This is a genomic window from Bradyrhizobium sp. RDI18 (assembly GCF_043203335.1).
Taxonomy (GTDB): Bacteria; Pseudomonadota; Alphaproteobacteria; order Rhizobiales; family Xanthobacteraceae; genus Bradyrhizobium; species Bradyrhizobium retamae.
Genome location: NZ_JBICRN010000008.1, coordinates 5,918,179 through 6,030,891 on the forward strand (window position 1 = coordinate 5,918,179; position 112,713 = coordinate 6,030,891).

Below are 112,713 nucleotides of genomic sequence, written 5' to 3' on the forward strand. Positions count from 1 at the left end.
CAGGTCGGTCGAGATCGTATTGAAGGCCGTGCCCAGCTTGGTGCCGATGCCGTTGACGGCGCCAATGATCGCGACCGAGATGCCGGCGGCGATCAGACCGTATTCGATGGCGGTGGCGCCGGACTCATCCTTCACGAAACGCAAAACAAGATTCTTCATAGATGATAGCTCCTGTGTAGACACGTGGCTGGTCAAACTCAAGTTTGGTCTCGCCGGCGTTCTCAGCACCGTGACCATGGCGTCACCCTAGGGTGCGACAATTTCGGCGCAGTTAATTCGACCGTGCAAAAACGCTTGGAACTTGCAGTTCTTGAGCACAGTAAACACTGCATTAAGGCGTTCGATAAAATGCAAGCTGCGACTGCAGGGTCGTTCGTCGCGATCGCGCAGTGTCGGGCGACTCCTTTGATTCACGGCCCCTTAAGCGCGAGCGGATACCCCTTGTGCTTCCCGATCGAACGAGGCCGTCATGTCCGGTTTGCCAATGGAAGTCAGCGAGGTGGTAGACGAGACGATGGCGAAGGTCGTTCCGGTCACGATCGCGCTCGCCCTCGTGCTCACGGCACTCTCGCATTTCTGGGCCTGCAATCCCGGCAAGCCCTGGTGGCGCAAGCGCGAGTTCATCACCGCCATCCGTTACTGGTTCTTCGTGCCGGTGTTTTGCGGGCTGATGGCATGAATACAATCATTGCGGCGGCTTCCAAAGAGAAGTCCGCCATCCTCGGCCAGGTACCTGCATGGCTATGGATCGGCATCGGTGTCTACGCGCTGCTATTGAGCAATGGCGGCATGCTCCTGAACGATTCCGATACCTACTGGCAGATCACCGTGGGCCAGTGGATCCTCGATCACCACGCCTTGCCGCGCGCCGACATCTATTCCTTCACCAAGGCCGGAGAGCCATGGACATCGTCGTCCTGGCTGGCACAGGTGCTGTATGCGGCAAGCTACAATCTGGCGGGCTGGACCGGGCCGGTGGTTCTCGCCGCGAGCTGCATCGCCGCAACCTTCGCACTGCTCGCTCATATTCTCGGCCGCCGCATCCCCGCGGTCCATGCCGTCACCTTCGCGATGGCGGCGTCGGTGCTTTCGATGGGGCATTTTCTAGCGCGGCCGCATGTGCTGGCCCTGCCGATCATGCTTGCGTGGGCGAGCGGGCTGATGTCGGCGAGCGAGCGCGGCCATGCGCCGTCGCCATGGCTGCTCCCGTTGATCGCGTTGTGGGCGAACCTGCACGGCGGATTCGTGTTTGGCCTGGTGCTGGTCGGCGCGTTCGCACTCGATGCACTGTGGAATGCCGATCGGGCGCAGCAAAAGCCACTGGTGCTGCGCTGGGCGGCGTTCGGCATCGGCGCGCTGGCGGCCTGTTGCGCCACGCCTTACGGGTGGGGATCGATCCTCGCCGCACGCAAGATTCTCGATCTCGGCGAACTCCTGCATGTGATCTATGAATGGACGCCGGCGGACTTCAGCAAGTTCGGCGCATTCGAGATGGCGATCCTCACGCTGATCGCCGGCGCACTTCACGGCGGCGTCAAGCTTTCCCCGCCGCGGATCGCGCTGGTGCTGGGCTTTTTGCACATGGCGTTGTCGCATGTCAGGAATCTCGAGATCTTCGCATTGCTGCTGCCGATCGTGGTGCTCGCGCCGGTGGCGTCGCAGTTCGCGCTGCGGCCGGCTTGGCACGCCCGCGCCCGCGCCCCGATGGCTGTGACGGCGGCAGTAACAGTCCTGCTCGGCGGCTGGACATGGTTGCTCGCGGCCAACAGCGCGTTTGCACCGCGCGAAAGCCAGTCGCCTTCCGCGGCCGTCGATGCGCTGAAGGCGCATAATCCGAAGCGGGTTCTCAACGACCTTCCGTTCGGCGGCTATCTGATCTGGCGGCAGATTCCCGTATTCGTCGACGGACGCGCCGAGCTCTACGGTGAAGCGTTCGAAATGGCCTATTACCGTGCGCTCAAGCTCAAGGACGTCAACCAGTTTCTCGACATTCTCAAGACCTGGGACATCGACGCCGTGCTGCTGGCGCCGTCTACGCCTGCGGTCGGCCTGCTCGACCATACTGGCGGCTGGCGGCGCGCCTACGCCGATGACAATGCGGTGCTGCACGTTCGCACGGCCAACTGATCCGGCCGATCTTTTGGGGACGCCAACTGGCGGGCGAGCCGGGATTCTGGTACGCGGGCCCGATGAACCTGCCGATCGAAATCGTCGAGATGCTGGGCCAGACGATGGCCAAGGTGGTGCCGGTCACGATCGCGCTGGCGCTATTGTTCTCGGTGCTTTCGCATTTCTGGGCCTGCAATCCCGGTAAGCCCTGGTGGCGCAAGCGCGAACTCGTCACCGACATCTGCTACTGGTTCCTGGTGCCGCTGTTCTTGCGCGTGTTCCGCATCGCCCTGTTGGTGCTCGGCGCCGCGCTGGTGTTCGGAATTCGCGACGCCGATGAGTTGATCGCCTTCTACGACAACGGCCACGGCCCGTTGTCGAGGCTGCCGTTGTGGCTGCAGGCGATCCTGTTTCTGGTCGCAACCGATTTCATGATGTACTGGCTGCACCGCATGTTTCATGGCGGCGGGTTCTGGAAATACCACGCCATTCACCATTCGTCGGAAGATGTCGACTGGATCTCGGCGGCGCGCTTTCACCCCGTCAACCTGCTGCTAGGTACCATCGGGGTCGACGTCGCGGTGCTGATGGCCGGCATTTCGCCGGGCGTGATGCTCTGGCTCGGCCCGTTCAACATCTTTCTTTCGGCGTTCGTTCACGCCAACCTCAACTGGACCCTCGGACCGTTCAAATACGTCGTGGCGACGCCGGTGTTTCACCGTTGGCACCACACCGCGCGCGAAGAAGGCGGCGACAGCAATTTCGCGGGCACCTTTCCCCTCTGGGACATCCTGTTCGGGACCTTCCGGATGCCATCGGATCGCCTGCCGGAGCAGTACGGTGTGGACGATCAGTCCTCGTTCCCGCGCGAGATCATTGGGCAACTGGCTTACCCATTCCGCAAATAGGCCGGCGGCGGATTTCTTGCCCCATTTCAGGGTCTATTTGCCCTTTGTTCATGAATTGTCGTCAGATTCATCCGTGTCGGGCGCCGGTTCCGCTGCGTATCGCCATTGCCGGCTTGTTGATGCCCCGGGGTAAAGTATGTCGTTCAAGTTCCAGCGTATTCGCGCGCGTTTTGGATTGCGTTCCCTCGCTGCAGGAATCCTGCTGTGGCCGGCCGTCGGCCTGGCCTCGCCCGATCCCGACCGAATCGCCGTCTATGTCGATCAGGCGAAGCTCGTGAAGCTTCCCGCCAAGGTCTCCACCATCGTGGTCGGAAATCCGCTGATTGCGGACGTCACGTTGCAGAGCGGCGGCATCGTCGTCGTCACCGGCAAGGGCTACGGCGCGACCAATTTCATCGCCATGGACCGCAACGGCGACGTGCTGGTCGATCGTCAGATTCAGGTCGAAGGCCCGACCGATCAGCTCGTCACCGTCTATCGCGGCGTCGAGCGCGAATCCTATAGCTGCATGCCGATCTGCCAGCGCCGCGTCACCCTCGGCGACGGCGAGAACTACTTCAAGGCGGCGATCGATCAGGCCGGTTCTCTCAGCGGTCAAGCCAGTGGCGCTGGGGCTAAATCGGCAAACTGAACCTTTTCGGTTCTGATTGAATCAGAACCGAAGCCCCAGTTGGCGCATCCGGCACATTATCCTGTCCACGAATCGATCTCGCTCAGAACATTGTTAACGCCCGGTTAGCGGGCGGGGCCGCTCTGTCTCGATTCGACGAAACACTTCCACAATCACTTTCAGGTAGCTCTTGCAGGCGGATAATCGCTGCCGTCTGGGAATCTTTCGATGTCGTCACCCACTGCTGCAACAGTCTCTTTCAGAAATGCACTGTACCGATTTCGCCGCAACCGCCGGGGTTCGGCCGCCGTCGAGTTTGCGCTGATTGCGCCGATGTTCTTCGGCATGCTGTTCGCGATCCTCGAGACGGCGATTATTTTTTTTGCAGGCCAGGTTCTGGACCATGGAATGCAGCAAAGCGCGCGGCTGATGCTCACGCATCAAGCCCAGGACAGCGGCATGGACGAAGCTGCGTTCAAAACGGACCTCTGCAATCGCATCAAGGTGATGTTTAACTGCGACACCAATCCGGCCAACCTTAATGTGGATGTGAAGGTCTTTCCCCCGGGCACCGCGATCACGATTACCCCTCCGATCGTCGCTGGAAACCTGACCGGACCTTTCTCATATTCTCTGCCGGCAGCCGGCTCTCCCAATACCGTCGTCATTCGCGCCTTTTATAAATGGCCGCTGTATGTGACGGGATTCGGCTACGACATCGCAAATCTCAACGGCAGACAGCGGCTGCTCGCTGCGACCGCCGCCTTTCATGTTGAGCCGTGATACGATGACGGTATCCCCGATGCAGAAGATGTCACTTCGCGTGCGCGGCTTGTTGGATGATCGCAGCGGCCTCGCGGCGATCGAGTTTGCCATGATCTTTCCGCTGATGGTGGTGATGTTCTTCGGAGTGGTCGAGGTTTCGTCGGCCATTTCTGTGGATCGCAAGGCTACCCTGGTGGCGCGAACGCTTTCCGATCTGACCTCTCAGATGAAGAGCGTGGTGGATGCCGATATCATCAGTTTTGGCGAAGCGGCAAAGGCGATCATGACACCCTACCCGGCGTCGCCGTTGGTATCCTCGATCACGGAGGTTTACGTCGATAGCGCGACGGGGGTCGCTCGGGTTCAGTGGAGCAAGGGGTTGACGATCGATGCAGGAGGCGGTGTCACGATCGCGGCGACGCCGCCTCATAATCCGGGTGACATTGTGGTGTTGCCTACAGCTCTCGTCGTGGCTAAGGGGACATACGTGATCTGGAGCGAGGTCAGCTACAAGTATACGCCGGCCATCGGTTATGTGCTGGCGAAGACAGGTGTGACCTATAGCGATGCCGCCTTCACGCGTCCGCGCCTGGAACTCTGCGTTAAATATCGAGCATCCGCTTCGGATCCCCTCCCTGCCAACTGTCCGACGCTGTGACGGCAGCAGTCTCCGACAACCTTCGCAACTCGTAGCGTTCACCGCGACCTTCTCCTGGAGGAGGACCGGCGCTGTATTCGTGGGTTGCATTGGTTCAGGCTTCGGTAAGGGCGCGCTTGATCCGGTGCATCGGAAGGCCGCTTCCGTACAGCAGCACTGCATTTTTAGCGCGGGGATACGTCCAACTCTCCACTGACCGACACAAGGCGCCTCTGCCCAACGCCATAGTGGGGCTTCAGCTTACCGCGTCATAGCCGCTCAACCGCTCATCCTGAGGAGCCCGCCAAAGGGCTCGTGGGAATGCGCGCCCAGCGACGAGCGCAAGGGCGCTCGCGGAGTGATGACAGGCTCCGCGGACGTCTCGAAGGATGTGGGCCACAGACGGGCCGAATGGTTGGAGAGGCGCGTTCCGCGCTCCTCATCATGAGGGGCTTATGACACAGTGAGGTTAGCGCAAAAGGGCAGGCCAGTTTTCCTCGGGACAGACGCGAAGCGTTTACCCGGAGTCATGCTCAGACAGAGACATTAGATCCCGCCCCGTTTCAGTTTTGATCGGATCAGGATCTAATGCGCGCGCCAAGCAATCCGGAATTCCTCCATCTATCGCCTGCCTGGGCTGGCTACCGAACGGGCCACCGATCTCATTGCAGTCGTTCTGGGCGCCTCGCCTCTGGGGTAGAACGCGAGAGAAAACGTCGGCCGGGTGGGCCATACGTGGTCTTTGCCGATTACGAAGACGAGGGCCCGCGGCCGAATAGCCCCATTGGGGGCTGATGGCCGGCCCCTGCTGCCAGGTCATTGCGTAATATGCGCGGTCTGCAGCGCGTGCTTGAACATGGCGTCCAGCGCTTTTTGGATCTCGTCGGGCGTGCTCGCGGTGTAGAAGAAGCTAGGCGACGCGCATTTCTTCAGGCTCGCCGGAATATACTGAATGTTGTTGTTGGCATAGGTGCCTTCGTTGCCGGCAAAGCTCGTATTCACGGGATCGATCTTTTCATAGGGAATATAAAGCACGGAAACTTTGATGCCGCGGTTCTTAAGGGCTTCGCAGGAGGGAATGGTCGTCAGGGTGTTCTGGAGATCAATCGTGGTAGCGTGGTTGCTGCCCGACCACGAACCGTTGGGAACGCCTTTCACCTGGTTGTTTTGCGCGCCGTCGGTGACGAGGAAGACGTAAGGCTGCGGGGTGGTCGGCGTGCTGCCGTCGCCGACGGCGCCGGTGCCGCCGGAGATAAGGTTATTGACCGAAGTAAGCGCGGCACTGATATGCGTGCCGCCGGAGCCAAGGTTTGCATTTACATTTGTGTCAAGCTGCGTGGCAAGGTTTGCGGCCGCGTAGTTGATGGTGCCGGGGGAGGTGGGAGAGCCGTTGATGCTGCTGGTCAGCGGAAAATAGGCGTAGAGGTACCGAATGAACGGGTAGAGGCCAATCCGGAACTGGTTGGCAACCTTCTTGGAGTCGTTCGCGGTTTCGAACAACTTGGTCAAAGCGTAGCCGACCGCGTCGAGGCGCAACTGGATGCAGTCGTCGGTGCCAGGGGACGGGCAGTTTGGAACCGCGGTCAGGCCCCCCCGGTCAGGCCCGACTTCGGCCCGGGGTTCTTGGGGGGCATACAGCGAGTTCGGCAGGCCTGAAGCGATGCCAGTCGGCAGTTGCTGCTTCTTGGGATAACTGTTGTTTGTCATGAGGAGATTTGTGTATCCGCTTTGGCTGACGCGCGAGATCGCATAGCCCATGCAGTAGTTGTTCGTTGGGTATCCCTGGGTCCCGGTATTGGTGCACGCGCTGTTCTGCGGCGCAAAATGGCAGGCGAAGGTGCAGCCGGTGGGATACTGGCGATAGTTATCCGGATTGATTTGGGAAAGCCGCGTCTGCTCGGCGCTCGTCGACGCCAGGCCCATCGAGCCCGAGACGTCCAGCGTCAGATAAAAATCGAGATACGGCGGCAGCGAGGCGGCCGAGCTTGAAACGCCTGTTACCGTCAGCTTCTGAAACCCAAGCACCTTCATGAAGGTCACCGGTACCTCGGCAGTGAACTCGACTTTTGCATCCAGCTTGATTCCGGTCTTCGTAACGGCGCTGGTGCGAACCAGGTTTTGGTAGCCCGTGATCCCGCTCATGTTGGCGTCAAAGACATTATTGGCATCGGTAACGCCGGCGGTTACCGAGCCGTTGCCAGACATCACCGACGCCGCGAGAAAGCCAGGCGACTTCTGCGCAAGCGCGGCAATGCTCGCGGCATCTGCCGCGGATTGCAGTTTTGCCTTCATTCTGGTCGCGAGCGAGTAGTCGACCGCAGAACCAACGGCCGATATCAGGGGGATCGCCGCGATCCCGAAAATTATCGCGATATTGCCGCGTTGATCGCGGCGGAAACGGGAAAGACACTGCTTAAGACGAAATGGCACGACAACGCCCCTTGGCTATCCAAAAGCGCGCGATCGTAGCCCTGGCCTCCCTAAGTGCCCCTTAATCTGATTGCCGAAAAACAGGCCGATCTCGGATATGACCGATTTCAGCAGCCGTGGGTTACGATCTCTTTACTACGTGGGCTCGGCGAAGGCGCAACGCCCCGCGCGTTCTTCGATCGCCAAATCACTCGCATCGGCCAAATAAATAAAAAAGGCCGCGCATCAGCGCGGCCTTTTTCAATTTTCGAACTGGATTTCTCGGCCGAGGCCCGAAGAAATCCCTTATCCGGCGGCGCGCAGATTGTCGGCCGAAGATTTGCCAGAGCGGCGATCTGCCACGATTTCGTAGGAGATCTTCTGGCCTTCACGCAACGTTCCGAGGCCGGCACGCTCGACAGCGCTGATGTGCACGAACACGTCATTGCCGCCGTCATCCGGCTGGATGAAGCCATAGCCCTTGGTAGCGTTAAACCACTTCACGGTTCCCATGCTCACGGGGGTAGTCCCTTCTCAGATAGACAAGTCGTAGCCCACCTTTCGATGGGCTGGTGAGATCGAATTTTTGGAAGGGTCGTCAGCGTCTAAACCGGCTGTACCGGTGGATAGCTAATGTCGTCCGGCCGAAAATCGATACCTAATATTATTCGATAGTAGGATTCAAAACAATCCTGACGTGCGATTTTTTGATTCGGGCGGCCAGCCGCCCTCGCTCGCGCGCGACGCGGCCGCGTCGGCGCGATTTCGAGGGGCGTTTACGATCTGTTTACCGGCGGCGGAACTGGCCGCCGCGCGGCGGCCCGCCACGCGGGGCGCCCGGCGTTGACGGGCGCTCGTCCTTGTGTCGGAAGATCAGGCGACCCTTCTCCAGATCGTACGGCGACATCTCGATCGTCACGCGATCGCCTGCCAGCGTCTTGATCCGGTTCTTCTTCATCTTGCCCGCGGTATAGGCAACAATCTCGTGTCCGGCATCGAGCTGCACGCGATAGCGCGCGTCGGGGAGAATTTCGGTCACCAGTCCTTCGAACTGGATCAGCTCTTCTTTAGCCATGGTGGTCTCCAGGTCGATCGAGGCTAGCGCTGCGGTCGGTGGTTACGGTTCGGTTGATTATTCGGACGGCTCTCGCGATGCAAGAAGGCGACGCCCTGAATGCCCTCGCTTTGGCCGGCCTGACTCTTGCCGGCCTGCTGGGCCGGACGCGGCGCTTCGTGCCTGTTCGGCTGCTGCGCATTATTACCACCACCGCGGCGGTGTCGGCGAGGGTCTTTTGCGCTTGGGGCCGGTTCATGAGAACGGCCAGCATGGACGCGTGTTCCGGGCCGTCCGCCCCGGTGCTGAGCGGGGGCCGGCGCCGCATCACGGTGGCCCGGCGTCCTTCGGTCTTCCCGCGGCAGCGCGATGCGAATCAGCCGCTCGATGTCGCGCAGATAGCCCATTTCCTCGGCGCCCGCGATCAGCGAGATCGCCACGCCATCGGCGCCGGCGCGCGCGGTACGGCCGATGCGGTGGACATAGGTTTCGGGAACATTGGGCAGGTCGAAATTCACGACATGGCTGATGCCGTCGACATCGATGCCGCGGGCGGCAATGTCGGTGGCTACCAACGTCCGGATCTCGCCGGAACGGAACGCCGCCAGCACGCGTTCCCGGTGGTTCTGCGACTTGTTGCCGTGAATGGCATTGGCTTCGATGCCGGCCTTGGCCAGCACCTTCACCACCTTGTCGGCGCCGTGCTTGGTGCGGGTGAAGACCAGCGCGCGGTCGACCGGTTCCTGCTTCAAAAGCTGCGCCAGCACCGCCGGCTTGGCCGCGAAATCGACCTGGATGATGCGCTGGGTGATCCGGTCGGCGGTCGAGGCCACCGGCGTCACCGCCACTCGCGCAGGGTCGCGCAACATGGATTCGGCGAGTTCCGCGATATCCTTCGGCATCGTGGCCGAGAAGAACAACGTCTGCCGCTTGATCGGCAGCTTGGCGACGACTTTGCGGATGTCGTTGATGAAGCCCATGTCGAGCATACGGTCGGCTTCGTCGAGCACCAGGAACTCGACCTGGTTCAGCTTCAGCCCGTTGCTTTGGACGAGATCGAGCAGGCGGCCGGGGGTCGCCACCATTACTTCGACGCCCTGCATGACCGAGCGGACCTGGCGGCCCATCGGCACCCCGCCGATCGCCAGCGCCGAGGTCAGGCGGATGTGGCGGCCATAGGCGTTGAAGCTGTCGAGGATCTGGCCTGACAGCTCGCGGGTCGGCGACAGCACCAGCACGCGGCAGCTCTTCGGCTGTGGCCGGACGCGGTTCTCCAGGATCCGGTGCAGGATCGGCAGCGCAAACGCCGCGGTCTTGCCGGTGCCGGTCTGGGCGATGCCGACGACGTCACGGCCGGTCAATGCGATGGGAATGGTCTGGGCCTGGATGGGCGTGGGCGTGTGGTAATTTTCTTCCTTGAGCGCACGCGAGATGGGATCGGCAAGGCCGAAATCCTGAAAGGAGGTCAAAAGGGTGGTTCTTTCCATTAAAAAGGGCAGGCGCCCGGCGATGTCAGCCAGGAGCGCGCGAGTGTGTCAGAGACACCCGCGTGTTTGGGGCGTCGGTTTTGCTAGCTGAAGGGGGCAAGCCAGAAACCGCAAAACGGGATCAGAACACGCGGCTCGCAGGGACCTGATGATTCTCTAGGTCACGACAGTCATATGGAGCACCTGCGCGCCGCTTTCAAGGTGAATTCGGCGCGCCTCGCCAGCGCGGTTAAAAGAAACCCATCGGCCAGATCGCGCCGTGCCGCCCGGCCAACCCAAACGATCAAAATTCGTGCAAGTAATTTAGCCAAATTGCGGCATTTGCACAAAAAACAGATACTTTGCCGCCAAAGCATACATTTCTGCTGTCTAATAAATGGGCAGATTTCCCGCCGGCGGTTTTCGCGTAGCAGGAATTTCCAAGCGATTATAGGAGCTTATCCGGCCATCGAGCGATGGCATGGTTCTTGCGATTCCCTTAACCGCAGGCGGCCGTGGGGCCGTTCGCAGCGTTCAACGCCTGCGTCAGGGAGATGACATTTCATGCTTACAAAATTGAATCACGATATAGCGACGCTGAGCCGCCGCCGCTGGCTGGCGGCCACCGCCGGCCTGGTTTTGGGTCTGGCTGCGTTCTCGAACGCCAAGGCGCAGGAGACCATCAAGGTCGGCGTCCTGCATTCGCTTTCCGGCACCATGGCCATCAGCGAAACCACGCTGAAGGACACCATTCTCTTCCTGATCGAGGAGCAGAACAAGAAGGGCGGCGTGCTCGGCAAGAAGCTCGAGCCTGTCGTCGTCGACCCCGCCTCGAACTGGCCGCTGTTTGCCGAAAAGGCCCGCGAGCTGATCACCAAGGACAAGGTTTCGGTCGTGTTCGGCTGCTGGACTTCGGTGTCGCGCAAGTCCGTGCTCCCGGTATTCAAGGAACTGAACTCGATCCTGTTCTACCCCGTGCAATACGAGGGCGAGGAGAGCGAGCGCAACGTGTTCTACACCGGTGCGGCGCCGAACCAGCAGGCGATCCCCGCCGTCGACTATTTGATGAAGGACGAGAAGGTGAAGCGCTGGGTGCTGGCTGGCACCGACTACGTCTATCCGCGCACCACCAACAAGATCCTCGAAGCCTACTTGAAGTCGAAGGGCGTCAAGCAGGAAGACATCATGATCAACTACACGCCGTTTGGTCATAGTGACTGGCAGACGATCGTGGCCGACATCAAGAAGTTCGGCTCGGCCGGCAAGAAGACCGCCGTGGTCTCCACCATCAATGGCGACGCCAACGTTCCCTTCTACAAGGAGCTCGGCAACCAGGGCATCAAGGCGACCGACATCCCGGTGGTCGCGTTCTCGGTCGGTGAAGAAGAGCTCGCCGGCATCGACACCAAGCCGCTGCTCGGCCATCTCGCCGCCTGGAACTACTTCCAGTCGATCAAGTCGCCCGAGAACGAGAAGTTCATCAAGGCCTGGCAGGCCTACACCAAGAATCCGAAGCGCGTGACCAACGATCCGATGGAAGCGCACGTCATCGGCTTCGACATGTGGGTCAAGGCGGTCGAGAAGGTGAAGTCGACCGATCCGGACAAGGTGATCGACGCGCTGCCCGGCATCGAAGCCAAGAACCTGACCGGCGGCACCTCCAAGATGCTGCCCAACCATCACATCACCAAGCCGGTGTTCATCGGCGAAATCAAGGCCAACGGCCAGTTCGACGTGGTGTGGAAGACCCCGGGTCTGGTCGCGGGCGACGCCTGGTCGAAGGAGCTCGAGGGCTCCAAGGACCTGATCGGCGACTGGGTCGGCAAGAAGTGCGGCAACTACAACACCAAGACCAACAAGTGCGGCGGTCAGGGCTCCTGATCCCGATCTGATCCGACAGGATCAGGGTCGCCTGAGTTGCAATAAAGAACTTCCAAGAGTTCTTCGACGAGAACGACGGGAGAAGGCGGCGCTGCCGCCGCCTTCTCCCCATACTCCTGCCGGGGTCGTATTGTGTCTGCCAATTTCCTTGATCGCCTTCGCGCGCTTTTGCTCGCGATTTCTCTCGCCGTAGCCTTTGCAGCGCCGGCGCTGGCTGGCCCGTTCGAGGACGCGGTCGCCAAGTTCGCCAACGACGATTTTTCCGACACCGATGAGGCGATCGGTGCGGTCGCGACCTCGGGCAATCCGCTGGCTTTTCCGATCATCAGTGCGCTGCAGGACGGGCGGCTGTCGGCCGATCCTGATACCAAGAAGGTTTTCGTCACGCAGGCCGACGGCAAGGTCATCGATGCCGCGACCGGCGCTGCCGTGGACAAGCTGCCGGACAACGCGGCCGCCGTGCGCCTCAACAACCGCTTGCGCCGCGCCGTCGAAGCCGCGCTCGGCGGGCTGACGCTGTTGTCACCCGATCCGGCCAAGCGGATCGCGGCGGCGCAGTCGGTGTTCAAGAGCCATGAGGAGAGTGCGCTGCCCGTGATCGACGGCGCCCTGGCGAAGGAGACCAACAAGTCCGTCAAGGCCGCGTTCGCGGAAGCCCGCGCCGCCATCCTGCTCTACAAGTCTGACGCGACCGAGGTCGAGAAGCTCGAGGCGGTTGCCGTCGTCAAGGCGCGCGGCGATCAGGAGGCGATGGCGCTGCTGACGGGCTTGGGCAACGACCTGCCGCCCAATGTCGCACGCGCCGCAGCAAGCGCGATCGCCTCGATCGAGAGCAATCTTGCGATGTGGTCGATGGTGCAGAACGCCTGGTACGGCCTGTCGCTGGGATCGGTGCTGCTGCTCGCCGCGATCGGCCTCGCCATCACCTTCGGCGTCATGGGCGTCATCAACATGGCCCATGGCGAGATGGTGATGCTGGGCGCCTACACCACCTTCGTGGTGCAGGAGGTCATTCGCAGCAATTATCCCGGCCTGTTCGATTATTCGCTGCTGATCGCGGTGCCGCTGGCGTTCCTCGTCGCGGGCGCCGTCGGCGTGCTGATCGAGCGCGGCATCATCCGCTTCCTCTATGGCCGTCCGCTGGAAACGCTGCTCGCGACCTGGGGTCTGTCGCTGGTACTGCAGCAGGCCGTGCGCACCGCGTTCGGCCCCACCAACCGCGAGGTCGGCAATCCCTCCTGGATGAGCGGCGCGTTCGAGCTCGGGCAGATCACCATCACCTATAACCGGCTCTGGATCCTCTGCTTTACGCTGGCCGTGTTCGTCATCCTGCTCGCGATGCTGCGTTACACCGCGCTCGGGCTCGAGATGCGCGCGGTGACGCAGAACCGGCGCATGGCGGCCTCGATGGGCATCGCCACCTCGCGCGTCGATGCACTGACCTTCGGCCTCGGCTCGGGGATTGCCGGGATTGCCGGCGTGGCGCTGTCGCAGATCGACAATGTCAGCCCCAATCTCGGCCAGAGCTACATCATCGACAGCTTCATGGTCGTCGTGTTCGGCGGTGTCGGCAATCTCTGGGGCACGTTGGTCGGCGCCTTCACGCTCGGCATCGCCAACAAGTTCCTGGAGCCGGTGGCCGGCGCCGTGCTCGGCAAGATCGCCATTCTGGTGCTGATCATCCTGTTCATCCAGAAACGTCCGCGCGGCCTGTTCGCGCTCAAGGGCCGGGCGGTGGAAGCATGACGCCGCACATCCTCACGCGCTCGCTCGACCGCGGCGCCACGATCTTCCTCGTCGTCGTCGCCGGCCTCGGCGTGCTGATCCCGCTCTCCAATCTCCTGCTGCCTTCAGGCTCGGCGCTGCAGGTGCCGACCTATCTTGTCGCGCTGTTCGGCAAATACGCCTGCTACGCCATTTTGGCGCTCTCAATCGACCTGATCTGGGGCTATTGCGGCATTCTCTCGCTCGGCCACGGCGCGTTCTTCGCGCTCGGCGGCTACGCCATGGGCATGTACCTGATGCGCCAGATCGGCAGCCGCGGCGTCTACGGCAATCCGATACTGCCCGACTTCATGGTGTTCCTGAACTATCCGTCGCTGCCCTGGTACTGGCACGGCTTTGATATGTTCTGGTTTGCGGCGCTGATGGTCGTTCTTGTTCCCGGCCTGCTCGCGTTCTGCTTCGGCTGGCTGGCGTTCCGCTCCCGCGTCACCGGCGTCTATCTCTCGATCATCACCCAGGCCATGACGTATGCGCTGCTGCTGGCGTTCTTCCGTAACGATTTCGGTTTCGGCGGCAACAACGGCCTGACCGACTTCAAGGACATCCTCGGCTTCAACGTGCAGGCCGACGGCACCCGTGCCGCTCTGTTCGCGCTGAGCTGCCTGGCGCTGATCGTGGCCTTCCTGATCTGCCGGGCGGTGGTGACGTCGAAGCTAGGCAAGGTTTTGATCGCAATCCGCGATGCCGAGTCCCGCACCCGTTTCCTCGGCTACCGCGTCGAGTCCTACAAGCTGTTCGTGTTCACGCTGTCGGCCTGCATGGCAGGCGTCGCCGGCGCGCTCTACGTGCCGCAAGTCGGCATCATCAATCCGAGCGAATTTGCACCGGGCAATTCCATCGAAGCGGTGATCTGGGTTGCCGTCGGCGGCCGCGGCACGCTGGTGGGCGCCGCGCTTGGCGCTGTCGTCGTCAACTACGCAAAAACCTACTTCACCCTCAGGCCCGCTGGCGCCGTACTGGCTGTTCATGCTGGGCGCGCTGTTCATCCTGGTGACGCTGCTGCTGCCAAAGGGGATCGTCGGCACCTTCAACGCATGGCGGGAGTCCCGGAAGGCAACCGAAAAAGCCAATGCCGAAAGCGCTGCGCTCGAAGACGGCGTCGGCGAACCGAAGCCGGCGGAGTGAGCGCATGAGTGTCATGGAGGGAAGGACCACTTCGGCGCTGCTCTACCTCGACGGCGTGCATGTCTCGTTCGATGGCTTTCACGCCATCAACAATCTCTCGCTCACCCTCGAGCCAGGCGAGATGCGCGCCATCATCGGCCCGAACGGCGCCGGCAAGACAACGATGATGGACATCATCACCGGCAAGACAAAGCCGGACGAAGGCACAGTGCTGTTCGATGGCATGACCGACCTGACGCGGCTGGACGAGACCCATATCGCCGAACTCGGCATTGGCCGCAAATTCCAGAAGCCGACGGTGTTCGAGAGCCAGACCATCGAGGACAATCTGTTGCTGGCGCTCAATGTCGATCACAGCGTCAAGGGCACGCTGTTCTGGCGCGGCAGCAGGGACGAATCCGAGCGGATCGACCGCGTGCTCGAAACCATCCGCCTGACCGACGCACGCAACCGTTTTGCGGGCAGCCTGTCACACGGCCAGAAGCAGTGGCTGGAGATCGGCATGCTGCTGGCACAGGACCCAAAACTGCTGCTGGTCGACGAACCGGTCGCGGGCATGACCGATGTCGAAACGCATCAGACCGCCGAGCTTCTGAAGGAAATCAACAAGGAAAAGACCGTCATGGTCGTCGAGCACGACATGACCTTTGTGCGCGAACTCGGCGTCAAGGTCACCTGCCTGCACGAAGGCACGGTGCTGGCGGAGGGGACCATCGATCAGGTCTCGTCGAACGAGCGGGTGATCGAAGTGTATCTGGGAAGATAGGCGGATGGCGAGTAGCGAATAGCGAATGGAATTCTTCTTCGAACTATTCGCTACTCGCCATTCGCCATTCGCGAAAGGCTGACGATGCTGGATGTGAAAAACATCAATCTCTACTACGGCGCAGCACAAGCCTTGCGCGGCGTCTCGCTGTCCGCCGAACCCGGCAAGGTGACGTGCGTGCTGGGCCGCAACGGCGTCGGCAAGACCTCGCTGCTGCGCGCGATGGTCGGCCAGTATCCGATCGCCAGTGGCTCGATCGCGCTTGATGGTCACGATATCACCGGTCTGAAACCTTATGAGCGCGCCCGGCGCGGCATCGGCTTCGTGCCGCAGGGCCGCGAAATTTTTCCGCTGCTCACGGTTGAGGAAAATCTCAAGACCGGCTTCGGGCCGCTCGAGCGCGAGGATCGCTATATCCCCGACGACGTGTTCTCGCTGTTTCCGGTGCTGAATACGATGCTGGGGCGGCGCGGCGGCGACCTCTCGGGCGGGCAGCAACAACAATTGGCGATCGGCCGTGCGCTGGTGATGCGGCCGAAACTGTTGCTATTGGACGAGCCGACCGAAGGCATTCAGCCCTCGATCATCAAGGACATCGGCCGCGCGATCTCTTACCTGCGCAGCCTCGGCAACATCGCGATCGTGCTGGTCGAACAATATCTCGACTTTGCCTGCGAGCTCGGCGACAATTTCGCGGTCATGGACCGCGGCGCCGTGAAATATGCCTGCGACCGCGCCAATCTCGATCCCGCGGAGATCAGCCGCCAGATGGCGCTGTAACGTTTTCGAGCGCGGCACACACCGTTTGGGGGACGGATGCGGACCGATATCACGCGCACGGCTTCAGCAACCTTCGCGGCCAACCGGGCCCAGGGCGCGGTGCGGTTCGGCGTACATCTGCAGGATGGCGTCACCCGCCGTGGGGACTTGCATGAATCCGGCTCGCTGCGCGTGCGCTTTCCTTCGCCTGAAACAGAGGGCCTGTCGGGCGTGTTCGTCAACACCGCCGGCGGCATCGCCGGCGGCGACCGCTTCGATATCGACATCAGGGCAGGCGAGGGGACGCGGCTGACGCTGACGACGGCGGCGGCCGAAAAGGTCTATCGCGCGCCCGGCGCGGCCGCCCAGCTCAGCATCGCCCTGAAGGCGGAAGCCGGTGCGCAGCTCGCCTGGCTGCCGCAGGAAACCATCCTGTTCGACCGCGCGCGAATTGTCAGGCGCATTGACATCGACCTGGCCGAAGACGCCTCGCTTCTGCTCTGCGAAATCGTCGTGTTCGGCCGCGCCGCGATGGGTGAAACGATGCGGCACGGCGAGTTCGTCGACCGCTGGCGCCTGCGCCGCGGTGGTCGCCTCGTATTTGCGGAGACCGTCCGGCTCGACGGCGACATCGGCGCAAAGCTGGCGCGGCGGGCGATCGCCAATGGCGGCGTTGCCATCGGCACCGCGCTGATCCTGCCCGGCGATCAGGCAGTCGTGGAGCGCATCCGCGAAGCCTCGGAAACGTTTGGTGGCGAGGTCGGCATCTCCTGCTGGAATGGATTTGCAATGGCGCGCTTCTGTGCCCAAGATGCGACCCGGCTGCGCGCCGACATGATGACGGTGCTCGGCCGCGCCAGCGGCGTAGCGCTGCCAAGACTTTGGCTCAATTAACCGCTGTGGCTCAATTAGAGACAATCACCAGAGTGCTCGCATGAATCTCTCCCCCGCGAAAAGGACAAGCTCTTGATCTCGATGGCGGCCATGGTGGCGCGCCGCAGGCTCGAGCGCGGCGTCAAGCTCAACCACCCCGAGGCGGTGGCCATCATCTCCGACTTCATCGTCGAGGGCGCCCGCGACGGCCGCACCGTCGCCGAGCTGATGCAATCAGGCGCGCAGGTCTTGACCCGCGCGCAAGTGATGGATGGCATTCCCGAGATGATCCATGACATCCAGGTCGAGGCGACGTTTCCGGATGGGACCAAGCTCGTCACCGTGCACGAGCCGATCAGATGAGGCACGTACATCTCCAACGTCGTCATGCCCGGGCTTGTCCCGGGCATCCACGTCTTTCTTTCTTTCTGGAGAGGCAAAGACGTGGATGGCTGGGACAAGCCCGGCCATGACGCAGCAAAACATGGCGAGGCAGGAAAAATGATCCCCGGCGAACGCTTCATCAAGGACGGCGAGATCGAACTCAACGCCGGCCGCAAGACGGTGACGCTCACCGTCGCCAATACCGGCGATCGCCCGATCCAGGTCGGCTCGCACTACCATTTCTTCGAAACCAACCCCGCACTGAAATTCGACCGCAAAAAATCCCGCGGCATGCGCCTCGACATCGCCGCCGGCACCGCGGTGCGGTTCGAGCCGGGGCAAACGCGCGACATCCAACTCGTCGCGCTTGCGGGAAAGCGCGTGATCTACGGTTTCCGCGGTGACGTGCAGGGGAAGCTGTGAGCGTGTGATCAAGAGCAGCGCCGTGGCGCATTGTGAGGTGAGCACGTGGGTAGGGCTCCCTCCCCTTGCGGGGGGAGGGTTGGGGAGAGGGGTGGCCGCGAGTCCCCATGTCCAAAACGAAACACCGATCAGATCTGAAAGCTGGAGTCCGTCATGTCCGTGAAAATCAAACGTAGCGTCTATGCCGACATGTTCGGGCCGACCACCGGCGACAAGGTGCGGCTGGCCGATACCGATCTCATCATTGAGGTTGAAAAGGACTTCACCACCTATGGCGAGGAGGTGAAGTTCGGCGGCGGCAAGGTGATCCGCGATGGCATGGGGCAGTCACAGGTGACGAACCGGCAGGGCGCGGCCGATACCGTCATTACCAATGCGCTGATCGTCGATCACTGGGGCATCGTCAAGGCCGACGTCGCGATCAAGGAGGGGATGATCGCAGGGATCGGCAAGGCCGGCAATCCCGATATCCAGCCCGGCGTCACCATCATCATCGGCCCCGGCACCGACGTCATTGCCGGCGAAGGAAAAATTCTCACTGCCGGCGGCTTCGACAGCCACATCCATTTCATCTGCCCGCAGCAGATCGAGCATGCGTTGATGAGTGGCGTCACCTCGATGTTAGGGGGCGGCACCGGGCCCTCGCACGGCACGTTTGCGACCACCTGCACGCCTGGCCCCTGGCACATGGGACGAATGATCCAGTCGTTCGACGCCTTCCCGGTCAATCTCGGCATATCGGGCAAGGGCAATGCGGCGCGTCCCGCCGCGCTGGTCGAGATGATCAGGGCCGGCGCCTGCGCGCTGAAGCTGCACGAGGATTGGGGCACCACGCCGGCGGCGATCGACAACTGCCTCGCCGTCGCCGACGATTACGACGTCCAGGTGATGCTGCATTCGGACACGCTGAACGAATCCGGTTTCGTCGAGGACACGATGAAAGCCTTCAAGGGCCGCACCATCCACGCCTTCCATACCGAAGGCGCCGGCGGCGGCCATGCGCCTGATATCATCAAGATTGCCGGCTTGAAGAATGTGTTGCCGTCCTCGACCAACCCGACGCGCCCCTTCACCCGCAACACCATCGACGAGCATCTGGACATGCTGATGGTGTGCCACCATCTCGATCCGTCGATTGCGGAGGATCTCGCGTTTGCCGAAAGCCGCATCCGCAAAGAAACCATCGCAGCCGAAGACATCCTGCACGATCTCGGCGCGCTGTCGATGATGTCGTCGGATTCGCAGGCGATGGGCCGGCTCGGCGAAGTCATCATCCGCACCTGGCAGACCGCCGACAAGATGAAGAAGCAGCGCGGCGCGCTGCCGGAGGACAAGGGTAACGACAACGACAATTTCCGCGTCAAGCGCTACATCGCCAAATACACCATCAACCCTGCGATCGCGCATGGCGTGTCGAAACTGATCGGCTCGGTGGAGAAGGGAAAGCTCGCCGACCTCGTGCTGTGGTCACCGGCGTTCTTCGGCGTCAAGCCGGATTGCATCATCAAGGGCGGCTCGATCGTGGCGGCGCCGATGGGCGATCCGAACGCCTCGATCCCGACGCCGCAGCCGGTGCATTACCAGCCGATGTTCGCCGCCTTCGGCAAGTCGCTTACCGCATCTTCAGTGGTGTTCACCTCGAAGGCCGCCATTACCGGCGGGCTGGCGCGCAAGCTCGGCATAGCCAAGACGCTCTACCCGGTGAAAAACACCCGCGGCGGCATTTCCAAGAAGAGCATGATCCATAACGGCGCGACGCCCAAGATCGAGGTCGATGCCGAGACCTATGAGGTGCGCGCAGACGGCGAGCTTCTGACATGCGCGCCCGCCGAGGTCCTGCCCATGGCGCAGAGGTATTTCATGTTCTAAGGTCTGGCCCGGAACGTTAGCCAGAACAAAAATCCGGGAGGATCTAGTGATCTACGTCGTTGCCACGCTGACCATCAAGCCCGAAACGCGCGCCGATTTCATCGCCGCCGCCACCGCCTGCATCAAGGAAACCCGGAAGGAGCCGGGCAATATCGCCTATGACCTGCACGAGAGCGTCACCGATCCCTCAAAAATGGTGTTCGTCGAGCAGTGGGAAAATGCCGAGGCGCTGGTGCCGCATCGTAGCGCCGAGCACATGAAGACCTTCGGTCGCGTCGCCGTGAAATGCATGTCGGCGCCACCGAAGATCGAAGTGATCACGCCCGAAAACGTCGAGACCCGCTAACAAGAAAAGCCAGCGGGAGAGAAATTGTGGAGAAGCTTTGAGGCCCACGTCATGATCCGCGCGACAAAAGTCCTGGGCCAGCATCGCTGGACGCAAGCAGCCGCCGATACCGTCGTGCTCGATTTCGACGACCGGCACCGGCGGCGGATGGCGATGACGGGCACGCGCGGGCTCGAATTCCTGCTCGACCTGGAGAATGCGGTGGCGCTGCGCGGCGGTGACGCGCTGGTGCTGGAGGACGGCAGGCTGATCGAGGTGGTCGCGGCCGCCGAGCCCTTGATCGAGATCCGGGGCGCCGATCCCTTGCATCTGGTCCGCATCGCCTGGCATCTCGGCAACCGTCATTTGCCGACGCAGATCATGCCGAAGGGCCTGCGCATCCGCCGCGATCACGTCATCGAGGCGATGGTGAAGGGGCTGGGTGCGCGCATCATCGAGATCGAGGCGCCGTTCGATCCCGAAGGCGGCGCCTATGCGCAGGCTTCGCATGATCATGCCGCGCACCACCACGGCCATGATCATCACCATCATGATGATCATGCGCACCGTCACCACCACGACGAACATTGCGACCACGATCATCATCACCACGATCACTCCCATGCTCATGACCACAAGTGAGCCTGCGCCCGCCAACGCGAGCAGCGGAATGAATGCGGAGGAGTCAGCGGCGCTCTACCGGCTGATGACCTGGCTGTCGCCGTCCTTCCCGGTCGGCGCATTCTCCTATTCCAGCGGCATCGAATGGGCGGTGGAGGCGGGCGATATCACCGACGCCGCATCGCTGCGCGACTGGCTGGCCACGATGCTCAACGATGGTTCCGGCTTCTGCGATGCCGTGTTTCTGGCGCAGGCGTATCGCGCCGCGTCCGTGCAGGACGCCACGGCGTTGCGCGAGATTGCCGAACTGGCCGCTGCCTTCGTGCCCTCGCGCGAGCGTCAGCTCGAGACTTCGACGCAGGGTCGCGCCTTCATCGATATCGCTCGCGCCGCCTGGGCCTGCGACGGGTTCGACAGCATGGTTGCCGCGGGCGGCAGCGCGATCGTTTATCCCGTCGCGGTCGGCGTCGTCAGCGCCGCCCATGCCATTCCGCTTGCGCCGGCAATGCATGCTTTCCTGCATGCCGTGGTGTCGAACTGGATTTCCGCCGGCGCCCGCCTCGTGCCGCTCGGGCAAACCGACAGCCAGCGCATTCTCGCGAGCCTGGAAACCGATGTCGCCGCAACGGCGAAGCGCGCGCTCGCCGCCTCGCTGGACGATCTCGGCAGCGCCACCTTTCGCGCCGATCTCGCCAGCCTCCGCCACGAGACGCAGTATACGCGGCTGTTCCGGTCATGAGGCGAACGAGATACTCACCGCGCGTCGTCCCTGCGAACGCAGGGATCCATAACCACAGGCGTCCATTTGGCGAAAGACGGCGGCCACCGAAATCCGTCGCGAGGCCGCGGCGTATGGGTCCCTGCGTTCGCAGGGACGACGACAACAAAGAGAGCATCGCATATGTCTAACTCTCACGGCCCGCTTCGGATCGGCGTCGGCGGCCCCGTCGGCTCCGGCAAGACCGCGCTGATGGACCTGCTCTGCAAGTCGATGCGCGAGCACTACGACATCGCCGCCATCACCAACGACATCTACACCAAGTGGGACGCCGAATTCCTGGTGCGCTCGGGCTCGCTGACGCCCGACCGCATAGCGGGCGTCGAGACCGGCGGCTGCCCGCACACCGCGATCCGCGAGGACGCCTCGATGAATCTTGCGGCGGTCGCCGACATGCGCGCGAAATTTCCCGATCTCGATCTGGTTCTGATCGAATCCGGCGGCGACAATCTCGCGGCGACGTTTTCTCCCGAACTCGCCGATCTCACGATCTACGTGATCGACGTCGCCGCCGGCGACAAGATTCCTTCCAAGGGCGGCCCCGGCATCACCCGCTCGGACCTGCTCGTCATCAACAAGATCGACCTGGCGCCTTATGTCGGCGCGTCGCTGGAGAAGATGGAGGTGGACGCCAAGCGGATGCGCGGCGAGCGGCCGTTCGTGATGACCAATTTGAAGAAGAGCGAGGGGCTCGATCGCATCATCGGCTTCATCGAGACCAAGGGCGGCCTGCGCCCGGCCGCAAAGGCCCGGTAGGCCCGGGTAGCCGGCTCCGGGGGCCGGGCCGAGCAGCGGTCAGGCCAGCGGCAGGTGAGCGGCGCATTAACATTAATACTCGGTCCGCCGCCGCAGCCCGCGGATTTGTCCGTCCGCGCCGGAACCAAATCGACGCTGTCAGATTATCAACTTCTGGCGCCGCCAAATCAGCGTTAACGGCTGCCGTGTTGTTGCCCGCTGCCAAGCTGTCAGTTGCGTGCTGATGATCGCTCCGTCATATTCGCCGCGCTTGGCCTTCGCGCTATTGCCACGTGTCTCTGCCCCGGCAGACCTCGAAATGCTTCCAATACGTCTTCGCCAACACGTCATTCCTGAGTAAGCGAGTGGTTCGGCTGGGCTTCATTATCGGCTTTATTGCCCTGATCGGAGTTTTGCTCTCCGGTCTCGCAGCCTATCGCGTCCACGAGCAGGAACTGGCGATCGACGGCATCGCACTGTCGCGGGCCATCGACGTTCATGCCAGCCTCGCGCAGGACCGGCTGACCGAGCGCGAATTGCTCGCACGCGTTGCATCCGGCTTGTTTCGCTCACCCTCAGTAGTGAAGGCCAACATGCTGCAGCCGCTGCGCTCGGCGATCTACGCCTTCAAGACCGATTTCGTGAGCGCGTTCTGGATCGCGCGCCTCAAGCCGGGCGATCTGGCGGCTGCGCAGGCGGAGCTGAAGGGGGCCGGCTTCACCAATCCGACGATCAGGGATTTCGACGACAAGCCGCTGGATCTCCGGACCATCAACAAGCCGATCGACGTGCTGATGGACCTCGAGCCGCGTAGTCCGGATACGCTCGGCTTTCCCGGCCGCGCCTACGACCGGCACTCGGTGATCGGGCCGATGCTGGCGCAGGCGGCGGTAACCGGCAAGCCGCTGGCGTCGGACCCGATCCCGCTGCTGCGCCAGAGCGGGCCGATCGGTCTCGTGCTGGCGTCTCCGATTCTGCTGGAGGGCAGTTCGGAACCGGCCGGCTTCGTCACCTTTTCCTACGAGCTGGCACCGCTGATGCTGACCGATGACGACCGCTCGTTGTTCTCGGTGGTGTTGAAGGACCCTGATGACGCCAACGACGAATATGTCGCCAACGACCAGGGCGTCGTCACGCTGCGGGCGGTGAGGCAGGGCGATCCGCCGCCGTCGGTGGTGCGGACGGTGACGTTCGGCGGCCGCGACTGGTCGCTAGCCTATTACGCCAAGAACAACGCCGCGCAGCGTGCGCAGCAGACCGCGATCGTCGTCGCGGCCATTGGGCTGGCGCTCACCGGAATCGTCTGCGGCCTGTTCGGCTATGTCGCCTACAACAATCTGCGGCTCAGCCGCGAGATCCAGGTGCGGATCGGCTTCGAGCGGCGCTTGACCGCCGTCATCGACGAGCTCAACCACCGGGTCAAGAACATCCTGGCCGTGATCCAGTCGATCGTGACGCGCACGCTGCGTCACGGCTCCGACATGGATGTAGCACGCGAGCTGTTGATCGGCCGCATTCACGCGATGTCGAACGTGGTGACGCTGCTCAGCGAAAGCCAGTGGCAGGGCGTCAAGCTCAAGGGCCTGTTTGAGTCGCGCGCGATCCCGCATGCCGACCGCATCGTCGTCAACGGCCCGGATATCGCCGTCAGCGCGCGCGCCGCGCAGTCGCTCTCGCTGTTGTTCTTTGAGCTGGCCTCGCACTCCGACGAGGGCCTGTCGCTGGTCGGCAAGCATCCGCATATCGTTGCGAACTGGGAAGTCTCGGGCGAGGAGCCCGACACGATCTTCCATTTCCGCTGGGAAGAGTTCAACACCAGCGCGGCGACACGGCGCGAAGACTCGGATTTCGGCCTCATCCTGCTCGACCGCGTCGCTCCCGAAGCGCTCGGCGGCACCGCAAAACGCTACTTCACCGATGTCAGCTATGTCTACGAACTCATCGCGCCGATGGCCACGGTGGTCGACATGACCGAGCGCGATCGCACGGGCGAGATTTCCGCGCCGGTACGGCCCGCGCGGTAGCAGGCAAGCACTCTCAGCCTGTCGTCCCTGCGAACGCAGGGACCCATACGCCGCGACCCATGGAAGTGGCACAAGGCGAGACGGCTTGTCTCGCAACTTGCATTGGTGGTTATGGGTCCCTGCGTTCGCAGGGACGACAAGGCATCACGTCCAGGTTACGATAGCGACAAAAAAGGCGGCCGCTGTGGCCGTCTTTTCCGTGTCGTCTCGATCGCGTCATCAGCCGCCATTGCCGCCGATCACGGCGCGCACGGTCTCGTCAGGTCCGAAATCCTCGGCGCCCTCGACATAGAGCAACGCGGAGAGTTTCGAGCGCGCGCGGTTGACGCGGCTCTTGATGGTGCCGACCGCGCAGCCGCAGATGGCGGCGGCGTCCTCGTAGGAGAAGCCGGAGGCGCCGACCAGGATCAACGCTTCGCGCTGGTCCTGCGGCAGCTTGTCGAGTGCTGTGCGAAACTCCTCAAACTCCAGGTGCGCGTTTTGCGACGGCTGGGTCTTCAAAGTTTTCGCGTAATTGCCCTCGGCGTCCTCCACCTCGCGCCGCCGCTTGCGATAGTCCGAGCGAAACAGGTTGCGCAGGATGGTGAACAACCAGGCCGGCAGGTTCGAGCCGGGCTGGAACGAGTCAATGTTGGCAATGGCGCGCAGCAACGTCTCCTGCACCAGGTCGTCCGCACGGTCACCATTGCCCGAGAGTGAGATCGCAAACGCGCGCAGGCTTGGTACCGACGCCAAAATGTCGTCGCGAAGAGAGTCCGTGAGAGGCATTAGTCCCTCCCGTCATTTTTTGCTGTTTCGTCGATCTGGGCCGCCGCCGCCTCCGGCCCATCGAGCTTCCGGATCAGCTCCGCAAAGCGGTCCGGCACGCCCTGTCGAACCACATCGTCGTACATGGCACGGAGCTGGTGGCCGATCCTCGATTGAATCTCGGCATTGAGCCCGCCCTGCTTTTTTGCTTCCTTCATGGTCTGATCCACGCTTCCCCGAGAGTTAATTCTCTGTGGTTTCAAGAGGTTACCTCGAAATTGGGCCTAGGCCGCCGCGTTATAGGTCAGAGGCTAATGCGAATATCTGCGGAAGGTTCCGAAATCTGGGAACTTTTTCTGGAACTTTTTTGCCTTCCGCGAGTAGTCGGGGGTGACAGGGGAACCGGGTCCCCCCGACTCAAATGGTTTAAAAAATCTTAAATGGCGCCAGACGCGGCGCTCGAGGTTACGTCCGCCCAGATGCGACCCTAAGTACGGCCAAGAATACGGCCCTAGACAAGGATGAATGGGGATGTCCCGATCACAGCTCGTTGCTGAACATCTGCCGCTGTTGCGGCGCTATGCCCGTGCGCTCACCGGAAACCAGGCCTCGGGCGATGCCTATGTGGCCGCCATGCTGGAGGCCCTGCTGCAGGATGGCTCGCTGCTGGATGAACGGTTCGGCCCGCGCGCCGGGCTGTTCAAGCTGTTCACCCAGATCTGGAATTCGGTCTCGCTCAACGACAATCCTGATGTCGCGACGTTGGCGCTGCCGCCGGAGCGGCGGCTGTCGAACATCACGCCGCTGCCGCGGCAGGCGTTCCTCTTGCTGTCGCTCGAAGGCTTCTCCGAGGAAGAGGTGGCGTTCATTCTCAATACCGACATCGCCGAGACCCGGCAGTTGACGGATGCTGCCGGCCGCGAGATGGCGGCCGAAATCGCCACCGACGTCCTCATCATCGAGGATGAGACCTTCATCGCGATGGACCTCGAGAGCCTCGTGAAGAACCTCGGTCACAACGTCATCGGCGTCGCCCGCACCCATGCCGACGCGGTCGCGCTGGCCAAGAACAAGAAGCCCGGCCTGATCCTCGCCGACATCCAGCTCGCCGACGGCTCGTCGGGCCTGGATGCGGTCAACGAATTGCTGCGCGCGTTCGAGGTGCCGGTGGTGTTCATCACCGCTTACCCCGAGCGCTTCCTGACCGGCGAACGCCCCGAGCCGGCGTTCCTGATCTCAAAACCGTTCCAGCCCGCAATGGTTTCGGCGGTCGCGAGCCAGGCGCTGTTCTTCCAGCGCAACTCGCGCAATCGCAGCCCGCGCGCAGCCACCGGCTGACGGGAGTCTTGTAGCGAATAATAATGATCCGGCGCGCTCAACTAGCGCGCCGGATTTTTTGCGGTCATAAACCGCAAGGCTTGAACCGTAAGGCTTGGGGCGGCGAATCAAATGCTGCGGGTTGGAAATCGATGAGTATCGGGCTGATCGGCCTTCTCGACGATGTCGCTGGTATAGCGAAGGTGGCTGCAGCCTCCCTCGATGACGTCGCCAGCCAGGCCGCCAGGGCGGGCGCGAAGGCCGCAGGCGTCGTGATCGACGATACCGCTGTCACGCCTGGTTACGTGATCGGGTTCGAGCCGAAGCGCGAGCTTCCCATTGTGGGCAGGATCGCCGCAGGATCGCTGCGCAACAAGCTGTTGATTCTGTTGCCGGCCGCCTTGGTGCTGAGCTACTTCCTCCCCTGGACGATCACGCCGCTGCTGATGCTGGGCGGCGTCTATCTTTGCTACGAGGGGGTGGAGAAGGTACTCGAAGCGGTCATGCCTCATCAGGCGCACCAGCATGAGGCCCAGCTCGGCTCGGTGGCGTTGAACGCTCAGTCGGTCGAAGACGAGAAGGTCGCAAGCGCGATCAAGACCGATTTCATCCTCTCGGCCGAGATCATGGCTATCACGCTGGCGGCGCTCCCAGCGGGGAGCATTTGGAAGCAGGCGCTCGTGTTGGCGGTCGTGGCGATCGGAATCACCGTCGCCGTGTATGGCGTGGTCGCGCTGATCGTGAAGGCCGACGATGTCGGCGTGGGTCTGGCGCGGAGCGACCGCGCCTCGGCTGTTGGCCGCGCGCTCGGACGCGGCATTGTTCGCAGCATGCCTGTGCTGCTGAAAATCCTCAGCGTCGTCGGCACCGCCGCCATGATCTGGGTGGGCGGCGGCATCATCCTGCATGGCCTCGAGGTCAACGGCCCGCCTGCGATCGAACACGCCGTCAAGGCGGCGGCGGAGGCTGCGGCGCACACGGTGCCGCCCGTCGCCGCGATTCTCGAATGGGTGGTTGAGGCCGCCATCTCCGGTGTCATCGGATTACTGATCGGCGCCGCCTCGATTCCGGTCGTCGGATTTGTCCTCGCGCCGGCGTGGAGACGGCTGAAGCATCTCCTGCAACGCCGTCAGAATAGGCCGGCTCAGTGAAGAGCCGCCTGTTTGCGGGCGGGAGACGTTAAACCTTCGTATAGCCGGTCCATCCGTTTCGATACCGGCGGCTTACCTCGGTACAATTGAGCTCGGCGCGCATGCACCTTAACGTTGGCGTGTCGAGGCAGGATGCGTATCGATTGAATTACTGGCGCAGCGCGCGATTGTTCCTCCCGGTCGTCGGCGCCACCTGCCTCGTCACCTCGGTCAGCTTCGGTACCGTAGCAGCGTGCGGGCAAGCCTTTAGCGAATGCTCGCTCGATCGGCGTCCCCTTAAATGAGAGGCTTGTCTGATGATGCCGTCCGACAGAATCGCGCTCTTTATCGATGGCGCCAATCTATACGCGACCGCCAGGACGCTCGGTTTCGATATCGACTACCGGCGTCTGCTTAAGGAGTTCCAGGGCCGTGGCGCGTTATTGCGCGCATTCTACTACACCACCATTATCGAGGATCAGGAATATACATCCATCCGTCCCCTTGTCGATTGGCTCGATTATAACGGCTACACCGTCGTCACCAAGCTCTCCAAGGAATTCACTGACGCCAGCGGCCGCCGCAAGGTGAAGGGCAGCATGCATGTCGAGCTTGCCGTCAATGCGATGGAGCTCGCCGAGCGTATCGACAGGATGTTTCTGTTCTCCGGCGATGGGGATTTTCGCCCGTTGCTGGAGGCGGTACAGCGCCGCGGCGTGCACGTTACCGTCGTCTCGACCCTGACCAGCCAGCCTCCGATGGTGGCTGACGAACTGCGGCGGCAGGCCGACGCTTTTCTCGATCTTGCGGAATTGAGGGCAACGATCGGGCGCGATCCGTCCGAGCGGCCGCCGGCACGCGACATCCGCCAGCAATTGCCGCCGTTCGCGACGCGCGGAGCGATCAATGGCGGTAGCATTGCGGAATGATTTCTGATTGGTCGGTTCCGCAGGCCGCGGACTGATCCCAGTTGTTGTTGCGTAGAGTTGGAATGGATTCGGCGCGCCCGCTGCACGGCCTGTCTTTTTCTGCGCGCGGTCTGTGAAGCAGTTCACCTCCGGCTTGTCAGCCCGGCGGTATGATTGCTTCTCCTGACACGTCGCCGATCCCCGAGTTCCACACGCTGGGATCGGCGATCGCCGGCGTTACCGTGTTCTCGGCCAGGCACCTCCCCCTGGCTAGGGCCACCAGCTTCGATGTGAAAGCTGGTCGGACTATCCGGCGCGCCACCAGCGCGCCGGATTTTTTCAGCAAGAGCCATGCGCGCACTGACATAGAGGCTAGCAATCGGATCGATTGCTTGTTGAACCGCGCCCGCATAGGCTCGTTGCCACAAGAAAACAAACGGAAACGTCCCTTCAGCGATGCAGTCCGCCGAGCGGCCTTTCCCCCACCGCCGGGGCCTCATCATCGTTGCGACCTTGGCGACCGCCTATGTCGCCAGCCATTTTTTCCGCGCCTCCAACGTCACCATCGGCCTCGATCTGATGCGCGATCTCGCCATCGGGCCGGAAGCGCTGGGGGCGCTGACCGGCGCGTTCTTCTTCGGCTTCGCCGCGATGCAGATCCCATGCGGCTTCTTCTTCGACCGTTTCGGGCCGCGCTATACCGTGGTCGGCATGCTGATCGTGGCCTGCATCGGCGGCGCGATGTTCACGCTGGCGCCGAGCTGGCCGGTGCTGCTCACCGGCCGCGCGCTGATGGGGGCCGGCTGCGGCGTGATGCTGATCGGCAGCATGGTGGTGATCTCGCGCTGGTTTCCGCCGGATCGTTTCTCCACGCTGACGGCGCTCGTGCTGTCGATCGGCCTGCTCGGTAACCTCGCCGCCACCACGCCGCTCGCCTGGGCATCGGAGGCGGTCGGCTGGCGTCCGGTGTTCGGCGCCGTCGTCGTGTTCACCGCGCTCGCCACGGTCGCGATCTTTCTGGTGGTGCGCGACGCGCCGCCCGGCCATCCCTTCCTGAGCCGAAAGGCGGAGCCGCCCGGCGAGATGCTGAAAGGCCTGATCGAGGTGCTGCGCAACCCGCGCCTGAAGCCGATCCTGGCGCTGAACTTCTGCAACTATGCCTGCACCTTCACCGTGCAGGGGCTGTGGGGCGGCGCGTTCCTGCGCGAGGTGCATGGCCTGAGTCCGATCGCGGCCGGCAATGTCCTGCTCTGCGCCGTGATCGCCTACCAGGCCGGCATGCTCGCCTTCGGCCCGCTCGACCGCCGGCTCGACACCCGCAAATGGATCGCGATCGGCGGCACCTCGGCGATCATTTTGCTGCTTGCGATTCTGGCGCTGTTCGCCCACCCGCCCGCCTGGCTGCCGGTCGGCGTCATCGTCGTCATGGGCTTCTTCTCCGCCTCCAGCACCATGGTGATGACCCACGGCCGCGGCATCTTCCCCGACCGCCTGATCGGCCGCGGCATCTCGACCATGAACACCTCAGTGATGCTTGGCGTCGCTTGCATGCAGACGCTCTCCGGCATCATCATCGGCGCTTTCGAGCCGCTGGCCAGCGGCGCGCGCACTGAAGAGGCTTATCGCGCGCTGTTCGGCACGCTGACGCTGGTGCTGATCGTCGCGGTTGCGATCTACAGCAGATCGCAGGATGTGAAGCCGAGTGAGGAGATGAAGGCGGCGGGGCGGTAGTTACAAAAAAGCAGGGCGCGACCGGCATCACCACGGTCGCGCCCTACGTCGCCGGTCAATGGGGCAGGGGGAATAACCGGCTGCCGGGATGACTCCGAGCCCCCCGGAGTCGTTCCATGGTGCCGCAAATATTTTTCGTACACGGTTAAGTGATCGATAAGCACCGGACCTACGGCTACTCGGTTCGGGTTGTGTTCGTGATCGCCATGGGGCGAGGGACACAGAGCCATGTCACAGATTTTCAAAGCAACTTTTTGCCCTTCTTGCCGTCTTCGCCACGTTTGGCGCCGTTCAGTTTGCTTCCGGTCACGACCTCGCCAGCCGGCTGAAACTCGCCGCGACCTCACCCGGAACAGACATCAACCGCGGGGCAGACATCAACCGTGCCACCAAGGCCGACCGCGCGGCCGTTAAAGCCGGGGCGGGCCAGACCGAGACAATTACGATCCGGACCGTCGGCCTCGAGGACACTTCCGTGGTGGTACGTGTTCCCGTGGTTCAAGAGGAGGCGCGGAACCGCCCGACGCCACCGGCCAAGCCAGACAACAAGCCCGGCAAATCGAAGACAACGATCGCCTGCGAGCCGCCGGTCAGCGTGCTGACCGAAGTCGCAAAACTGCTCCAGCCCGGCCGCTGCGTAACCTGATCCACGGCGCGAGCCATCGTAGCGGAGTAGGGTGGGCAAAGGCGCGATAGCGCCGTGCCCACCATCTATCATCGAGCACGCTTCGCGATGGTGGGCACGCTTCCGCTTCGCCCACCCTACGAGACCGGCGACTGATTTGCCTGGCGTGCAAGCTGCGTCGCTATTCTCACGTCATTGCGAGCATAGCGAAGCAATCCATGCCGTCGCATAAGAAGCAATCCATGCCGTCGCATAAAGAAAGAATAGATTGCTTCGCTGCGCTCGCAATAACGTGGATGGGCCGCTGCGTGCTGGATCGGCATGCGCGCGGAACGACAACTTCGTTATCTCACGACGCGCGAACTTGCCTACTCCGCCGGCGCTTCGCTCTCGCCGCTGCTGGCGTTGGCGCGGCTCGCAAGAAATCCCAGCGCCAGTCCGCCGATTGCGAGAATCGGGATCAGCTTCTTGACGCCGATGGCGCGGATCACCTGGATGCCGGTCGCGACCAGCACCGGATCGGACAGCACGGCCTGTGCGGTGGATTTCGCCTTCGCCGCCTGTTTGGCGCGCGCCTCGATCTGCTTCTTGCGCACCATGTACCAGCCGGCCGCGATGAGCGCGACCACGAAGAAGATAGCGGCACCGGTGAGGCACGCCTGCACGGGACCGTAGCGCTCCAGCACGAACACGAAGGCCGCTGCGCACAGAAAGGCCGCCGTGATCAGCAATGCCATCGCCGCCGCTGCCGCCAGCGAAGTCAGCCGCAACGCGGTGCCGGTCGATTCCTTGACATCGTCGATCAGTCGCTGAAACATGGCTACGCCTCAATCTGAAAACCGCGTCAACGAAACACGCCGCAGCGCTCTGTCGCCACGGGAATGCAAGAGGCGATGCAAGGCATGGCTGCCCAGCGCACGCGATCCGTCGCCAAACCTACCTACGCCACGCCACACCGATCAGAAAGCCGATCCCCAGCGCCACGGCGACGGTTGCCAGCGGACGCTGCGTGATGGCGTCTTCCAGCGTCTCCTCGATCGAGGAGGCGGCGTCCTGGGCTGCGTCCATCATCGCGCTGCCGCGCTCCGAGACGTCGTCGACCACCTGTTCTGCATTGGCGCGCGCCTGCCTGTAGCCATGCCGCGCCTGCTTGCCGGCGGTGCCGGCAAAACTGCTCAGCGCGTCGGTTATCTGCTCGGTCAGGGCCGCGATATCGTTTTTCACAGCGGCCACGTCCTTCTGCAGGCGCTCGTAGGTCGCTTTGTCCGTCAGATTCTTCATTGCGGCGTCAGACATCGAAAGCTCCCTGGTACTGAGTTCATTCGCGGAACAAACGCTCCGCCGAATGGGAAGTTCCTCGCCCTAGTCCTCCGGCAGTTGCGGCGAAGCCGGCGGCATCAGGTGCTCCTTCACGATCAGCGCGACGATCAGAAGCGGCGACGACAGGAACGCGCCCATCGGGCCCCACAGCCAGGTCCAGAACGCCACCGCCAGGAATACTGCAAGCGCGTTCAGCGCCAGCCGGCGGCCGACGATCGTCGGTGTCAGGAAATGGCCTTCCAGGAAAGTCATCACGGCAAACATGGCCGGCGCCAGCAGCCCGGCGCCGATGGTCGGGAATGCGACAAGGCCGACCACGACCAGCACGGCAAACATCGCCACCGGGCCGATGATCGGAATGAAATTCAGGATCGCCGCCAGTGCGCCGAGACTGGCCGGGTTGGGCATGCCCGTGACCGCGCAGATCAGCCCGGTGGCGATGCCGACGCCGGCATTGATGGTGGTCACCACCAACAGATAGTTGCCCAGATGCTCCTCGATCTCGTTGAGGATCCGCAGCGTCCGCAGCCGCCACGCCCGCTCGCCGAAATTCAGGATCAGGGCCCGGCGCAGGTCCCGCCAGCTCGCGATGAACAGGATCAGCGTTGCGATGAACAGCAGGAATTCGGCAAACGTCGGCGTCAGGAATTCCAGCGTCGGCTGCACCCAGTCAGTCTTGGGCAGATGAAATGTCGTCAGCGTATCGGGCCCGCCGAGCATGCTCTGCAGCTCCTGCCACTGCGCGAGCGGCCGGTCGAACACGTGCAGCTTGTCCTTCAAAAGTGCTCCCAACTCCGGAAGCTTGCCGCTCCATTCGATCGCGGGCGAGGCGATCAGGCCGACCATGAAAGCGGTCGCGGCGCTGGCGGCCGCCACGATCAGCACCGCGGCGACCGCGCGCGGAATGCGGTAGCGTTCCAGGAAGCTGGCGGCCGGCGACAGCATGGTGCCGACGATGAAAGCCAGCGTGATCGGCAGAAAGAACGCCTTGGCGAGATAGAGGCCGGTGATGATGCAGATGATCAGAAGGCCCACGAGGCAGATCACAACTACTTCCGTGCGGCGGATGACCGGCGGCAAATCGAGCTTGCTCTCGGGGACCGGCGTGCCTTCCTCCTCGCGGGGAAGCTGGCGTTCACCGGGCAACGGCTTTGTCGGCGGGGATTTGGCGGCCAAAGGCTTGGCGGGCGAAGGCTTGGTGGGCGAAGGCTTGGTGGGAATGTCGCTCACAATGGCTTTCCCCTCGCCCGAAGCGGCGGTGACACGGCAGAAGCGACGTCGCGAACCGGACTGCGACCATAACGTGACGCGAAGGTGCGAGTTCCAATCGCGCAGGCGTGAGCGGTGTCGCACTTGACGTGATGCGACGCGACACCGGCGGTTCGGAACCGCCGGCTTGTGGCCGCGTTAGCGATGCACAATCCCACGGGGCAGGTCCAATGACACACTCCTCCGATCGCCGGCCTTCGTCGCGCGTGGCGAGCGCATTTGTCGTCGTTGCCGCCGTCTTGCTGACGCCGTCGGCACTCTCGAGCGCTGCGAGCGCGCAGACGCTCGGCTACGCGTCCACCCAGCCGACTGGCTATCCCGCCGATGAGGTGATTGCCTCCGACGAGGGCGCGACGCCCGAACGGCTTCGCCGGGCCGTTGTCCCCTTCGGCACGACCGAGGCGCCGGGCACCATCGTCATCGATACCGGCAACACCACGCTCTATTACGTGCTCGGCCAGGGCCGGGCCATCAGGTACGGCGTCGGCGTTGGCCGCGAAGGCTTTACCTGGGCCGGGGTGCAGACCATCAGCCGCAAGGCGGAATGGCCGGATTGGCATCCACCTAGCCAGATGATCGCGCGCCAGCCCTATCTGCCGCGCTTCATGGCCGGCGGTCCCGGCAATCCGCTCGGCGCGCGGGCGATGTATCTCGGCACCAGCCAGTACCGCATCCACGGCACCAACGATCCGTCGACGATCGGGAAATTCGTCTCGTCCGGCTGCATCCGCCTGCTCAATGAGGACGTCATCGATCTGTTCAACCGCGTCGATGTCGGCACCAGGGTCGTGGTGCTGCCGAAGAACGCGCCGGTCATGGCGCGCGGCGGGGATCCCAGGACCGGCATCACGGCGCGTCCGGCCACGGCGCATCCGCGTCCGGTCGCCGCCGCTCCGTCGGGCCGCCAGGCGATGAACCTGACGCCGCAGCTCAACTGAAGTGATGCCTGGTATTGCGTGAGAGGAGTGCGTTGATGCGATCGGGAAAACTGGCGGTATGGGGAGCAGCCGCGCTGGCGTGCGCGTCGGCGCTGGCCCCTGCCGCGCAGGCGCAGGACTTCTTCTCGCAACTATTCGGCGGATTCGCCCGCCCGCGCCACCAGCCCACTATCCAGATGCCGTTTCCCAATGACGACGGCCAGGTATATGCGCCGCGCGGCGAGGGGCGCACCCGTTACGGCGGCGGCCAGGCCTATTGCGTGCGGACCTGCGACGGGCGCTACTTCCCGCTCACAGCGTCCGACAACGCAAGCCGGGGGACCTCCTGCAACAAGCTATGCCCGGCGAGCGAGACCAAGGTGTTCTACGGCAGCAGCATCGACGACGCGGCCGCCGAGAACGGAAAGGCCTATTCGGAATTGCCGAACGCGTTCCGTTATCGCAACGAACTCGTCGGCGGCTGCACCTGCAACGGCAAGGACCAGGTCGGGCTGGCACAGGTCAAGATCGAGGACGACCCGACGCTGCGCAAGGGCGACATCGTCGCCGGCGAGAACGGGCTATTGGTCGCAGGCCGCAGCGGCGACAGGCGCGGCACTGAGCTGAACTTCTCACCCGCCTCCGGCAAGGCCCGCGCCAAGTATGGGCGGGTGCCCGTGGTGGCGCGGGAGTGATCGCCGGTTGTCATGCCCGGGCATGACGAGTGGAGGTGAACTAAGCCGCGCGGATTTTGCCGAGGAACGCGGTGACCTGATTGCCGAGTTGCTGGCTCTGCGTCTCCAGCGTCTGCGAAGCCTGCTTGACGTTCTCCGCGGCGGCCGCTGCCGCGTCGGCATCGGCCTTCACGCCGGTGATGTTGTCGGACACGTTCTTGGTGCCCTGCGCGGCAAACTGGGTGCTGCGCGTGATCTCCTGCGTCGCGGCACCCTGTTGCTGCACGGCGGCGGCAATCGCGGTCGCGACCTCGTTGACCTCGCCGATGATGCTGCCGATGCCCTTGATGGCGTCGATGGCTTCGCCGGCCACCCGCTGGATGTCCGAGATCTGCTCGGAAATCTCCTCGGTCGCCTTTGCGGTCTGGCTCGCCAGCGACTTGACCTCGGAGGCGACCACCGCAGAGCCGCGGCCGGCCTCGCCGGCGCGCGCGGCCTCGATGGTGGCGTTGAGTGCCAACAGGTTGGTCTGCGCGGCAATGGTATTGATCAGGCCGACGACTTCGCCGATCCGCCCTGCCGATTGCGCCAGCCCCTGAACGGTGCCGTCGGTATTGCGCGCCTGGCCGACCGCGCGGCTGGCGATGCTGGCGGCGTGCGCCGCCTGCTGGCTGATGTCGTTGATCGAGGCGCTGAGCTCTTCGGAAGCCGCAGCGACCGTCTCGACGCTAATCGAGGCGTCGCCGGAGGCCTTCTCGGCGACCTGGACGCGCTCGTTGGTCTGGCGCGAAATCGCCGAGAGGCCGGTCGAGGTGGTCCGCATCTGGCCGGAAGCATCGCCGAGCTGGGTTAGCGTCTCGCGCACCATGCCCTCGAACTCGCCGACATAGCTCTCTATCGCCTGCTGCCGCGCCATCGCGCCGGCGTTGCGCTCGCGCTCCTGCGCCTCGATCCGCGCCTTGTCGGCGGCCTGCTGCTTGAACGTCTCCAGTGCGCCGGCCAGCGCGCCGATTTCGTCGTGGCGCGCGGCATAGCCGGTATCGACGCCGAGGTCGCCGGCGGCGACTTTCAGCATGGCGTCGCTCATGGCGTGCAGCGGCTTGATGACGCGGCGGGTAACGATCGCCATGGCGCCGAACGCCAGCGCCAGCGCGCCGGTCAGCAATGCGAGCTGCATCGTCAGCGAGCGTTGGGCGGTGGCGCGCAGGTGCGCGGCGTGATCCTTGGCGGCGTCAAGCGCGGCCTCGGCCACGGCGACGGCGGCAGCGAGACGCCCGACCGTGACCGGGGTCCACTGGTTGGCGGTCAGTTCCGACTTCTCGCCGGCCGCAACCTGCGTCAGCAGCCGGTCGCGCAGAGCGAGATATTGCGGTTCGAAATAGGCGGTTTTGGTTGCAGCCATGGCGCTCGAGATCGCCGGGGGCAACTGCATCCCCGCTGCGGTCAATTCCAGCGCGCTCCAGGCGGCGTCGATGCCGCCGCTGTATTTCGTATAGGCGAGCCTCATCTCGGGCGCGACCTTGCCGGTGTTGAGCCCGTTCGAGACGATCAGCGAGGCTTCGCCGGCGGTGTTGCGCAACAGCCAGGCGATCTGCTTGATCGCCAGCAACTGGTCGATGGTTGCGTCCTGGTGATTGACGGCCGCACCCAGCGCCCCGGACAGCTTGTCCAGCGTCTCCAGCATTGCGCTGGCGGCAGTTATACTCCTTGGCCAGCTCGGGTCGGCGCGCGGCCTTCGGCTTGGCCACGGCTTCCCAGAACTCCTTCTGTAGCACGGTCATCGTCTTGTAGAGGCGGTCGAACTCGGGGACCAGCGTCTGGCGCTGCGCGAACTCCAGGCTGCCGAGCAGGCCGAGCGCATTGCCCATCGCCGGCATTTCGGTGTCGCGGATGTTGCGCAGGTACTTCTCGATATCGGCATCCATCGGCGCATCGGAATTCAAGAGCCGGTTGGTCGTGGAGCGATCGGTGCGCAGATTGTGCATCGCTTTGAACATGTTTGCGGAGGCGTCGGCGATGACCGCAATGCGGCTCGCCACCTGCAAGCGGCCCCAGGAGTCCCAGGCGCTAAGCGAAAATCCAACCACCACGCAGAAGGAGGTGACGAGGATGACGGCTTTCAGCAGCGCGGATACGGTCAGACGGTTCAACATGATGCTCCCCCGAGGCGTCGTGGCCATTTGGAGGGCAAACGGTAAATACTTGTCGAGTGAGAGCCGCGTAGTACTACGAGGATTCTTGAAATGACTGCAATTTTCCAAACGGGCTCGGTTCCGTGACGTGGAACCCGCGGCGCCTGTTCACGTTAACAAAACACTACCAGCGCATTTTCCGGCCAACGTCGAGGGGGCTTCGCATGCTTGTCAGTATACTCATCACGTTCCTGGTCGTTATCCTCGTCCTCTATCTCATCAACCTCCTGCCGATCGACGGCCGCGCCAAGCAGATCGCCCGCGTCGTGGTGATCATTCTGGGCGTGATCTCGCTGTTGAGATACATCGCGGTGATTTAGCCGCAGCCACCAACGAAAAAAGCCCCGGCGTGGGCCGGGGCTTTTTCGCTCGAAAGCGTGTTCCTATTTCAAGGTCCTGAACCAGTCATCCACGTCCTTGCGGATCTGGTCCTTGGCGAAGCCGTAGCGCTGCTGCAGCTTGCCTTCGAGTTGTTCGCGGCGGCCCTCGATGACGTTCAAATCGTCATCGGTAAGCTTGCCCCACTTCTCCTTGGCAGAGCCCTTGAACTGTTTCCAGTTGCCTTCAACCCTGTTCCAATCCATCGCCATCTCCTCCTCAGTTGATATGGCGATCAACGGACAAAAAGCTCAGGCGTTCCGCTAGAACCAATGCGGCATCGTGACGTGTCGCGGCGGGCTCAGCCCGCCGCCTTTGCCTCGCGGCGGCGCGCGGTGAGGATGTATTCGGTGTAGCCGTTCGGCTGCTCGCGGCCCTTGAAGACGAGATCGCAGGCGGCCTGGAAGGCAACGCCATCGAACGAAGGCGCCATCGGCTTGTAGAGCGGGTCACCGGCATTCTGCTTGTCCACTACGACGGCCATGCGTTTCAGCGATTCCATCACCTGATCCTTGCTGACGACGCCATGCGCCAGCCAATTCGCCAGATGCTGGCTGGAAATCCGCAACGTCGCGCGGTCTTCCATCAGGCCGACATCATGGATGTCGGGCACCTTGGAGCAGCCGACGCCCTGGTCGATCCAGCGCACGACATAGCCGAGGATGCCCTGACAGTTGTTGTCGATCTCCTGCTTCACGTCATCGGGCGCCCAGTTCGACTGCGAAACCGGAATGGTGAGGATGTCGGAGAGTTTTGCGCGCTGGCCGCCCTTGGCGAGTTCTTCCTGTCGCGCGATCACGTTGACCTGGTGATAATGCAGCGCGTGCAGCGTGGCCGCCGTCGGCGAGGGCACCCACGCGGTAGTCGCGCCGGCCTGTGGATGGCCAAGCTTCTGGCTGAGCATGTCGGCCATCTTGTCGGGTGCCGCCCACATGCCCTTGCCGATCTGGGCATGGCCGGGCAGGCCGTCGATCAGGCCCATGTCGACGTTCCAGTCCTCATAGGCCTTGATCCAGGGCTGCGCCTTCATGTCGTTCTTGCGGATCATCGGACCCGCTTCCATCGACGTGTGAATCTCGTCGCCGGTGCGGTCGAGGAAGCCGGTGTTGATGAAGCAGATGCGCTTCGAGGCGTTCTGGATGCAGGCCTTCAGGTTCACCGTGGTGCGACGCTCCTCGTCCATGATGCCGACCTTCATGGTGTTCTCGGGCAGTCCGAGCAGCTTTTCCACCTCGCCGAACAGTTCGCAGGTCAGCGCAACTTCGTCGGGGCCGTGCATCTTCGGCTTGACGATGTAGACCGAGCCGGTGCGACTGTTCTTCGTTTTGGAATTGCCCTTGAGGTCGTGGATTGCGAGCAGGCCGGCGACGGCCGCGTCGAGCAGGCCTTCCGGAATCTCTTCGCCCTTTTCATCGAGCACGGCGTCGGTGAACATGTGATGGCCGACATTGCGCATCAGCAGCAGGCTGCGTCCGTGCAGCGTCAGCTCCTTGCCGTCGGGCGTCTTGTAGACGCGGTCAGGGTTGAGAGATCGTTGGACCGTCTTGCCGCCCTTTTCGAAGTCGGCCGAAAGCGTGCCGTTCATCAGGCCGAGCGTGTTGCGATAGACCAGCACCTTGTCTTCGGCGTCGACCGCGGCAACCGAGTCTTCCATGTCGAGAATGGTGGAAACCGCCGATTCCAGAATCATGTCGGCGACGCCGGCCGGATCGTCCTTGCCGATCGAATGATTGCGGTTGATCTTCACTTCGACGTGCATGCCATTGTTGACGAGCAGGACCGCGGAAGGCTGAGCGGCGTCGCCCTGGTAGCCGGCGAATTGCGACGCAGATTTTAGCGCGGTGGCGTTGCCGCTCTTCAGTTTCACCGCAAGCTGGCCGGCGATCACGCTGTACGACGTCACATCGGTGTGGCTGCCGGTCGCGAGCGGCGCGGCGGCATCGAGGAAGGCTTTGGCCTTGGCGATCACCTTGTCGCCGCGTGCCTTGTTGTAGCCCTTGCCGCTTTCGCTCGGATCATGCGGAATCGCATCGGTGCCGTAGAAGGCGTCATAGAGCGAGCCCCAGCGCGCATTCGCCGCGTTCAGCGCGTAGCGGGCATTGGTCAGGGGAACGACGAGCTGCGGTCCACAGATCTTGCCGATCTCCTCGTCGACATCCGATGTCTCGACCTTTTGCGTGGCCGGCTCGGGCAGGAGATAACCGATCTCCTTCAGGAACGCCGTATAGGCGTTCATGTCGAACGCCTTGCCCTTGTTGGCGCGATGCCAGCCGTCGATCTTGACCTGCAGCGCATCGCGGAGCGCGAGCAGCTCGCGATTTTTCGGCCCGAGCTTTTTGACGATGGCGGCGACGCCGGCCCAGAATGCATCGGGCGAAATCCCGGTCTTGGGGGTCGCCTCCTTGGCGATGAAGTCGAACAGGACAGGGGCGATCTTCAATCCGTGGGCATCGACACGATTCATGACGGGGCTTTCTCGGGTAAAACTGGCGTTCAATGGCTGGTTTTCAGACGAAAACAGCAAGAAACGCGCCAAAGGGGCGGCATTGGCCGCCCTTTTAGCCCTAAAGCCGGGTCGATGAGAAGGCCCCAAAAGGAAGTGGAAGGCCTTATTTGGACGCGTTTTCTTGACGCGAACCGGTGCCCACTTCGCTCGAAACGCTTTTAGATATTCGCGGCCAGATCCACCAGTTCGTCGAACAGAATGCCGGTCTCCGCCAGCATTCGCTCGATCTCGTCGGTTGCGTCCGAAACCGTGCGCGCAGAGGTGTCGATGCGCAGCTCCGCCTGGGCGGGCGGTTGGTAGTCGTTGCCGATGCCGGTGAAAGCCTGCAGCGTGCCGGCGCGCGCCTTGGCGTAGTGGCCTTTGGGGTCGCGGCTCTCGCAGACTTCGGCGGGCGTCGCGACGTAGATCTCACGGAACGAAGTGTCGGCGATGCGGCGCGCGGCTGCGCGATCGTCCGCCGACGGCGAGACCGCCGCGACGACGGCAATGTGCCCATTGCGCGCCAGATGGGTCGCAACTTCCGCCAGCCGGCGGATGTTTTCGGTGCGGTCCTGGGCCGAGAAGCCGAGATCGCCGTTGAGGCCGGCGCGCAGTGTGTCGCCATCGAGCAGGATGGGCGAACCGCCGCGCGAAAACAGCCGTCGCTCGAGTGCGCGCGCCAGTGTCGATTTGCCCGAACCCGGCAAGCCGGTCAGCCAGATCACCGCGCCGTTGTGGCGGTAGCGCGCCGAGCGCTCTTCGGGGCGCAATGCGGATTCCACCGGCACAATGTCGATCGGAACGGCGCGCTGTCCGGCGTCGACCGACAGCACGAGGCCGCCGCCGGCGATGCGGCCATTGACCTCGATTACCAGCCGACCGGTGCGCGAATTTTCCTGATAGGGATCTGCTGCGATCGGCTGCGCCAGCGAAATGTCGATTTCGCCGACATGATTGCGCGCGATCGCCGTGGTCTCCTCGTTGGAGAGTTCACCGGGATCGACCGCCTTCTCGATCGCTACCACGCTGGCGCGGGTTTCCCGCGTGCCGAGGCGGATCAGGATCTGGTCGCCCTTCGACAGCGGCTTGTCGTGCAGCCAGAAAATGCGCGCGCGAATCCGCCGCGTGTCGCGCGGGGTAGCTCCCGCATGGGCGATGACATCGCCGCGCTCGATGAACAATTCGCGGTCGAGCGTGATGCCGACCGAACGGCCGGCGCCATGACTGCCCTTCAGCGGCGTCACCGGCCAGCTCTCCACCGTCTTGATCTTCGCGATCTTGCCGGCGGGCATGATGACGATTTCATCGCCGGCACTCAGATGTCCGGACTCGATGCGGCCCGCAACAATGCGGCGGTCATCGAACTTGTAGATCGCCTGCACCGGCAGCCGCAGCGCCAGTTGCTCCAGCGGCCGCGCCGGCTCGAGCGCGTCGAGCGCTTCGACGACGGTTGGTCCCTGGTACCAGCCGATCCGTGGCGTCTGCTCCGCAACGCCGTCGCCGTCGCGTGCGGAAATCGGAATCACGGCCGAGGGCGTCACGCCAAGGCCGATGAGATGCGCCGAAATTTCGTCGCTGATCTCCTTGAAGCGATCCGCGCTGAAATCGACGCGGTCCATCTTGTTGACGACGATCGCGACCTGCTTGATGCCCAACAGATGCAGCAGATAGCCGTGCCGCCGGGTCTGGTCGCGCACGCCCTCCAGCGCGTCGATGATCAGCACCGCACCGTCGGCCTGCGAGGCGCCGGTGATCATGTTGCGCAGGAATTCGGCATGGCCGGGCGCGTCGATCAGTACGACGTCGCGCGAGCGGGTGCGGAAGCGGATTTGCGTGGTGTCGATGGTGATGCCCTGGTCGCGCTCGGTCTGCAGCGCATCGAGCAGGAACGACCATTCGAACGGCATGCCGCGCCGTGCGCTGACGGCTTGCAGCATCTCCAGCTTGCCTTCGGGCAGGCTGCCGGTCTCGTGCAGCAGGCGGCCGACCAGCGTGGATTTGCCGTGATCGACGTGACCGACGATGACGATGCGGACTTGCGGGCGGGTGGTGCCGTTCGGTGTTGCCGAAACGCTGGCAGGCAGGATCATGTTCATCGCAACGCTCACAGCAAATGTCCGTTAGAGATAGCCGGCGACACGCAGCCGCTCGAAAGCATCTTCGGTTTCATGATCCAGCGCGCGGCCGGCGCGCTCCGGCACCTTGGTGCCGTCGAGCTCTGCGAGGATCTCGTCGATGCTGGAGGCGGTCGACGCTACCGGATTGGTGATGTCCTGATCGCCCAGCGAGCGATAGCGCTTGCCGTCCTTCGAGAGATAGAGCGGAATGATCGGAATGTTTTCGCGCTTGGTGTAGGCCCAGATGTCGGCCTCGGTCCAATGCAGGATCGGATGGACGCGTAGATGCGCGCCCTGCGGCACTGAAGCGTTGAACTGGTCCCAGAACTCCGGGGGCTGATCGCGCACGTCCCAGCCGCCTTCGAGTCCGCGCGGCGAGAACACGCGCTCCTTGGCACGCGTGGCCTCCTCATCGCGGCGGATGCCGGCAATCAATCCGTCGAAACCATATTTGGTCAAGGCCCACTTCAGCCCTTCGGTCTTGCGGGCGGCCGAACGTGCGGCCGGCGGTAGCGTTGGATCGACGGCATCGATCGACGGGCAGGGTTCGACCTTCAGATCGAGATCCCACTCTTTTCCGAAGCGATCGCGGAAGGCGTACATCTCGGCAAATTTCTTGCCGGTATCGACGTGAAGCGCCGGAAACGGCACGCGGCCGAAGAAGGCCTTGCGCGCCAGCCAGATCATCACGTTGGAATCTTTTCCGAGCGACCACAGCAGCGCGAGCTTTTTCAACCGCGCGAACGCCTCGCGCAGAATGTAGATGCTCTGCGCCTCGAGCTCGTCGAGATGATCCATCGAGGGCGGCGGCAGCCGCCCGTCGGTGAAAATTTGTTCGACGGTGGCGCCGCTTTTGCGGTCGGCGCCACGCAGCCGGTCTTTGGTAGAGTCGGGATTGAGAAGATGCATCTCTGGGCCTTGGCCTTGGAGGGCGAAAATTCTATAGTTGCGACGCAATAGAGAAGAAATAATTTTCTCTTTGCGGGCGTTGAACGAGACATATATAGAAAATAATTCCAGTCAACCCCGAAGTGGGGGAAGCGAGTTTCGCATGCGATTTCTGCCCGTGTTTCTCGATCTGCAAAGCGGCGTGGTGCTGCTCGTCGGAGCCGGCGAACTCGTGCGCGCGAAGCTGCGCCTCCTGGCATCGGCCGGTGCAAACATTCGCTGGTATGCGACTGACGGCAGCCATGACGTTTCGGGACTCGATGCGGCCGCTGCCGCGCGAATCGAGCGCGCAACCGGCGATCCGCTCACGGCCGACCTCTCAGGCGTCCTCGCGGTGCTCTGCGCCGGCGCCGGTGATATCGGCGTTGCGATGTCAGTGCGCGCGCGAAGGCGGTCGGCCTGCCTGTGAATGTGATGGACGATCTCGCTCATTCCACTTTCATCTTTCCCGCGATCGTCGATCGCGGCGACGTCGTCGTCGCTGTCGGCACCGGCGGCGCGTCGCCGGTGGTTGCGCGTCGCGTGCGCGAGCGCATCGAAGCGGTGCTGCCGGCGCGCATCGGCGATCTCGCCGGCTTCATCGGCAGCTTTCGTAAATCGATCCATGCGCGCATTCCCGAGTTTGCGTTGCGCCGCCGCTTCTGGGAGCGCGTGATCGACGGCCCGATCGGTGCGCTGGTTCTGGCCGGGCGCAAGAGCGAGGCGGAAACCGCGCTGAATGAAATCGCCGATCCCTCCGCCTTCGCTGGCGCGAACAAGGACGGCAAGGCCGAGGGCAGGGTGACGCTGGTCGGCGCGGGGCCGGGCGATCCGGATCTGCTCACCATCAAGGCACTGCGCGCGCTGCAGGATGCCGACGTGGTTTTCTACGACGAGTTGGTGTCGCCGGAAATTCTCGACCGCATCCGCCGCGACGCTTCGCGCATTCCCGTTGGCCGCCGCGTCGGCAAGCCCGGCATCGGGCAGGATGCGATCAACAAGCTGCTGATCGAGGCTGCCAAAGCTGGGCAGCGCGTGGTGCGGCTGAAGGGCGGCGATCCCTTCATCTTCGGCCGCGGCGGCGAGGAAATCGAAGTGCTGCGCGCCGCAGGCGTCGCCTGTTCGGTGGTGCCGGGCATTACCGCAGGCCTCGGCGCTGCCGCGCAGTTCGAAGCGCCGCTGACCTATCGGCATGAAGCGCTGCGCATCACTTTCCTGACCGCGCACAAGGCAAAGGACGCCGAGAAAGTCGACTGGTCGGTGCTGACGGACAAGAAGATGACCATCGTGGTCTATATGGGCATGACCGCCGCGCCGTCGGTCCGCGCGGGTCTGTTGGCTGCCGGCCGGTTGCCGCAAACGCCCGTCGGCGTGTTCGCGCGGGTGACGCGGCCGGATGCGCAGGCTGTGGTCGGGACGCTTGAAAACCTTCCCGCGCTGGTCGAAAAAATCGATGGCGGCCCCGCTATCCTCATCATCGGCGACGTCGTCGCGCATTCCGCGCCGTGGCGCCAGTCCAGCCTCAATCAAGTCATCTCAAAACTATTGGATGCTGCCGAATGACCTCTCCGCTCGAACAAAAGAAAATCAGAATCACCGGGCCGTCGGTAGTGACCGCCAATCGCACCTGGGATGGCGCCGTGGTCTACCGGACCGCACAACAGGGTTGGTCGACCGCTCTGTCCGACGCTGCGATCGTGAGCACTTCGGATGATGCGCGTGCGTTGCTCGCCGAAAGCGCTGCCGATGACGTCGGCGCAGTCGGTGCCTATATCGCGCCGGTCGAGCTCAAGGGCGGGGTGGTCAAGCCCGGCAATCTCCGCGAACACATCCGGTCGAAGGGTCTCACCATCGACCTTCTTCCGGCCTAAAGGCTGATCCATCATGTATGCATATGACGAACTCGACCGCACGCTCATCAACGAGCGTGTTTCGGAATTCCGCGATCAGGTGAAGCGCCGCCTCTCGGGCGAACTCACCGAGGACGAATTCAAGATGCTGCGGCTGCAGAACGGCGTGTACCTGCAATTGCACGCCTACATGTTCCGCGTCGCGATCCCCTATGGCACGCTGTCATCGAAGCAGTTGCGCCGGCTCGGCCACATTGCCCGCCGCTACGACCGCGGTTACGGCCATTTCACCACGCGGCAGAACATCCAGTTCAACTGGATCAAGCTTGCCGAGTTGCCCGATGCGCTGGCCGAGCTTGCCGAGGTCGGTATCCACGCGATGCAGACCTCCGGCAACAACATGCGCAACGTCACCTCGGACCAATGGGCGGGCGTCGCGCCCGGCGAGGTCGAGGATCCCCGCATCTGGTCGGAGATCCTGCGTCAGCACACCACGCTGCATCCGGAGTTCTCGTTCCTGCCGCGCAAGTTCAAGATCGCGATCACCGCATCCGAGCACGACCGCGCCGCGATCAAGATCCACGACATCGGGCTGCGGCTGCACAAGAACGCCGACGGCGAGACCGGCTTTGAGGTGCTGGTCGGCGGCGGCCTCGGCCGCACGCCGTTCATCGCCAAGACCATCAAGCCGTTCGTAGCCGGCCGCGACATTCTCAGCTACGTCGAGGCGATCCTGCGCGTCTACAACCAGTATGGCCGCCGCGACAACATCTACAAGGCGCGCATCAAGATCCTGGTGCATGAGCTCGGCATCGAGAAGTTCGCGCGTGAGGTCGACGAGGAATGGACGCAGATGGGCCGCAGCGCCCTGACACTCGACCATTCCGTCATTGAGGAGGTGCGTTCGCGCTTCTCCTATCCGGCTTACGAGAAGCTTCCGCACATGCCGGACGAGCTGAAGCAGGCCGCGCATGATCCGCTGTTCGAGCGCTGGCGCAAGAACTCGGTGGCTCCACACAAGGTGCAGGGCTATTCGATCGTGACGCTGTCGCTGAAGCCGGTGGGCGGCCCGCCCGGCGATGCCACCGCCGACCAGATGGACGCGATCGCTGATCTCGCCGATAAATACTCCTTCGGCGAAATCCGGGTCGGCCACGAGCAGAACCTGGCGCTGCCGCATGTTGCAAAGCGCGACCTGCCGCAGTTGTGGAAGGCGCTCGACCGTCTCGGGCTCGCCACGCCGAACGTCAATCTGGTCACCGATATCATCGCCTGCCCGGGGCTCGACTACTGCTCGCTCGCCAATGCGCGCTCGATTCCGATCGCGCAGGAATTGACCCGGCGTTTTGCCAACCACGACACCGCCGACATGATCGGCCGGCTGCACATCAACATCTCCGGCTGCATCAACGCGTGCGGCCATCACCACGTCGGCCACATCGGCATCCTCGGCGTCGAGAAGAACGGCGAGGAGTTTTACCAGATCACGATCGGCGGCCGCGCCGACGAGAACGCGCAGATGGGCGCGCTGATCGGCCCGGCCGTCCCTTATGCGGAAGTTGCCGACGTGATCGAAGACATTGTCGAAGCCTATCTCGCGCTCCGCGACCGTCCCGAAGAACTGTTCGTCGATACGGTGAAGCGTCTGGGTGTCGAGCCATTCAAGGAGCGGGTCTATGCCACTCGTTAAGAACGGAAGAATCACCACCGACCTGTTCGTCCATGTTGCCGACGGCGCCGAATTGCCGGGCGATGGAGCGGTCCTCATTTCGGCGGCGCGGTTCCTCGAAGATCCGGAAGCCATTCTCAAGCGCGCCGGCAAAACCGGCGTGATCTGGCCGAACAGTCGCGTCGTCGACGACCTCGTGCCCTATCTCGATCGCCTGGCCGCCGTCGCGCTGGTGTTCCCGACCTTCCGCGACGGCCGTGCCTACAGCCAGGCGCGCTTGTTGCGCGAGCGGCATGGCTATGACGGCGAGCTGCGCGCCACCGGCCAGGTGCTGCGCGACCAGTTCGTGTTCATGTCGCGCGCCGGTTTCGACGCGTTCGAGGTGAAGAAGGATGCCGACGCCGATGCCTTCGCCGAGACCATGAAGCGCTATTCGGTGTTCTACCAGCCGACCGGCGATGGCCGCGTCACGGCGCTCAATCGGCGGATGCAGTTGCGTCATTCGGAGAGTGCCGGGCAATGAGCACAATTTCACAGCAGGTGGTCGCCGCTGAAGCAGCGATCCTTCATTCGGCGCAGACGCTCGACCATACCTTGCGAGACGCTTCGCCGGCGCATGTCATTGAAACCGCGCTGAAGACCGTCGGCCGCGAGCAGCTTGCGCTGGTGTCGTCGTTCGGCACCGAATCGGCGGCCCTGCTGAAGGTGATGGCCGACGTCGACCCCGCGATTCCCGTGATCTTCCTCGATACCGGTTGGCTGTTCGAGGAGACGCTCGCCTATCGCGATACGCTGATTGCTGCGCTTGGCCTCCGCGACGTCCGCTCGATCAAGCCGCTGGCAGAAGCGCTCTCACGCCAGGATCCCGATCGCGAATTATGGTTTTCCGATCCCGACGCCTGCTGCCGTATCCGTAAAGTAGAGCCGCTGGCGCGGGCGCTCAAACCGTTCTCGGCCTGGATCAACGGACGCAAGCGTTTTCAGGGCGGCGCGCGCGCTGAGATTCCCGTCGTCGAGGACGATGGCGACAAGCTGAAATTCAATCCGTTTGCCAACGTGTCGCGCGAAGAGCTCGAGGCGATCTACAAGCTCGCCAAACTGCCGCCGCATCCGCTGGTGGCCTCGGGCTACCTGTCGGTCGGGTGCATGCCGTGTTCGAGCCGGACGGCGCCGGACGAGGACGCCCGCGCCGGCCGTTGGCGCGGCAGGTCCAAGACGGAATGCGGCATCCATACGATGAAAACTTCCTAGAAGTCGGACTTCATAGGACATTGAGGCTGCGGAACCGCAAACAATGAAATGCGGTTTCGTTGACTAAGCGGCCTTTCGTCGCGACTTATGCGTTCGTGGTTGATGATATGCTTCGTCAAGCCGAATGGAGATCAACGATGATCCGTCGCATTCTGCCGGTTGTTGCCGGATTGCTCTGGGCGAGTTCGGCCTTCGCTGCCGACTACACGTTGCTCAACGTGTCCTACGATCCGACGCGCGAGCTGTACGCCGATTTCAACAAGGCGTTCGCGGCGGCCTATCGGAAAGAGACGGGCAAGAGCGTCGAGATCAAGCAGTCGCATGGCGGCTCGGGCTCGCAGGCGCGCGCGGTAATCGACGGGCTGCAGGCCGACGTCGTCACGCTGGCGCTGGCCTATGACATCGACGCCATCGCTGCGAAGGGACTGGTGGCGCCGGAATGGCAGAAGCGCCTGTCGCTCAATGCATCTCCGTATACTTCGACGATCGTATTCCTGGTGCGCAAGGGTAACCCCAAAGCCATCAAGGATTGGGACGATCTGATCAAGCCCGGCGTGCAGGTGATTACGCCGAACCCGAAGACCTCGGGTGGCGCGCGATGGAATTACCTGGCCGCATGGGGCTTTGCCGAAAAGAAATTCGGTTCCGCCGACAAGGCGAAGAAGTTCGTCGCCGATCTCTTCAAGAACGTGCCGGTGCTCGATACCGGTGCGCGCGGCTCGACCGTAACTTTCGTCGAGCGCGACGTCGGCGACGTGTTGCTGGCGTGGGAGAACGAGGCATTCCTGGCGCAGCGCGAATTCGGCAAGGGCAAATTCGAGATCGTGGCACCGCCTTTGTCGATTCTCGCCGAGCCGCCGATTTCGGTCGTCGACAAGGTTGCCGATAAAAAAGGCACGCGAGCCATCGCCGAAGCCTATCTGAAGTATTGGTATACCAAAGAAGGCCAAGAAATCGCCGCGCGCAATTCCTATCGTCCGCGCGATGCGGAAATTGCGAAGGAGCACGAAAAATCCTTCGCCAAGGTCGAACTTTTCACAATCGACGACGTTTTCGGTGGTTGGACCAAGGCGCAGAAAGATCACTTCGGCGAAGGCGGCATTTTCGACCAGATTTACAAGAATTGATCTGGCCCAACGGCCAGCCGTAGCGAAGGGGGATTTGTGAGCACAGCGGTCGCGCGGCGAAGCAGCCTGCCAGGGTTTGGTCTCACCATGGGACTGACCCTGACATGGCTTTCCGTTATTATCCTCATTCCGCTCGCCGGTCTCTTTCTCAAGACGCTCGAGCTCTCGCCAATACAGTTCTGGGAAATTCTCACCAGCCGCCGCACGCTGAATGCGCTGAGGATTTCGTTCGGTCTCTCCTTTGCCGCAGCCTGCGTCAACCTGGTGATGGGCACCATCATCGTGTGGGCGCTGGTGCGCTACCGCTTTCCGGGCCGGCGGATTTTCGATGCCATCGTCGACATTCCCTTTGCGCTGCCGACCGCGGTTGCGGGCGTGGCGCTGACGCAATTGTTCGCACAGAAGGGATGGCTCGGCGCGCCGCTGGCTGAACTCGGCATCAAGGTGGCGTTCACGCCGATCGGGATCTTTATCGCGATGGTCTTTATCGGCATCCCCTTCGTGGTGCGGACGGTTCAGCCCGTCCTGATCGATCTCGATCCGGAAATCGAGGAAGCGGCCGCAAGCCTCGGCGCCAACCGCTGGCACACCGTGTTCCGGGTGATTTTGCCGAGCCTGATTCCGGCACTGCTGACCGGCTTTGCGTTGGCGTTCGCGCGCGCGGTCGGCGAATACGGGTCGGTGATCTTCATCGCCGGCAATCTGCCCAACGTATCGGAGATCGCGCCACTGCTGATCGTGATCCGATTGTCCGAATTTCGCTACGCCGACGCGACGGCGATTGCCGTCGTCATGCTGCTGGCTTCGTTCGTGATCATCTTTGCCGTCAATCGCCTGCAACGCTGGGCGCAAACCCGCATTCCCGCGCATTGAGGGCCGATCGATGTCGACGCAAACGAGCTTTGTGACTCCGGAGGCGCCGGTAAAGGCCTATGCGTCAACGGCGGCGGCCATTTCCTCGCTGTCGCGCCGCGAAGCGCGTGAGCATCCGCGGGCGATTGCTTCACCCAAGGATTATCGGACAGAGCCGGGGCCGGTCCGCTTCGTCATCGTCGCGCTTGCCGTCAGCTTCCTCACCATCTTTGTCGTGCTGCCGCTGGTTGTGGTGTTCGCATCGGCCTTGTCGAAAGGGTTTGGCGCTTATTTCGCCGCGCTGGCCGAGCCGGAGGCGCTGTCGGCAATCCGGCTGACCCTGCTGGTGGCGGCGATTTCGGTCGGTCTCAATCTGCTGTTCGGGGTGATCGCGGCCTGGGCGATCGCAAAGTTCGATTTCCCCGGCAAGACCTTCCTGGTCACGCTGATCGACCTGCCGTTCTCGGTCAGTCCGGTCATTTCGGGTCTCGTCTTCGTGCTGCTGTTCGGTGCGCAGGGCTATTGGGGCACCTGGCTGCAGGCGCACAACATCCATATTCTGTTCGCCGTGCCCGGCATTGCGCTCGCGACCATCTTCGTGACGTTTCCGTTTGTGGCCCGCTCGCTGATCCCGCTGATGCAGGAGCAGGGCACGCAGGAGGAGGAAGCCGCGATCTCGCTGGGAGCGTCAGGCCTGCAGACCTTCTTCCGCGTCACTCTGCCCAATATCAAATGGGGCCTGTTGTATGGCGTACTGCTGTGCAATGCGCGCGCCATGGGCGAGTTCGGCGCAGTGTCGGTGGTGTCGGGCCATATCCGCGGCGAGACCAACACCATGCCGCTACTGGTCGAGATCCTCTATAATGAATATCAATTCGTAGCCTCGTTTGCGATTGCCTCGCTCCTGGCGATGCTGGCCCTGATCACGCTGGTCGTGAAAACGGTTCTCGAACGGCGCCTGGACGACGAAGGACAGATTCCAAGGGACAATCCAAGTGACCATTGAAGTCAAAAACATCGTCAAGAAATTCGGCGCGTTCGCAGCCCTCGACAATGTCGATTTGAAGGTCGGCAAGGGCGAATTGCTGGCGCTGCTTGGCCCATCCGGTTCGGGCAAGACCACGCTGCTGCGGATCATTGCAGGCCTCGACTGGCCCGATGCAGGCGAGGTGCGGATCGATGGCGAGGATGCGCTGGGACACGGCGCCAGCGAGCGCCACGTCGGATTCGTGTTCCAGCACTACGCGCTGTTCCGCCACATGACGGTGTTCGAGAACGTCGCCTTCGGCCTGCGCGTGCAGCCGCGCGCCGTCCGCAAGGACGAGGCCACGATCCGTGCCCGCGTCAAGGAATTGCTCGATCTGGTGCAACTCGACTGGCTGGCAAACCGCTATCCCAGCCAATTGTCGGGCGGCCAGCGCCAGCGCATTGCGCTGGCACGCGCGCTTGCGATCGAGCCGCGCATCCTCCTGCTCGACGAGCCCTTCGGCGCGCTCGACGCCAAGGTGCGGAAAGAGCTGCGGCAATGGCTGCGTTCGCTGCATTCGGAAATCCATGTCACCTCGATCTTCGTCACCCACGACCAGGAAGAGGCGCTGGAAGTCGCCAACTGCGTGGTGGTGATGGACAAGGGGCGCATCGAGCAGATCGGCACGCCCGGCGATGTCTATGACAATCCGGCGACAGCCTTTGTCCACGGCTTCATCGGCGAATCCATCGTGCTGCCGGTCGAGGTCTCAGGCGGCTCGGTGCGGCTCGGCGGCCGGCCGCTCAATATCGCCGCCGATGGTGCAGCCTCCGGCGCCTCAAAGCTGTTCGTCCGTCGCCACGACATGCAGATCGGGCCCGCTGGAACCGGCTCGCTGGAGGGCGCGGTGCGCCATGTCCGCTCGTTCGGCCCGATCCAGCGGGCGGAGATCGCCTTGACGGGCGGGGAGGGCAAGACCGTGATCGAGATCGACGCCCCCCGCGACCGGGAACTCCAGGCCGGCGAAATCATCAGCCTGCAACCCCGCCGCTACCGGATCTTTGCCGCGCAGGATTGACGACGAAGTCGTCATTCCGGGGCGATGCGTAGCAGCGAACTATGGTGCGCACTTGCGCACCTGAGAATCTCGAGATTCCCCGGTGCGCAATTGCGCACCTGAGGTCTGGTGCTAGCGCACCATCCCGGAATGACGTCGAAACGACGGCCCGTTCACCATTCAGCCACGGTTGGTATGCAACAAGCGCAGGCTTAGGGGCTTCTTCGGGGGGATTCTTTCAGTGAAACGGGCGACAACCGCCATTATCGGCCTATTGCTGCTTGCCGGCTGCTCGGCAGACGTCAAGATTCCGGAACAGCCGGCCATGTATCTCGACATGGCCCAACCCGGCGCCACCCTCGACCCTGTGGCGGCAGCGATCCTGATCTCGCAATATCGCCAGAACAACGGCCTCGGCGCCGTCGTGGTCGACCCCGATCTGATCAAGCTGGCGGAGCAGCAGTCCCAGGCTATGGCGGCCCGCAACAAGATGGACCACAATGTGAAGGGCCCGCTGGAGAAGCGGCTGGGGGCCTCAGGCTATCCGGCGAAGCTTGCCGTCGAGAATATCTCGGCCGGCTATCACACGATGGCGGAAGCCTTTTCCGGCTGGCGCGACTCGCCGCCGCACAAGGCCAATATGCTCAAGAACGGTGTCACAAAATTGGGCATCGCCGCGGTTTATGCTCCAAACACCAAATACAAGGTGTTCTGGACGCTGATCCTTGCATCGACCTGAGGCACCGCCGGATGCGGGCTTCGACGTCTCACAAGGCGATAAACTCGGCGTGATCCTTGCTTCGATCCTGCCCGATTGACGCCGTCGCGAACTGCCGCCACGGTGCCCCGGTCATTGTCCACTAGCCGACGGTCACGATGGATCATTCCGATATTGCGCCGGCAACCACGCCCGCGAAAGCGCAGCGTGTGCTGGTCCTGCAAGGCGGCGGCGCGCTCGGCTCCTATCAGGCGGGTGCCTTTCAGGCGCTGTGCCGCTCGGGGTTCGAACCCGAATGGATCGCGGGCATTTCGATCGGCTCCGTCAATGCCGCGATCATTGCCGGCAACGAAGGTGAAAAGCGCGTCGATCGGCTGAAAGAATTTTGGGAGTTGGTGTCATCTCCGGTGCCATGGAAGCCCGTCGCATCGGGCGACCGCGCGCGCTCGCTGTTCAACGAGACCAGTGCCGCGCTGATTGCGACCTTCGGCGTACCGGGCTTCTTCACGCCGCGCATACCGCCCGCACCCTTGTGGCCGCCGGGCAGCCGGCAATCGCAAAGCTATTATGACACCGCGCCGCTGAAGAAAACGCTGGAGCGGCTGATCGACTTCGACCGCATCAACGATCTGAAGACGCGGCTCAGCGTCGGCGCGGTCGGGGTAACCTCGGGCAACCTGAAATATTTCGACAATTTCGATTTCAGGAAGCGCGGCAAGAAGATCGGCCCGGAGCACATCATGGCCTCCGGCGCGCTGCCGCCCGGCTTTCCTTCCATCGAGATCGAAGGCGAGCACTATTGGGACGGCGGCATCGCTTCCAACACGCCGCTCGATTATGTGCTGGGCGAGGAAACCAACCGCGATCTCCTGATCTTTCAGGTCGATTTGTTCAGCGCGCGCGGCGAATTGCCGACGTCGCTGCTGGAGGCCGCGGAGCGCGAAAAGGACATCCGCTACTCCAGCCGCACCCGCATGGCCACCGACAAGAACAAGCAGGTGCACAACGCGCGGAAGGCGCTGCGCGAGCTGCTCGGAAAGCTGCCCGATGATCTCAAGAACGATCCGTCGGTGGCAGTTCTCTGTAACGCGGCCAAGGAAAACACCGTCACCGTCGTGCATCTGATCTACAAGAGCAAGAACTACGAAACGTCATCCAAGGATTACGACTTTTCGCATGTCGCCATGGTCGAACACTGGAACGCAGGCGTCCGCGACGTTCATCTGTCGATGCGTCACAAGGATGTGTTGGAGCGTCCGCAATCCGGCCAGACCATGATGGCCTACGATATGACGGGGGATGTTTCGAAGACCGCCGCAGGCAAGCAGGAGTGAATGGAATGGGTACGTTAAAAGGCAAGACCGCTGTCGTGACCGGCTCGACCAGCGGCATCGGATTGGCTTACGCGCGCGCTTTTGCCGCCGCCGGCGCCAATGTCGTCCTCAACGGCATGGGCGTGCCGGCCGATATCGAGCGCGAGCGTTCCGGCATCGAGACCGACTTCAAGGTCCGCGCCGTGCACTCGCCCGCCGACATGACCAAGCCCGCCGAGATTGCCGAAATGGTCGCGCTTGGCGAGAAGACGTTTGGTTCGGTCGATATCCTCGTCAACAATGCCGGCATCCAGTTCGTGTCGCCGATCGAGGAGTTTCCGCCCGAGAAGTGGGAAGCCATTATCGCCATCAACCTGTCGTCGGCGTTCTACGGCATCCGTGCCGCAGTCCCCGGCATGAAGAAGCGTGGCTGGGGCCGTATCATCAACACGGCTTCCGCGCATTCGCTGGTGGCGTCGCCGTTCAAGGCGGCCTACGTCTCGGCCAAGCACGGCATTGCCGGTCTCACCAAGACCGTGGCGCTGGAGCTTGCGACGTTCAAGATCACCTGCAACTGCATCAGCCCCGGTTATGTCTGGACGCCGCTGGTGGAAAAGCAGATTCCCGACACCATGAAGGCGCGCAACCTGACCAAGGAGCAGGTCATCAACGACGTGTTGCTGGAGGCGCAGCCGACCAAGGAGTTCGTGACCTCAGAACAGGTCGCCGCACTGGCGCTGTTCCTGTGCAGCGACGATGCCGCCCAGATCACCGGCGCCAATCTGTCGATCGATGGCGGATGGACCGCGGCATAAGGCAAATAGAGAGCAGGCCCGGGAAGCGCGCCTGGAGCCCGGTTCTGATTGAATCAGAACCGGGCTCCAGGTTTTTGTTTTGACGCGTTTTCTTGACGCGAACCGGTGTCCACCCCGAATCAAGTCCGGGGCAGGCTTTCGCTGGAAAACGCGCTAATGGGCGACGCTCCCGGTCACGGCTGCGATACTCGCCTGCGAAAAATGCAGCTCGTTGAAGCCGAGCTTGCTGGCCACCAGAATCAGGACTGAGGCCAGCACCACCCTCAGCACCGTCTCCGGGACGCGAACCGCGCAGTAGCTGCCGATCACGATGCCGGGCAAGGATCCGACCAACAGCACGCCCATCAACGCCCAATCGACCGAACCCAGCGCCCAGTGTCCGATGCCGGCCACCAGCGTCAGCGGCACCGCATGTGCGATGTCGGAGCCGACAATGGTCGCCATCGGCAGGCGCGGATAGAGCAGTAAGAGCGCGGTGACGCCGACGGCGCCGGCGCCGACGGATGAAATCGAGACCAGCACACCGAGCGCCACGCCGACCATCACGGTCGCGCGGCCGGTCGCCGCGGCATCGTACCCTTCCATGCGCCGGCGATAGTGATCCATGATCGCCCTGCGGAAGATCAACGATGTCGCCGTGAGGAGGAGCGCGAAGCACAGCACCAGATTGACCAGGCTGCGCGCGGCCTCCCCCTTGAGTTCGAGTTGCCACAGCACGAGCAAGGTAACGACGCTTGCCGGGATGCTGCCGCTGGCAAGGCGCATCACTGCCGGCCAGTGGATGCTGCGTGCAAAGCCATGCACCAGGCTGCCGCCCGTCTTGGTGGCCGCGGCATATAGAAGGTCGGTGCCGACAGCGGTCGACGGGTGGACGCCGAATAGCAGAATCAGCAACGGCGTCATCAGCGAGCCGCCGCCGACACCAGTCATCCCGACCAGCAGGCCGACGCCGAATCCCGAGGCAACGTAAAGTGGATCAATCATTTCCGGGTGCAAGTTCCATTTGGCATGTGCGGGTGTATATCAACGCAGGGGATAAGCGTCCTATCGATGGCGGCGCATCGGGTGAAATAAGAATATTTCATGCGCACATCGGAATCCGGTGGTTGTTTTCCCCAATTTGGCGGTGCAGAGCGAAACCGGTATCCTGCCTCGCCGGCGCTGTCGGCCGCCCAGGCGGCCGCCTTCCAACCGCTCCAGTCGCCTCCAGGATCAGCGCTTCCCGAACGCGAGCACGTGCAGTCCGAGCCGCCGGCGCACGATCCAGAACAGGAGCGCCGTCTCGAACGTCAGCGAGATCGAGGTCGCGGCCGCGGCGCCATGGCCGCCGAAGTGGGGCACCAGGACGACGCACAGCACAACGTTCATGACGAAGGCGAGCGCATAGGCCAGCGCGCAGATGTGTTGATGGCCGAGCATGTTCAGGAGCCGCTCGACCGGGCCGATGGCGGAACGCACCACAAGGCCAATCGCTGCAATGAACATGATGTCATAGCCGACGACGAATTGCGGTCCGAACAACGACAATAGCGGCTTGCCCAGCGCCAGCAGCAGAATGGTTGCGCCGAGCGACGGCCAGAACGTCCACTGGATCGCATGCGCCACATAGGCCGACAGCCGCGGCTTGTCGCCCTGCGCGTGATACTCGGCAAAGCGATGCGCAGTCGAAGCCCCCATTGCGTAGTGAATGAAGGAGACCAGCGCCAGCGTCTTCACTACGGCAAAGTAGACGCCGACCTCTTCCGAGGAGCGGAATTGCTGCAGCACCAGTACGTCGGTGTATGACAACAGGAGATAGAAACTCTCCACCAGCAGGATCGGCAGCGAGACCGCGAGCCAGCCGCGGAAGTCGTAGGCTCGGGGGCCGGGCTCGATGTGGCCGCCGAGCTTGCGATTGAGCACGATCATCTGGCCGATCATCGCGATCCATACCGCCGCGGCGCTGGCCCACATCGCGGCGGTGGCGCCGAGATTGAAGCCGAGCACGAAGGCGCCGGCGGTCAGGCCAACGATCAGCGACTGGCGCACGATGAACTGCGGTACCAGGCCAAGCCGCATCCAGTCGTGCGAGCGGGCGATGCCGTCCTGGGTGTTGGCGACGACGAACGCCGGCAGTGTCAGGCAACCGATGTAGAGGGGGACGATCGCGTTGCCGTCGATCCACGGCGACAGTCCCTTCACCGCGCCCGCCAGCAGCAGCGAGACGATGGAGGAGACTGCGAACGTCATCCATCGGCTGCCGGAGAGGAAGCCGCGCAACAGCGCGTGTTCGCCGCGTGTACGATATTCCGGAATGAGCTTCTGCGCGGATGCCGAGATACCGAAATCCATCATGCTGCCGAGCAGCAGCACCCAGGTCCAGACATAGACATAGACGCCGTAGTCCGAGCCGCCCATCCAGCGCGCCAGCAGGATCTGCGAGAAATAGGCAAGCGCTGCGCTGAAGACGCGGATCACGAAGATCGTGCCGGCCAGCCGCCTTGTAACGGAGGCTTCGCTGGAGCCGCCAAGCAGCCCACGCAGGCGCGCAATCACGCCGGCAGGCGGAGCGGTTGCGGATTGCGAATCCATTACGGCCACAACGGTACATCCCCGAAACGTGCCGCGAGGTGGCGGCGACGATCGGATGTATCAACCATTCGTTAAGATTCGGTTGGGTGTGCTGCCGCCTGGAGTTGCGAACCGACGAAGTCAGGAACAAAACGGCTGAGCCGTCGTTTGATGCCGCGGAGCCATCGCCCGCCGTTCACAACGGCTCATGTCGCGGGTAACCAAAGGCGATGGCTGCCGTCCCACCCGAACAGCCCGCGTGTCCGGGCCGCGAGATGGATGACCCGAACGATCTGGTCCTGGCCATGTTGGGATTGGTGATCGCTGCCATCATGCTGGTGGCCGGCGCTCTCTATCTCATCAACGCGCCCGATCCCCATACCGACCCACAGGCCCCCGCCAGCCGTGCAGGTATCCCCGGTTTCGTAGCTTCATGCTGGTTGGCCCCGGGGGTTGGCGGAACTTTTCTGGCTTTTTATAACTTGAGCTTCGGCCGCATGGTGCGGCCGGGGAGGAAAGATATGAAACTACTGCTTGTCACTGCTGTAACGATCACCACCGCGCTGGCTGTCAGCCCGGCTTCTGCCCAGAAGGCTGCTGCCCAGAAGACGGGTTGCACAAGCGAAAACATGGCCAAGCTCGTCGCGTCCGGTAACACTATGCCTGATAGCCCCGGCAAATTCGCGATGCTGAAAGAGATGGGCGCGGCGAATGCCGCCATGTCAAAGGGCGACATGCGTGGCGCTTGCAAGAGCTATATGCGCGCTCAGCAAATCAGCGGCCAGAAGAGCTAGGAGGACACACGTTGCTGAAGAGGAGAGCTGCCAAGCGCCGGCTCTCCTCTGACTGGAAAGCGTCGCTGCACCGGGCGGAAACACATTGCGGCATCGTGGCGCGGCTGAGCACGTCGGCAGGGACGGCAGGTCGCGTCAATTCAAACTGACGTTGAACTCGTAGGCCCGGTCGCCGCCGACCAGCGTCAGTTTGAGTGCGGCGCCTTCCGGACTGGCGCCGGGTGGCAGGCCGTCGAGTTCGAAGGCAAAGCGTTTGACGCCGGGCGGGCCTTGCTCCACCAGCTTGGGAACCGGCAACGCCCAGTCGGGCGTCGGCCCCTCGGCGAACAGGTTGACCTCCCTGGCCTCGGGCGCGGTCACGTCGACCAGCACGTTCTTTCCCTCGCGCTTGACGTCGCGGATGGTCAGCGGATTGGGGTCCCCGACATTGGCCGGCTTCGGCACCGCATTGAGCGCATCGGACAGGGTGCCGTCCTCGGTGCTTGCTACGCTGGCAAAAGCGAGTTCGGCATGGGCTTCGACGGGAATGCAGAGCTTTTCGCAAACCGCGTAGCTGATGTGGGTGCGCAGCGTCACCGGCTTGTCGGCATTCTTGGCGACGATCCGCAACGGCAGCACGACCTGTTGCTTGTATCCCAGCGCGGTGCCGCCTGCGCCGTCGTCGAATTTCATCGGCGCCGGCCACAGCACCGTCACGGCTTCGACATTGTCGGATTTGGAGAAGTCGAAGCGCGGTGGCACGCCGGAATCCCCGGGCGTCCGCCAATAGGTCTTCCATCCCGGCTGCAACTGGATGGCTACGCCGCCGAGCAGCACTGCGCCGCTGCGTGATCCCGCCAGCAACCGTACCGCGGAATGGGCGTCGTGTTGCCACGGCGAAGCATCCTGGGCGCGAACTTGCGACGCCGCACACGCGACGCTCAAGGCGGCGACGCCGAGTGCGGCGCGCAGGGGAACTAGGACGCTCATGGCACGTCTTTACAGGCAAGTTTCGCGGCAAACCATTGAATTGCGTGTGATCGGCAGCCGAATGATGCCGGAAGCTTGATTGACAGAAACCGCACCCGATATCAGGATATGAACCTGCAAGAGAAAGGCCTTTGCGGATGAGCCCTGAAGGCAAGACATCGAAGCCTGTCCGCCGCAAAGCCGCCGGCTTTGGCGATAATTCGTCCGGCGAGGGCTATCTGGACGGCCGGCTGCTGATCGCCATGCCGGTCATGGGCGATCCGCGCTTCGAGCGCTCAGTCATCTACATGTGCGCGCACTCGTCGGAAGGGGCGATGGGCATCATTGTCAACCGTCCGGCCGGCAGCATCGACTTTCCAGGACTGCTGGTGCAACTCGATATCATCGAGAGGGCCGACCAGATCACACTGCCGGAAAACGCCGAGACCATGCAGGTGCTGAAGGGCGGCCCCGTCGATACCGGCCGCGGTTTCGTGCTGCATACGAGCGATTTCTTCATCAAGGACGCGACGCTGAACATCGACGAGGGCATCTGCCTGACCGCGACGGTGGACATCCTCAAGGCGATCGCCAAAGGCACCGGCCCGAAGCACGCCATACTGGCGCTCGGCTATGCCGGCTGGGCGCCCGGGCAGCTCGAGGACGAGATCCAGCACAATGGCTGGCTGCACTGCGACGCCGACCCGGATCTGATCTTCGGCGACGACGTCGACGACAAATATCTACGTGCGTTGCGCAAGATCGGCATCGACCCCGGCATGCTGTCGAACGAGGCCGGGCACGCGTAGGCGTCTCGTCGCGGACGTTGCCACAATCACCGCGTCGTCCCTGCGAACGCAGGGACCCATAACCCCAAACGTTTGCGGTCAGGCAAGTTGGGGCTCCAGCTCTTCTCAGCAATTCACAGTGGTGGTTATGGGCCCCTGCTTTCGCAGGGACGACGTCGATTTTGTGGCTACTTACTCCGCGGCCTGCTGCGTCACCGTCGGCTCGGTACCGGCAACCGTGGCGCGGCGCATGTCGCGGGGCTGCGACTGGTCGTAGCGCCGAACCCGGTGCATGGTCTGGCGATTGTCCCACATCACGAGGTCATGCACGGTCCATTTATGGATGTAGACGAATTCCTTCTGCGTGGCGTGCTCGGTCAGGTCGCGCAGCAATAACCGCGCCTCGGGCATGCTCATGCCCAGAATCGCGCCCGCGTGCGATGACAGATACAGCGACTTGCGGCGATGCACCGGATGCGTCCGCACCAGCCGCTGCAGCACCGGCTTGAACATCTCTTTTTCTTCGTCGGTATAATCCAGGAAGCCGAGCGAGCCGCGCGAATACATCAGCGAATGTTCGCAGATCAGGTCCTCGATCTCGGCCTTGGTGTCGTCGTCGAGCGCGTCATAGGCCGCGCGCATGTCGGCGAATTCGGTGTTGCCGCCCTTCGGATTCACCACCCGCGCCGACAAGAGCGAGAACTTCGCCGGGATCGGACGAAACGAGCTGTCGGAATGCCACAGGCAATTGCCGAGGTTGAACAGATGTGCGCGGCTGTCGCGCGGCAATGGCTTGCCGTCCCTGCCGAGATTGGAGACGTCGTTGAGGCCGGTCGAGAGGCGCAGATCCTGAGGCTTGACGATATTGCCGCCGCGAGCGTCTTCGCGCTTGCCGAAATTCAGCGCAAATGCGAGTTGCTGTTCGTCCGTGATGTCCTGGTTGCGGAACAGCAGCACGGCGTATTTGTCCATGCCGGCTTCGACGTCGGCTGCTTCCTGCGGCGTCAGGGGTTTTCGCAGATCAAGCCCGGATACTTCACCGACAAAATGCGGATGCAACTGCCGGATTGCGATCGCCATGGCGTCTCTCCCGAAAGCGGCGGACGATTTTGCCCGCTCTGTTTGTAAGAAAAATTACTCCCCGAAATGTCCAAGTCAACGCTGCGGACGCATGCCCGCTACGCGTTTCGCGCCATCAAGCCGCCATCGACCGGGATCACCGCGCCGGTCAGGAACGAAGCCGCCGGCAGGCAGAGGCTCAGCGTCATGTGCGCCACTTCCTCCGGCTCACCGTAGCGGCCGAGTGCGGTGCGGCGCTTGGCATAAATCGTCTTGTGCTCTTCGGAAATTCGCTCGGTGATCGCGGTGCGGATCGGGCCCGGGCAAATGCAGTTCACGGTGATGCCCTCGCGTCCGAGCTCGACGGCGAGCGAGCGCGTCAAGCCGGTGACGCCGGCTTTCGCCGCCGAATACGGGCTGTGCAGCGCGGTGGCGCCGAGCGCCTCGGTCGAGGCGATGTTGACGATCCGCGGGCATTTCGATCGGCGCAAATGCGGCAACGCGGCCCGGATGATACGTGGATGCGCGGTCAGCATCGCGGCCAGCGCCCTGTCCCAGGCGGCTTCATAACCTTCCTCGTCGATCGCCACGCGCACGGAGATGCCGGCATTGTTGATGACGATGTCGAGGGAGCCGAAATGTGCGGCAACGTCGTTGACGACCTTGGTGATGTCGCCGGGATTGGTGACGTCGAGCGTCCACGCTTTCGCCGCGCCGCCATTTGCTGCGATTTCGCTGGCAACCGCCTGGGTCGATTCGGCGTTCAGATCGGTAACTGCAACATTGGCGCCCTCGGCCGCGAACACCAGCGCCGTGGCGCGGCCCATGCCGCTGGCAGCACCGGTGACGAGAACGGTCAGGCCTTTGACCGAACGACTGAGCTCTTTGAAATCTGACATGATGGGATCCGGACAGCGATGCGCTTTGCAGGATTGACAAGGCTGGCACCGATCCGCACACAGGTCAACGAAGCGGAGCGAGGTGCAACCGTGACCGATACTGGCGGGGCGCAGATACGTCTCCTGGAGCTTGCCGACGCGGCCCTGTACCGAGAGATCCGGCTGGAAGCGCTCGAGAAAAATCCGGAGGCGTTCGGCAGCACGTTTGAGAGAGAAAATGCGCAACCGCTATCGTGGTTCGAAGCGGCCATCGGACGGGCGGATATCTTCGGCGCATTCCTTGACGGGAAGCTTGCCGGAATTGCCGGATTTTCCACGCAGGAAGGCTTGAAGCAGGCACATAAGGGGCGGCTTTGGGCGATGTATGTTCGAAACACCGCGCGAGGTTCGGGTCTTGGAAAGTTGCTTGTCGCGGCCGTTCTCGACCATGCGCGCGGGCGCGTGGAGATGGTTCAATTGACTGTCGTGAGCGATAACGAAGCGGCGCGCCGGCTTTACAGCGCCATGGGCTTTGTCGAGTACGGCTATGAACAGCGAGCCCTCAAGCAGGGTGGGCGATATTACGACGAGGTTCTGATGGTCAAATTTCTCGACGAGGGGGCCGCGGGTTCGGCCCAAGCCATGCCGTGAGTCTTGATCTCTCCCTGACCAAGCCATCCTGATTGAAGTGATGAACACAAAAGTGTGCCCATGAATCTTCGAATGCCATTTCCATGTCACCCGTGACCGACGTGGTACCTAGCCCGATTTCTGCGTAGGTAAACTCGAAACTGCCGCTGGGACGCGCCAGCGCAATGTGGAATGGTTGACCAGTAAACTCGTTGATCTTCGGCCTGCCGGTGCTCCGCATGACGCCTTGTATCTCTACCCTTGCGGTTCTGAGCTCCAAGTCCGCATCGAGATCAATTGGCAGGAACAACGTCCCGCAAAACTCCGAGCATGTGGACCCGAATACGGCGAAGAAATTGCTCAATGGTTGGCATGCGTCGCCTGAGATGATTGCTTCAAGCGCGATTCGTTGAGCTTCATCTGCACGCTCGTCGATTACGATCTGGCGCCGCCCGTTTCCGTCCTTGATTTCGCCGGGCCACTTGTACAGCGCCGCCCAGTTCAAGCCTGAGAGCGGCGTATCGTTGAAGTGGCCTTCGACGATGGTGCCGACGAAGGCCGACTGACAATAGCCGTGAGTACTCGGCAGGTTGAACTGGCAACCGCAATTCATGGCGCAATTGCAGTTATCGTAGGTTTCGCTCTTGAACAGCCATTGATCCGCCATCTCACTGCGCCTTTCCGAAAGCGATGACGCTCAACTCGACTTTGCGCGAGCTTCAAGCCGGAACGAAGCGATAGGCGCCATCCTTGCGCTCGACGAAGCCGGTGCCAGGGAACGGCAGGTGAGCACCGATCAGCCGGCGCTTGTCAATGACGAGTCGATCAAGCAGGCGCAGGCGGGTCGAGATGCCGCGATCGGGCTCGTGGTCGACTGGCACTGGCCACGACGGATGCTGGAACGAGATCACAGCGTGCGTAAGCGCGTCCGCAACGACGACGAGACCATCCCCACCGGCGATTTCGACCGAGATGTGGCCCTGCGTATGCCCTGGCGTATCGATGACCTGCACGCCACTGACAATCTCATCGCCATCCCGTACCGTCCTTATCTTGTCCTTGACGTGCGAGAAATGGTTCTTGGCGCCATTGGTGATGCGATCGCTGGTTGCCAACACTGCCGGCAACCTTCGCATCGCATCCGGGTCGGTCCAAAGGTTCCATTCGACGGCCGAGACGAGATAGCTCGCGTTCGGATAGATCGGGTTATCATTGGCGTCGAGGATGCCCCAGAGGTGGTCGGGATGGCCGTGGGTCAGGACGATCTTGGTCACGGCCGCAGGTGGGATGCCAGCAGCTTTGAGGTTCTCCGCAAGCTTTCCCGCCGTGGGCTGATGGCGCGGGCCGGTGCCCGCGTCGACCAGGATCACGTCAGACTGGCTACGGATCACCGCGACAGTGTTCACGAGCTGGAGCCGTTCGCCGGTTTGTCCGGCTGCGTTCAGGGCGGCTTCGCGCTCGGCGGGCGGAGAACCCGGCGTCACGAGGAAATCCGCTGGAAGGAAGAAATAGCCGTCGCTTACGACCAGCGTCTCGAGGCTGCCTGATTTGTGGACCGGTACCGTATGGGCGGCTGCTGTTGTCGGTCGCAGCGATGACACGCACGTAGCTGCAGCCAGAGCCGCTGCAGCCGATTCACCCAGAAATTGGCGACGAGCTATTCTGTGAACATGCCCTGCAGCCACGACGTTTCCCTCCTTGATGGACCACCCTATCGATAGGCACGGCATCGATAGGCACGGCGCCCGTTGGGCGCGAAGCTTAGCTGGCGCATTTGGGTGCTGGATATCCGATTGCCGCCGGAGCCTATCCGGAAAGCGCGTAAAACGTGGAAATCGCCCACGGAAAGCGCCAACTGTCATTATCCAAAAACTGCAAGAATGATCGGAGCATTGCCGGCCCGGTGCCCATGCCGCGGTATGCGTGGTATGCTCGATCAACACGGAGGCGAGCATGCAGCTTGGCACAGCGCCGCTTCTGGAGAAGCTGCCCATCTTCCACAGCCGCAATGTGGAAGAGACCGGTGCATTCCTGCGCGCGAAAGGCTACCGCTTCGACATCGCGGGGCGGCAGGCTCGCCTGCTCGATACGCGCCTCAACGGCCTTTACATGCCGGGCTTCTACATGGGTTACGTGCAATACGGCGGCGCGTCGGTCGTCCTGTCTCCGAGCCCCGCCCGCACGGCCACCTGGATCCACCTGCCGCTTCGCGGGCAACTTGAAGCTACCATTGGCCGTGACAACGTCGTTTGCAATCCGAACCTCGCCACGATCATCTCGCCGATGCGCGAGAGTTGTCGGCTGGTATCGGAGGCCGATAGCAGCCGCATTCAACTATCTTTGACCAAATCCAGCCTTACAGGCCAGCTTGCGGCCCTACTCGGCGAACCACCAACCGCTCCCCTCGACTTTGCGCCCACCATCGACCTCGCCACCGGGTACGGCCGCAGCTTGGCACGCTACGTGCTGACGGCCGTCGCGGACCTGGAACAGGCGGGATCGGTGCTCTGGAGCCCGACGACGATCAGCACATTCGAGCAGTTCATTGTCACGGCATTGCTGGTGTCGCACCCGCACAATTACAGCGCCGCACTGCGACGTCTCGAGAAGCCGATTGCTCCGCGTGACGTGAGGCGCGCGATCGACTACATTGAGGCCCATCTCGACCAGGTGGTTACAGTGGCCGACCTCGCTACGGCCACCGGCGTTGCAGGCCGAACACTCTTTAAACACTTCAGCGATTTCAAGGGCGTCTCCCCCATGCGCTACCTGCGGAACGCCCGCTTGCGGCAAGTTCGCCAAGCCCTGCTGCGGGCCGATCCGGAAGCGAATGTCACCGAGATTGCCATGAGCACGGGGTTTACCCATATGGGCCGGTTCTCGGTCACGTACCGCGCGCACTTTGGGGAAAGTCCATCGGAGACGCTAAGAGATGGCAGGCCGGTGCAGCAGCCTCGGAAGCAACCGTAGTCTCAAAAAGCTCGAGGTCCGCAATTGCGTTTGCTGAGTTCGCTCAATCCACCAAAGCAACCAGGTAGGTTCGTGTTGAGGTCTCCTAATGACCCCGAATCGTGCTGAGCTGGAAAACTAGATGCTTCGCATCTCTTACAAAGCCCTTCTCCGTGCAATCGCCATTGCTCATGGCCTTTTGGATTTATGAGTACGCCCTAGAACGCACAAAAAAGGATCGCGAGCGATGAACGAACTGGATTTCAGCGGCAGGCAGGTGCTGGTGGTCGGCGGCTCCAGTGGGATCGGCAATGGCATCGCGCAGGCGTTCCGTGCCAAGGGCGCGCGTGTCGCCGTCTGCGGCACCCGCGAAAGCGCCGCCGACTATTCGCCCGACGAAGGCTCGCTTCTCGACGGGCTGGAGTATTTTCAACTCGACGTCAGCAACGCGCAGGCCATTGAATCCTTCCAGCCATCCTTCACGAAACTGGACGTGCTGGTGCTGGCGCAGGGCGCGGTGATCTACCGCCGCGGCGAATTCGAGATGGATGGCTTTCGCAAGGTGGTTGAAATCAACCTGATGAGCCTGATGGCCTGTGCGACAAAATTCCATGCGATGCTGAGCGCCAGCAAAGGCGCGCTCATCATCGTCAGTTCGACCGCCGCCTATCACTCGACGATGGGCAATCCGGCCTACAACGCCTCGAAGACCGGCGCGGTCGGGCTGACGCGCACGCTCGGCGAGGCATGGGCCGGAGACGGCATCCGCGTCAACGGCATCGCGCCCGGCCTGGTCGACACCAAGATGACCAAGGCGACCACCGCCAATCCGAAACGCCTCGAAGGCGCGCTCGAGCGGATCCCGTTGAAGCGGCTCGGCACGCCGGCCGACATGGCCGGTGCGGCACTGTTCCTGGCCTCGCCGCTGTCGTCCTACGTCATCGGCCAGACTATCGTGGTCGACGGTGGTCTGATCCTGTAAGCCCGGCATCTTGATTAGAAGTGCGTTTCGATCGCGGTAGGAACCCGAACGGGGTCTCTCCGGTTACGTCCTCAGAAAACAGGAGTGACCGCGATGGACAAGGATCGGATTGCAGGCTCGGCCGAGGATTTTGCGGGTAAGGTCGAAAGCACCGTCGGCGACATGGCTGGCGATGCGAAGACGCAAGCCGAGGGCCGCGTGCGCGAAGCGGCCGGCACAGTGCAAAATCTCTACGGCCAGGCCAAGGACGCCGCTCGCGACGCCACTGACACCGCCGTCAGCTATGCCAAGGACGCCATTGAGCACAGCGGCGACACCATTCGTAGCGGCCAGCAGACGGTAGCGAAAACCGTGCAGGAAAATCCGCTCGGTGCGCTGTTGGTCGCAGCCGGAATTGGCTTCGCGCTGGCGCTGTTGATGACGCGCCCGCCGCGCCGCCCGCCACCGCGCTGGCGCTATTACGGCTGACTTCATCCCGAGAGGAGCGGCCTCTTGGCCGCGTCGCGAAGGATGGCGGCATCGGGGCTTCATGGTTCGCGCGGCGATGTGAAGCAGCGTCCGCAGACGCGCGAAGACACGCTGCTCACCATGACGATAGCTAAATCACCGCGTGAAATTGCCCGGCGGAACCTCTGCCGAGCGTCCGACATTGCCCGGCGGGCGCGGCGCGCCCGGAAGAGCAGCGGGTCCGCGCGGCGGTGCAGCCGCGGGTGGTGCAGGCGGTCGCGGCGCCGCACCGAAACCGCCGAAGAAGTCACGCAGTGACGGACCGTTGTTTTGCGCCGGGCGGATCTGCATCGGCGGCGGCGGTTGTCTCTTCTGTTGCTGCAGCGTTTGCTGCGGTGGCGGCAGTAAAAGCTGCTTCTGTGGCGGGGCGGCTGCCGCGGTCCCGCTCGGTGAGGCGGCCGCCATCGGCGTATCGCCCTTCGCCGGCTCGCGGCCGATCTCGCGACGAGGCCATACGTAGTCGTCGGCGCGGCCGGCCGGCGCGGCCAACGCTTCACCCTTCACCAGCGTGCGCGCGGCGAGCGCATCGACCGCTGCCGGACGCGAGCCGGGACCGCCGAGCAACTGATCAGTGCCGACTGACGAGGCGACCAGCGGCATGACCGGTCCGGCCAGCGGCCGCGGCGCCGGCTGGCCGGGCGCGACATTGGCCTCCGGCGTCGCCGGCTCGATCGGCACCGCGATCGGCCCGGAGCGGGCGGCCAGCAGGCGAGTCACCTCGCGCTCGACATAGTGTGCGAGCTTGCGCGCGCCGGGCTTGGTGAAGAAGACGCCGTCGGCCGTGCGGAGCTGGCGGATCTGGCCTTCGAAGTCGGGACCTTTCTGCAGGAACCGGCCGGCTTCATCGACAAAGCCATCCCAGATATCGACATAGGTGATGCCAGCCTTGCCGGCGCCGTCGCGATACAGCGCGTCGAGGAACAGCATGTCGGCCGTTCCCTTTTGCCCGCGGATCGCCGGCAGGCCGACCCATAACACCGGGACGCCCTTGGATTTCAGCACGCCGATCAGCTCTTCAATCTTCTTGGTGTAGAGTTCGACCCAGCGCTCGTCGCGGAATTCGTAAAGCCCGCCGCCAGATCGCGCGGGTGCGGCGTTTTGTGGCGTGTCGCTATCGGCTGCATCGTCAGGCGACAATTCGGCATCGGCCGGCTTATCGTCGCGCTTTGCCGTGTCAGCCGAGCCTTCCGGCTTCTTTGCGTCCGCCGGCTTGGTATCTGTCTTGGTATCTGTCTTGCCTCGCGCGTCCTTCTTGTCTTCCTTCTTGTCGGCCTTCTTCTCGGTGACCGCCTCGCGGATGGCCTGGCGGTCGTGGAGGCCGAGCATGACGACGATGGCATCGGGCTTTTCGGTGGCGAGGATGCCCTTGGCGGCCGCGGTCCAATCGGCGGGCTCGCCGCGCGGCTGATACTTGATCAGGCCGGAGATGGTCTTGTGCTTGCGGATCACGCCCATGTCGGGCTGCTCGGAATAGGCGTCTTCCAAGCCATAGGCGAGCCAGTCGGCCATGGCGTCGCCGAGCACCAGAACGTTACGTTCCGGGACCGTGTCTCGCTTGGCGGGCGCGGGCGCGCGGGAGAAGTCCTGGCGCGGCGCCTGCGGGGCCTGCTGCTGGAATGGCGAAAAGATATCGCCGCCGAACCAGCCGCGCTGCGGCGCTTGCCGCTGCGGCGGCCCGCCAAAGCCGCCGAAATTGAAAAACTGCGCCGATGCGGGTCCCACGATCCCGATCAGGAGCGCGATCGCAACCGCCAGCGCCACCAGTGGCCCGGTCTCGGTAAACACGCGCAAGAAGGACGTTGGCTTTCGCATCCGGCTCGGTCGCAAATGGATCGTGAAGCGTCAAATATAGCAGCGGAATCGGGCCGCAAGCGGGCAGATTTCACATCCCATAAACCGAGGTTCCAGGCCCAGCGTCAAGGCTTCTGCCGAATCGTGGTTTTCAGGGGCATTTGAGCGCTGAAAACAGGTCTTAACGGCCCCGCAGCCGCTCCAGCACGTCGGAAGAGGCAAATCCGTCCGCTGGCGCTCCGATCGAAGCCTGGAAGCTGCGGAGCGCCTCCCGCGTCTGCCCACCGAACTGGCCATCCGGCGTGCCCTTGTAGAAGCCGCGCTGCGCCAGGAGCTGCTGCAGTTCCAGTCGCTCCGCCCGCGACAGCACCCGTTCCTGCCGCGGCCAGGGTTGCACGAACGGCGGCCCGCCGCGCAGGCGGTCGGCAAAATGGCCGATCGCCAGCGCATAGGCCTCGGCCGGGTTGTATTTCATGATCACCCGGAAATTCTGCAGCATCAGGAAGCCGGGCCCCTGCATGCCGGCCGGCGCCAGCAGATAGGCCTTCTCGGTTGTGTCGGGAAACGGCTTGCCGTCGGCCCGCTTCAGTCCCTGGCTCTGCCACTGCGCAATCGTCATCGCCTTGGACTTGTCCGCCAGCATGAAATTAAAGCCCTCCGGCAGCACCACCTCGTAACCCCAGCTCCGGCTGGTCTGCCAGCCGTCTTTCTTGAGGTTGTTGGCGGTGGAGGCGATCAGATCGGCGACGTTGTCGACGACGTCGCGGCGGCCGTCGCCGTCGGCGTCGACGGCATAGCGCTTGAAGGCGGTCGGCATGAACTGCGTCGGCCCGAACGCGCCGGCCCAGGAGCCGCGCATCTGTTCGGGTCTGAGATCGCCGCGGTTGAGGATCTCGATCGCGGTGAGGAATTCATCCTTGAAATAGGCCTGGCGGCGGCCGATGCAGGCCAGTGTCGCGGTCGATCGCACGACGTTGCGGTCGCCCACTTGCGTCGAGTAGTTCGATTCGATGCCCCAGATCGATGCGATGATGTAGCGGTCGACGCCATAGGCTTTCTCCACCGCGTCGAATTGCGGCTTGTATTGGGCGAGGATCTCGCGGCCCTTGGCAAGGCGGTTGTCGTTCACGAGGATATCGAGATAGTCCCAGATCGCCTTGGTGAACTCGGGTTGCGCGTCCATCAGGTCCATGATGCGCAAATCAGGCTCGAGGCCGGTGGTGAAGCGCTCGAAATTTTGCTGGGTGATGTTGCGCCGCGCAGCATCCGGCCACATCGAGGCGACGCAATTTTGAAAATTCGCCGCCGCCTGCCGGATCGCGGACGCCGTCATCAGCGGATGGCCGGAGGCGCCGTCTTCTCCGCTCCAGGGCGGCGGACTGCCGTCCGGGCCGGGCGTGGCCTGCTGCGCCGCGCCCTTCTGCCCTGAGAAGATAGTGCCGAAAAAGTTCGAAACCCCGTTGCCGGCGGATTGGGCTTGCGACTGGCCGCTGGAACACAACAGCGCTGCGGCGATTAAGATCGCGCCGGTTCGATTACTCGTCACTCGTTCCAAGAGGCCCATGCCGTACCCGTCCATCGAAACCAACCCCGTGCCAGAAGGCCCTGACACGGTTTCCAATAGCTTAACAGAGCGGATTTTGTTGTCGCGCCCGGCGCGCGCAAGGGGAGGTGCAAGGGGAGGTACAAATCGGGCGGGAACGCCACCATACATCCGCCTTTGTTCAAGGGTGCAAACCGGCTATCAACGTGCAATCAAAGCACTTTCCTCATTTCCAAATCTCAATATCAAGGCGCCCGACATCCCATGAAAATCCGTAAAGCCGTCTTCCCGGTCGCCGGCCTCGGCACCCGCGTCCTGCCCGCCACCAAGGCGATGCCGAAGGAAATGCTGACCATCGTCGACAAGCCGCTGATTCAATACGTGGTCGACGAGGCCAAGGAGGCCGGCATCGAGCATTTCGTCTTCGTCACCGGGCGCAACAAGGGAGTGATCGAAGATCATTTCGACCGGATGTTCGAGCTCGACACCACGCTCGCCGCGCGCGCGGCAAGAAGGCCGAGCAGGACATCCTGGCGCGCGACCAGCCCGAAGCCGGCGCCATGAGTTTCACCCGCCAGCAGGCGCCGCTCGGCCTCGGTCACGCGGTCTGGTGCGCGCGCGATATCGTCGGCGATGAGCCGTTCGCCGTCGTGCTGCCGGACGAATTGGTGCTCAACAGCCCGGGTTGCCTGAAGCAGATGATCGAGGCCGCAGCGAAACTCGGCGCCAAATCCAATCTGCTCGCGGTGGAGGCGGTGCCCGACGATCTCACCCACCAGTACGGCATTTGCGGCGTCGGCAAGCGCCTCGCCAAAAACATGTTCGAGGTCGACGGCATGGTGGAGAAGCCGCCGAAGGGCACCGCGCCGTCAAACCTTTCGATCACCGGGCGCTATATCCTGCAGCCGGACATCTTCAAGATCCTCGAAACCCAGGAGCGCGGCGCAGGCAACGAGATCCAGCTCACCGATGCGATGAAAGCTCTCGCCAAGACGCAAAAGTTCTTCGGCGTGGAATTCGAGGGCGAGCGGCACGACTGCGGCTCGAAATCCGGCTTCCTTCGCGCCAACATCGCCTACGGCATGGCCCGCCCCGAGCTGCGCGACGGCCTGCGCGCGGAGATGAAGAAGTATCTGGAGAAATGAGGGCGGGGTGCCGCTGCTCATTCCGTCATTGCGAGGAGCGATAGCGACGAAGCAATCCATCGTTCCGAATATGCTGGTGCATGGATTGCTTCGCTTCGCTCGCAATGACGGTGCTGGCGTAGATATTCAAGCCACCAGCGCAAGCTGCGGGATGGCGGCGACCACCGACTGGTTGCGGCCGTTGGCCTTGGCCGCATAGAGGGCCTTGTCGGCCGCTTCGATCAGATAGGACCAATCGATCGCTGCCGTGGGCGTCATACTCGCCACGCCGATACTCACCGTCGTCACGCTGGGGTCTTCGGCCCATTGTTCGACTTTGAGGCGGATGGTTTCGGCGACGGTGAGCGCTTCCACCGCCGAGAGGCCAGGCAGAAGTACCGCGAATTCCTCGCCGCCGTATCTGGCCGGACAGTCGCCGGCCCGCCCCACCGAATCCGAAATGCAGATCGCGATGCCGACCAGCACCTGGTCGCCGGCCTGATGTCCAAACGTGTCATTGTACGATTTGAAATGATCGGCATCGATCATCAGCACCGCGACGGGGGTCTGGTTGCGCGTCGCCCGCCGCCATTCCAGGTCGATCTCGGAATCGAATTTGCGCCGGTTCTTCAGGCCGGTGAGCGCGTCGGTGGTCGCAAGCTCTTCCAGCTTTTCCTCTGCCTCGGCGCGGCGGCCGATCTCGCGCGCGAGGAACAATGTGGTGCCGAGCACGAACAGGATCAGGGCCACCATGACCGCGCCGATCCGGATCACTTCCCGGTGCCAGAGGCTCAGGATGCTCGCCAGCGGTTTTCCGACTACGACAAAGAACAGGCTCGTATTGGCGCTTCGAACGTAAAGCCGCGGTGTCGAGTCCACCGGTCCGACCCCGGTGTAGGAACCGCCTTGCGTCAGATTTGCCGGATTCCAGTTTCTTCGCTCTGCCAGATTTTTGCCGACGATGTCGAGGTCGAATGGCTTGCGCATGATGATCGTCCGGTCACGGCGCAATACCGTGATCGTATCGGTGGGATCGAGTGTCAGCCGCCCGAACAAATCGTGGAAATAGCTGAAGCGGATCGAGCCCACGACCACACCGAGAAAACCACCATCGGCGTCGGTGATGCGTCGGCTGAGCACGATCGAATAGGCGCTGCGATGCAGCATCGGACGGCTCATGTACAAGCCCACGTCGGGCTTGTCGCGATGGACGAAGAAGTATTCGTCATCGCTGCGATCCTCCGGCACGGGGTCGAGGCTTGCCGCATCGATGGTCAGCTTGCCCTGCGCGTCGAACACCTGGATCGCGCCGAAATGCCTGGCGGTGGCGGCATGATCGAACAGAATCAGATGGCGAATCTCCTTGCTGACCTTTTCGATCTCCGGCATCACCAGATTGGTGGCGACATTGCGCAGCGACAGATCGTAGAGTTCGATATTCCGGCTGATATCGGCGTCGATGCTCGAGGCCAGATTTTCCAGCGTCTGCCGCGCCAGCTCTTCCTCGCCGCGGCGCATGTCGAACATGACGCTGGTGCAAATCGCGGAGAAGCCGATCACGGCCGCGACCGACGACGCGATCAGCAGCTTTACCGACAATCGCCAGGGGCGGCGGCCGGAGTCTTTCCTGAACCAACCCTTTCTGGCTACGTTGCTTTGCCGCTCGAATAGCATTCATCCGCTCCAAGCCTTCCGGTATGCGCCGGATAAATTGTTGCGGTCTTAAGCGGCGACGGCGATATGGTAGACAGTTAACATTCGGTTGCCGGCGCCGACGGTTTTGTGCAATTCGCTCAAGAGGACACGCGTGAACGTTTACGATCCGTTGCGGGACTATCTGAAGGCGCAGACACGTGCCGAATTCGTGCTGAGCTTCGAAGAGATCGAGGAGATCATCGATGCGGCGCTGCCGCGCGCCGCGCACCGTGCGTCATGGTGGGAGACGTTGCGGAGCCCGCAGGAGAAGATGCCGCAGCGCGAGGCCTGCCTCGAAGCCGGCTACATCGCAACGCGGCAGGCGGATGGAACGAGCGTGAAGTTCAAGAGAATGCCTCAAGACCGCCGTCGTCCCCGCGAACGCGGGGACCCATAACCACCGGGCGTTGTTGTAGCGAAGGCAACTGGCTCCATCATTTCACGGAAAAGCCGCGGCGTATGGGCGCCTGCCTTGCTAACGGTGCGGATTTCGATCTCCGATCTGTGGAAGAATAGCGGGCATTACGGCTTCAGGCAGCATCAGCGATCACCGGCTTGATCTTTTCCAGTTGCTTGCCGAGCTCGCGCTCAGCCGTCTGCACGTCATAGGCGTTCTGTAGGTTAAGCCAGAGCAGGGCTGACGTATTGAGCGCCTTGGACAGCCTGAGAGCCGTATCCGCCGTGATGTTGGTGTTTTCGCTCGCAATGCGCTCGATCCTGGTGCGGGGGACGCCGCACGCTTTCGCCAGCGCACCTGGCGAGAGCCCGAGCGGCTTCAAGAACTCTTCTCGGAGAACTTCTCCGGGGTGCATCGGTGCCAGTTTCTTTGCCATGTGCGACTTCTCCAAATCTGGGGCCTGCCCTTCGGCAGTCTCAGTGTGGCTAGTGGTAGTCCGTGAATTCGACGTCTTTCGGTCCGTCCTTGGTCCAGACAAAGCAGATGCGGAACTGATCGTTCACGCGAATCGAGTGTTGTCCGTCCCTGTGACCCTTCAGGGCTTCCAGCCGATTTCCTGGAGGGGAACGAAGGTCTTGCAAGGAAATCGCCGCGTTCAGGTACTGAAGCTTGCGGCGGGCCACCTTGAGCAGATCGGCCGGAAAGCCCTTTGTCGTTTCGCCTTCGAAGGCGGCACGGGCCAGATCATTCTTGAAGCTCTTGATCACAAGCCCTTACGTATCACGTATTGATACAGAACGCAAGGACTTTGTATCATGCGACGATACACCCCTCAGGGGGCTCGTGCCGCAGCGGTTAGCTCGCCGCTTCCAGTCGTTCTTCGGTCAATAGCCGCATCGCGGCGTCGGCGTCCATCGGCTCGCCGAAGGCAAAGCCTTGCGCGTATTCGCAGCCCAACTGATAGAGCTCGACCGCATCCGAATCTGTCTCCGCGCCTTCCGCCACCACATCCATGCCGAGGTCATGCGCCAGCGCAATGATCGATTTGAGGATTACCGGCCGCGTGCCGCGGCTGGTAGTGCGCACGAAGGACTGGTCGATCTTGATGGTGTCGAAGGGGAAGCGCTGCAGGTACGCCAGCGAGGAATGGCCGGTGCCGAAATCGTCCAGCGACAGTCCGGTGCCGAGTTCGCGAATGCGCGCCAGCATCTGCGCGGCATGCTCCGGATTCTCCATCACGAGCGACTCGGTGAGCTCGAGCTTAAGCGTGCCGCGCGCCACCGACGAACGCGACAGCACGGTGCGGATATCGTGGATCAAGTCATGGCGCAGCAACTGCCGCGAGGAAACGTTGACGGAGGCGAAGATCGGTTCGCGCGAGCGCATCGCGCGCTGCCATACCGAGAGCTGCCGCGCCGTCTGGTCCAGCACGAACATGCCGAGATCGACGATCAGGCCGATTTCCTCGGCAATCGAGATGAATTCCGACGGCGACATCCGGCCGAGCTTGGGATGGTCCCAGCGCGCCAGCGCCTCGAAGCCGGCGATCGAGCGATCTTCCAGCCGCACGATCGGCTGGTAGAGAATGGTGATTTCCTGCCGCTCGATGGCTCGGCGCAATTCGCTTTCCAGCGTCAGGCGGTCGGTCTTTCGCGCGCGCATCGCCGGCTTGTAGACGTCGATGCGGTCGCCGCCGATCCGCTTGGAGTGATACATCGCAAGCTCGGCGTCCTTGATGATCTCGTCGGACAATTGCGTCTGCGGATCCGACAGCGCGAGCCCGATGGACGCGGTCAGGAAGATCTCGCGGTCGTTGAAGGCGATCGGGGCGCGGATGGTCTTGCGGATGGTTTCGGCGAAGGCGGTGATGCGCGCCGGGTCCTGTTCCGACATCAGGATCAGGCCGAACTGGTCGCCGGCCAGCCGCGCCAGCGTATCCTGCGGTTTCAGGATGCGCGTCAGCCGCCGCGCCAGCGTCAGCAGGATGGAGTCGCCGACCGCAATGCCGACGGAATCGTTGACCTGCTTGAAGCGATCGAGGTCGATCACCATCAGCGTCGGCCGCAGGTTCGGCATGCTCTTGGCGAAATTCGCCACCGCGCCCAGGCGATCCATGAACAGTTTGCGGTTGGGCAGGCCGGTGAGATTGTCATGCACGGAGTCGTGCAGCATGCGCTCTTCGGCGTTCTTGATTTCGGTGACGTCGGTCAGCGTTCCAACCACGCGCGAGACTTCGCCGTCGGAGCCGACCACCGGGCGCGCCTTCAGCGCGAACCACATGAAGTGGCCGTCAGGCGTGCGCAGGCGGAAATCCTGCACCAGCCGGCCGCGGCGCTGGTCGAGCACGCTGTCCAGCGCGGCGCGGAAGCGATCCTGGTCGAGCGGGTGCAGCACCTCCAGCCATTTTGCGGCCGGACCTTCCAGCGTGCCGCGCTTCAGCCCGAGCAGGCTTTCGGTCTCCGGGCTGGTGAATACCTTGTCGGCTGAGACGTCCCAGTCCCAGATCAGGTCGCCGGAGCCGGTCAGCGCCAGCGCGCGGCGCTCGATGTCGGAGACAATGCCGGTTGTCGCGCCGCCGCCGGCGAACGCGTGCTGCATCACCGTAAATCCGATCAGCATCACGATCAGCACGAGGCCGCCAAGCAGCGCCGGACCTACGATGTCGTTGGTGACGCTTCCCGCCACCGTCATGCCGGCGGCGATCACCCAGACCACCAGCAGGAACCAGGTCGGGATCAACAGCACCGCGCGGTCGAAACCATGCGTCGAGAGATAGACGATCAGCGCAAAGCCGGCGAAGGCGATCAAGACCAGCGAGATGCGCGCAATACCCGAGGCGACCGCGGGATCGAACAGCGCCAGCGCTACCAGCGATCCGAGGAAGGCCAGCCAGCCGACGGTGATGTGGGAATAGCGCACATGCCAGCGGCTTAAGTTGAGATAGGCGAACAGAAACACCAGCAGCGTCGCCGCGAGGATCGCTTCGCCGGCCGCGCGCCAGACGCGCTCGGCATTGTTCGACATGTCGAGCACCTTGCCCCAAAAGCCGAAATCGACGCCGATATAGACCAGCACCGCCCAGGCAAGCGCCGCGGCGGCGGGGAACATGATGCTGCCCTTCACCACGAACAGGATCGTCAGCACCAGCGCCAGCAGGCCGGAAATGCCGATCACGATGCCTTGGTAGAGCGTGAACGAGTTGACCTTGTCCTTGTAGGAGTCGGGTTCCCAGAGATAGAGCTGCGGCAGCTTGTCGGTGCGCAGCTCGGCCACGAAGGTGATGACGGCGCCGGGGTCGAGCGTGATGCGGAAGATGTCGGCGGTCGCGCTCTCCTGCCGTTCGGGGCGGTCGCCGGTCGACGGCGTAATGGTCGCGATGCGCGACAGGCCGAGGTCGGGCCACAACAGACCCGATGACACGATACGATAGTGCGGCGCGACGATCAGACGATCGAGCTGGTCGTCGGTATTGTTGGCAAGCGCGAACACCACCCAGTTTTGTCCGCCCTCGCGGGCGCGCACTTCGATACGGCGGACGATGCCATCGGTTCCCGGCGCCGTCGAAACCTGGATACGATCGGTTTCGCTGCGCTGATGGTCGAGCACTGCGGTGAGATCGATGGCAGGCGCGTCGCTGCGGACGCTGACCGCGTCGATGGCATGCGCCGCAGGCGCGGCCATAACAATCATGAGGCCCAGCGCGACTAGCGCAAGGCACCTGATCAGACGCAATGTCAGTACTCCGCGACCAACGATTCTCCCGGCCCAGCGAACGGGGTCGGCGTTGCCGCGATAAATGACATGAAAGCGAAGCAAATCAAAGGGTTTCCACCCGCGCTTCGCTTGCGATCGGTTAGACCGCCAACACAATTTTGCCAATATGTGCGGAGGTCTCCATCCGCCGGTGCGCGTCGGCCGCTTTTTCCAGCGGGAATGAGCTGTCCATCAGCGGTTTTACACGTCCCTCGCGCAATAGCGGCATCACCTTGGCCTCGATCGCGGCGACCATCGCTGCCTTATCCGCATTAGTACGGGGGCGCAGTGTGGAGCCGGTATGGGTCAGTCGTTTCACCATCACCTTGGCAATGTTGACGGTAACCTTGGGGCCGTTGAGCGTCGCGATCTGCACGATACGGCCGTCGACCGCAGCAGCGTCATAGTTGCGATCGACATAGTCGCCGGCGACCATGTCGAGGATCAGGTTGGCGCCGACATTGTTGGTCTCCGCCTTGACCACGGCGACGAAATCTTCGGTCTTGTAATTGATCGCGCGGTCGGCGCCGAGCTTGAGGCAGGCGTCGATCTTGTCCTGAGAGCCGACGGTCACGATCACCTTGGAGCCGAACGCTTTCGCAAGCTGGATCGCCATGGTGCCGATGCCGGACGAGCCGCCGTGGATCAGAAGCGTTTCGCCGGGCTTGAGCGCGCCGCGCTCGAACACATTGTGCCAGACGGTCATCAGCGTTTCCGGGATCGCGCCGGCTTCCTGGATCGACAGCGACGGCGGCACCGCCATCGCCTGCGCGTCTTGCGCAATGCAATACTGGGCGTAACCACCGCCCGCGACCAGCGACATCACCTTGTCGCCGAGCTTGTGCTTTTTGGCGCCTTCGCCGAGCGCCACCACTTCGCCCGCGATTTCAAGGCCGGGCAGGTCGCTGGCGCCGGGCGGCGGCGGGTAAGCGCCGGAACGCTGCGCGACGTCGGGGCGGTTGACACCGGCGGCCATCACCTTGACCAGGATTTCGCCTGGGCCGGGCGCTGGAACGCTGCGGGTTTCGGGCAACAGCACTTCGGGGCCGCCTGGCTTGCTGATGCCGATGACGGTCATTTGCGCGGGCAGCTTTGACATGATTTGTCCTTGTGAAAGGCTGAGAATTGAAGGCGGCCCCTGATTAGCCAGCCCGGCTGCGGCTGGCAACCGCTTGAGGGATCAGCAAGCCGTTACGAACCGGCGGAAGGAGGAAACGCATGGCGATCGAAGACGACGACAAGCCGCGGAAGAAGATTACCCACGAGATCGGTCAGGACCTGTCGCTGCTGTCGGTCGAGGAACTGACGGAGCGGATTGAGCTCTTGAATTCTGAGATCGCGCGGCTGCAAGAGGCAGTCACCAAAAAGCGCGCGTCGAAGGATGCCGCGAACAGTTTTTTCAAGACGTAGAATTCAAGCCGCGACCTCCTCTCGCCGTCGTCCCGGACAAGTGAGCGCAGCGAACGCGATCCGGGACCCATACGCCGCGGCCTATCTTGTGGCAGGCCGTTGGCCGATTATCCCTTCATTATTGCCGCCGGTGGTTATGGGTTCCTGCGTTCGCAGGAACGACAAGGAATTTGAGTCAACATCAAACTCGGCCAATGGCCGACATGGCAAACAATCCCTAAAGAAAATCGTTCGTTTACGGTCCGTTAAGCTTTCTCGATTATGACTGTCATCGTCCTCGTTTGGACACCGAGTGGCTCCTGTCCACTCTGTTTGACGCCTCCCTGTTATCAACTTCAAAAGCCGCCGGAAACGGCGGCTCTTTTTTGTGCTCTCCACGGCTATTTTGTGCCCCCACGAGCTGGAAACCATAAATCCGGTTGCCGCTGGACTCTCGACTTCGCCCGAGCAATGATTTGTTCATCATAAGCCGGTGGTTCACAGCCGGTTGGGGCAAATAGTGGCGTGAGGGCGTTAACCATGGCGGACCGTTCGCAAAGCGAACCCGCGCTCGTTCTGTTCAGCGAGCGGCTGACTAATTCGGCGGCGTTCGGAACTCTCTTCCGGGAAGGCATGGATCTGGTCGAGGAAACCGCCGCCTATCTCGATGGCGACGGCCGCACCGACGCCAAGGCGCTCGAACGTTCTGTCAGCCTTACTTACGCAACCGAAAGCATGCGCCTGACCACCCGCCTGATGCAGCTTGCGTCATGGCTGTTGCTGCATCGCGCGGTCAAGGAAGGCGAGATGACGCTGACCCAGGCCAATCGGGAAAAGACCAAGGTCAAGCTCACGGCCGCCGATCCCGGGCCGGAGGACATGATCGAGAAGCTCCCGCAGCAATTGCAGGATCTGATTGCGCGATCGATGAGCCTGCAGACGCGGGTCCGTCGCCTCGACATCTCGATCCACGCGGCGCCCGCGGAACGCGCGCCGATCGGCAATCCGCTGGTGCCGCAGCTCAACAGGTTGAAAGCGGCGTTCGAGCAGTAGGTCCGCACACTCTCTCCGCCGTCATTGCGAGCCAACGGGTCGCGCGAATGCGCGCCCGATGACAGGCTCCGCGAAGCAATCCATAGCTCCGCAAGTGGAGGCGTGGATTGCTTCGCTGCGTTCGCAATGACGGGGATAGGATCGCGCCAAACAAAAACGCCCCGGCTTGCCAGGGCGTTTTTGCACTTCTGATGGGTACGGAAGGGCCCGAAGACCCTCAATCCTTCTTGAGGAAGCCCGAAAACTTCTTCTGGAAGCGCGACACTCGGCCGCCGCGGTCGAGGATCTGCTGCGAGCCGCCGGTCCAGGCCGGGTGCGACTTGGGATCGATATCGAGGTTCAGCTTGTCGCCTTCCTTGCCCCAGGTGGAGCGGGTCTGGTATTCTGTCCCGTCGGTCATCACGACCGTAATCGTATGATAATTCGGATGAATTTCGGCTTTCATGGCATATCCTTCGGCGCGCCGGCGCCCGTCTCAACTGTCAGGGGATACGGGATTTGGCGGCTCTATAGCTCAGGAAGCCTGTCAAAACAAGCTACGTATATGTCTATGTCCTGATTGGGAATCTCCCGGATTTGCCAGAGGGGGCCGTGGAGGCCTATCTGGGGGCAGAGAAACGGGTCGGATTTCATGAGCGCAGTGGAACAGATTGAAGCCCCCCGCGGCACGCCGCCGCGTGACGCCCTGCTCGAGGAAGAGGCCTTCATCGAGAGCCAGTTGACGCAATCGCCGGCCAGGACCGGCGTCCGGCTGCGCCCGCTGCTGGCGCTCGCGCCCTATGTTGCGCGCTACCGCGGGCGCGCGGCGCTCGCATTGATTTCGTTGACGGTCGCGGCGATCACCACGCTGATCGTGCCGATCGCGATCCGGCGCATGATCGATTTCGGCTTCAGTCCCGAAGGCATCGCCCTGATCAACAGCTATTTCAGCGTCATGATCGCGGTCGTCGCGGTGCTCGCCGCCGCCAGCGCGTCGCGTTACTACCTCGTCATGACGATCGGCGAGCGCATCGTTGCCGACGTCAGGCGCGACGTGTTCGCGCATCTGATCTCACTCTCGCCCGCATTTTTCGATTCCGCGCGTTCGGGCGAGTTGGTGTCGCGGCTGACGGCCGACACCACCCAGATCAAGTCTGCGGTCGGCGCCTCGGTATCCATCGCGCTGCGCAACATGATGCTGTTCATCGGCGCCGCCACCATGATGGTGATCACGAGCCCCAAGCTTTCAGGCTTCGTGCTGCTGGCGATTCCCGTGATCGTGATCCCGCTGGTCGCCTTCGGGCGCTGGGTGCGGCGGCTGTCGCGCAACGCGCAGGATACGCTGGCGGACGCCAGCGCGTACGCTTCCGAGCTGGTCGGCGCGATCAGGACCGTGCAGGCCTATACCAGCGAGCGGATGGCCACCGCCCGCTTCGGCGGCGATGTCGAACAGGCCTATGAGGCGGCGCGCAGCTCGACGCGGGCGCGCGCGGTGCTGACGCTGATCATTATCTTCATCGTGTTCTCCAGTGTGGTGGCGATTCTCTGGGTCGGCTCGCACGACGTGCTGACCGGCCAGATCACGCCGGGCCGGCTCGGTCAGTTCGTGCTGTATGCGGCGTTCGCCGCCGCCGGTCTCGGACAGCTTAGCGAGGTCTGGGGCGAAGTCTCGGCCGCCTCCGGCGCCGCCGAGCGGCTGTTCGAGATTCTTCGGGTCAAGTCGCAGATCACGGCCCCGCCGCAGCCCGTCGCGCTGCCGCAGCCTGCGCGTGGCGACGTCGGGTTCGAGAACGTCAGCTTTGCCTATCCGGCGCGGCCGGATGTGCTCGCGATCGATGAGGTTTCGCTCTCGGTCAGGGCGGGCGAGAAGGTCGCGATCGTGGGTCCCTCGGGAGCGGGCAAGAGCACGCTGTTTCATCTCCTGCTGCGGTTCTACGATCCGGCCAAGGGCACGATCTCGCTCGACGGCGTACCGATCAAATCGGCGGATCCGCTTGACGTGCGCTCGCGGATTGCGCTGGTGCCGCAGGACTCGGTGGTGTTTGCGGCCACCGCGCGCGAAAACATCCGCTTCGGCAGGCCCGATGCCACCGACGCCGAGGTCGAGCGCGCCGCCGATCTCGCGCACGCCACCGAATTCCTGCGCAAGCTGCCCGGCGGCTTCGAGGCGCAACTCGGCGAGCGCGGCGTGACGCTGTCCGGCGGCCAGCGCCAGCGCATCGCGATTGCGCGTGCGGTCCTGCGTGACGCGCCGCTACTGCTGCTCGACGAGGCGACGTCAGCGCTCGATGCCGAAAGCGAGACGCTGGTGCAGACCGCGCTGGAAGAACTGATGCGCCACCGCACCACGCTCGTCATCGCGCATCGCCTCGCCACCGTGCTTTCCTGCGACCGCATCATGGTGATGGACCAGGGCAGGATCGTCGAGCAGGGCACGCATGCCGAGCTGGTCGCGGCGAACGGGCTGTACGCGCGATTGGCGCGGCTGCAGTTCGAGGGCGTGTAGCCGATCAGTGGGGTGAGGGTGTTATGCCTTCCATTCCATCTTCAGCACCGGCCGGCCCGAGGTCGGGTTCACATCCTCGCCGGCATGGACAAAGCCGTTGCGCTCGTAGAAGCGGATCGCGCGGGCGTTGTCCTTGTTGACGAGTAGCGTGACTCGCTTCGGAGAGATGCGCTTGGCCTCTTCGACCAACCGGTGAGCGACGCCGGAGCCCCAGTGCTCTGGCGCAACCACAAGCTGGTCGAGATAGCCTTCGCGATCGACAGTGACAAAACCGACCAGCGCGCCGGCCTCCTGTTCCGCGACCACAATCTCGGCTTTCGGTACGAGATCGTTGCGCCAGCGACTGCGCCACCATTCCAGCCGTGAGGTGAAGTCGATCTCGGGATACGCCTCTTGCCAAGTGCGATGCCACAGCTCAATTGCCGCTGCTTCATCATCTGCACGGTAGAGGCGAGTGTGATATGCCACTACCGTTCCGTCAGCTTCAGCTCGATGCGGCGGTTGCGCTTGTAGGCGTCTTCGTTGGGCGCTGAATCGAGCGGCTGGAATTCGGCAAAGCCGGCGGCGACCAGCCGTTGCGCGGGAACGCCGAGGAAAACCAGATATTGCACCACGGAGATGGCGCGCGCCGACGACAATTCCCAGTTCGACTTGAACAGCGGCGAGTTGATCGGCCGCATGTCGGTGTGGCCGTCGACACGCAGCACCCAGCCGATCTCGCTCGGTATCTGCTTGTCCAGATCGATCAGCGCGGTGGCGAGTTTGTCGAGTTCGGAGCGGCCCTCGGGAAGCAGCACCGCCTGGCCGGTATCGAAGAACACTTCCGACTGGAATACGAAGCGGTCGCCGACGATGCGGATATCGGGGCGGTTGCCCAGAATGGCGCGCAGGCGGCCGAAGAATTCCGAACGGTAGCGCGACAATTCCTGCACGCGTTGCGCCAGCGCGACGTTCAGGCGCTGGCCGAGATCGGCAATCCGTCCCTGGGATTCCTTGTCACGCTTTTCGGAGGCTTCCAGCGCTTCCTCGAGCGCCGCAAGCTGGCGGCGCAGCGCGCTGATCTGCTGGTTCAGCACCTCGATCTGGGCGAGCGCGCGCGAGGTCACGGCCTTTTCGGATTCGAGCGCCTTGTTGAGCTCGTTAGCGCGGCCCTGGGCGTCGCCTGCACCGCTCAACCCATCGTAAAGCCCCTTGATGCGGTCGCGTTCGCCTTCCGCGGCGGCGAGGCCGGCGCGCAATTGCGCGAGCTGGTCGTCGAGCGTGATCTTGCCGAGCTTTTCCAGCGACAGCAGGTCGTTGAGCTGCGCGATCTTGGCGTTGAGTTGTTCGAGCGCCTTGTCCTTGCCGGTGACCTCCTGCGACAGGAAGAATTGCACCACCAAAAACACCGACAGCAGGAACACGATCGACAGCACCAGCGTCGACAGCGCGTCGACGAAGCCCGGCCAGTAGTTGAAGCCGGATTCACTGCGGCGGGCACGGGCGAGAGCCATTTATTGTCTCCGGTATCCTGTCCCGGACGCGGTGCGGCGTGCAACGCCGCTCCGCAGTGCCGGGACTTAGAGTGCTTGCATTGACCCCGGCTCAGCGTCGCATCACTTGCGTGCTGCGCCGCGTCCGGAACACGAACTTTTCACTTCAGCTCTTCTCGGGCTGTCTGGCGATCCGCTCCAGGAGCTTCTTGATCTCGCGGTTTTGTTCGCCCTGACCGTCGGCCCATTCGCGGATCATCTGCTGTTCGGTACGCATATGCGCAACCAGGCCCTGGATCGCCTCGGCCAGATTGGCCATCGCCGCCGTGGTGTTGCGGCTGCCGCCGCTCTCTTCCACCACTGCGCGGATACGTTCCATCGCGTGCTGCAGTTCGCCGCCGATCCCGGAACTGCCATCGCCATATTCGCGCACGGTGGAGGCGAGCCAGTCTTCAAGGTCGGTATAGAAGCGGTTCTGCGCCTGGCTCGACTGCAGGTCGAGAAAGCCCAGGATCAGGGAGCCCGCGAGGCCGAACAGCGAGGACGAGAACGAAATACCCATGCCGCCGAGCGGCGCGGCCAACCCCTCTTTGAGGGTGTCGAACAGCGAGCCGGCATCGCCGCCGACTTTCAGGCCGTCGATCACCTTGCCGACGGAACCGACGGTTTCGATCAGGCCCCAGAAGGTGCCGAGCAGGCCGAGGAAGACCAGCAAGCCCGTCATGTAGCGGGAAATATCGCGGGCTTCGTCCAGCCGCGTCGCAATCGAATCCAGCAAGTGCCGCATGGTCTGCTGCGATATCGTCATTCGCCCGGTACGCTCGCCGCCGAGGATTGCCGCCATCGGCGCCAGCAGGGTTGGGCGCCGGTCCATTGCGAGCCCCGGATCGGCGATGCGGAAACTGTTGACCCAGGACACCTCCGGATAGAGCCGAATCACCTGCCGGAACGACAGGATGATGCCGATCAGGAGCACCCCGCCGATCAGAGCGTTAAGGCCAGGGTTGGCAAAGAACGCCACGGTGATCTGCTTGTAGAGCACGACCGTGACCAGCGCGCAGAGCACCAGGAACACGAGCATCCGCACCAGGAAAATCCGTGGTGAGGACAGTTTGCTCAGTTCGATTTCCATTTCGGAGCGGGAGGAGGGGCCTGAAGGCATCTGCGGGGTGTCATCCGGTTACGAAAAGCCGCGCTGGCGCCAATATGGCACAGCGGGCTGGAGAAAAAAGCTGGCAAGCCGCGATTTCGGGCAGACGGTGGAACCTCTTCCCGAAACCCGGCTTTGACATCAGCGTATTTTGGAACGGTTCGATGTCCAACCGGGATTTTTCATGAGGAGCCCCGCCCAGAGCGCTCGGCAGTGGCGCTGTCGCGACTGCCGGTTGCGCACCAGCCCGTTCTTCCCGCGGCCGCTGCCGCCATCATCCGACCCCGGAGGATCGCGTTAGCCCACAGCGGGTACCGGTTTTTGAAGAGGATCGTGCCAAAAAGGGAGGGAGTGGTCATGAGCTTCGTCTCCGCGATCATGGGCACCGCCGAGCAGGTGCCGCTGCCCGACGTCATTATCCGGGCCGCCATCCACCAGCTCTGCTCACGCACCGCCACGAAGCTCGCCACCGGAAATGCAGAAAGCGATGCCTGGCTCGCCGACGAAATCGAGCGCGTGCTTCGCAAGGTCCATGGCGGCGAGACTGCGCGGTGGATGCGGCGCTGGCGCTGGTTCCTGCTCGCCACCGCGGGCCTGTTCGGTTACGCCGGTGGCAGCGAGTGGGGCATCAGCCATTACCGGCTCAAGGCGGCAGCTTAGCCCGGCATTAACCGATTCGTGCCGGATGCCTCCCGCGCGGTCATCTGCTGCAATTGTATGCAGTGAAACGGCGGGTTCCCGGCCGTCTGTTTCCGACCAAACGCAATGGAACCGTCTCACAATCAAGTGAATCTGGGAAAATCGGCGGTAGTTCAGTGTGATAGCGTTGTGTGACATTGGGCCGCCGCGAATCCGTATTGCGTCGCAGCAGCCTGCCCCTATCCTATCTTCCATCAACCGTGAGTTCTCAAGACTGCTTACGACAACGTCGCGAATGCTCAATTCGCGCCCTCCAACATGAACTGGGGCAATGCTTTCAATGTCCGGACTACGAACGCAATCGGCATGCATCATTGTGATGTTGACTGCGATGGCGCCGCTTTTGGCTGGCTGCAACGAACCGACCGCCGCGACCGCGGCGGCAAAGCCGCCCGAGCCTGAAGTAGGCACTTTCACCGTCAGATCTCAGCCGCGCGCCATCGTTCGTGAATTGCCCGGCCGAATCGCACCCACTCGGGTCTCGGAAGTCCGCGCGCGGGTTTCGGGCATCGTCGTCGAGCGCCTGTTCCAGCAGGGCACCGAGGTGAAGGCCGGCGATCCGCTCTACCGGATCGACCCCAAACCCTTCGAGGTGGAACTGCAGGCGAGCGAAGCCGCGCTGGACAAGGCGGAAGCCGCGCTCGATCTCGCCACCCAGCACGCCCGGCGCATTGCGACGCTGACCAGCCAGCGCGCGGCGCCCGAGGCCGAGAACGAAAAGGCCATCGCAGCCCAACGCCAGGCTGAGGCTGAAGTTGGCAGCCGCCGGGCCGATGTCGCCCGCGCGAAGCTCAATCTCGACTATGCAACGATCCGTGCGCCAATCAGCGGCGTCGTCGGCGCCGCGCTGGTGAGCGAAGGCGCCCTGGTGGTGCAGAACGAGACCACCAGCCTCGCCACGATCCAGCAGCTCGACCCGATCTACGCCGACTTCACCCAATCGATCGCGGAGATGAACAAGTTGCGCCGTGCGCTCGAAAGCGGCGACCTCGACCGGATCGCGCCCGACGTGGCCAAGGTCCGCCTCGTGCTCGACGATGGTCCGGCCTATTCGATTCCCGGCAAGCTTCTGTTCTCTGATGCAAAGGTCGACGCCTATACCGGGCAGGTCACGCTGCGCGGACAGTTTCCGAATCCGAATCGCGAACTACTGCCCGGCATGTATGTCCGCGTCCTGATCGAACAGGGCATCGATTCCGATGCCATGGCCGTGCCGCAGCAGGCGATCCAGCGCGATGCCGGCGGCGCCAGCGAGGTCTTCGTGGTCAAGGACGACGGCCGCGTCGCGACGCGCAGCCGGTCCGCACCGGCCCGATGCAGGACGGCGTGTGGCTGATCAGCGAGGGCCTCAAGGAAGGCGACCGCGTCATCGTCGACGGGTTCCAGAAGTTTGTTGCCGGCGACAAGGTCAAGGCGAAGGCATGGATCGATGCGGATGCCTCGGTTGGCTCGATACCGGCAGCACCGGCAGCGCAAGCGTCCCGCTGAGACCGGGACATGCCCAGCTTCTTCATTGACCGGCCGATCTTCGCCTGGGTGGTCGCGCTTTTCATCTGCCTGATCGGCGCGATCTCGATCCCGTTGCTGGCGGTCGCGCAATATCCGATCATCGCACCGCCCTCGATCTCGATCTCTACCAGCTATCCCGGCGCGTCGCCGGAGAACCTCTACAACAGCGTCACGCGGCTGATCGAGGAGGAGCTCAACGGCGCCTCCGGCATTCTCAATTTCGAGATCTACCTCTGGACTCGCTGGGACAGGTCGAAATCATCGCCAACTTCGTGCCCGGCACGGAGACGGGTGCGGCATCGGTCGAAGTGCAGAACCGACTCAAGCGCGTCGAGGCGCGGCTTCCGCGCGCGGTGATCCAGCAGGGCATCCTGGTCGAGGAGGCCTCCTCTGCCGTGCTGCAGATCATTACGCTGAATTCGGCCGACGGCTCGCTCGACGAAATCGGCCTCGGCGACTTCATGATCCGCAACGTGCTCGGCGAGATCAGGCGCATTCCAGGCGTTGGCCGCGCCACGCTCTATTCCACCGAACGTTCGCTGCGGATCTGGGTCGATCCGGCCAAGCTGGTCGGCTACGGCCTCACCGCCGACGACGTCAACAAGGCGATCTCGGCGCAGAACGCCCAGGTCGCCTCGGGCAGCGTTGGCGCCGAGCCGAGCACGCCGGAGCAGAGGATTTCGGCGCTGGTGCTGGTCAAGGGTCAGCTCTCATCGCCGGATGAATTCGGCGCCATCACGCTGCGCGCCAATGCGGATGGATCGACGGTGCGGCTGCGTGACGTCGCCCGCATCGAGATTGGCGGCCTGAGCTACCAGTTCAACACGCGGCTCAACGGCAAGCCGACGGCGGGCCTTTCGGTGCTGCTGTCGCCGACCGGCAACGCGCTTGCCACCGCCAGTGCCGTCGAAGCCAAGATGAAGGAATTGTCAAAATTCTTTCCGGCCAATATCGGTTACGAAATCCCGTACAACATCACGCCCGTCGTCAAGGCCTCGATCAACAAGGTGTTGATGACGCTGGTGGAAGCGGTGGTGCTGGTCTTCATCGTGATGTTCCTGTTCCTGCAGAACATCCGCTACACCATCATTCCGACCATCGTGGTGCCGGTGGCGCTGCTCGGCACCTGTGCGATGCTGATGGCGGCCGGCTATTCCATCAACATGCTGACCATGTTCGGCATGGTGCTGGCGGTCGGCATTCTCGTCGACGACGCCATCGTCGTGGTCGAGAACGTCGAGCGGATCATGGCGGAAGAGGGCCTGCCGCCGAAGGAAGCGACCCGCAAGGCGATGTCGCAGATCACCAGTGCCATCATCGGCATCACGCTGGTGCTGATGGCCGTGTTCGTGCCGATGGCGTTCTTCCCGGGTTCGGTCGGCATCATCTATCGCCAGTTCTCGGTCACCATGATCTCGGCCATCGCCTTCTCCGCGCTGCTGGCGCTTTCGCTGACGCCGGCGCTGTGCGCGACGCTGTTGAAGCCGGTCGAGGCCGGCCACGGCCATGCGCGCAAGGGCGTGTTCGGCTGGTTCAACCGCGTGCTCGAGGCGAGCCGTGGCGGCTATTCGCGCACCGTGCAGGGCTCGCTGAAGCGTACCGGGCGTTTGATGCTGATCTACGCCGCGCTGCTCATCGGCCTCGGCTGGGCCTTCGTCCGGCTGCCCGGCGGCTTCCTGCCGGTCGACGACCAGGGCTTCATCACGACAGACGTGCAGACGCCGTCCGACTCCTCCTACGCCCGCACCGAAGCGGCGGTCCAGGCCGTGGAGAAGTATCTGCTCAATCGCGCCGGCGTCGAGGACGTCACGTTCCTCACCGGCTTCAGCTTCCTCGGCCAGGGCATGAACACCGCGCAGGCCTTCATCACGTTGAAGGACTGGTCGGAACGGGGCAAAAGGATTCCGCCGCCGCGATCGTCGCCGACGTCAACCGCGAGCTCTCGTCGATCCGCGATGCCAGGATCTCGGCGCTGCAGCCGCCGCCGATCGACAATCTCGGCAATTCCTCCGGCTTCTCGTTCCGCCTGCAGGACCGCGGCCAGAAGGGCTATCCGGCGCTGGTTGCCGCATCCGACCGGCTGATCGCGGAAGCCAACGCCAGCCCCATCCTGCAGAAGGTCTATGTCGAGGGCCTGCCGCCGGCGCCGCAAGTCAATCTGATGATCGACCGCGAAAAAGCCGGCGCGTTCGGCGTCACCTTCGAGGACATCAACCAGACGATTTCGACCAATCTCGGCTCGAACTATATCAACGACTTTCCGAACCGCGGCAGGATGCAGCGCGTGATCGTGCAGGCCGACCGCGCCAGCCGCATGAACGCCGACGACATCCTCAATTACAACGTCAAGAACAGCCGCGGTCAGTTGGTGCCGTTCTCCGCTTTCGCCACGGTCCAGTGGTCGAAGGGGCCGACCCAGATCGCGGGCTTCAACTATTATCCCGCCGTGCGCATCTCAGGCGAAGCCAAGCCCGGCTTCACCTCCGGCGATGCCATCGCCGAGATGGAGCGGCTGGCCAACAAGCTGCCGCGCGGCTTCGGTTTCGAATGGACCGGCCAGTCGCTGCAGGAAAAGCTGTCGGGCTCGCAGGCGCCGTTCCTGCTCGGCCTCTCGGTGCTGGTGGTGTTCCTGCTGCTTGCCGCGCTCTATGAGAGCTGGACCATTCCGCTTGCGGTCTTGCTGACGGTGCCCCTCGGTATCTGTGGCGCGGTGATTGCCGCGACCATGCGGGGACTACCGAACGACGTCTACTTCACCGTCGGCCTGATCACCATCATTGGCCTTGCGGCGAAAGACGCCATCCTCATCATCGAATTCGCCAAGGATCTGCGCGCGCAGGGCAAGCCGCTGATTGAAGCGACGGTCGAAGCCTGCTCGCTGCGCTTCCGCCCGATTTTGATGACCGGCTTGGCCTTCGTCTGCGGCGTGCTGCCGATGGCGATTGCGACGGGAGCCGGCGGCGCCAGCCAGCAGGCGCTCGGCACCAGCGTGATGGGCGGTATGATCGCGGTGGTGATTCTGGCGCTGTTGATGGTGCCGGTGTTCTTCGTCAGCGTGCAGCGCGTGCTGGCGGGGGACCGGGAGAAGGTGGAGGAGGTGGCGGGAGCCGAGGTGGCTGGCCCGCCGGCGCCGGTGAAGTCATAGACGCTGTCATTCGTTAGCAGTGGTGAATTCTCGGTAGGCATCGGCGATCGCGCCTTCGAGCGTTTCTACGACATCGCCCTATCATTCGTTTTCTCCGACGCGGCGTGGCCGCCGGAGAAGCACAGAGTGTTTTATTGCATGCGCAACTAGTGTCATGGTGCTGGGCTCTCCAGCCCTTCCACCAGCGTACTCAAGGCCGCCTCCAAGGGGGCCGATCCCACCTTCTCGGGCACCAAGAGCCCATCGATCGCAAGCATGGTCATGCCGTGGACGAGCCCCCAGCCGGCTGCCGCCTGACCCTCTATCGGCCGCTCGCGAATGCTCCCCGCAGCCTGGCCGCGCCGGAGGATTTCGAGGAGAACATCGAATACCGCCAGCGCCCGCTCATTGAGATGCATTCCCACCGCTTTCCCTTCCTCCGCGCTAAACATCAGGCGGTAGAGAGCCGGGTTGTCCGTTCCGAACGCGACGTAGGCACGAGCTATCGTAGTAATTTCGTCGCGCAGAGATTTGGGCGCTTCAGCCTTCGCTGCCGATAGGGACTCGCGCAGCCGGTCGAACCCAATCATGGCGAGTTCTGCAAGCAGCGCGGCTTTGTCCGGAAAGTGCTTGTAGGGTGCCGCGTGGCTTACGCCAGCCCGGCGGGCGACCTCCCGCAGCGTGAACTGCCAGCCCTTCTCCTCCCGAAGCATATCCAACGCCGTCTCGATAACCGCACGACGGAGATCACCGTGATGATAGGGGCGGTTGGGTGTGTCCGGCATGGTACCTCAAAGTTTCTTCTGGATACATTGTTGACAGTGGCTACTTAGGCGCCTATGTCAAGGGCGTAAGTTTCTCCTGTCTACATTGGAGTCGACCATGGACGCCATCGCAAAAATTACCGACGCTGATCGGCTAGCCGGCCTCCTCGCCAGCCAACGTGCTGCCTTCCTGCGTGAGGGAGCGCCTTCGCTGGCGCAGCGACGCGCCGATCTGGCCAAATTCAGGGCCACGATAATCGGGCACCGCAAGGCGATCGAAGATGCCATTAATGCCGATTTCGGGCATCGCTCGAGGTATGAGACGGCGATCATGGAGGTTGGAGGGGTCGCCGAGGGCACAAAGTATCTGATCCGCAACCTTCGCAAATTCATGGCGCCAACCCGCCGACACGTTGCGCTACACATGCGGGCCGGCAAGGCCCGCGTCGAATACCAGCCGCTTGGCGTCGTCGGCGTGATGTCGCCTTGGAACTATCCGGTGAACCTCGCGCTGATGCCGGTCGTCACGGCCATCGCAGCCGGAAACCGAGTTATGCTGAAGCCGTCGGAGATCACGCCCGTCACGAATTCGCTACTCGCGAAGATGCTGGGCGAGATCTTCCCCGAGGACCAGTTCGCGATCGTGACCGGCGATGCAGCCCTAGGGGCGGCTTTCTCGGCCTTGCCGTTCGACCACCTGGTCTTCACCGGGAGCACTGGAGTAGGGCGATCGGTGATGAAGGCCGCAAGCGACAACCTCGTTCCGGTTACCCTCGAACTCGGGGGCAAGTCACCGAGCATCGTTGCCAAGGGCCACGCCCTCGACCAAGCGGCGGCGTCAATTGTCTACGGAAAGCTGCTCAGCGCCGGCCAGACCTGCATCGCCCCGGACTACGCACTCGTTCACGAAAGCGACATTGACTCGTTCGTGAAGGCGTATGACCGGAAGGTGGCCTCCTTCTATGCGGACGGTCCGACGAGTGAACACTACACCTCAATCATAAACGAGCGGCACCATGCCCGGCTTCAGAGCCTGATCGACGATGCTCGCTCCAAAGGAGCGCGGATCATCGAGGTCGGCAATCGGCCCGGTGAGGCGTCTCTGCGCCCCAACACGCTGGCGCCGACCGTCGTCCTCGGCGTCACGGACGACATGCGCATCGCTCACGAGGAGATCTTCGGTCCGGTCCTGCCGATCTTTCCCTACCGCGACATTGGCGATGCGATTGCCTATGTGAACGCCCGGCCTCGGCCGCTCGCGCTCTACTATTTCGGTGCCGATGATGAAGACCGACGCAGGGTACTGAGCCGAACAACCTCAGGCAACGTCACTATCAATGGGACGATCATGCACATCGCCCAGGATGACTTGCCCTTCGGCGGCGTCGGGCCCAGCGGCATGGGCGCCTACCATGGCATCGAGGGCTTCCGTACCCTCAGCCATGCCAAGGGGATCTATGAGCAGGGTCGCTGGAACCTCTCCAATCTTCTGCGCGCGCCCTTCAGACAGCCGATTGATACCATCCTCAACATGATGCTCCGGTGACCAGCATGCCGTCATCAAATCAAGCTCAGGAGTATCAGCACATGACCACCGACACATCGTTGCCGCTACGCGGCTCCTGCGAATGCGGCGCCTGCTCGTTCGAGGTGCATACGTCGCCGAAAGCCAGGTTCCGGTGCCACTGTCTGATCTGCCAGGCGTTCAACGACAAACCGTTCGCGGATGTGGTCGCCGTTCGCGCCAAGGATGTCCTGCTGAACAACGCCGGCAATATCTCATTCAGGAAACACCGCCCACCTCCGAACTTCAATCGCGGGACCTGCCGGAGTTGCGGCAAGCCCGTTGTGGAGGTTGCGGGCGTCGGGCCGTTCAAGGTGATGTTCATCCCGGCCAGCAATTTCGAGCCCGAGGCCCGGCTGCCGCCGGTTCGGATGGATATATTCTATCACCGTCGTGTGCTGGACATGCCCGATAGCTTGCCCAAATACAGCGGCTATTTCGCGAGCGAGCTGGCGGTCGGGAAAATGATCATGAGTGGCGTGTGAAATGGCGAGTCGATCTATTTGGCGAAACTTGAACCGATTACTTCCTTGGGCTAGCGCGGGGCCATGCCCGGGCTAAGAGAGGGCATGGTCCCCAGCCTCCTTATACGTTCCAGACTCGTAAGAAATCGATGGCGAACAGTTCGCCTTTCGGGCCTCCGACGACTTCGCAGGGATACGATGCACGGTCGTATTGGTTTGGACGCTCGCGTAAGGCTGATCGTTCCAATGAGATTTGCAGGATGCTTGATCGCACGGTCGGCCATTGATGAAGCGATGATACTCGGAACCGACTGATACCGCCGCCTGTACTCAAGAATGACTTCGGGACTCGCGGCCAGCATCGCCACCAACTTCCATCCAGAAGCACCTGTCGCCGTCGCACTGAGGCGGACTGAGCATGGTTAGGGTCCAATTATTTTATGCAACTCGTTGCAAAAGGGAAAATTCCGGGCTACCTTGTTTTGCAACTGGTTGCATAAATGGAGGCCCTATGGAGTTTGGCTATCCCGAATTGTTGGGTCCGCTCGAACTCGGCTTCGCCAAGCTCCGCAACTGAGTTCTGACGTCAACCACCTAAGCAACGAAATCGGCGCGACGGAGGATTGCATCATGTTCAACGAGGGGCTTCTCACAGGCCGCAATATCCTGGTGACTGGCGGTGGCACCGGGCTCGGCAAGGCCATGGCAGCGAAGTTTCTCAGCCTCGGCGCAGAGATTCACATTTGCGGACGCCGCAAAGGCGTTTGCGAGGAGACCGCCGCCGAGTTGATGAGACTTCATGGCGGCAAGGTCACCGCCCACGGCGTGGACATCCGCGACGCCGCGGCGGTCGACGCCATGGTCGAGTCCGCCTTCAAGGACAGTCCCCTCACCGATCTCATCAACAACGCCGCGGGCAATTTCATTTCCCGCACGCAGGATCTCACGCCGCGCGGGTTCGATGCCATCGCCAATATCGTGATGCACGGCACGTTCTACGTGACCAACGCTGTCGGCAAACGCTGGATTGCCGGCGGACATCGCGGCAACGTTGTCTCCATTACCGTGACATGGGTACGCAATGGCAGCCCGTACGTGGTGCCGTCCGCAATGAGCAAATCCGCGATTCACGCCATGACCATGTCGCTGGCCACGGAATGGGGTCGCTACGGCATCCGCCTGAACACCATTGCGCCGGGAGAAATTCCGACCGAAGGCATGAGCAAGCGTATCAAGCCCGGCGACGAGGCCGGTGCGAGGACCGTCGCTGCGAATCCGATGGGCCGCCTTGGAGAAATGAGCGAGTTGCAAAATCTCGCGACGTTCCTGATCTCCGGCGGCTGCGACTGGATCAACGGCGAGACCATCGTGATGGACGGTGCCCAGGCGCTGGCGATGGGCGGCAACTTCTACGAAGTGCGCGACTGGAAGGATTCAGACTGGGCCGCAGCGCGCGACGCCATCATGGCTCAGAACGAGAAGGACAAGGCAAAGCGTGGTTAGCGGTCGAACTGGACGCAAAGCGCGCCATCAATCAGGGAACACGGCTTGCCGCGTCCCTCTGAGCACGCAATCCGGAATTCCAAAGGCGAGGAAGTCACAAATGACTGGACTGCCCCATCTTCACCCGGCCGCCGCAGCATCCCTGGAAAAGTGGCACGTTATGATCGCAAGGAAAGATGTTGGCGACCTTCCCTCGATCACTCATCCGGAAGTGGTCTTCCACTTCCCGATCGCATTCAATCCCTACCACAGCGTCGAAGCGTTGGTTCTCGTCATGAGCAACGCGATTCAGATTTTCGAGGATTTCAACTACCATCGTCAGGCCGCGACTGCCGATGGCCGGAATGTCGTTCTCGAATTCAGCGCCAAGGTTGGCGGCAAGATGGCCAAGGGAATCGATTTCATTCGCTTTGACGACGACGGCAAGATCGTCGAGTTCGACGTGATGATGCGGCCGCTCAATGCCGCGCAGGCGCTTGCCGCGGAAATGGCGAAACGCGTTCCGGCGCGCTTCCTTCGTTCAAGTGAGGTGAAATGAGATGCGTGTTCATTTGGTCCATGCGCACCCAGAGCCGAACTCCTTTGTGAGCGCGATGCGCGATGTCGTCATCGACGAACTGAAGGCCGCGGGTGCGATTGTCACCATTTGCGATCTCTATCACAACGGTTTCAACCCTGTTCTCTCCGGGAACGATTTCACTTCAAGAAGCCGACCCGATTACTTGGTATACACGCTCGAACAACGGCACGGCTACACTACTTCGACGCTGGCTTCCGATGTTGCCCGCGAGGTAGAGAATGTACTGACGGCGGACCTCATCGTCTTCACCTTTCCAATATTCTGGTTCAGCGTTCCGGCAATCCTTAAAGGCTGGATCGACCGTGTCTTGCTGTGCGGCCCGATGCATAGCGGCAACCGCGGGTTTTACGATCTGGGTGGTCTCAGGGGTAAGAGAACATTTACTGCAATGGCTCTCGGCGGGCGCCGAAATATGTTCGGACCAGACGCCCTCCACGGAGAGCTCGTGACTGGGATGATGCGCCATTTCTTTCAGGGGACGTTGGGCTATGTCGGACTAACCGTACACAAGCCATTTGTCGCCTATCATGTTCCATATGTTACGGACCACGAGAGGCAGACACTGCTGCAGGATCTGCGGGTCTATCTGCGTGAACTCGACCGCCAACCCACCCTTAAGTTTCCCGAGCTTAGAGATTTCGACGATGTGCTTAGGCCAATGCGCGACCGTGCTCGTTAGCGAATAGTCCGGTCAATTGAGGCTGCTGACCGTGGCGCTGACGTCATTGTCGTGCAGCGTAGTAAGGCGGGGGCGATGGCGGGCAAGATGGCGCCCCGTTCCGCTGGTCTATAATGAAGGTGCGTATGTCGGCACGAGCATTGCTGGCTCGTTATTGCCTGCCTTGCCTGACGCAAATTGGTCCACGAATATAGCGGCTGTTTTGAAAATTGGGCGACAAGGCCGTCGAGCCGCGCTGGAGATCCTGTGCCCGAGGCTGGCAGCCTGACGTTATCCGCCTCCTTTTCATAAGGGGCTGGATCATCAGCTCAGGAGGCTTTCAGGATTGAAATTGCCTCCTTGCAAAAGGCGATACGCTGGGTCTCGAAGTCGATTCCGGCCTTGAGCACGAGCCAACGAAGCTTTTCGTCCCGCGTCATTCTCTTTTGCGAGAAATCCCTGGCCTCGATTTCCCGGTAGACCTTGAGCTTTTCCCGGTGTTGCCCGGCAAGTCTCTCCAGCTTTTCGATGAGGCGTGTAGGACCGATGACGGCTTCCGCCCGAAGCCGAACCATCAGCTCATCGCAGATCGGAGACGGGGCCTGCGTCTCCGTAAGCCAACGTCGCAGTTCCTTGAGTCCGGCGGGCAGCACAAGATAAGTCTTCTTGCCGCCTCGCGCGCCGTCGACGAGAGAGCCTTGAACGAAGCCGGCATCTTCGAGACGGGCAAGCTCCCGGTAGATCTGCTGATGAGTCGCCTGCCAAAAATAGCCGATGGAACGGTCGAAGCGCTCGGCCAGTTCGGAGCCGGAACAGGGTCGTTCGATCAATGCGGTCAACAGTGCGTGGGGCAAGGACATAGACGATAGAGTCTCAACATGGCGGTAGAGCTTGTCGCATCAGCTATGGACGAACTCAATGGCGAAGTGGTCGAACTTCTCGGCCTAGATTGGCTTCAAAATCGCGGTGGTGATTCTGGCGCTGTTGATGGTGCCGGTGTTCTTCGTCAGCGTGCAGCGCGTGCTGGCGGGGGACCGGGAGAAGATGGAGGAGGTGGCGGGAGCCGAGGTGGCTGGCCCGCCGGCGCCGGTGAAGTCATAGACGCTGTCATGCTCCGTGACCTCGACGCCAGGGCTTCGCCGGGGCTTGTGGCCTCGGGCCGTCGAGAAGCCTTGGCGCAGGCGGCGGCCGATGCATCCAGTCCATGAACCCATAAATTTGCCGGGCTGACGCCGCGCCAGAGTCCGCTATTCCCCGGTAGCCGACGTGTTGTTGCATAGCTGCGAAACGACGCTGTGTGCCATAGGACTAAACCGCTGCCGAGCGTCGGCAAGCTCGTCTCTCACCCGCCGCGCCGATCTTGACGCGCCTTCAAAGGAGACCTGCTGATCGCAATCCGACCAGGCAATCCAACCGACGCCAGCGATTAAGAATTCGTTAACCTTACGGGAGCAAAACTTTTCCCGCCGGGGCTGGGCGCATCATGAGAGGAGAATCCCATGCAAAATCTGGAAGAGGCCATTCGCGAACGTGCCTACCACCTCTGGATCGCCGATGGCCAACCCGAGGGCCAGGCGGACATCTATTGGCTCAATGCTCAACGCGAAATTCTCACGACATCAGTTGAAGGCTCAGGCAGCAACGCTGCCGCTGCAGCGCCCACCGACACGAGATTGGTGGCGACGAAATCCGCTAAAAAGGCAAAGGTCGCCCGATCGAGAAAAAGGCGAAACCCGCGCCGCATAGTTGCATGCGAGCATCGTCACGCGGACCCGTAACGACGACTCCGTCATCAGCGGAGGGGGCAGCCCCGCTCCCCCGTTGTTCGTCAAAACGTATCGAGGCCGATTTTCAGGAATGGCGAGGAGTACGGCTTCGCCTATTCGACGATGCAATCGGCTTCGATCTCGACGAGCCACGTGGGATCGATGAGGCCCGAAGCCTGGACAAACGTGCAAGCAGGGCGAATGTCACGAAAGACCTCGCCATGCGCGCGAGCTGTTCGTGATTGTTCCCCCGCCTCTCACGCCACCCCCTCTCCGCCGCCGCTCGCCCGCTGCGCTTCTGGGTGAGGGGAGCGACGGCGGCTCCGAGGGGATGGCTCGGCCGGACCCCATGATCGATTTTGCTGAACTTGACGCACAGCACTCTTGGCGCAGGCCGGGCCGATGCATCCAGTCCATGAACCCATAAATTTGCCGGGCTGACGCCGCGCCAGAGTCCGCTATGCCCGATAGCCGACGTGCTGCTTCATAGCAGCGAAACGACGCTATGGGCCAACAGCGGCAGAAAAGCGGACATCGCGGGAGGTCCGAGTTGGCGAGCGAACCTCGTCTCGGTCGTGGAAACCACGGCATGGGCGGCTTCAGCGCCGCCTTTAGCAGAGGCGGGATGAACACGCGCGGGATAGGCGGGCGGCGTCAGGTTTCGCCTCGCCGATTGGCGGTTCACTCCCCGAGTTGCACGCATCCGGCAATGGCAAAGAGGCCGCTCGGGCAACCGGGCGGCCTCCTACTTCGTAGCCGCCGTGAAGGTCTAACTCCCTCACAGATGTTTTACCGCCAGGCCAAAACCCATCGCAGAGGCCCTCGGTATCTCGTGCAAACGCATCGAAAGGGAGAACGATGATGCTGAACAAACTTCGTATCGCACTCGCCGCGACCATCGTGGCCCTCCGGAAGGAGACAACCGTATGACTGAAATGGCAATGACTCAAATGCCTCAAGCAACCGGCGGCGGCAGATTGTCGGGCGAACTGTACAAGGTCGTTGAATTGATCCTGGACCGCGGGCTGGTCATCGACGTGTTCGTGCGTGTGTCGGTGATCGGCCTCGAGGTGCTCACCATCGATGCGCGGGTCGTCGTTGCCGGCGTCGATGCTTACCTGCGCTTCGCCGAGGTGTGTGGCCGCCTCGATCTCACCGGCAGCAGCCCCCGGATCGGCCGCTTGCTGCCCGGCGGCGCGCTGCCGCTCGAGCTGCCGGCGCGCACGGAAATCGGAGCGACGCAACGGAAAGGATGAACGATGAGCAACTACGTCTACTGTGTCACGCGTGCCTCCCATCCGCTACCGCTCGAAGGGGCGGTGGGGGTGGGGGAGCACGCCCCCGCCCTCCGGCTCGTGCGCGAGCAGGATCTCGTCGCGGTGGTTAGCGACGCGCCGGAGAACTTGCGCGCGAAGCGGCGCGATCTGGTGAAGCACGATGCGGTCATCGGACGGGCGTATGCAGCCGGCACCGTGCTGCCGATGCGGTTCGGGATGATCGCGCCCGATGACGAGGCGCTGCGGACGGAGCTTCGATCGGGGGCGCGCCGTTATGGCGAACTACTGTCCCGCATCGATGGCCACGTCGAGCTCAACGTTAAGGGCGTCCATGCGGAGGAAGCTCTTCTCCGCGACGTCTTGCTCCAGAACGACGAGCTACGCGTGCGGAATCAAGCACTGCGCGCCGCAGGCGGCGGTGGCCACCAGGATAGGGTGGCGTTCGGCGAGCAGGTGGCCGCCGCCGTCGCGGAACGGAGCGCGCGTGACGCGGGCCAGGTCATCGCCCGCCTGCAACCACATGCCGCACAGATGCGCCGGGGCCCGCCGGTCGACGGGTGCTTCGTCAACGTGTCGTTCCTGGTGGCGTCCGGTGCCCGGCCGGACTTCGACGGTGCACTGTCACGGCTGCGCGGCGAGCTGCCCGGCTACGCAAGCGTCGGGTTGTACGGGCCCTTGCCGCCTTACAGCTTCGTCGGCAACGAAGCGGAGATGTGACGGTGGTGGGGCTCCTGTCGCATCTCTTGTTGCTGCCGCTCGCGCCAGCCCGCTTCGCACTGTGGACCATCGACCGGGTGGTCGACGCCGCCGCCGAACAGCATTGCGGCCCGGCAGCCGTCCGGCGCGAACTGGCCGAGCTTTCGCGGCAACTCGATCAAGGGTTAATCGATGTCGAGGAATTCGATCGTCGCGAGGACGAGCTCCTCGACCGGCTGGACGAGGGACGAAAGCGAGGGCTGATCGCATGATGGAACAAGGTCTGTGGCACGAACGCCAAGGTGCGTCGCCGAATTTGGCTGACATTCTGGAGCGGGTTCTGGACAAGGGGTTGATCATCGCCGGCGACATCAAGATCAACCTGCTCGACATCGAGCTTCTGACCATCAAGCTCCGGCTGTTGGTCGCGTCGGTGGACAAGGCCAAGGCGATGGGGATCGACTGGTGGGAGCACGATCCGGCGCTTTCCCACCCGCGGCCGCGGCAGCTCGCGGCCGAGAACGCGCGGTTGCGCAAGCAGGTCAGGGCGCTGGAAACCGCCACTCTGAAGGTGCGGCGATGAGTGCGGCGAGCTATACATACGCGGTCGCGCGCCCGTTCGATCCAACCCAGGCGGCCGGCCTCGTCGGCGTCGACGGCGCCGCGATTCACCTGGTCCGCCACCAAGACCTGGTCGCCGTCGTCAGTCCGCTTGCGCCTGCCGACGCCGACGAGACAGCGCTGCGAGCCAGGCTGGAGACGCTGGCGGAGCTGGAGGCGATCGCACGTACACACCACAGGGTCGTGGCGGCGGTTGCCGCGTGCACACCAACGCTGCCGTTCCGCCTCGCGACCGTTCACCGCAGCGACGACCGCGTTGCGCAGTTGCTGCGCCGGGAGTATCGGCGCTTCCGCGAGACGCTGGATCGCCTTGCGGGCAGCGTGGAGGTGGGGGTGAAGATCTACGTGCAGCACGCGGACGCATCTGCCGGCGCGATGTCCGTGGCTGAGAGACCCCGCGGGTCCGGATCGGCGCGCGTGGGCACGGACTACCTGCGCTACCGCCGCGAGCAGCGCGATCGGCGCCAGCACGCGTGGCGGCGCGCAACCACTGCGGCCGAGCAGATGGACGCCGTTCTCACCGGGCTTGCCATCGATCGCCGCCAACACCGAACGCAGAGCGCCGAGCTGTCCGCTGCTCCCGGCGAAAATGTATTCAACGCAGCCTACTTGGTGGATGCCGGGCGCGCCGAAGAGCTCGCCGCCCGTGCACGGCGACTGGGTGCCGAAAACCCGCACGTGACGATCGAGGTCACGGGCCCCTGGCCGCCCTATTCGTTCACCGGCAGCGAACACGGGGAGCGCACGTGAGCCCCGCCGCGCTCCCGGACCGAGAGATCCCGCTCGTCGACCTGCTCGACCGGCTCCTGGCGGGCGGCATCGTGCTGACCGGAGACATCACGCTGGCGATCGCCGACATCGACATGGTGCAGATCTCTCTTCGCGCCCTGATCACGTCGCTCGGTCGGACCACGCGATCTGGCGTAGCGGAGCGAGACGCATGAGCGCCAGCGTCGCTGATTATGAGCCGGGGCTGCGCCAGCGCATTTCGATGGCGCCTGACACGGTCGAACGAGATCTGGCCCGCCTGGTGCTCACCGTCGTGGAGTTGCTGCGTCAGCTCATGGAGCGGCAGGCGCTTCGGCGTCTCGACGAGGGTGGCTTGACCGAAGCGGAGGAGGAGCGCGTCGGCATGACGCTGTTGCTTCTAGACAACCGCATGTCGCGCCTGCGGGAGCACTTCGGGCTCGCCGCCGAGGACCTGAATATCGACCTGGGACCTCTCGGTCCACTACTTCCGCGCTGATGCAAAGCGGATGCGCATCAAGCGTTCCGCGTTGACGCCAAGACGCAGGCGTCGCCCCGTAACCGCTGCGGAAGCGGGGGTTCGCTTTGGTCAAGCAGCTCTTTGAGCAAGCGAAGTCTGCATTTGCAAACCCCTAATTAGCGGAGGGCCCCCTGGGCTGACGCCGCGCCATGACCGCTTTGGGTCAATCGCTACGCGGGCGACCCAGCGGCACGTCCGGCCATGTCGGCTATGCTTCCGAAAGCGGAAGTAAATTCAGAGCATTAGCGGCCCCGCTAGGGCCGGTGCGGATTGATGGCGCTACCTTTGAAGTCATTCAAGCTTCGGAGCGTCGAATCATGCGCTGCGAATTCAGCGAACATGAGTGGACAGCCATTAAGCCGATGTTGCCAAATAAGCCGCGCGGCGTTCGGCGAGTAGATGACCGCCGCGTGCTCGATGGCATCGTTTGGGGTCCTGCGTTCAGGTGCGCCATGGCGCGACCTGCCCAAGACCTATGGTCCCCGCACGACTTGTTACAATCGCTACCTTCGGTGGATGATGGTCTTGTCTCGCTGATTTGCCCGACGTGTCAAATGTCGACTTCGGCACTCGACGAGTGCCGGCTACTGTGCATGGGGTTGTTTTCAATATTTTGGCTGGGAGCGCCGAGGCTCCGCCGTGTGCTTCCACCGCCTCTGGAAGGCTGCATCACCCGATCACGGATGAAGCGACGCGCGTGGCTTGCAACCGTCGCCCTATTTTCCCAGCGGCCCGAGTATCTTCACCAATTCGCCGTGCACGAACTCGTTGCCGCAGACCACGTGCCCGGTCTTCAGCGCATCGTCATTGCCGCCGATATCAGAGATCGTGCCGCCTGCTTCCCGCACCATGATCTGCCCCGCTGCGATATCCCACGGCGACAGGTTGCGTTCCCAGTAGCCGTCGAGGCGGCCGGCGGCGACGAAGGCGAGATCGAGCGAGGCGGCGCCGAAGCGGCGGAAGCCGGCGACCTTGTTTTGCAGCGCGGCCATTTCCTTCAGCGCCAGCGCATGGTCGCCACGGCCGATATGCGGCAGACCGCAAGCGACCACGCATTCGTTGAGCTGGCGGCGGCCGGCGACGCGCAGCCGCTGGTCGTTGAGGAACGCGCCCTTGCCGCGCTCCGCGATGTACAACTCGTCATTGGCCGGGTTGTAGATCACGCCGGCAATGATGGTGCCCTCGCGGGCCAGGCCGATCGAGATCGCGAACTGCGGAATGCCGTGCAGGAAGTTGGTAGTGCCGTCGAGCGGATCGACGATCCAGGTGTGGGTCTTGTCGGCGCCTTCGCGCGTGCCGCCTTCCTCGCCGATGAAGCCGTAGCCGGGACGTGCCTTGGCGAGATCCTCGTACAGCATTTCCTCGGCGCGCTTGTCGGCCTTGGTGACGAAGTTCGCCGGCCCCTTCAACGACACCTGCAGATGCTCGATCTCGCCGAGGTCGCGCTTGAGGCTGCGGCCGGCGCGGCGCGCGGCTTTCACCATGACGTTGATAAGGGCGGAGTAGAGCATGATGAACAGGTTTCGTTGGCGCGATGATCGTGAGTGGCGGACTGAGTATTGTTCCGTCATCCCCGCACAACGGCTACGCCGTTGTTGCTGGGAGCGCGGGACGCGCGTCTTAGAGGACGACGGCCACCGGCGGGATCGTTCATCCTTCGAGGCTCGCATATAGCGAGCACCCTGGGGATGACGGGAAAGGCATGGGTGCCCTCTGGAGCCGCCGCCGTCAAGGCGTCATTTGCTGGCGGTGCCGATCCATTTTTTCGCGGCTTCCTGGGCCTTGGCGCGATCTTCGGGACTGATCTCGAAGAACCTTTCGTCCAGCTCGGGGTCGCCTTTGCCTGCGGTCTTGGCGACAATGTGCCACTTGAAGCCCTCGATCTTGTCCATCGGCGCGCCCTGGCCGCTGACCAGCACGCGGGCGAGCCGGTTCTGCGCGATCGGCGAGTTCTGTCGCGCCGCCTTGCGCAGCAGCGCGACCGCCGCGGCTTGGTTCTTCGGCGTGCCGGTGCCGTTGTAGAGCGCAATCGCATATTCGACCTCGGCGTCGACATTGTCGGCCAGCGATGCCGCCTGCAGCAGCCGCACCGCCTTGTCGATGTCCTTCGGCACGCCGGTGCCTTCCTTGTAGAATGTAGCTAACGCGTATTGTGCTTCCGGACTGCCTGCGTCGGCTGCGACGCGTAGCAGTTCGGCAGCGCGCCGGACATCCTGCGGCAGCGTGTTGCCGTCGAGGTAGAGCAGCGCCAGATTGTAGGCCGCCTTCGGGTTGCCGAGCTTGGCCGCGGAGGCCAGCAGCTTGACGGCCTGTTCCCGATTGGTAGGCCCGCCGCGGCCGGACAGCCGCATCATGGCGAGCGCGAACATGCCCTCGCGGTCGCCGGCATCGGCCGCACGCTGGTACCAATCGGCCGCCTTCGCATAGTCGCGCTTGATGCCGAGCCCGTTGGCGTAGAGCTCGCCCAGCATCGTCATCGCCTTTGGGTCGCCGTTATATTGCGCGCGCGTCGTCGCGAGATCGAACGCGGTCTTGTACATGCCGCGCTGGTAGGCGCCGTAGACGAGATCGACGTTGGGATCCTCGAAGGCCGCCGCCGGCGAGGGGGCAGGGGTGGGCGTGGGCGTTGGAGCCGGTTTGGGCGCTGCCGCCGGCTTCGGCGGCGCGGCGGGCTGCTTCGCTGCGGGCGGAGCCTTTGGCTTGGGCGGCGCTTCCTTTTTCGCCGGCGGCGGGCTCGCGGGCGGCTGCGCGGCAGGCGGCGTCAGCGAGACCTGCGCGGAGGCGCCGGCCATCGTCATCAAGAGGCCCGCAAGCAGCGATATGGGACGCAGGAGTTTCATTGTCCGGCGTTATCCGTGCCCGGCCTTATCTGTGCCAGGCTTATCGGTACCAGCTTTGGCTTTTCCGAACGCGGCTTCGTACGCTTGCGCGATTGCCTGCGCGGCGTCGATCAGCGCCGCCTTGGCGCCGCGCGGATCGGCCCAGATGAAATCGCCGACCAGCACGAAATCGGCGCCGGCAGCCGCAAATTCGGAAGCCTCCTCGCGCGAGGCGGCAAAGCCGACGCAGGGCGGCTCGAACAGTTCATCCCACCATTGCAGGCGCTCGGCAATCGCTTCAGTCGATGGCCGCTGTCCCTTGGCATCGGGCTCGCCGAACAGCACGTAGTCGGCGCCTGCTTCGCCCGCGGCCATCGAATCGTGCCGCGTGGCAAGGCCGCCGATGCCGGCGATGCGGTCCGGCTTCAGCGACGGCCAGGCATCTTCCAGCGCGGCGAGGCCGGTCAGATGCGCACCGTCGGCGCCGGCGCGCGCCACCAGTTCGACATGGCTGTCGAGCAACAGCGCCGCGCCGCCATTCTGGATCGCGGGCGCAAGTGCTTTCACGCGCGCGATCATCGTGCGCTGGTCGGTCTGCTTCAGCCGCAGCAGCACCGCCGCGACGTCGGCCGCGGCCAACAGCTCCGGAAGCTGGCTTGCGAGCTGCGATGGATCGTCCACCTCGGGCGTCGCGAGATAGAGGCGCGGCGCCGGGCGCGGCGGAACGGGTTTGTTGGACAAGTCTAGGCGACCTTCTTTTCCTGGCCGGTGTCCCACTCGCCCTTGCTCGCCAGCGCGTTCATCCGCGCACGGTGTGTGAACGCGCGCTGGCCTGCGGCGACGTTCTCGGCCTTGCCCGACCACGCCTTCTGCGGCGCCGCCTGCAGCGCCCGGCCATAGGAGAAGGTCAGCCGCCAGGGCAGGCCGCCGATCCGGTTCATGGCGTTCAGGTGCGCGGTCGCTTCCTCATCGGACTGTCCACCGGACAGGAAGGCGATGCCGGGCACGGCCGCGGGAACGCACGCCTTCAGGAGACGGACGGTTTTCTCCGCAACTTCCTCGACGGAAGCCTGCTTTCCGCACTTCTTGCCTGAAATGGCCATGTTGGGCTTCAGCACCATGCCCTCGAGCTCGACACGCTGTATCAGCAATTCCTGGAATGTCTTGTTCAGCACACGCTGGGTCACATCGTAGCAGCGCTCGATATCGTGATCGCCGTCCATCAGCACTTCCGGTTCGACGATCGGCACGATCTGCGCCGCCTGGCACAGCGCGGCGTAGCGCGCCAGCGCATGCGCGTTGACGTGGATCGCCGTCTGTGTGGGAATGCCGCTGCCGATATCGATCACTGCACGCCACTTGGCGAAGCGCGCGCCGCGCTCGTAATATTTTTTCAGGCGCTCGGCGAGCTTGTCGAGGCCGACGGTCACCAGTTCGCCCGGACATTGCGGCAGCGCTTGCGTTCCTTCATCGACCTTGATGCCGGGGATGGCGCCGGCCTGCTCGATCAGCTTGACCAGCGGCGTGCCGTCCTTGGCGTTCTGCCAGATGGTTTCGTCGTAGAGGATGACGCCCGAGACGTACTTGCTCATCGCCTCGGTGGAGCGGAACAGCATTTCACGGTAGTCGCGGCGGTTCTCCTCGGTGGATTCGACCTTGATGGCGTCAAAACGCTTCTTGATCGTGCCCGAGGATTCGTCGGCGGCGAGAATGCCCTTGCCTGGAGTGACCATGGCGAGGGCAACCTTGTTGAGGTCAGCAAGATTCATGGGAACGTTCTCCGAAAACATCATGCCCTTGCGCACCAAAATAGGCGGTTCTCGGGCAATTGCCTAGAAAACGTTCGTCGCACCCTGGGTGTTTGCAAGGCGCGGGGCGCCGGCTCAGGCGATCTTGTCAGGCGACCTTGGGGTCCAGCTCGCCCTTGCCGTACCGCTTGGCCATTTCGGCCGTCGTCAGCACCTTCTTGATCTTGCTGGCTTGCCCTGCGGTATTGAATTCCTGCAGCCGCTGCTTGCACAGCTTGGCCATCGCTTCCATCGCCGGCTTGAGGTATTTGCGCGGGTCGAACTCTTCCGGATTGTCCTTGAAGACTTTGCGGATCTGCCCGGTCATCGCCATCCGGTTGTCGGTATCGATGTTGATCTTGCGCACGCCGTTCTTGATGCCGCGCTGAATCTCGGACACCGGCACACCCCAGGTCGGCTTCATCTTGCCGCCATTGGCATTGATGATTTCCTGCAGGTCCTGCGGCACCGAGGACGAGCCGTGCATCACCAGATGCGTGTTCGGCAGCTTGCGATGGATTTCCTCGATCACGTTCATGGCGAGGATGTCGCCATCCGGCTTGCGGGTGAACTTGTACGCGCCGTGCGAGGTACCCATCGCGATCGCCAGCGCGTCGACCTTGGTCTCCTTGACGAACTTCACGGCTTCGTCGGGGTTGGTGAGCAACTGGTCGTGCGACAGCTTGCCTTCGGCGCCGTGGCCGTCTTCCTTGTCGCCCATGCCGGTCTCCAGCGAGCCGAGTACGCCGAGCTCGCCTTCCACCGAGATGCCGCCGAGATGGGCCATGTCGGTGACCGTCTTGGTCACGCCGACATTGTAGTCCCAGTCGCCCGGGGTCTTGCCGTCGGCCTTGAGCGAGCCGTCCATCATGACCGAGGTGAAGCCGGCCTGGATCGCCGTCATGCAGGTCGCGGGCTCGTTACCGTGGTCGAGATGAACGCAGACCGGGATCTGCGGATAGATTTCGGTGACGGCGTCCATCATGTGGCGGAGCATCACGTCGTTGGCATAGGAGCGCGCCGCCGCGCAGGCCTGGATAATGACGGGCGCATCGACCGAGGAGGCGGCCTCCATGATGGCGAGCGCCTGCTCCATGTTGTTGATGTTGAACGCCGGCACCCCGTAATCGTGCTCTGCCGCATGATCGAGCAGTTGACGCAAGGTAATGCGAGCCATTCAAATTCTCCTGTATTTGCCGCGCCTTCGGCGCTTCACTAAGTCCTGGTCTAACGTAGTTTGAGAACTTCGACGCCGGGAAGCGGTTTGCCTTCCATCCATTCGAGAAACGCGCCGCCGGCCGTCGATACGTAGGAAAAATCGTCGGCGACGCCGGCCTGGTTCAGCGCCGCGACCGTGTCGCCGCCGCCGGCAACCGAGATCAGTTTCTTCGCCTTGGTACGCTCCGCTGCGTGCTTGGCCGCAACCACCGTGCCGCGGTCGAACGGCGTCATCTCGAACGCGCCGAGCGGGCCGTTCCAGACCAGCGTCGCGGCGTCGTCGATCGCGGCGTGAATCCGCGCGATCGATTGCGGCCCGACGTCGAGGATCATGCCGTCGGCCGGGATCGCATCGAGGCCGTAGGCATGCGAAGGCGAGTTGGCGGCGAAGTGATAGGCGACCACGGCGTCGACGGGGAGGATGATGGCGCAGTTCGCAGCGGTGGCTTTCTCCAGGATACGCAGCGCGGTCGCGGCGAGGTCTTTTTCCGCCAGCGACTTGCCGACGCCGACGCCCTGCGCGTGCAGGAAGGTGTTGGCCATGCCGCCGCCGATCACCAGCGCATCGACTTTCTTCACCAGGTTTTCGAGCAGATCGATCTTGGTCGAGACTTTTGCGCCGCCGATAATCGCGATAACCGGCTTGGTCGGCGCTTCCAGCGCCTTGCCAAGCGCGTCGAGTTCGGCCTGCATGGTGCGGCCGGCATAGGCGGGCAGCTTGTGGCCAAGACCTTCGGTCGTAGCGTGCGCGCGGTGCGCCGCCGAAAAGGCGTCGTTGACCCAGATGTCCCCGAGCTTTGCCAGCTCGGCTACGAACGCCGGATCATTCTTCTCTTCCTCTTTATGGAAACGGGTGTTTTCCAGGCAGAGGATATCGCCATCCTTCATGGCGCCGACGGCCTTGGCGGCAGCCTCGCCGATGCAGTCGTCGGCAAACGCGACCGGCTTCTTGACGACCTTCGACAGGGCTTCGGCGACGGGTTTGAGCGAGTCCTTGGCGTCGCGCCCCTTCGGCCGGCCGAAATGCGCGAGCAGGATGACCTTGCCGCCCTTGCTTGAAATTTCGGTGATGGTCGGCGCGACGCGCTCGAGCCTGGTCGCGTCGGTGACGCGGCCGTTCTCCATGGGCACGTTGAGGTCGACGCGCAGCAGCACGCGCTTGCCCTTCACGTCGACGTCATCGAGGGTTCGGAATGTTTTCGGCATTTGCGCTCTCTTGTCCCGGGCGCACTGCGGCGCCAAGCGCCGCCGTGCAGAACCGGGACCTCTACGCTGGAGTGGGTCCCGGCTCTGCGTCGCGTCACTTCGTGCCGCGCCGCGTCCGGGACACGAGACTTACAGCAGCTTCCCCATCGCCACGGCGGTGTCCGCCATGCGGTTGGAGAAGCCCCATTCATTGTCGTACCAGGACATCACGCGCACCAGCGTGCCGTTCTGCACCTTGGTCTGGTCCTCGTGCAACGTCGACGAGTGGGGATCGTGGTTGAAGTCGATCGAGACATTCGGCGCGGTGGTGTAGCCGAGGATGCCCTTGAGCTGCTGCTCGGAGGCGCGCTTCATCGCCGCGTTGATTTCCTTGGCATCGGTTGCGCGCTTGGCGACGATCTTGAGATCGACCACCGAGACGTTCGGGGTCGGCACGCGGATCGCGACGCCGTCGAGCTTGCCCTTCAGTTCGGGGAGCACGAGGCCGATCGCCTTCGCCGCACCGGTCGAGGTCGGGATCATCGACATCGCTGCCGCACGGCCGCGATAGAGATCCTTGTGCAGGGTGTCGAGCGTCGGCTGGTCGCCGGTGTAAGCGTGGATCGTGGTCATGAAACCGGTCTCGATGCCGACGGTGTCGTTCAAGACCTTGGCGAGCGGCGCCAGGCAGTTGGTGGTGCAGGAGCCGTTGGAGACGACCAAGTGATCCCTGGTCAGCGTGTCGTGGTTGACGCCGTAGACGATGGTGGCGTCGGCGTTGTCGGCGGGCGCCGAGACCAGCACGCGCTTGGCGCCCGCGGTCAGATGTGCGGAAGCCTTGTCCTTGGCCGTGAAGATGCCGGTGCATTCCAGCGCAATGTCGACGCCGAGCGCCTTCCACGGCAGCTTCGACGGATCGCGCTCGGCGGAAACCTTGATCTTGCCGTTGCCGAGGCTGATCGAGTCGCCGTCGACGGTCACGGTGCCGGGGAAGCGGCCATGCACGGAATCGAAACGCAGCAAATGGGCGTTGGTCTCGACCGGGCCGAGATCGTTGATGCCGACCACTTCGATGTCCTTGCGGCCGGATTCTGCGATGGCGCGCAAGATATTGCGGCCGATGCGGCCAAATCCGTTGATCCCGATGCGGACTGCCATGCTGTTTCTCCCTTGATAGCTGATGCATCCCCGCGGAGCTGTTCCACGAGGGGCTTACGGCGGAACGCCCGGTTCGGCCGGGCGGGAACGGTCAAGATGAGGGTCTAGGTAGTCCTTTTTCCCCATAACCTCAACCGTTAGCCCACGCGCTTCACGGCAGCGTTAACGACGGCCTCGGCGGTAATTCCGAAGTGCTTGAAAAGGTCCTTGGCGGGGGCGCTTGCACCGAAACCGTGCATGCCGATGAATTCACCATCCTGGCCGATCACGGCGTCCCAGCCCCAGCGTACCGCGGCCTCGATGGCGACCTTGATCGGCGCATCGCCGATAATGGCTGACTTTCGGTCTGCCGGCTGCGCTAGCAGGAGCTCGAGCGAGGGCACGGAGACCACCCGCGACGGGATGCCACGCTCGCTCAGTTGCTTTTGGGCGGCCACCGCGATCTCGACCTCGGAGCCCGAGGCGAACAGTGACACTTTTGCGTTGCCCTGCGCCGCGACCAGCTCATAGGCGCCATGCGCGCAAGGATTATCGTTCGGTGCATTGGTGCGAAGCTGCGGCAGGTTCTGGCGGGTCAGCGCCAGTACCGTCGGGCCGTCGACCCGGTTGAGCGCCAGTTCCCAGCATTCCGCGACCTCGACGGCGTCGCACGGGCGGAACACGCGCATGTTGGGAATGGCGCGAAGCGCCGCGAGATGCTCGACCGGCTGATGCGTCGGTCCGTCCTCGCCGAGCCCGATCGAGTCATGGGTCATCACGTAGACGACGCCCGCGCCCATCAGCGCGGCGATCCGCATCGCAGGCCGTGCGTAGTCCGTGAACACCAGGAAGGTCGCGCCGTTCGGCGCGAAGCCGCCATGCAGGAAGATGCCGTTCATCGCCGCGGCCATGCCGTGCTCGCGGATCCCGTAATGGATGAAGCGGCCCTTCGGCGCCTTGGCCGAGAACGCCACTGCCGACTTCGCCTTGTTGTTGTTGGAGCCTGTGAGGTCGGCCGAGCCCGCCAAAAAATTCCATCGGCATCGCCGCGGCGATCGCCTCGATCGCCGATTCGGAGGATTTCCGCGTCGCGACATTCTGCGGCGATTCCAACAGCGCCTTCTTGTGCGCCCGCAGCGCCTTCGACAGCGCGGCCGGCCGCTCGTGCCGCATGCGCCGCTCGAACTCGGCGCGCTTGCGCGGGCCGAGCTCGGCGAAAACGCTTTCCCATTCCTCGCGCGCGGCAGCGCCGCGGCTGCCGGCGGCACGCCATGCCTTCAGCACATCGTCAGGCACCGAGAAGGCGTCGAGCGAAATGCCGAGTTTTTCCTTGGCGCCCTTGAGCTCGTCGGCGCCGAGCGCCTCGCCATGGGCCTTCGCCGTGCCGGCCCGCGTCGGCGCGCCATAACCGATCGTGGTCTTGCAGGAGATCAGCGACGGCTTGTTGGATTTTTGCGCGCGAGCGATCGCGGCGGCAATCGCCTTCGGGTCCTGGCCGTCGATCAGTTCGGCCGCCCAGCCCGCGGACTTGAAGCGCTTCACCTGGTCGACCAGATCGGCGAGCGAGGTCGGGCCGTCGATCGAGATGCCGTTGTTGTCATACAGCACGATCAGCTTGTTCAGCTTCCAGTGCCCGGCCATCGCGATCGCTTCCTGCGACACGCCTTCCATCAGGTCGCCGTCGGAGGCGAGCACATAGGTGTGGTGGCTCACCACCTTCTTGCCGAACTCGGCGGCCAGCATCTTTTCCGCCAGCGCCATGCCGATCGAGGTAGCGATGCCCTGACCGAGCGGGCCGGTGGTGGTCTCGACGCCGCTGGTCTCGAAATTCTCCGGATGCCCCGGCGTCTTGGAGCCGAGCTGACGGAAATTCCGGATCTGATCGAGCGTCATGTCCTTGTTGCCGGTCAGGTACAGCAAGGCATAGAGCAGCATCGAGCCGTGGCCGGCCGAGAGCACGAAGCGGTCGCGGTCGGGCCAGGTCGGAGCCGCCGCATCGAATTTGAGGAACTGTGTGAACAGCACGGTCGCGATGTCGGCGGCACCCATTGGCAGGCCGGGATGGCCGGATTTCGCCTTTTCGACGGCATCCATGGCAAGCCCGCGAATCGCATTGGCCATACGGGTATGATCGACCTGCGTCATGATGGAAATCCGCCTGAAATGAGGTGCTTGGTTAGGGGTATGTACCGGGCGAAGGCCGCAATACGGGCGTGTTTGAGGGAAAGTGCGGGCTGGATAGCACCTCAATCCCCGGGAGTCCAAGGCGTGGAAACGCCCTTGCCATGCGAAAAGTTGCTTACAGCATGGTCCGGAAAAGTGGGTACCGGTTTTCCGAAAAGACCATGCCACTAAGGCGCTGGATCGGGGTGACCTTGGTCACCCCGATCTAGCAGTGCATAGCTTCGCGCGGGCGTTGCGCTTGGCTCGCTTGCCACGTAAATTTCGTGCTCTAACCGCTTGCCGAACCGCGGATTTTGCTGCCGTGCGGCGGGCCTACCGCGAGGGTGCGCGCTGTCTCTCATGAGCGATCGTCACACCAACGGGGCCGGCAATGCCGAGCCGGTCTATGCCGACATCGACGCCGCCACACGGCGCCTGATGATGGCGCTCGATGCGCTCGAGGCCGCGGCCGAGCGGCGGCGTGACGCCGACCGCGACGAGAACGAGCTGGCGAGCCGGATCCAGGCGCTCGGCGCCGATCGTTCGCGGCTCGCCGACGAACTCGACGGCTCGCTGGTGAAGACGCGGCGGCTGGAGCGCGCCAACCGCGAGATATCGGAAAAGCTGGATGCCGCAATCGGCACCATCCGTGCGGTGCTCGATGCCGACGCCGGGGAGAGTGAATGAGTCACATCAACGTCACCATCAACGGCCGGCAGTACCGCATGGCCTGCGAGGAAGGGCAGGAGGTGCGGCTGTTGAAGCTCGCCGAGAGCCTGGAATCGCGGGTCGGAGAGTTGCGCGGCAAGTTCGGCGAGATCGGTGATGCGCGGCTGACGGTGATGGCCGCACTCACCGTGTGCGACGAACTGCTGGATGCCAACGCGCGCATCCGCGCGCTGGAGGGCGAACTCGAAACCCTGCGCAACGTTCGCACCGCCGCCGCCGATCGCGCCAAGGCCACCCAGGTCGCCGTCGCCAACGCGCTCAACGCCGCCGCCGACCGCATCGAGAAAACCACGCAGGTCATCAACCGCACCATCGGCAGCGGCGTCGCGATCGGGTAAGACCGAGCGTTGGCGCTGGTTTCTTTTTACCCTCCCCTCCAGGGCAGGGGAATCGCATGTTCAATTCCGTAAGTTATTGCGAAGCGGTGAGAAATTGATTCTGAAGGTAGCTCCTGATTCGGATGGAGCGGCCGATGAATCGATTTGCGGAGTGCTTCGAGGAACTGCCGGACCCGCGCGCGGACAATGCGCTGCACGATCTGACGGAGATTTTGTTCATCGCCTTGATGGCGACGCTGTGCGGGG

104 protein-coding genes and 11 pseudogenes (2 of these 115 cut by a window edge) are annotated in these 112,713 nt (G+C 63.1%); 72 read left to right on the forward strand and 43 right to left on the reverse strand.

The genetic code is table 11. The features are described from left to right. Positions 1–159, reverse strand: partial view of a Flp family type IVb pilin gene (locus ACFXS9_RS37545; protein ID WP_392698249.1) — the 5' portion only. The gene continues 6 nt to the left of window position 1, outside the view; only the first 159 of its 165 coding nucleotides appear in the window; the start codon lies at positions 157–159; the stop codon falls past the left edge of the window. Between the two features lie 310 nt (positions 160–469). Here ACFXS9_RS37545 and ACFXS9_RS37550 point away from each other — a divergent pair, with 310 nt between their 5' ends. The 6 genes from ACFXS9_RS37550 (at position 470) to ACFXS9_RS37575 (ending at position 5,050) form a co-directional block, all read left to right on the forward strand. Continuing rightward, entirely contained in the window at positions 470–679 is a 210-nt protein-coding gene (locus ACFXS9_RS37550; RefSeq protein WP_392698251.1) for a hypothetical protein, read from the forward strand. Continuing rightward, positions 676–2,127 (forward strand): hypothetical protein, encoded by a 1,452-nt coding sequence (locus tag ACFXS9_RS37555; RefSeq protein ID WP_392698253.1) that lies wholly within the window; start codon positions 676–678, stop codon positions 2,125–2,127. Before ACFXS9_RS37550 ends, ACFXS9_RS37555 begins: the two co-directional genes overlap by 4 nt. 62 nt (positions 2,128–2,189) lie before the next feature. Continuing rightward, the gene (locus ACFXS9_RS37560; RefSeq protein WP_392698255.1) at positions 2,190–3,017 is read left to right on the forward strand and encodes a sterol desaturase family protein; all 828 of its coding nucleotides are present in this window, start codon (positions 2,190–2,192) and stop codon (positions 3,015–3,017) included. A 136-nt stretch (positions 3,018–3,153) separates the two neighbouring features. Beyond that, positions 3,154–3,648 (forward strand): pilus assembly protein N-terminal domain-containing protein, encoded by a 495-nt coding sequence (locus tag ACFXS9_RS37565; RefSeq protein ID WP_392698257.1) that lies wholly within the window; start codon positions 3,154–3,156, stop codon positions 3,646–3,648. 207 nt (positions 3,649–3,855) lie between these two features. Beyond that, positions 3,856–4,410 carry a TadE/TadG family type IV pilus assembly protein gene (locus ACFXS9_RS37570; RefSeq protein WP_392698259.1) on the forward strand — a complete coding sequence of 185 codons (555 nt, stop codon included), beginning with the start codon at positions 3,856–3,858 and terminating at the stop codon, positions 4,408–4,410. 4 nt (positions 4,411–4,414) lie between these two features. Further along, positions 4,415–5,050 (forward strand): TadE/TadG family type IV pilus assembly protein, encoded by a 636-nt coding sequence (locus tag ACFXS9_RS37575; RefSeq protein WP_392698260.1) that lies wholly within the window; start codon positions 4,415–4,417, stop codon positions 5,048–5,050. A gap of 795 nt (positions 5,051–5,845) precedes the next feature. On the opposite strand, the gene ACFXS9_RS37580 is transcribed toward ACFXS9_RS37575, so the two are convergent. From ACFXS9_RS37580 to ACFXS9_RS37595, 4 genes are all read right to left on the reverse strand, one after another. Next, positions 5,846–7,459 (reverse strand): pilus assembly protein TadG-related protein, encoded by a 1,614-nt coding sequence (locus ACFXS9_RS37580; protein WP_392698262.1) that lies wholly within the window; start codon positions 7,457–7,459, stop codon positions 5,846–5,848. Between the two features lie 285 nt (positions 7,460–7,744). Beyond that, positions 7,745–7,957: a cold-shock protein gene (locus ACFXS9_RS37585; RefSeq protein ID WP_002714433.1), complete on the reverse strand. Its 213-nt coding sequence runs from the start codon at positions 7,955–7,957 to the stop codon at positions 7,745–7,747. A 268-nt stretch (positions 7,958–8,225) separates the two neighbouring features. Continuing rightward, positions 8,226–8,513, reverse strand: coding sequence for a translation initiation factor IF-1 (gene infA, locus ACFXS9_RS37590; RefSeq protein ID WP_247834591.1), 288 nt, complete (start codon positions 8,511–8,513; stop codon positions 8,226–8,228). A gap of 23 nt (positions 8,514–8,536) precedes the next feature. Continuing rightward, on the reverse strand, positions 8,537–9,979 hold the full coding sequence (locus ACFXS9_RS37595) for a DEAD/DEAH box helicase (RefSeq protein WP_392698266.1): 1,443 nt from the start codon (positions 9,977–9,979) through the stop codon (positions 8,537–8,539). A 543-nt stretch (positions 9,980–10,522) separates the two neighbouring features. Here ACFXS9_RS37595 and urtA point away from each other — a divergent pair. The 14 genes and pseudogenes from urtA to ACFXS9_RS37665 all read left to right on the forward strand — a co-directional run bounded on the left by urtA (position 10,523) and on the right by ACFXS9_RS37665 (position 24,306). Continuing rightward, on the forward strand, positions 10,523–11,839 hold the full coding sequence (gene urtA, locus ACFXS9_RS37600; protein ID WP_392698268.1) for an urea ABC transporter substrate-binding protein: 1,317 nt from the start codon (positions 10,523–10,525) through the stop codon (positions 11,837–11,839). 132 nt (positions 11,840–11,971) lie between these two features. Next, positions 11,972–13,585 carry an urea ABC transporter permease subunit UrtB gene (urtB, locus tag ACFXS9_RS37605; RefSeq protein ID WP_392698270.1) on the forward strand — a complete coding sequence of 538 codons (1,614 nt, stop codon included), beginning with the start codon at positions 11,972–11,974 and terminating at the stop codon, positions 13,583–13,585. Further along, positions 13,582–14,749 (forward strand): annotated as a pseudogene (gene urtC, locus ACFXS9_RS37610) (urea ABC transporter permease subunit UrtC). Before urtB ends, urtC begins: the two are co-directional and overlap by 4 nt. A gap of 4 nt (positions 14,750–14,753) precedes the next feature. Next, complete coding sequence (urtD, locus tag ACFXS9_RS37615) at positions 14,754–15,515, forward strand: urea ABC transporter ATP-binding protein UrtD (RefSeq protein ID WP_392698272.1); 762 nt, start codon at positions 14,754–14,756, stop codon at positions 15,513–15,515. 84 nt (positions 15,516–15,599) lie between these two features. Beyond that, entirely contained in the window at positions 15,600–16,295 is a 696-nt protein-coding gene (urtE, locus tag ACFXS9_RS37620; RefSeq protein WP_392698274.1) for an urea ABC transporter ATP-binding subunit UrtE, read from the forward strand. Between the two features lie 36 nt (positions 16,296–16,331). Then, positions 16,332–17,168: an urease accessory protein UreD gene (locus ACFXS9_RS37625; protein ID WP_392698276.1), complete on the forward strand. Its 837-nt coding sequence runs from the start codon at positions 16,332–16,334 to the stop codon at positions 17,166–17,168. Positions 17,169–17,219: 51 nt separating this feature from the next. Beyond that, a pseudogene (locus ACFXS9_RS37630) lies at positions 17,220–17,510 on the forward strand (urease subunit gamma); the annotation flags it as partial. A gap of 138 nt (positions 17,511–17,648) precedes the next feature. Continuing rightward, positions 17,649–17,954: an urease subunit beta gene (locus ACFXS9_RS37635; RefSeq protein ID WP_392700222.1), complete on the forward strand. Its 306-nt coding sequence runs from the start codon at positions 17,649–17,651 to the stop codon at positions 17,952–17,954. A 153-nt stretch (positions 17,955–18,107) separates the two neighbouring features. Next, positions 18,108–19,823 (forward strand): urease subunit alpha, encoded by a 1,716-nt coding sequence (gene ureC / locus ACFXS9_RS37640; protein WP_392698278.1) that lies wholly within the window; start codon positions 18,108–18,110, stop codon positions 19,821–19,823. 46 nt (positions 19,824–19,869) lie between these two features. Further along, complete coding sequence (locus ACFXS9_RS37645; RefSeq protein WP_392698280.1) at positions 19,870–20,169, forward strand: putative quinol monooxygenase; 300 nt, start codon at positions 19,870–19,872, stop codon at positions 20,167–20,169. 51 nt (positions 20,170–20,220) lie between these two features. Then, positions 20,221–20,790, forward strand: coding sequence for an urease accessory protein UreE (locus ACFXS9_RS37650; RefSeq protein WP_392698281.1), 570 nt, complete (start codon positions 20,221–20,223; stop codon positions 20,788–20,790). Beyond that, positions 20,771–21,508 (forward strand): urease accessory protein UreF, encoded by a 738-nt coding sequence (locus ACFXS9_RS37655; RefSeq protein WP_392700224.1) that lies wholly within the window; start codon positions 20,771–20,773, stop codon positions 21,506–21,508. Before ACFXS9_RS37650 ends, ACFXS9_RS37655 begins: the two co-directional genes overlap by 20 nt. 162 nt (positions 21,509–21,670) lie before the next feature. After that, positions 21,671–22,303 (forward strand): urease accessory protein UreG, encoded by a 633-nt coding sequence (ureG, locus tag ACFXS9_RS37660; protein WP_392698283.1) that lies wholly within the window; start codon positions 21,671–21,673, stop codon positions 22,301–22,303. 344 nt (positions 22,304–22,647) lie between these two features. Further along, entirely contained in the window at positions 22,648–24,306 is a 1,659-nt protein-coding gene (locus ACFXS9_RS37665; RefSeq protein ID WP_392698285.1) for an HWE histidine kinase domain-containing protein, read from the forward strand. A 219-nt stretch (positions 24,307–24,525) separates the two neighbouring features. Here the strand turns inward: ACFXS9_RS37665 and ACFXS9_RS37670 are convergent, their stop codons facing one another. Continuing rightward, on the reverse strand, positions 24,526–25,074 hold the full coding sequence (locus ACFXS9_RS37670; protein ID WP_028349310.1) for a sigma-70 family RNA polymerase sigma factor: 549 nt from the start codon (positions 25,072–25,074) through the stop codon (positions 24,526–24,528). Further along, a complete protein-coding gene (locus ACFXS9_RS37675) occupies positions 25,074–25,271 on the reverse strand; it encodes a NepR family anti-sigma factor (RefSeq protein ID WP_057841045.1) in 198 nt (65 codons plus the stop codon). Before ACFXS9_RS37675 ends, ACFXS9_RS37670 begins: the two co-directional genes overlap by 1 nt. 313 nt (positions 25,272–25,584) lie before the next feature. On the opposite strand from ACFXS9_RS37675, the gene ACFXS9_RS37680 reads away from it, so the two are divergent. The 5 genes from ACFXS9_RS37680 to ACFXS9_RS37700 all read left to right on the forward strand — a co-directional run bounded on the left by ACFXS9_RS37680 (position 25,585) and on the right by ACFXS9_RS37700 (position 30,785). Then, positions 25,585–26,391: a response regulator gene (locus ACFXS9_RS37680; protein WP_392698287.1), complete on the forward strand. Its 807-nt coding sequence runs from the start codon at positions 25,585–25,587 to the stop codon at positions 26,389–26,391. Positions 26,392–26,522: 131 nt separating this feature from the next. Further along, the gene (locus ACFXS9_RS37685) at positions 26,523–27,521 is read left to right on the forward strand and encodes a DUF808 domain-containing protein (protein ID WP_392698288.1); all 999 of its coding nucleotides are present in this window, start codon (positions 26,523–26,525) and stop codon (positions 27,519–27,521) included. 296 nt (positions 27,522–27,817) lie between these two features. Further along, positions 27,818–28,429: an NYN domain-containing protein gene (locus tag ACFXS9_RS37690; protein WP_392698289.1), complete on the forward strand. Its 612-nt coding sequence runs from the start codon at positions 27,818–27,820 to the stop codon at positions 28,427–28,429. Between the two features lie 435 nt (positions 28,430–28,864). Beyond that, the gene (locus tag ACFXS9_RS37695) at positions 28,865–30,139 is read left to right on the forward strand and encodes an MFS transporter (RefSeq protein ID WP_392698291.1); all 1,275 of its coding nucleotides are present in this window, start codon (positions 28,865–28,867) and stop codon (positions 30,137–30,139) included. A 475-nt stretch (positions 30,140–30,614) separates the two neighbouring features. Continuing rightward, positions 30,615–30,785: a hypothetical protein gene (locus ACFXS9_RS37700; RefSeq protein ID WP_392698292.1), complete on the forward strand. Its 171-nt coding sequence runs from the start codon at positions 30,615–30,617 to the stop codon at positions 30,783–30,785. 347 nt (positions 30,786–31,132) lie between these two features. Here the strand turns inward: ACFXS9_RS37700 and ACFXS9_RS37705 are convergent, their stop codons facing one another. The 3 genes from ACFXS9_RS37705 to ACFXS9_RS37715 all read right to left on the reverse strand — a co-directional run bounded on the left by ACFXS9_RS37705 (position 31,133) and on the right by ACFXS9_RS37715 (position 33,260). Then, the gene (locus tag ACFXS9_RS37705; RefSeq protein ID WP_392698294.1) at positions 31,133–31,582 is read right to left on the reverse strand and encodes a hypothetical protein; all 450 of its coding nucleotides are present in this window, start codon (positions 31,580–31,582) and stop codon (positions 31,133–31,135) included. 118 nt (positions 31,583–31,700) lie between these two features. Further along, positions 31,701–32,060: a YqjD family protein gene (locus ACFXS9_RS37710; RefSeq protein ID WP_392698295.1), complete on the reverse strand. Its 360-nt coding sequence runs from the start codon at positions 32,058–32,060 to the stop codon at positions 31,701–31,703. Positions 32,061–32,126: 66 nt separating this feature from the next. Then, the gene (locus ACFXS9_RS37715) at positions 32,127–33,260 is read right to left on the reverse strand and encodes an AI-2E family transporter (protein WP_392700225.1); all 1,134 of its coding nucleotides are present in this window, start codon (positions 33,258–33,260) and stop codon (positions 32,127–32,129) included. A gap of 263 nt (positions 33,261–33,523) precedes the next feature. Between ACFXS9_RS37715 and ACFXS9_RS37720 the strand changes: the two genes are divergently transcribed. Both ACFXS9_RS37720 and ACFXS9_RS37725 read left to right on the forward strand, forming a co-directional pair. Next, the gene (locus ACFXS9_RS37720) at positions 33,524–34,291 is read left to right on the forward strand and encodes a L,D-transpeptidase (protein ID WP_392698297.1); all 768 of its coding nucleotides are present in this window, start codon (positions 33,524–33,526) and stop codon (positions 34,289–34,291) included. 35 nt (positions 34,292–34,326) lie between these two features. Further along, positions 34,327–34,965: a DUF2865 domain-containing protein gene (locus ACFXS9_RS37725; protein ID WP_392698299.1), complete on the forward strand. Its 639-nt coding sequence runs from the start codon at positions 34,327–34,329 to the stop codon at positions 34,963–34,965. 40 nt (positions 34,966–35,005) lie between these two features. Here the strand turns inward: ACFXS9_RS37725 and ACFXS9_RS37730 are convergent. After that, positions 35,006–37,097: pseudogene (locus ACFXS9_RS37730) on the reverse strand (methyl-accepting chemotaxis protein). Between the two features lie 203 nt (positions 37,098–37,300). Between ACFXS9_RS37730 and ACFXS9_RS37735 the strand changes: the two are divergent. Beyond that, positions 37,301–37,456, forward strand: coding sequence for a Thivi_2564 family membrane protein (locus ACFXS9_RS37735; RefSeq protein ID WP_141686784.1), 156 nt, complete (start codon positions 37,301–37,303; stop codon positions 37,454–37,456). 63 nt (positions 37,457–37,519) lie between these two features. Here ACFXS9_RS37735 and ACFXS9_RS37740 read toward each other — a convergent pair whose 3' ends face one another. The 4 genes from ACFXS9_RS37740 to cysD all read right to left on the reverse strand — a co-directional run bounded on the left by ACFXS9_RS37740 (position 37,520) and on the right by cysD (position 42,914). Continuing rightward, complete coding sequence (locus tag ACFXS9_RS37740; RefSeq protein ID WP_028349298.1) at positions 37,520–37,720, reverse strand: CsbD family protein; 201 nt, start codon at positions 37,718–37,720, stop codon at positions 37,520–37,522. 95 nt (positions 37,721–37,815) lie between these two features. Next, positions 37,816–39,978, reverse strand: coding sequence for a malate synthase G (locus ACFXS9_RS37745; protein ID WP_392698301.1), 2,163 nt, complete (start codon positions 39,976–39,978; stop codon positions 37,816–37,818). A 200-nt stretch (positions 39,979–40,178) separates the two neighbouring features. Beyond that, on the reverse strand, positions 40,179–42,095 hold the full coding sequence (gene cysC / locus ACFXS9_RS37750; protein ID WP_392698303.1) for an adenylyl-sulfate kinase: 1,917 nt from the start codon (positions 42,093–42,095) through the stop codon (positions 40,179–40,181). A 24-nt stretch (positions 42,096–42,119) separates the two neighbouring features. After that, the gene (gene cysD, locus ACFXS9_RS37755) at positions 42,120–42,914 is read right to left on the reverse strand and encodes a sulfate adenylyltransferase subunit CysD (RefSeq protein WP_028349295.1); all 795 of its coding nucleotides are present in this window, start codon (positions 42,912–42,914) and stop codon (positions 42,120–42,122) included. 253 nt (positions 42,915–43,167) lie between these two features. On the opposite strand from cysD, the pseudogene cysG reads away from it, so the two are divergent. From cysG to ACFXS9_RS37815, 12 genes and pseudogenes are all read left to right on the forward strand, one after another. After that, positions 43,168–44,606 (forward strand): annotated as a pseudogene (cysG, locus tag ACFXS9_RS37760) (siroheme synthase CysG). Next, positions 44,603–44,914, forward strand: a complete 312-nt coding sequence (locus tag ACFXS9_RS37765; RefSeq protein WP_065747452.1) for a DUF2849 domain-containing protein — start codon at positions 44,603–44,605, stop codon at positions 44,912–44,914. The pseudogene cysG and the gene ACFXS9_RS37765 overlap by 4 nt, the downstream one beginning before the upstream one ends. A 13-nt stretch (positions 44,915–44,927) precedes the next feature. Continuing rightward, entirely contained in the window at positions 44,928–46,583 is a 1,656-nt protein-coding gene (locus tag ACFXS9_RS37770) for a nitrite/sulfite reductase (RefSeq protein ID WP_392698305.1), read from the forward strand. Beyond that, positions 46,570–47,085, forward strand: a complete 516-nt coding sequence (locus ACFXS9_RS37775) for a DUF934 domain-containing protein (RefSeq protein ID WP_392698307.1) — start codon at positions 46,570–46,572, stop codon at positions 47,083–47,085. Before ACFXS9_RS37770 ends, ACFXS9_RS37775 begins: the two co-directional genes overlap by 14 nt. After that, a complete protein-coding gene (locus ACFXS9_RS37780; RefSeq protein ID WP_392698308.1) occupies positions 47,082–47,813 on the forward strand; it encodes a phosphoadenylyl-sulfate reductase in 732 nt (243 codons plus the stop codon). Before ACFXS9_RS37775 ends, ACFXS9_RS37780 begins: the two co-directional genes overlap by 4 nt. 137 nt (positions 47,814–47,950) lie before the next feature. Then, complete coding sequence (locus tag ACFXS9_RS37785) at positions 47,951–48,940, forward strand: sulfate ABC transporter substrate-binding protein (RefSeq protein WP_392698310.1); 990 nt, start codon at positions 47,951–47,953, stop codon at positions 48,938–48,940. Between the two features lie 66 nt (positions 48,941–49,006). Continuing rightward, positions 49,007–49,813: a sulfate ABC transporter permease subunit CysT gene (gene cysT / locus ACFXS9_RS37790; RefSeq protein WP_392700228.1), complete on the forward strand. Its 807-nt coding sequence runs from the start codon at positions 49,007–49,009 to the stop codon at positions 49,811–49,813. A 10-nt stretch (positions 49,814–49,823) separates the two neighbouring features. Further along, the gene (gene cysW / locus ACFXS9_RS37795; protein WP_392698311.1) at positions 49,824–50,798 is read left to right on the forward strand and encodes a sulfate ABC transporter permease subunit CysW; all 975 of its coding nucleotides are present in this window, start codon (positions 49,824–49,826) and stop codon (positions 50,796–50,798) included. Beyond that, a complete protein-coding gene (locus ACFXS9_RS37800) occupies positions 50,788–51,837 on the forward strand; it encodes a sulfate/molybdate ABC transporter ATP-binding protein (RefSeq protein WP_392698313.1) in 1,050 nt (349 codons plus the stop codon). The genes cysW and ACFXS9_RS37800 overlap by 11 nt, the downstream gene beginning before the upstream one ends. A gap of 220 nt (positions 51,838–52,057) precedes the next feature. After that, entirely contained in the window at positions 52,058–52,555 is a 498-nt protein-coding gene (locus tag ACFXS9_RS37805; protein WP_392698314.1) for a CAP domain-containing protein, read from the forward strand. Between the two features lie 137 nt (positions 52,556–52,692). Further along, a complete protein-coding gene (locus ACFXS9_RS37810) occupies positions 52,693–53,868 on the forward strand; it encodes a DUF3734 domain-containing protein (RefSeq protein ID WP_392698316.1) in 1,176 nt (391 codons plus the stop codon). A 5-nt stretch (positions 53,869–53,873) separates the two neighbouring features. Further along, positions 53,874–54,662 (forward strand): 3-hydroxybutyrate dehydrogenase, encoded by a 789-nt coding sequence (locus tag ACFXS9_RS37815; protein ID WP_028349284.1) that lies wholly within the window; start codon positions 53,874–53,876, stop codon positions 54,660–54,662. A gap of 153 nt (positions 54,663–54,815) precedes the next feature. Here the strand turns inward: ACFXS9_RS37815 and ACFXS9_RS37820 are convergent, their stop codons facing one another. Both ACFXS9_RS37820 and ACFXS9_RS37825 read right to left on the reverse strand, forming a co-directional pair. Then, the gene (locus tag ACFXS9_RS37820) at positions 54,816–55,646 is read right to left on the reverse strand and encodes a sulfite exporter TauE/SafE family protein (protein ID WP_392698318.1); all 831 of its coding nucleotides are present in this window, start codon (positions 55,644–55,646) and stop codon (positions 54,816–54,818) included. 228 nt (positions 55,647–55,874) lie between these two features. Next, the gene (locus tag ACFXS9_RS37825) at positions 55,875–57,233 is read right to left on the reverse strand and encodes a polysaccharide biosynthesis C-terminal domain-containing protein (protein ID WP_392698320.1); all 1,359 of its coding nucleotides are present in this window, start codon (positions 57,231–57,233) and stop codon (positions 55,875–55,877) included. Between the two features lie 254 nt (positions 57,234–57,487). Here ACFXS9_RS37825 and ACFXS9_RS37830 point away from each other — a divergent pair, with 254 nt between their 5' ends. Further along, entirely contained in the window at positions 57,488–58,006 is a 519-nt protein-coding gene (locus ACFXS9_RS37830) for a hypothetical protein (protein ID WP_392698322.1), read from the forward strand. A 135-nt stretch (positions 58,007–58,141) separates the two neighbouring features. Here ACFXS9_RS37830 and ACFXS9_RS37835 read toward each other — a convergent pair whose 3' ends face one another. Next, entirely contained in the window at positions 58,142–58,975 is an 834-nt protein-coding gene (locus ACFXS9_RS37835; protein WP_392698323.1) for a protein-disulfide reductase DsbD domain-containing protein, read from the reverse strand. A 137-nt stretch (positions 58,976–59,112) separates the two neighbouring features. Here ACFXS9_RS37835 and ACFXS9_RS37840 point away from each other — a divergent pair, with 137 nt between their 5' ends. Beyond that, complete coding sequence (locus tag ACFXS9_RS37840; protein WP_392698325.1) at positions 59,113–59,763, forward strand: YqgE/AlgH family protein; 651 nt, start codon at positions 59,113–59,115, stop codon at positions 59,761–59,763. A gap of 171 nt (positions 59,764–59,934) precedes the next feature. On the opposite strand, the gene ACFXS9_RS37845 is transcribed toward ACFXS9_RS37840, so the two are convergent. Beyond that, positions 59,935–60,822 (reverse strand): TauD/TfdA dioxygenase family protein, encoded by an 888-nt coding sequence (locus ACFXS9_RS37845; protein ID WP_392698327.1) that lies wholly within the window; start codon positions 60,820–60,822, stop codon positions 59,935–59,937. Between the two features lie 98 nt (positions 60,823–60,920). Next, positions 60,921–61,700: an SDR family NAD(P)-dependent oxidoreductase gene (locus ACFXS9_RS37850; RefSeq protein WP_392698328.1), complete on the reverse strand. Its 780-nt coding sequence runs from the start codon at positions 61,698–61,700 to the stop codon at positions 60,921–60,923. 18 nt (positions 61,701–61,718) lie between these two features. On the opposite strand from ACFXS9_RS37850, the gene ACFXS9_RS37855 reads away from it, so the two are divergent. Beyond that, a complete protein-coding gene (locus ACFXS9_RS37855; RefSeq protein WP_392698330.1) occupies positions 61,719–62,330 on the forward strand; it encodes a GNAT family N-acetyltransferase in 612 nt (203 codons plus the stop codon). Here ACFXS9_RS37855 and ACFXS9_RS37860 read toward each other — a convergent pair. Beyond that, positions 62,281–62,976: a DUF1326 domain-containing protein gene (locus ACFXS9_RS37860; RefSeq protein WP_392698331.1), complete on the reverse strand. Its 696-nt coding sequence runs from the start codon at positions 62,974–62,976 to the stop codon at positions 62,281–62,283. The genes ACFXS9_RS37855 and ACFXS9_RS37860 overlap by 50 nt on opposite strands. A gap of 52 nt (positions 62,977–63,028) precedes the next feature. After that, entirely contained in the window at positions 63,029–63,910 is an 882-nt protein-coding gene (locus tag ACFXS9_RS37865; RefSeq protein WP_392698333.1) for an MBL fold metallo-hydrolase, read from the reverse strand. A 352-nt stretch (positions 63,911–64,262) separates the two neighbouring features. On the opposite strand from ACFXS9_RS37865, the gene ACFXS9_RS37870 reads away from it, so the two are divergent. The 3 genes from ACFXS9_RS37870 to ACFXS9_RS37880 all read left to right on the forward strand — a co-directional run bounded on the left by ACFXS9_RS37870 (position 64,263) and on the right by ACFXS9_RS37880 (position 66,708). After that, on the forward strand, positions 64,263–65,279 hold the full coding sequence (locus ACFXS9_RS37870) for an AraC family transcriptional regulator (RefSeq protein ID WP_392698335.1): 1,017 nt from the start codon (positions 64,263–64,265) through the stop codon (positions 65,277–65,279). Positions 65,280–65,505: 226 nt separating this feature from the next. Then, a complete protein-coding gene (locus tag ACFXS9_RS37875; protein ID WP_392698337.1) occupies positions 65,506–66,240 on the forward strand; it encodes an SDR family NAD(P)-dependent oxidoreductase in 735 nt (244 codons plus the stop codon). A gap of 93 nt (positions 66,241–66,333) precedes the next feature. Then, positions 66,334–66,708: a CsbD family protein gene (locus ACFXS9_RS37880; RefSeq protein ID WP_334372693.1), complete on the forward strand. Its 375-nt coding sequence runs from the start codon at positions 66,334–66,336 to the stop codon at positions 66,706–66,708. A gap of 135 nt (positions 66,709–66,843) precedes the next feature. Here ACFXS9_RS37880 and ACFXS9_RS37885 read toward each other — a convergent pair whose 3' ends face one another. Beyond that, positions 66,844–68,559 carry an SGNH family hydrolase gene (locus ACFXS9_RS37885; RefSeq protein WP_392698339.1) on the reverse strand — a complete coding sequence of 572 codons (1,716 nt, stop codon included), beginning with the start codon at positions 68,557–68,559 and terminating at the stop codon, positions 66,844–66,846. 160 nt (positions 68,560–68,719) lie between these two features. Continuing rightward, on the reverse strand, positions 68,720–70,102 hold the full coding sequence (locus tag ACFXS9_RS37890) for a lytic murein transglycosylase (RefSeq protein ID WP_392698341.1): 1,383 nt from the start codon (positions 70,100–70,102) through the stop codon (positions 68,720–68,722). Between the two features lie 243 nt (positions 70,103–70,345). On the opposite strand from ACFXS9_RS37890, the pseudogene galU reads away from it, so the two are divergent. Next, positions 70,346–71,226: pseudogene (gene galU, locus ACFXS9_RS37895) on the forward strand (UTP--glucose-1-phosphate uridylyltransferase GalU). A 126-nt stretch (positions 71,227–71,352) separates the two neighbouring features. On the opposite strand, the gene ACFXS9_RS37900 reads toward galU, so the two are convergent. Continuing rightward, positions 71,353–72,879 carry a diguanylate cyclase gene (locus ACFXS9_RS37900; protein ID WP_392698343.1) on the reverse strand — a complete coding sequence of 509 codons (1,527 nt, stop codon included), beginning with the start codon at positions 72,877–72,879 and terminating at the stop codon, positions 71,353–71,355. A gap of 133 nt (positions 72,880–73,012) precedes the next feature. Here ACFXS9_RS37900 and ACFXS9_RS37905 point away from each other — a divergent pair, with 133 nt between their 5' ends. Beyond that, on the forward strand, positions 73,013–73,297 hold the full coding sequence (locus ACFXS9_RS37905; RefSeq protein ID WP_392698344.1) for a hypothetical protein: 285 nt from the start codon (positions 73,013–73,015) through the stop codon (positions 73,295–73,297). 133 nt (positions 73,298–73,430) lie between these two features. Here the strand turns inward: ACFXS9_RS37905 and ACFXS9_RS37910 are convergent, their stop codons facing one another. The 4 genes from ACFXS9_RS37910 to ACFXS9_RS37925 form a co-directional block, all read right to left on the reverse strand. Continuing rightward, complete coding sequence (locus ACFXS9_RS37910) at positions 73,431–73,733, reverse strand: HigA family addiction module antitoxin (RefSeq protein WP_213286917.1); 303 nt, start codon at positions 73,731–73,733, stop codon at positions 73,431–73,433. Between the two features lie 49 nt (positions 73,734–73,782). Continuing rightward, positions 73,783–74,064 carry a type II toxin-antitoxin system RelE/ParE family toxin gene (locus ACFXS9_RS37915; RefSeq protein WP_392698346.1) on the reverse strand — a complete coding sequence of 94 codons (282 nt, stop codon included), beginning with the start codon at positions 74,062–74,064 and terminating at the stop codon, positions 73,783–73,785. Between the two features lie 88 nt (positions 74,065–74,152). Continuing rightward, positions 74,153–77,029, reverse strand: a complete 2,877-nt coding sequence (locus ACFXS9_RS37920) for an EAL domain-containing protein (protein WP_392698348.1) — start codon at positions 77,027–77,029, stop codon at positions 74,153–74,155. A gap of 121 nt (positions 77,030–77,150) precedes the next feature. Then, entirely contained in the window at positions 77,151–78,149 is a 999-nt protein-coding gene (locus ACFXS9_RS37925) for an NAD(P)H-quinone oxidoreductase (protein WP_392698349.1), read from the reverse strand. Positions 78,150–78,268: 119 nt separating this feature from the next. Between ACFXS9_RS37925 and ACFXS9_RS37930 the strand changes: the two genes are divergently transcribed. Then, the gene (locus ACFXS9_RS37930) at positions 78,269–78,460 is read left to right on the forward strand and encodes a DUF1192 domain-containing protein (RefSeq protein WP_392698351.1); all 192 of its coding nucleotides are present in this window, start codon (positions 78,269–78,271) and stop codon (positions 78,458–78,460) included. Positions 78,461–78,979: 519 nt separating this feature from the next. Further along, a complete protein-coding gene (locus ACFXS9_RS37935) occupies positions 78,980–79,492 on the forward strand; it encodes a DUF1465 family protein (protein ID WP_392698353.1) in 513 nt (170 codons plus the stop codon). 217 nt (positions 79,493–79,709) lie between these two features. Here ACFXS9_RS37935 and rpmE read toward each other — a convergent pair whose 3' ends face one another. Beyond that, positions 79,710–79,937 carry a 50S ribosomal protein L31 gene (gene rpmE, locus ACFXS9_RS37940; RefSeq protein ID WP_057833964.1) on the reverse strand — a complete coding sequence of 76 codons (228 nt, stop codon included), beginning with the start codon at positions 79,935–79,937 and terminating at the stop codon, positions 79,710–79,712. A gap of 186 nt (positions 79,938–80,123) precedes the next feature. Here rpmE and ACFXS9_RS37945 point away from each other — a divergent pair, with 186 nt between their 5' ends. Beyond that, positions 80,124–81,977 (forward strand): ABC transporter ATP-binding protein/permease, encoded by a 1,854-nt coding sequence (locus ACFXS9_RS37945; protein WP_392698355.1) that lies wholly within the window; start codon positions 80,124–80,126, stop codon positions 81,975–81,977. A 21-nt stretch (positions 81,978–81,998) separates the two neighbouring features. On the opposite strand, the gene ACFXS9_RS37950 is transcribed toward ACFXS9_RS37945, so the two are convergent. The 3 genes from ACFXS9_RS37950 to ACFXS9_RS37960 form a co-directional block, all read right to left on the reverse strand. Next, complete coding sequence (locus tag ACFXS9_RS37950; protein WP_392698357.1) at positions 81,999–82,445, reverse strand: GNAT family N-acetyltransferase; 447 nt, start codon at positions 82,443–82,445, stop codon at positions 81,999–82,001. Continuing rightward, positions 82,445–83,470, reverse strand: a complete 1,026-nt coding sequence (locus ACFXS9_RS37955; RefSeq protein WP_334372711.1) for a peptidoglycan -binding protein — start codon at positions 83,468–83,470, stop codon at positions 82,445–82,447. Before ACFXS9_RS37955 ends, ACFXS9_RS37950 begins: the two co-directional genes overlap by 1 nt. Before the next feature lie 145 nt (positions 83,471–83,615). Beyond that, positions 83,616–84,611: a flagellar motor protein MotA gene (locus tag ACFXS9_RS37960; protein ID WP_392698359.1), complete on the reverse strand. Its 996-nt coding sequence runs from the start codon at positions 84,609–84,611 to the stop codon at positions 83,616–83,618. Positions 84,612–85,100: 489 nt separating this feature from the next. Between ACFXS9_RS37960 and ACFXS9_RS37965 the strand changes: the two are divergent. From ACFXS9_RS37965 to ACFXS9_RS37975, 3 pseudogenes are all read left to right on the forward strand, one after another. Next, positions 85,101–85,259, forward strand: a pseudogene (locus ACFXS9_RS37965) (class I SAM-dependent methyltransferase); the annotation flags it as partial. 319 nt (positions 85,260–85,578) lie between these two features. Continuing rightward, positions 85,579–86,786 (forward strand): annotated as a pseudogene (locus tag ACFXS9_RS37970) (efflux RND transporter periplasmic adaptor subunit). Between the two features lie 9 nt (positions 86,787–86,795). Continuing rightward, positions 86,796–89,952 (forward strand): annotated as a pseudogene (locus ACFXS9_RS37975) (multidrug efflux RND transporter permease subunit). Positions 89,953–90,104: 152 nt separating this feature from the next. Here the strand turns inward: ACFXS9_RS37975 and ACFXS9_RS37980 are convergent. Then, a complete protein-coding gene (locus tag ACFXS9_RS37980) occupies positions 90,105–90,716 on the reverse strand; it encodes a TetR/AcrR family transcriptional regulator (RefSeq protein WP_392698361.1) in 612 nt (203 codons plus the stop codon). 97 nt (positions 90,717–90,813) lie between these two features. Between ACFXS9_RS37980 and ACFXS9_RS37985 the strand changes: the two genes are divergently transcribed. The 5 genes from ACFXS9_RS37985 to ACFXS9_RS38005 all read left to right on the forward strand — a co-directional run bounded on the left by ACFXS9_RS37985 (position 90,814) and on the right by ACFXS9_RS38005 (position 95,485). Further along, positions 90,814–92,241 carry a coniferyl aldehyde dehydrogenase gene (locus ACFXS9_RS37985; RefSeq protein ID WP_392698363.1) on the forward strand — a complete coding sequence of 476 codons (1,428 nt, stop codon included), beginning with the start codon at positions 90,814–90,816 and terminating at the stop codon, positions 92,239–92,241. 41 nt (positions 92,242–92,282) lie between these two features. Beyond that, positions 92,283–92,744 carry a GFA family protein gene (locus tag ACFXS9_RS37990; RefSeq protein ID WP_392698365.1) on the forward strand — a complete coding sequence of 154 codons (462 nt, stop codon included), beginning with the start codon at positions 92,283–92,285 and terminating at the stop codon, positions 92,742–92,744. Positions 92,745–93,353: 609 nt separating this feature from the next. Further along, a complete protein-coding gene (locus ACFXS9_RS37995) occupies positions 93,354–94,226 on the forward strand; it encodes an SDR family oxidoreductase (RefSeq protein ID WP_392698367.1) in 873 nt (290 codons plus the stop codon). Positions 94,227–94,326: 100 nt separating this feature from the next. Then, complete coding sequence (locus ACFXS9_RS38000; RefSeq protein WP_392698369.1) at positions 94,327–94,764, forward strand: nuclear transport factor 2 family protein; 438 nt, start codon at positions 94,327–94,329, stop codon at positions 94,762–94,764. A 1-nt stretch (position 94,765) separates the two neighbouring features. After that, positions 94,766–95,485: an NAD(P)H-dependent oxidoreductase gene (locus ACFXS9_RS38005; RefSeq protein ID WP_392698370.1), complete on the forward strand. Its 720-nt coding sequence runs from the start codon at positions 94,766–94,768 to the stop codon at positions 95,483–95,485. Between the two features lie 308 nt (positions 95,486–95,793). On the opposite strand, the gene ACFXS9_RS38010 is transcribed toward ACFXS9_RS38005, so the two are convergent. Then, positions 95,794–96,303 carry a PadR family transcriptional regulator gene (locus ACFXS9_RS38010; RefSeq protein ID WP_392698372.1) on the reverse strand — a complete coding sequence of 170 codons (510 nt, stop codon included), beginning with the start codon at positions 96,301–96,303 and terminating at the stop codon, positions 95,794–95,796. Between the two features lie 127 nt (positions 96,304–96,430). Here ACFXS9_RS38010 and ACFXS9_RS38015 point away from each other — a divergent pair, with 127 nt between their 5' ends. The 10 genes and pseudogenes from ACFXS9_RS38015 to ACFXS9_RS38060 all read left to right on the forward strand — a co-directional run. Next, positions 96,431–96,565 (forward strand): hypothetical protein, encoded by a 135-nt coding sequence (locus ACFXS9_RS38015; RefSeq protein WP_392698373.1) that lies wholly within the window; start codon positions 96,431–96,433, stop codon positions 96,563–96,565. A 398-nt stretch (positions 96,566–96,963) separates the two neighbouring features. Continuing rightward, the gene (locus tag ACFXS9_RS38020; protein WP_392698375.1) at positions 96,964–97,242 is read left to right on the forward strand and encodes a DUF2934 domain-containing protein; all 279 of its coding nucleotides are present in this window, start codon (positions 96,964–96,966) and stop codon (positions 97,240–97,242) included. Between the two features lie 938 nt (positions 97,243–98,180). Beyond that, positions 98,181–98,372: pseudogene (gene gvpJ / locus ACFXS9_RS38025) on the forward strand (gas vesicle protein GvpJ); the annotation flags it as partial. Positions 98,373–98,489: 117 nt separating this feature from the next. After that, entirely contained in the window at positions 98,490–99,224 is a 735-nt protein-coding gene (locus ACFXS9_RS38030) for a GvpL/GvpF family gas vesicle protein (RefSeq protein ID WP_392698377.1), read from the forward strand. Between the two features lie 2 nt (positions 99,225–99,226). After that, a complete protein-coding gene (locus ACFXS9_RS38035; RefSeq protein ID WP_392698379.1) occupies positions 99,227–99,475 on the forward strand; it encodes a gas vesicle protein GvpG in 249 nt (82 codons plus the stop codon). Next, entirely contained in the window at positions 99,472–99,786 is a 315-nt protein-coding gene (locus tag ACFXS9_RS38040) for a gas vesicle protein (protein ID WP_392698381.1), read from the forward strand. The genes ACFXS9_RS38035 and ACFXS9_RS38040 overlap by 4 nt, the downstream gene beginning before the upstream one ends. Beyond that, positions 99,783–100,574 (forward strand): GvpL/GvpF family gas vesicle protein, encoded by a 792-nt coding sequence (locus tag ACFXS9_RS38045; RefSeq protein WP_392698383.1) that lies wholly within the window; start codon positions 99,783–99,785, stop codon positions 100,572–100,574. The genes ACFXS9_RS38040 and ACFXS9_RS38045 overlap by 4 nt, the downstream gene beginning before the upstream one ends. After that, entirely contained in the window at positions 100,571–100,768 is a 198-nt protein-coding gene (locus ACFXS9_RS38050; RefSeq protein WP_392698387.1) for a gas vesicle protein, read from the forward strand. Before ACFXS9_RS38045 ends, ACFXS9_RS38050 begins: the two co-directional genes overlap by 4 nt. Then, positions 100,765–101,070 (forward strand): gas vesicle protein K, encoded by a 306-nt coding sequence (locus ACFXS9_RS38055; protein WP_392698389.1) that lies wholly within the window; start codon positions 100,765–100,767, stop codon positions 101,068–101,070. Before ACFXS9_RS38050 ends, ACFXS9_RS38055 begins: the two co-directional genes overlap by 4 nt. Positions 101,071–101,408: 338 nt before the next feature. Then, a pseudogene (locus ACFXS9_RS38060) lies at positions 101,409–101,607 on the forward strand (transposase); the annotation flags it as partial. A gap of 200 nt (positions 101,608–101,807) precedes the next feature. On the opposite strand, the gene ACFXS9_RS38065 reads toward ACFXS9_RS38060, so the two are convergent. The 8 genes and pseudogenes from ACFXS9_RS38065 to tkt all read right to left on the reverse strand — a co-directional run bounded on the left by ACFXS9_RS38065 (position 101,808) and on the right by tkt (position 111,382). Next, positions 101,808–102,602, reverse strand: coding sequence for an inositol monophosphatase family protein (locus ACFXS9_RS38065; protein WP_392698391.1), 795 nt, complete (start codon positions 102,600–102,602; stop codon positions 101,808–101,810). 225 nt (positions 102,603–102,827) lie between these two features. Continuing rightward, entirely contained in the window at positions 102,828–103,931 is a 1,104-nt protein-coding gene (locus ACFXS9_RS38070; RefSeq protein ID WP_392698392.1) for a tetratricopeptide repeat protein, read from the reverse strand. Between the two features lie 9 nt (positions 103,932–103,940). Beyond that, positions 103,941–104,651 carry a thiamine phosphate synthase gene (locus ACFXS9_RS38075; protein ID WP_392698394.1) on the reverse strand — a complete coding sequence of 237 codons (711 nt, stop codon included), beginning with the start codon at positions 104,649–104,651 and terminating at the stop codon, positions 103,941–103,943. 2 nt (positions 104,652–104,653) lie between these two features. Further along, entirely contained in the window at positions 104,654–105,679 is a 1,026-nt protein-coding gene (locus ACFXS9_RS38080) for a class I fructose-bisphosphate aldolase (RefSeq protein ID WP_392698396.1), read from the reverse strand. A 127-nt stretch (positions 105,680–105,806) separates the two neighbouring features. Beyond that, positions 105,807–106,874, reverse strand: a complete 1,068-nt coding sequence (gene fba, locus ACFXS9_RS38085) for a class II fructose-bisphosphate aldolase (RefSeq protein WP_392698398.1) — start codon at positions 106,872–106,874, stop codon at positions 105,807–105,809. 50 nt (positions 106,875–106,924) lie between these two features. Next, the gene (locus ACFXS9_RS38090; RefSeq protein ID WP_392698400.1) at positions 106,925–108,121 is read right to left on the reverse strand and encodes a phosphoglycerate kinase; all 1,197 of its coding nucleotides are present in this window, start codon (positions 108,119–108,121) and stop codon (positions 106,925–106,927) included. A gap of 129 nt (positions 108,122–108,250) precedes the next feature. Then, on the reverse strand, positions 108,251–109,258 hold the full coding sequence (gene gap, locus ACFXS9_RS38095; RefSeq protein ID WP_392698401.1) for a type I glyceraldehyde-3-phosphate dehydrogenase: 1,008 nt from the start codon (positions 109,256–109,258) through the stop codon (positions 108,251–108,253). A gap of 137 nt (positions 109,259–109,395) precedes the next feature. Then, positions 109,396–111,382: pseudogene (gene tkt, locus ACFXS9_RS38100) on the reverse strand (transketolase). A 378-nt stretch (positions 111,383–111,760) separates the two neighbouring features. On the opposite strand from tkt, the gene ACFXS9_RS38105 reads away from it, so the two are divergent. The 3 genes from ACFXS9_RS38105 to ACFXS9_RS38115 all read left to right on the forward strand — a co-directional run. Next, the gene (locus ACFXS9_RS38105) at positions 111,761–112,087 is read left to right on the forward strand and encodes a DUF4164 domain-containing protein (protein WP_334365110.1); all 327 of its coding nucleotides are present in this window, start codon (positions 111,761–111,763) and stop codon (positions 112,085–112,087) included. Continuing rightward, complete coding sequence (locus tag ACFXS9_RS38110) at positions 112,084–112,467, forward strand: cell division protein ZapA (RefSeq protein ID WP_028349229.1); 384 nt, start codon at positions 112,084–112,086, stop codon at positions 112,465–112,467. Before ACFXS9_RS38105 ends, ACFXS9_RS38110 begins: the two co-directional genes overlap by 4 nt. A gap of 134 nt (positions 112,468–112,601) precedes the next feature. After that, positions 112,602–112,713 carry the start of an ISAs1 family transposase gene (locus ACFXS9_RS38115; protein WP_392692877.1) on the forward strand. 986 nt of this gene lie beyond the right edge of the window, so 112 of the gene's 1,098 nt are visible here — the first part of the coding sequence; its start codon is at positions 112,602–112,604; its stop codon lies off the right edge, out of view.

Excerpts from the sequence above, each read along its gene's own strand:
- ACFXS9_RS37550 (WP_392698251.1), top strand. The coding sequence starts at position 470 with ATGTCCGGTTTGCCAATGGAAGTCAGCGAGGTGGTAGACGAGACGATG.
- ACFXS9_RS37555 (WP_392698253.1), top strand. The coding sequence starts at position 676 with ATGAATACAATCATTGCGGCGGCTTCCAAAGAGAAGTCCGCCATCCTC.
- ACFXS9_RS37560 (WP_392698255.1), top strand. The coding sequence starts at position 2,190 with ATGAACCTGCCGATCGAAATCGTCGAGATGCTGGGCCAGACGATGGCC.
- ACFXS9_RS37565 (WP_392698257.1), top strand. The coding sequence starts at position 3,154 with ATGTCGTTCAAGTTCCAGCGTATTCGCGCGCGTTTTGGATTGCGTTCC.
- ACFXS9_RS37570 (WP_392698259.1), top strand. The coding sequence starts at position 3,856 with ATGTCGTCACCCACTGCTGCAACAGTCTCTTTCAGAAATGCACTGTAC.
- ACFXS9_RS37575 (WP_392698260.1), top strand. The coding sequence starts at position 4,415 with ATGACGGTATCCCCGATGCAGAAGATGTCACTTCGCGTGCGCGGCTTG.
- infA (WP_247834591.1), bottom strand. The coding sequence starts at position 8,513 with ATGGCTAAAGAAGAGCTGATCCAGTTCGAAGGACTGGTGACCGAAATT.
- ACFXS9_RS37595 (WP_392698266.1), bottom strand. The coding sequence starts at position 9,979 with ATGGAAAGAACCACCCTTTTGACCTCCTTTCAGGATTTCGGCCTTGCC.
- urtA (WP_392698268.1), top strand. The coding sequence starts at position 10,523 with ATGCTTACAAAATTGAATCACGATATAGCGACGCTGAGCCGCCGCCGC.
- urtD (WP_392698272.1), top strand. The coding sequence starts at position 14,754 with ATGAGTGTCATGGAGGGAAGGACCACTTCGGCGCTGCTCTACCTCGAC.
- urtE (WP_392698274.1), top strand. The coding sequence starts at position 15,600 with ATGCTGGATGTGAAAAACATCAATCTCTACTACGGCGCAGCACAAGCC.
- ACFXS9_RS37625 (WP_392698276.1), top strand. The coding sequence starts at position 16,332 with ATGCGGACCGATATCACGCGCACGGCTTCAGCAACCTTCGCGGCCAAC.
- ACFXS9_RS37635 (WP_392700222.1), top strand. The coding sequence starts at position 17,649 with ATGATCCCCGGCGAACGCTTCATCAAGGACGGCGAGATCGAACTCAAC.
- ureC (WP_392698278.1), top strand. The coding sequence starts at position 18,108 with ATGTCCGTGAAAATCAAACGTAGCGTCTATGCCGACATGTTCGGGCCG.
- ACFXS9_RS37650 (WP_392698281.1), top strand. The coding sequence starts at position 20,221 with ATGATCCGCGCGACAAAAGTCCTGGGCCAGCATCGCTGGACGCAAGCA.
- ACFXS9_RS37655 (WP_392700224.1), top strand. The coding sequence starts at position 20,771 with ATGCTCATGACCACAAGTGAGCCTGCGCCCGCCAACGCGAGCAGCGGA.
- ureG (WP_392698283.1), top strand. The coding sequence starts at position 21,671 with ATGTCTAACTCTCACGGCCCGCTTCGGATCGGCGTCGGCGGCCCCGTC.
- ACFXS9_RS37670 (WP_028349310.1), bottom strand. The coding sequence starts at position 25,074 with ATGCCTCTCACGGACTCTCTTCGCGACGACATTTTGGCGTCGGTACCA.
- ACFXS9_RS37675 (WP_057841045.1), bottom strand. The coding sequence starts at position 25,271 with ATGAAGGAAGCAAAAAAGCAGGGCGGGCTCAATGCCGAGATTCAATCG.
- ACFXS9_RS37680 (WP_392698287.1), top strand. The coding sequence starts at position 25,585 with ATGTCCCGATCACAGCTCGTTGCTGAACATCTGCCGCTGTTGCGGCGC.
- ACFXS9_RS37685 (WP_392698288.1), top strand. The coding sequence starts at position 26,523 with ATGAGTATCGGGCTGATCGGCCTTCTCGACGATGTCGCTGGTATAGCG.
- ACFXS9_RS37690 (WP_392698289.1), top strand. The coding sequence starts at position 27,818 with ATGATGCCGTCCGACAGAATCGCGCTCTTTATCGATGGCGCCAATCTA.
- ACFXS9_RS37695 (WP_392698291.1), top strand. The coding sequence starts at position 28,865 with ATGCAGTCCGCCGAGCGGCCTTTCCCCCACCGCCGGGGCCTCATCATC.
- ACFXS9_RS37705 (WP_392698294.1), bottom strand. The coding sequence starts at position 31,582 with ATGTTTCAGCGACTGATCGACGATGTCAAGGAATCGACCGGCACCGCG.
- ACFXS9_RS37710 (WP_392698295.1), bottom strand. The coding sequence starts at position 32,060 with ATGTCTGACGCCGCAATGAAGAATCTGACGGACAAAGCGACCTACGAG.
- ACFXS9_RS37720 (WP_392698297.1), top strand. The coding sequence starts at position 33,524 with ATGACACACTCCTCCGATCGCCGGCCTTCGTCGCGCGTGGCGAGCGCA.
- ACFXS9_RS37725 (WP_392698299.1), top strand. The coding sequence starts at position 34,327 with ATGCGATCGGGAAAACTGGCGGTATGGGGAGCAGCCGCGCTGGCGTGC.
- ACFXS9_RS37735 (WP_141686784.1), top strand. The coding sequence starts at position 37,301 with ATGCTTGTCAGTATACTCATCACGTTCCTGGTCGTTATCCTCGTCCTC.
- ACFXS9_RS37740 (WP_028349298.1), bottom strand. The coding sequence starts at position 37,720 with ATGGATTGGAACAGGGTTGAAGGCAACTGGAAACAGTTCAAGGGCTCT.
- ACFXS9_RS37745 (WP_392698301.1), bottom strand. The coding sequence starts at position 39,978 with ATGAATCGTGTCGATGCCCACGGATTGAAGATCGCCCCTGTCCTGTTC.
- cysC (WP_392698303.1), bottom strand. The coding sequence starts at position 42,095 with ATGAACATGATCCTGCCTGCCAGCGTTTCGGCAACACCGAACGGCACC.
- cysD (WP_028349295.1), bottom strand. The coding sequence starts at position 42,914 with ATGGATCATCTCGACGAGCTCGAGGCGCAGAGCATCTACATTCTGCGC.
- ACFXS9_RS37765 (WP_065747452.1), top strand. The coding sequence starts at position 44,603 with ATGACCTCTCCGCTCGAACAAAAGAAAATCAGAATCACCGGGCCGTCG.
- ACFXS9_RS37770 (WP_392698305.1), top strand. The coding sequence starts at position 44,928 with ATGTATGCATATGACGAACTCGACCGCACGCTCATCAACGAGCGTGTT.
- ACFXS9_RS37775 (WP_392698307.1), top strand. The coding sequence starts at position 46,570 with ATGCCACTCGTTAAGAACGGAAGAATCACCACCGACCTGTTCGTCCAT.
- ACFXS9_RS37780 (WP_392698308.1), top strand. The coding sequence starts at position 47,082 with ATGAGCACAATTTCACAGCAGGTGGTCGCCGCTGAAGCAGCGATCCTT.
- ACFXS9_RS37785 (WP_392698310.1), top strand. The coding sequence starts at position 47,951 with ATGATCCGTCGCATTCTGCCGGTTGTTGCCGGATTGCTCTGGGCGAGT.
- cysW (WP_392698311.1), top strand. The coding sequence starts at position 49,824 with ATGTCGACGCAAACGAGCTTTGTGACTCCGGAGGCGCCGGTAAAGGCC.
- ACFXS9_RS37810 (WP_392698316.1), top strand. The coding sequence starts at position 52,693 with ATGGATCATTCCGATATTGCGCCGGCAACCACGCCCGCGAAAGCGCAG.
- ACFXS9_RS37815 (WP_028349284.1), top strand. The coding sequence starts at position 53,874 with ATGGGTACGTTAAAAGGCAAGACCGCTGTCGTGACCGGCTCGACCAGC.
- ACFXS9_RS37820 (WP_392698318.1), bottom strand. The coding sequence starts at position 55,646 with ATGATTGATCCACTTTACGTTGCCTCGGGATTCGGCGTCGGCCTGCTG.
- ACFXS9_RS37825 (WP_392698320.1), bottom strand. The coding sequence starts at position 57,233 with ATGGATTCGCAATCCGCAACCGCTCCGCCTGCCGGCGTGATTGCGCGC.
- ACFXS9_RS37830 (WP_392698322.1), top strand. The coding sequence starts at position 57,488 with ATGGATGACCCGAACGATCTGGTCCTGGCCATGTTGGGATTGGTGATC.
- ACFXS9_RS37835 (WP_392698323.1), bottom strand. The coding sequence starts at position 58,975 with ATGAGCGTCCTAGTTCCCCTGCGCGCCGCACTCGGCGTCGCCGCCTTG.
- ACFXS9_RS37840 (WP_392698325.1), top strand. The coding sequence starts at position 59,113 with ATGAGCCCTGAAGGCAAGACATCGAAGCCTGTCCGCCGCAAAGCCGCC.
- ACFXS9_RS37845 (WP_392698327.1), bottom strand. The coding sequence starts at position 60,822 with ATGGCGATCGCAATCCGGCAGTTGCATCCGCATTTTGTCGGTGAAGTA.
- ACFXS9_RS37850 (WP_392698328.1), bottom strand. The coding sequence starts at position 61,700 with ATGTCAGATTTCAAAGAGCTCAGTCGTTCGGTCAAAGGCCTGACCGTT.
- ACFXS9_RS37855 (WP_392698330.1), top strand. The coding sequence starts at position 61,719 with ATGCGCTTTGCAGGATTGACAAGGCTGGCACCGATCCGCACACAGGTC.
- ACFXS9_RS37860 (WP_392698331.1), bottom strand. The coding sequence starts at position 62,976 with ATGGCGGATCAATGGCTGTTCAAGAGCGAAACCTACGATAACTGCAAT.
- ACFXS9_RS37870 (WP_392698335.1), top strand. The coding sequence starts at position 64,263 with ATGCAGCTTGGCACAGCGCCGCTTCTGGAGAAGCTGCCCATCTTCCAC.
- ACFXS9_RS37875 (WP_392698337.1), top strand. The coding sequence starts at position 65,506 with ATGAACGAACTGGATTTCAGCGGCAGGCAGGTGCTGGTGGTCGGCGGC.
- ACFXS9_RS37880 (WP_334372693.1), top strand. The coding sequence starts at position 66,334 with ATGGACAAGGATCGGATTGCAGGCTCGGCCGAGGATTTTGCGGGTAAG.
- ACFXS9_RS37885 (WP_392698339.1), bottom strand. The coding sequence starts at position 68,559 with ATGCGAAAGCCAACGTCCTTCTTGCGCGTGTTTACCGAGACCGGGCCA.
- ACFXS9_RS37890 (WP_392698341.1), bottom strand. The coding sequence starts at position 70,102 with ATGGGCCTCTTGGAACGAGTGACGAGTAATCGAACCGGCGCGATCTTA.
- ACFXS9_RS37900 (WP_392698343.1), bottom strand. The coding sequence starts at position 72,879 with ATGCTATTCGAGCGGCAAAGCAACGTAGCCAGAAAGGGTTGGTTCAGG.
- ACFXS9_RS37910 (WP_213286917.1), bottom strand. The coding sequence starts at position 73,733 with ATGGCAAAGAAACTGGCACCGATGCACCCCGGAGAAGTTCTCCGAGAA.
- ACFXS9_RS37925 (WP_392698349.1), bottom strand. The coding sequence starts at position 78,149 with ATGTCAAAGCTGCCCGCGCAAATGACCGTCATCGGCATCAGCAAGCCA.
- ACFXS9_RS37930 (WP_392698351.1), top strand. The coding sequence starts at position 78,269 with ATGGCGATCGAAGACGACGACAAGCCGCGGAAGAAGATTACCCACGAG.
- ACFXS9_RS37935 (WP_392698353.1), top strand. The coding sequence starts at position 78,980 with ATGGCGGACCGTTCGCAAAGCGAACCCGCGCTCGTTCTGTTCAGCGAG.
- rpmE (WP_057833964.1), bottom strand. The coding sequence starts at position 79,937 with ATGAAAGCCGAAATTCATCCGAATTATCATACGATTACGGTCGTGATG.
- ACFXS9_RS37945 (WP_392698355.1), top strand. The coding sequence starts at position 80,124 with ATGAGCGCAGTGGAACAGATTGAAGCCCCCCGCGGCACGCCGCCGCGT.
- ACFXS9_RS37955 (WP_334372711.1), bottom strand. The coding sequence starts at position 83,470 with ATGGCTCTCGCCCGTGCCCGCCGCAGTGAATCCGGCTTCAACTACTGG.
- ACFXS9_RS37960 (WP_392698359.1), bottom strand. The coding sequence starts at position 84,611 with ATGCCTTCAGGCCCCTCCTCCCGCTCCGAAATGGAAATCGAACTGAGC.
- ACFXS9_RS37980 (WP_392698361.1), bottom strand. The coding sequence starts at position 90,716 with ATGCCGGACACACCCAACCGCCCCTATCATCACGGTGATCTCCGTCGT.
- ACFXS9_RS37985 (WP_392698363.1), top strand. The coding sequence starts at position 90,814 with ATGGACGCCATCGCAAAAATTACCGACGCTGATCGGCTAGCCGGCCTC.
- ACFXS9_RS37990 (WP_392698365.1), top strand. The coding sequence starts at position 92,283 with ATGACCACCGACACATCGTTGCCGCTACGCGGCTCCTGCGAATGCGGC.
- ACFXS9_RS37995 (WP_392698367.1), top strand. The coding sequence starts at position 93,354 with ATGTTCAACGAGGGGCTTCTCACAGGCCGCAATATCCTGGTGACTGGC.
- ACFXS9_RS38000 (WP_392698369.1), top strand. The coding sequence starts at position 94,327 with ATGACTGGACTGCCCCATCTTCACCCGGCCGCCGCAGCATCCCTGGAA.
- ACFXS9_RS38005 (WP_392698370.1), top strand. The coding sequence starts at position 94,766 with ATGCGTGTTCATTTGGTCCATGCGCACCCAGAGCCGAACTCCTTTGTG.
- ACFXS9_RS38020 (WP_392698375.1), top strand. The coding sequence starts at position 96,964 with ATGCAAAATCTGGAAGAGGCCATTCGCGAACGTGCCTACCACCTCTGG.
- ACFXS9_RS38030 (WP_392698377.1), top strand. The coding sequence starts at position 98,490 with ATGAGCAACTACGTCTACTGTGTCACGCGTGCCTCCCATCCGCTACCG.
- ACFXS9_RS38040 (WP_392698381.1), top strand. The coding sequence starts at position 99,472 with ATGATGGAACAAGGTCTGTGGCACGAACGCCAAGGTGCGTCGCCGAAT.
- ACFXS9_RS38045 (WP_392698383.1), top strand. The coding sequence starts at position 99,783 with ATGAGTGCGGCGAGCTATACATACGCGGTCGCGCGCCCGTTCGATCCA.
- ACFXS9_RS38055 (WP_392698389.1), top strand. The coding sequence starts at position 100,765 with ATGAGCGCCAGCGTCGCTGATTATGAGCCGGGGCTGCGCCAGCGCATT.
- ACFXS9_RS38065 (WP_392698391.1), bottom strand. The coding sequence starts at position 102,602 with ATGCTCTACTCCGCCCTTATCAACGTCATGGTGAAAGCCGCGCGCCGC.
- ACFXS9_RS38070 (WP_392698392.1), bottom strand. The coding sequence starts at position 103,931 with ATGAAACTCCTGCGTCCCATATCGCTGCTTGCGGGCCTCTTGATGACG.
- ACFXS9_RS38080 (WP_392698396.1), bottom strand. The coding sequence starts at position 105,679 with ATGAATCTTGCTGACCTCAACAAGGTTGCCCTCGCCATGGTCACTCCA.
- fba (WP_392698398.1), bottom strand. The coding sequence starts at position 106,874 with ATGGCTCGCATTACCTTGCGTCAACTGCTCGATCATGCGGCAGAGCAC.
- ACFXS9_RS38090 (WP_392698400.1), bottom strand. The coding sequence starts at position 108,121 with ATGCCGAAAACATTCCGAACCCTCGATGACGTCGACGTGAAGGGCAAG.
- gap (WP_392698401.1), bottom strand. The coding sequence starts at position 109,258 with ATGGCAGTCCGCATCGGGATCAACGGATTTGGCCGCATCGGCCGCAAT.
- ACFXS9_RS38105 (WP_334365110.1), top strand. The coding sequence starts at position 111,761 with ATGAGCGATCGTCACACCAACGGGGCCGGCAATGCCGAGCCGGTCTAT.
- ACFXS9_RS38110 (WP_028349229.1), top strand. The coding sequence starts at position 112,084 with ATGAGTCACATCAACGTCACCATCAACGGCCGGCAGTACCGCATGGCC.